Raw genomic sequence first — 111,926 nt, forward strand, 5'->3', positions numbered from 1 at the left:
ATCTACGTCCAGGACTACGGGGCGCCCGTCGGCTGGCGGCTCGCGCTGGCGGATCCGGATGCCGTGGTCGCCGTCGTCTCGCAGAGCGGCAACGCCTACGAGGAGGGCTTCGTCCCCGAGTTCTGGGCGCCGATCTGGGCCTACGGGGCCGATCGCAGCGCTGAGCACGAGGCGGAGCTGCGGGACGCCCTCGGGCGCGAGGCCGTCGAGTGGCAGTACACCCACGGGGTGGCCGATCCCACCCTGGTCGACCCCGATGCCTGGGAGCACGACCTGGCCCTGCTGGCCCGTCCGGGAGTGGACCGCGCGCAGCTCGCGCTGTTCGGCGACTACGCCACCAACCGTGCTCTGTACCCGGCCGTGCACGAGTGGCTGCGCTCCCGCCGCGTTCCGGTTCTCGCGGTCTGGGGCCGCAACGACGAGATCTTCGGCCCCGCCGGCGCGGAGGCCTTCCGCCGCGACGCGCCCGATGCCGAGATCCTTCTCCTCGACGGTGGGCATTTTCTGCTGGAAACGCATCTCGACGACGTCACACAGGCGATCCTCGCCTTTCGCGAGCGGGTGCACGGCGAGCACGCGCCCCTCGGATGACGCCCCGGGCCGCCGTGCCCCGGGGCGACCGGCGGCCCTGGGCGTACCGCTGGCTGGTGTCGGCCCAGCTCGTGCCCCGCACCGATCGTCAAACTCAGAGCGTGTCGCCCAAGGAGAGGCATTTCGACTTCTGGGGAATTTCTCGGACGGCCCGATTCAGGTCGATCAAAGCGTCTCCGGCCTTGGCTCCATCGCCCTCGACGGTCACCTCGACGGCGGGATCACGGCCGTATGTCGTCAGGACGTGCACCCCGTCCTTCTGTTTCCGCTGCTCGTCGAGCACCCAGTCGACGCCGTTGACGGTCACGCACAGATTGGTCGTCGGCCGCAGCGGTGTGACCCCGCAGCGCAGGACGACCGAGCCGTCTCCCCAGGCGGCGACGCCCTTCCCGGTGACGTCGTCGCGGTGCTTCGACAGCACGGTCTCGGGGGCCCGGGAAATGACATCCGCGCATTTCGGATTTCCGGCAAAGGGCCCGGGCTCCACGGAGGTCTTGGAAAAGAACAGGAAATACGAGGCGATCGCGGCCGCGATTCCCGCCGCGACGCACACCCCGGAGATGAGGCGGGCCCTTTTACTCCAAGACCTCCATGACCTGAACCGCATCGGACCCACTTATCTCATCGACACCCTGCCTCGCACCCTACCGCCACGTCGCGCACCGGCCCTGAGCGGGCGGTGTCAGACCCCGGGGCTACTGTGCGCTCCCATGAGCGACGCGTACTCTCCCATCCCCGAACTGAACGCGCTCAAGGAGTTCGAGGACAGCCTCGGAGGGCAGTTCTTCGCACCCGGCTTCGAGATGTTCGCGTACAACGACGACCTGGACTGGTTCTGCGGCGACGCGCCCGACGCGTATCTGGACCGGCTCATCCCCTTCGCCTACGCCACGGGCTCCGGCTCGTACTACGCCCTGTGGCGCTGTGACGACCGCGCCGACCTCGCCACGCTGCCCGTCATCTGCTTCGGTGACGAGGGTGACCTCCGGGTCGAGGCGTGCGATCTGCGCGGGCTGTTCCGGCTGCTCGCCGCCGAGGCGGAGGACCCCGAGGACCGTGACCGGGTCGCCCCCGCACGCCGGCGGTATCTGGCGTGGCTGCACCAGAACTTCGGGATCACACCGACGGGTGACAGCGATGGGGAGGAGCTGGCCGAGCGCACCCGGCGGTTCGCCGAGTGGGTCTCGGAGTTCGCCTCCGGAGACCTCCTCGACCATGTGCTCGGCGCGCTCGGCGTGGACATACCCACGCCCGGCCGGGGCGCCGCCCTCTGAGGGTCAGGCCGGTTCGGCGGATGTGGCGCGGGCCAGGGCCACGTCCAGGACGACCAGCAGCGCGTCGCGGACGGAGCCCGTCTCGCGGGCGTCGAAGACGGTGAGCGGGATGTGCTCGGAGACGTCCAGCGCCCAGCGCACCTCGTCCAGGTCGTGCTCGACCTCGCCGTCGAAGGCGTTGACCGCGACGGCGACGGCGACGGCGACGGCGAAGGGGATGTCCTTGTGCTCGAAGTAGTCGACGGCCGCGTAGCAGTCGTCCAGGCGGCGGGTGTCCACGATGACGAGGCCGCCGAGGGCTCCTTCGACCACGTCGTCCCACATGAGGCGTCCGCCAAGCTGCTCGGCTGGAACGCCCGCACCCTGGGCGGGCAGGGCACGCCGAGCGGTATCCGGTCCGCCTTCAAGCAGGCCCTCGACCTCAAGCCGGACGGCATCGTCATCGGCGGCTTCGACCCCGCGACCGCCGCCGACGAGGCCGAGGAGGCCAAGGCGGCGGGCATTCCGCTGATCGGCTGGCACGCCGCCGACGCCCCCGCCCCAGCGAGAAGCCGGAACTCTTCAGCAACGTCACCTCCCGGGTCGAGGACGTCGCGAGGATCAGCGCCGACTGGATCATCGCCCGGTCGGACGGCCACGCGGGGGTCGTCCTGTTCACCGACGCCACGGTGCCGTCCGCCAAGCGCAAGTCGGACCTGATCAAGAAGGAACTCGCCACCTGCTCCGACGTCAAGCTGCTGAGCTACCAGAACATCCCGATACCCGAGGTCAACCGCCGCGCCATCGGGGCTGTCCGCTCGCTGCTCGCCCGCTACGGCGACAAGTGGACCTACTCCGCCGCCATCAACGACCTGTACTTGCAGCACACCGCCCCCGCGCTGCGCGCCGCGGACAAGGACGGCGCGGGCGCCCCGTACACCATCGGCGCCGGTGACGGCGACCCGTCGGCCTTCGAGCGCATCAACAGCAAGCGGTACCAGGCCGCCACCGTGCCCGAGCCGCTGTCCGAACAGGGCTGGCAGATCGTCGACGAGTTCAACCGCGCCTTCGCGGGCAGCCCCGCCAGCGGATACGTCGCCCCCGTCCACATCACCACCGCCGCCAACAGCGGCGGCGCCCTGTCCTGGGACTCCGAGGGCTACCGGCAGGCGTACCGCGAGATCTGGGGCCGGTGACCCGCCGCGTCCACGCGGCACCCGGCCGCCATACAGTCCGTCACATGGACTGGATCGAACGCGTCGGCAACCTGCGGCAGTGGACCCACAAGGGGTTACGCGCACCGCACAAGCCGCTGCTGATGCTGTACGCCCTGGGGCGATTCCAGCAGGGGCCCGATCAGGGGCTCCGCTACTCGGACGTCGAGCGGGACCTGAAGGACCTGCTGCGGGACTACGGGCCGCCGCACGACACCTCGCCCTCGTACCCCTTCCACCACCTGACGAATGACGGGGTGTGGGAGGTGCGCACCGCCGACGGCGGTTCCAGCCCCGGGTCGGGTGTGGGGCGGTTGCGGGAGAGCGGCGCGGAGGGGCGGCTGGTGCCGGAGTTGCGGTCCGCGCTGTCCGCCGAGCCGGAACTGCTGGGGCGGCTGGCGCACGTTCTGCTGGACACGCACTTCCCTCCCTCGCTCCACACCGACATCGCCGCCGCGGTCGGGCTCGACCTGGAGTCGGCGGACGGCTCGGTGGTCGCGACCGTGACGGCACGCGACCGGCGGCGCGCGGCCGAGCTGCGGCGGCAGGTGCTGGTCGCCTACGAGTACCGGTGCGCGTTCTGCGGGTTCGACGGGGCGATCGGCCGGGTGCCGGTGGGACTGGAGGCCGCGCATGTGCGGTGGTGGGCCTTCCGGGGCGCGGACGACCTCTCCAACGCGCTGTGCCTGTGCTCCCTGCACCACAAGCTGTTCGACCGGGGGGTGCTGGGCCTGGACGGCGGGCGGCGCGTCATCGTCTCCCGGGAGTTCACCGGCCGCGGCGAGGCGGCCCGGACGCAGGTGCTGGACCTGGTGGACCGTTCGCTCATCGGGCCGCAGCGCGGCAGCGCGACGGTCGCGCCGGAGAACATCGCCTGGCACACGGAACAGGTCTTCCGCGGCAAGGCCCGAGTGGCACAGGGGGCAGGAGCATGAACCACTTCCCCGCCGCGCGCGCCCGGACCGCGGTCGCGTCGGCCCTCGCCGCCCTGGTCATGTCCGTACTGCCCGGGTGCGGCTCCTCCACGAAGGACACCGGAGCGGCCGACGTCAAGCTGCCGCCGGTCGGGGCCGCCTGGGACTACCAGATCGGTGGCGCCTACCCGCCGCCCGAGGGCGTCCGGATCGTGAGCCGGGACCGTGCGGACGATCCGGCACCCGGGCTGTACAACGTCTGTTACGTCAACGCCTTTCAGACCCAGCCGGGCGAGAAGTGGCCGTCGCGGCTGCTGTTGCACGACAAGAGTGGCGAGGTCGTCAACGACCCCGAGTGGGACGGGGAGGCGGTGCTCGACATCACCACGGCCGCGAAGCGCGAGGAGGCGGCCGAGAGGGTCGGGGCGTGGATCGAGAGCTGCGCCGACAAGGGATTCGACGCCGTCGAGCCCGACAACCTCGACACGTTCACCCGCTGGCCCGGCCTGCTGACCGCCGACCAGGCCACGGCGTACGTGTCCCTGCTGGCGCGGCGCGCCCACGACCTGGGGCTCGCGATCGCGCAGAAGAACACCGGGCCGCTCGCCGCGCGCCGCGCGCAGACCGGGCTGGACTTCGCGGTCGTCGAGGAGTGCGGCAGATACGACGAGTGCGGGGCGTTCGCGAAGCCGTACCGGAACCGGGTGGTCGTCGTCGAGTACGAGGACAAGGGGATGGCGAAGGCGTGCGACGGCTTCGGTGACCGGCTGTCCGTCGTACGCCGCGACCGGGACGTCTCCACCCCGGACGACGACGGATACGTCCGCGACGTGTGCTGATCCGCCGCCGCGCCCTCTGCTGACGGCGGATTTGCCGCGGGCAGAGAAACCTGCCCCCGGGGCCGGTGCGGACCGACAGTGAAGTGACCGCGGCGAAGGCCGCCGCGGGACACCACGGGAGGCCCGATGCCCACACCCCTCACCGGCTGGGACCCGGCCCTCAGCCCCCGCGCCGACGAGGGCGATACGCCGCCCTCACGCTTCGACGACCACCTGGCCGCGCAACTCCTCACCCAGCGGATCGTCTTCCTCGGCACCCAGGTCGACGAGGTCTCCGCGAACCGGGTCTGCGCACAGCTCCTCCTGCTGTCGGCGGAGGACCCGCGCACCGACATCAGCCTCTACATCAACAGCCCCGGCGGCTCGGTGACGGCCGGGCTGGCGATCTACGACACGATGCGGCTGATCCCCAACGACGTCGCGACCCTCGCCATGGGCTTCGCGGCGAGCATGGGGCAGTTCCTGCTCACGGTCGGGACGGCGGGCAAGCGGTACGCGCTGCCCAACGCGCGGATCATGATGCACCAGCCGTCGGCCGGCATCGGCGGGACGACCGCCGACATCGCGATCCAGGCCGAGAACCTGGAGTTCACCAAGCAGGCCATCGAGCGCATCATCGCCGAGCACACCGGCCAGACCCGGGAGACGATCTCCCGCGACGGCGACCGGGACCGGTTCTTCACGCCCGAGCAGGCGAAGGAGTACGGGATGGTCGACCACATCGTGGAGTCGCTGAGCGATGTGCGCCCGGGCGGTTCGCGACGGCGGATGGGGATCTGAGGACATGAGCCAGTACACGATTCCGACCGTCGTCGAGCGCACCACGCAGGGCGAGCGCGCGTACGACATCTACAGCCGGCTGCTGTCGGAGCGGATCATCTTCCTGGGCACGGAGATCGACGACGGTGTCGCCAACGTCGTCATCGCGCAACTCCTCCACCTGGAGTCGGCCGGTCCCGAGCAGGAGATCGCGATCTACATCAACTCGCCGGGCGGCTCGTACACCTCGCTCATGGCGATCTACGACACGATGACCTTCGTGACCGCCCCGATCTCGACGTTCTGCGTCGGCCAGGCGGCCTCGACCGCGGCGGTGCTGCTGGCCGGGGGCGACCCCGGGCGGCGCTTCGTCCTCGAACACTCCCGGGTCCTGCTGGGCCAGCCCGCGACCGGCGGGGCGCGCGGCACGGTGTCCGACCTGAGCCTCCAGGCCAAGGAGATGCTGCGCATCCGGGCCCAGGTCGAGGAGGTGCTGTCCCGGCACACCCCGCACGACGTGGCGACGCTGCGCGCGGACATGGACCGCGACAAGGTGTTCACGGCGCGGGAGGCGGTGACGTACGGGCTGGCCGACGAGGTGCTGTCCCGGCGGCTGGTCCGCGCCGCGTGACGCCTTGACCGGCTAGCCGGCTACGGCGGACTCTCCGTGGCCTTCGAACGTGCGGCGTCTCTGCTGGCGCCGGGCGGCTGGCCGGTGACGCGTTTGAAGGCACGGGTGAAAGCGGCCTGCGAGGTGTAGCCGAGGCGTTGCGCCACGGACTGGACCGGCAAGGTGTCCTGGGCCAGCCACTGGCTGGCCAGGAGCATCCGCAGCTCCGTGGCGTAACGGAGCGGCGGCATGCCGATCGTGGTGTGGAATCGGTCCGCGAAGACCGACCGGGAGACATTGCATTCCGCTGCCAGCTCCGCCACCGTCCAATGATGCCCGGGCTGCCGGTGCAGGGCCAGGATGGCGCGGGCCAGGCGGGGGTCGCGCAACGCGGCCACGAGGCCGGAGCTGTTGTCGCAACCGCATTCGATCCAGCCCCGCACGATCATGGCCGCCGCCACTTCGGCCAGACGGGCGAGGATCCCGGCGAAGCCCACGCGCGCGGAGCAGACTTCGCGCCTCATGGATGTGAGGATCGGCATGAGCCCGGGGTAACGCTTCCCCTCGGCATCGACCAGCATGACATCGGGCATCAGCCGGCCGAGGCCCTGCATTCCGCCGAGGTCGAACTCCATGGAGCCGCTGAAAAAGATCGCGCTGGGAGTCGGGTCGGCACTCGGGCAGGTATCCACGTCACACACCGCGTCGCCCAGGGAAACCCCATCGAAACTGTCGATGCCCCGGACCGGTATGTCCGGGCCGGAGAGCAGCTGATGGGACTGGCCGTGGGGCATGAATACGGCGTTTCCGGCCGAGAGTTCATGGACCGTTCCGTCCCCGGTACGCAGGACGGCGGAGCCGACGGCGAGGAAGTGGAAAGAGGCACGTCCGGGCTTGGCGTCGAAGGTGAGGCCGAACCGCGGGCCGACATGGACGCGGCGATACCGAACCCCGCGCAGCCGCATGCTGGTCAGCAGCTCGCTGATGAGGTCGGACGACAGGGCGAACTGACCCGCACCCCCTCCGCCCGGACTCTCGGTCAAATATTGCGGACTTCCTGTCATAGCTCATCCTGAATTTCGCGTGCAGCCTTGACTTGAACCTCTCATGCGATTCAGGAGCAGTAAACAGTTGAGCAGCGATACGTGCGCCACCGTGCGCGATGCCGGCCCGCGCGAAGCGGCCGATGAGAAACTGATACCCCCCGAACCGGTCTCATCGTCGTGGGCCGCGGTGTTCTCGCTGGCGGTCGGTGTGTTCGGGTTGCTGACCGCGGAGTATCTGCCGACCAGCCTGCTGACCCCGATGGCCGCCGACCTCGGAGTATCGAAAGCCCTGGCGGGGCAGGCGGTGACGGTCACCGCGGCGGCGGCCATGATTTCCGGGCTGTTGACGGCCAGCCTGACCCGGAGGATCGACCGACGGACCGTGTTGCTCGGCTTCACCGTCCTGTTGATCGTCTCCAATCTGCTGGTGGCCGTAGCCTCCAACATGGCCGTGCTGATGCTGATGCGGATCCTGCTGGGTGTCGCACTCGGCGGCTTCTGGAGCATGGCGGCGGCGGTGGCGATACGGCTGGTACCCGCGGCGCTGGTTCCGCGTGCGGTGTCGATCATTTTCAGCGGCATCGCGGTGGCGACCATCGTGGCGGTGCCGCTGGGCAGTTACCTCGGCGACCTGGCCGGTTGGCGCAGCACCTTCCTGGCGGCGTCCGCGCTCGGAGTGGTGACGCTGGTGTTCCAGTTGTTCGCGCTGCCCCGGATGGCGCCCCAGGCCTCGGCACGGCTGAGCACATTGTGGGAGGTGCTGCGACGCCCGGGCTTCGGGGTGGGCATTGTGGGGATGCTGCTCGTGCACATCGGCCACTACGCGCTGTTCACCTATATCCGGCCCGCTCTGGAAAACGTGGTGAAAGTCGATGTCGATGCGCTGGCGCTGCTGTTGTTCTTCTTCGGAGTGGCGAACCTCGTGGGCACGCTGGTGGCCGGATGGCTTCTGGAAATCAGCCTGCGCCTGACGTTGGTACTGACGCCGGCGCTGATGGGCGTCGCGGCACTGGGCTTGGCGCTCCTTCCCGCCGGGCGAGTCGGGTACGTGGCGCTGGTGGTCCTCTGGGGCTTGGCCTTTGGCGGCGTGTCGGTGGCATGGTCGAACTGGGCCACTCGCATGGTGCCCGACCAGGCGGAAAGCGCGGGCGGGCTCGTGGTGGTCGGCGTGCAGTCCGCTATCGCGGGCGGAGCTGCCGCGGGCGGGGTGATGTTTGGCATGGGCGGCATCATCACCGTATTCACCGTCTCCGGCGTCGTGTTGCTGGCCTCCGCGTTGCTGATCGTATTGCGGGTCAAAGCGCCCCTGCACCGCGTAATGAACTGATTCATCGATACTGAAAGAATTTTCTGAGGAGTAATTGATGAGCAAGATCGAGGAGACCGTCGAGATACCCCACCTGGGAGGGTCGACCGTCGGGTACACCCTCGCCAGGCCGTACGACCCCGCGCTCCCGACGCTGGTCCTTATCAACTCGTACACCACCTCGGCCGAGCTGTACCGGCCGCAGTTCGCCGACCCGGGGCTGGGGTCCGCGGCCAACCTGCTCGCCCTGGAGCCTTACGGGCACGGCCGCACGAGGGCCTCGTACCCGCACTTCACCTTCTGGGACAGCGCGATCGCGAACCTCCAGGCCCTCCAGGCCCTCGGGATCCGCGAGGCCTTCGTGCTGGGGACCTCGCAGGGCGGCTGGGTGGCGGTGCGCATGGCGCTGCTCGCCCCGGACGTCGTGAAGGGCGTCATTCCGCTCGGCACGTCGATGGACTTCGAGAGCCCGCGCAGCCGCGACCTGGGGTGCTGGGACGGGGTCGCGTTCAACACGCCGCTCGTCGACGCCCTCGCCGACCCGGTCGGCGAGGACTGGGTCGTGCCGGACGAGGTCGTGGACGCGGTCTTCGACACGGCCCTGGGCGGCGTCCCGGCCGAGGAACGCGCGTTCTGGCTCGCCGCCTACCGTGCGAACTACGCCGGTGACGCCGGGCGCCACCGGCTGCGTCTCAGCACGGTGAACCTGCGCGACCGCGACGGGCTCCACGGCAAGCTCGATGAGGTCCGCTGCCCCGTCCTGTGGCTGCACGGCACCGCGGACCAGGTGTACTCCGTGGCGAACGCCCGAGAGGAGATCGGGATGTTCGCCCACTCCCCCGAGGCGCGCCTGGAAATCATCGAGGGCGGGCAGCACTTCCTGAGCGCCTCGCACCCCGAGGAGGTCGACTCCGCGGCGATCGACTTCGTGAAGCGCTGGAGCTGACCTCGAACGAAAGGGCAGGCTAGGCCGCGAGCCGCAGCCGGGCCTCGCCCTGATGTGACGTCAGCCGTGCCTGCGGGGCGGCGATCGCGGTCCTGACCGACCGCGCCCCCGTCAGCCGGATGATGTCGTGGTGGGCCAGCGCGAGCAGATCGGCCAGCCCCAGGCCGAGGGCGCGAGCGGCGGCCGCGAGGACTTCCGATGAAGCCTCCTTGCGGCCCCGCTCCAGCTCGGAGAGGTACGGCATCGAGATCCGCGCCGCGTCGGCGACGTCCTTGAGCGTGCGCCGCTGCGCCAGCCGCTCCCGCCGCAGCACGTCCCCGACGACGTCCCGCCACAGTGGCTCCCTGGCCGCGGGGACGGGGCGCAGGGGGATGACGCGGGTTGGCTTCGGCGCATGGCTGCTCATCCCCTCAGCGTAGAAGCGCCCCGCCCGCCCGTCAGCCGGCTCCGCTCTGCCTGCGGCGAAATCCCTCTTGACGGCGCGCGGGCGTTGACGAGACGATACGTCTCGTTCAGCGCTTCCACTGCCGTGCCACGTCGAGAGGGTCACGCCCATGCACACACCCCCGCACACCGCCTATGTCGAAGCCGCCGCCGGGGTGCGGTTGTGGACCGAAGCGCGCGGGGACGCAGAGGCCCCGGCGCTGCTGCTGGTCATGGGGGCGCAGGCCTCCGGCCTGGGGTGGCCCGAGCCGCTGGTGGAGGCGCTGGCCGAGCGTCACCGCGTCATCCGCTACGACCACCGCGACACCGGCCGCTCCACCTGGTCGTACGAGCAGGCCCCCTACCGCCTCGCCGATCTGGCCGAGGACGTCGTCGCGGTGCTGGACGGGCTGGGCGTCGAGCGGGCGCACCTGGTCGGGATGTCGATGGGCGGCCTGCTCACCCAACTCGTCCTCGCCGACCACCCGGACCGGGTGCTGAGTGCCACGCTCCTGGGCACCAGCGCGTGCAGCACCACCCCGTACGTCGCGCCCGACGGGACCCGCGTCCCCGCCGAGGAACTGCCCGGGGTGGATCCGCGGATCCTGGAGGAGTGGGCCCGGCCGGTGGAGGACCACGGGCCGGAAGCCGAACTCGACCGGCGGGTCAGGCACTGGAAGCTGCTGAACGGGGACCAGATTCCCTTCGACGCCGAGTGGTTCCGGGAGCTGGAGCGCCGGATCATCGAGCACACCGGGCGCTACGACACCTCCGGCGCCCACGCCCGCGCCGATCAGTCCGGGCTGGTGCGCACCGAAGCCCTCGCCGCGACCGAGGTGCCCACGCTCGTCGTCGCGGCCACCGCCGAGCCGGTGTTCCCGCCGCCGCATCCGCAGCATCTGGTCCAGGTCATCCACGGCGCCCGGCTCGTGGAGATCCCCGGCATGGGCCACGCCCTGCCCCGCCAGGTGCTGGGCCCGCTCGCCGACGCGATCCTGAGGCACACCCTCGGGGTGTGATCGACGCACCGTGGACCACTGAGCGGGTGGTGCGCGATGCTGGGCCGCACCTCGGCCGCCCTCTTCCCCGCACCCCAGGGAGCTGCATGTTCACCACCCGGCCCACCCTCCAGGGCACCTACGGCATGGTGTCGTCCACGCACTGGCTGGCCTCGCAGTCCGCCATGGCCGTCCTGGAGGACGGCGGCAACGCCTTCGACGCGGCCGTCGCCGCCGGGTTCGTCCTGCAGGTCGTCGAGCCGCACCTGAACGGGCCCGCCGGTGAGGTGCCGATGATCCTCGCCCCCGCGGGCTCCCCGCCGACCGTGCTGTGCGGGCAGGGCCCGGCGCCCGCCGGGGCCACCATCGACCACTACACCGGGCTCGGCCTGGACCTGGTGCCCGGCACCGGCCCGCTGGCCGCGGCCGTCCCCGGCGCGTTCGACGCCTGGATGCTGCTGCTGCGCGACCACGGCACGCGGCACCTCGCCGAGGTGCTGCGCTACGCGATCGGGTACGCCGAGCACGGCCATCCCGCGGTCGAGCGGATCGGCGAGACGGTGGAGACCGTACGGGAGCTGTTCGAGACGGAGTGGACGACGTCCGCCGAGCTGTATCTGCAGGGCGGACGGCCGCCCGTCCCCGGGCGGCTGCTCACCAACCCCGCGCTGGCCGCCACCTGGCGGCGGATCGTCGCCGAGGCCGAGGCGGCCGGGGCGGGCCGGGAGGCGCAGATCGACGCGGCCCGCCGGGTGTGGCGCGAGGGCTTCGTCGCCGAGGAGCTGGCCGCCGCCGCGGCCCGGCCCGCCATGGACTCCTCCGGGGAACGCCACGCGGGCACCCTCACCGGGGACGACCTCGCCGGATTCGAGGCCACGTACGAGGAACCCGCCCGGTACGACTGGAACGGCTGGACCGTGTGCAAGGCCGGGCCCTGGAGCCAGGGGCCGGTCCTCCTCCAGCAACTCGCCCTGCTGCCGGACGGCCTGGCCGCCGCCGACCTGGGCACGCCCGGTCTGCTGCACACCCTGATCGAGGGCGGCAAACTGGCCATGGCCGACCGGGAGGCCTGGTACGGGGACGCCGCCGACGTACCGCTCACGGACCTCCTCTCCCGCCCGTACGCCGAGGAACGGCGGGCGCTGGTGGGCGAGCACGCCTCGCACGAGCTGCGCCCGGGGCACCCCGGCGGCCGCGAACCCCGGCTGAGCCGGCAGGCGCTGGCCGCCGTCGCCCGGTCGGCGTCCGGCGGCACCGGCCCCGCCGCCGGGCCCGGCGGCGGAGAGCCGACCGTCGGCGGCGCGCCGACCACCGGCGGGGAACCGGCCGTCGGCGCGGAGCCCGCCGTCGGCCCGGACGGCGTCACCCGGGGCGACACCTGCCACCTCGACATCGTCGACCGCTGGGGCAACATGGTCGCCGCCACCCCCAGCGGCGGCTGGCTGCAGTCCAACCCCGCCATCCCCGCGCTCGGCTTCCCGCTCGGCACCCGGCTCCAGATGGCCTGGCTGGACCCCGGCCTGCCCAACTCCCTGACCCCCGGGCGCCGCCCGCGCACCACCCTCTCCCCCTCGCTCGCGCTGCGCGGCGACACCCCGGTCCTCGCCTTCGGCACCCCGGGCGGCGACCAGCAGGACCAGTGGAGCCTGCACTTCTTCCTCCATGTCGCGCTGCGCGGCGCCGCCGCCGTGCGCTCCGGGCTCGACCTCCAGGGGGCCATCGACGCGCCCAACTGGCACCAGGAGAGCTTCCCCGGCTCCTTCCACCCCCGCGCGATGACGGCGGGGCGGGTCGTGATCGAGTCGCGGGCCGGTGAGGACACGGTCCGCGCGCTCCGTCGGCGCGGCCACGACGTGGTGGTGGGCGGGGCCTGGTCGGAGGGGCGGCTGTGCGCGGTGGCGCGCGACCCGGAGACGGGAGTGCTGCTGGCCGGGGCCAACCCCCGGGGCGCCCAGGGATACGCGGTGGGCCGCTGAGCCGCAGGCCGGGGGCGCCCCATGTGTCGCGGGGCGCCCCCCGGCGCGGGGCTCGCCTAGCCTCCGGCCGAGTACCCGGGGTCGGCCGCGCGGAGTGCGTCGGCGCGCTGGACCGGGTCGTAATCCGGACCCACGCCCTCCACGAGGATCACGTCCCCCTCGATGTGGTTCGTCCGCAGCGGCAGGATCTCCTGGTACGCGGGCGACGCGTACCACTCCCGGGCGCGCCCCGCGTCCGGGAACCCGATCAGGACCACGTCACCCGGCCACGTCCCCTCGATCACCTCCAAGCGGCCCCCGTGAATGACGAAGCGGCCTTGGAAAGGGTCGAGCGTGGCCTGGATGCGCTCCAGGTACTCGATGACGTCGGGGTGCGGTCTGCTCTCCCGCAGATGGGCGATGGCGTAGGCAGCGGGCAAGGGTTCCTCCCGTGGTTCCACGGCGGCCGGTCCGCGACCGACCGGTTCGCGACGGATGTACGGGAATCACCCTCGCCTGGGCCGCGAGGCCAGTCCATCACCCGGGGGCAAGGGCGTGTCAGTCCGTGAGCCCCAGGTCCTCCCGCATGATCCGCCGCATCGCCGCCAGCAGGGGCTCGGCGTCCTTCAGTTCGAGCAGGGCGACCGCGGCGGTCTCCCCCTCCCGTGCCACGCCCCGGTCGATGCGCTTGGCCATCGCGTCGATCCCGGCGAGGACCGTGTTCAGGTCGCGGGACGCGGCGAGCACCCGCTCGGGGACGATCATCTGCGCCTCGGCGTACTGGTCCCGGTAGTCGCGCCGGGCCTCCTCCAGCCCGTCGCGGTCGTCGTCCGTGTAGACGCCGTCCCGGATGCGGTGCAGCGCGTCCTTGAGGAGGGTGTGGAACTGCCGGGAGGCACGGTTCATGGCGGTGTAGGCGGCCCGGCGCTCCTCGAAACCGCGGCGCCGCTCCTCGGCGACGGCCTCCTCCGCGCGCTGACGCGCCGTCAACCTCTGGTGCAGCAGCGGCGCGAAGAGCGTGCCGAGGACACCGACGACGGCGGTGATCATGGCGGTGATGACAGCGGACACGACGTAGACCCTAATGGGCCGCCGAAAGGGCCCTCACCAGCGCCGGAGTAGGGGTACTAAGGTGCGGTTCATGGCAGCTTCGCCCTCCGACGCGCGAGCCGAACGCGCCGACGACGTACTCGCCCTCGCCCGGCTCGCCGCCCGGCGCGGGGCGGTACGCGTCATGCTCGACTGGCTCACCCGGCGCACCGGCGGCCCCGCCATGCTCATCGGAGCCGACGGTTCCGTACTGGCCACGGCGGACGACCCGCCGCCGCCCGCGTCGCTGCGGCGGCTCGCCGCCGAGGCGGCCGTCGAACTGCACCGGCGCGGCGTGCCGTCCGGGGTGCTCGGCGGGGGCGAGGCGCGCCCGGTGCACCTGGTCGCGCTCGGGCCCACCGAGCCCCGGGACCCGGCGCCGTATCTGGCGGTCGTCGCGCCCTCCGCGCCGCGCTGCGGGCCGCTGCTCGCCGACGCGTCCCGCACCCTCGGCCTGAGCTGGCGGGTCGAGGAGGCCGAACGGGCGCGCCGCCGCGTCGAGACGGCCGAGGCGTACAGCCGGGAGGCGGTGCTGCACCTGCTCATGTCCGGCAGCGTGCCCGCGGCGCAGCGGATCGCCGCCGCGCTGCGCCCGGCGCTGCCCACCGTGCTCCAGGTGTATGTGATCGAGTGCCCGGTCCACCGGCGGCGTGAGATCGCGGGGCGGATCCACGATTCGGTGCGCGGCCGGGCGTGGCTGGTGCCGTGTCCGGTGCGCCCCAACCACCTGATCTCGCTGGTCCCGGCCCAGGGGGAGCCGGTCGCGCCGGACGGCGAACCGCTGGACCGGCTGATCACGCGGCAGGAGACGGAAGTCCGGGTCGGGGTGAGCGCGGAGGTCGCGCTGCGGGACGCCCCGGTCGGCTACGAGCAGGCGTTCCACGCGCTGGCGGTGGCCCGTAACGCACCCGGGCGGTCCGCCGGTTTCGGCGGGCACAGCGATGTGACGGTGCTGGCGAGCCCGGAGGGGCACGCCTGGGCGAGCGCACTGCTGGCGCCGTGCCTGGAGTACGCGCCGACCCGCCGCGCCGACCCCGGCCCGGCGGAACTGCTGGGCACCCTCGGCTCCTGGCTCAGCTTCGGCAGCGCGGCCACCCGCCACCTCAAGATCCACCGCAATACGCTGGCCGCGCGGCTGCGCCACATCGACGGCCTGCTCGGCGTGGACGTCAGCCGCGACCTGGCCGCCCAGTCGGCCGCCTGGCTCGCGCTGCGGCTGCACCAGGCGCCCCGCGGCACGGCCCCGGCCGGGCACCCCGCCACCCTCGACGGTGTGCTCTCCACGCCCACCGCCGCGATCTGGGCTCGGGCCCAGCTGCGGCCGCTGGATCAGGCGAACCTGACGGCGGTTTCCGAGAGCGTACGGGCGTGGCTGCGCGCCGACGCCCGGCTGCCCGCGGCCGCCTCCGCGCTCGGGATCTCGCTGCCCGGGGCCCGTAAGCGGCTGACGAGGGCCGAAGACGCGCTGGGGCGTTCGCTGCTGAGCGCGCCGAGCGCGAAGTACGAACTGTGGCTGGCGACGCGGGCGTTGGGCGGCCTCTGAACCGCCCGCCCGCCGGTCACCGTTCGAACGGCAACCGTGCGGCGCCGTCACTGTGCAGTTCGTTCCTCGCCGCCCCCGCCGCCTGCGCCTACTGTCCTGGGTGAGCCGGGCGGACCGCTCCGGAACCCCACCGCCTCCCTCCCCCGGGGCGATGCCCGCGGTGTCCCCCTCCGCCGACGGCTCCGCCGTTCCGGCCCGCCTCACCGGGCCACCCGGACCACGGCCTCCACTGATCCGGGACGGCCGCCGCGCGACCACGGGGGTGCCGCGTGGCGTCCGTCCCTGTTCGCCCGCTCGCCGGGGTCCGCTCAGCCGATCACTTCGATCGCGCAGCGCGCCACGGTACAGCGGCTCAGCCGGGCGTCGCCGGTGATCAGGGACGCCCGGTACGCCTCGGCGGCGGCGATGTACGCGCCGTCGTAGCCGGAGACGTTGCCGCGCAGCTCCCACATCCGTATGAGCAGCGGCTGGATGCCGATCGCCTCGATCGACGCTCCGGTCAGGGCCGCCACGGCGTCCTCGGCACGGGCCGAGCTGATCTTCCCGCCGAGGAACCGGCCGCGTACGGCGTGGAAGGTCTCCACGACGAGATGGCTGGGCGCGGCCCAGTGCGGGTCCTGAGCGAGACGCGCGCGGGCCGCCTTCCCGGCGGCCCCGTCTCCCGTGAGCGCCTCGGTGAGCACGCTCGCGTCCACGATGATCACGCAGCCGCCCCCGGCCCGTCCGGCGGGAGGCCGAGCCCGGCATCACGCGCGTCCCGCTCCGCGTCCCGCTCGCGCACGGTCTCCGCCATGGTGCTCGCGGCACCGTCGTCACGGTCCTCGAACCGCTGGAGCAACGCGATGTTGCCCGCCCGTTCCGCCTCGTTCTTGACCAGTTCCAGGAGATACCCCTGGAGGGACTGGCCGAGCTGGCGCGCCCGGTCGGCCAGTATGTCGCGCACCTCGTCCGGTACGTCCCGGATCTGCAGAGCCACCATGCATGCATTTTCCATGCACGGTGGCTTCACCGGCAAGCCGATTCCCCCGAAACGCGACCGTCACAGCCCGGAGCTCGTCGTCACGATCCCAGGATCGTGGTCAGGAATTCGCCCGTCCACGCCAGCAGTTCCCGCCCGACCAGCGGCTTTCCGCCGATACGGGCCGTCGCCGGGCGGGGCACCAGGACCTGCTGGGTGGCGGGCTTGACGATCGCCCGCTGGTAGAGCCGCTTCAGGCGCAGCTCCTGGGACTCGCGCAGCTCCACCGGCCCGAAGCGGATGTTGGAGCCCTGGAGGGTGATGTCGGAGACGCCGCAGGAACGGGCCAGCAGCCGCAGGCCCGCGACCAGCAGCAGGTTCTCCACCGGCTCGGGCAGCGGCCCGTAGCGGTCGGTCAGCTCCTCGCGGACGGCGCGGATGTCGTCCTCACCGTTGGCCGAGGCGATGGCGCGGTACGCCTGGAGGCGCAGCCGCTCGCCCGGGGCGTAGTCGTGCGGGACGTGCGCGTCGACCGGAAGCTCGATCTTGACCTCCAGCGGCGCCTCCTCCACCTCGCCGCCGTCCGCCTCCAGCGTGGCCCGGTAGTCGGCGACGGCCTCGCCGACCATCCGCACGTACAGGTCGAAGCCGACGCCCGCGATGTGCCCTGACTGCTCGCCGCCGAGCAGATTGCCCGCGCCGCGGATCTCCAGGTCCTTCATCGCCACATACATGCCGGCGCCCATCTCGGTGTGCTGGGCGATGGTGGCAAGCCGCTCGTGGGCGGTCTCGGTGAGCGGCTTCTCCGGCGGGTAGAGGAAGTACGCGTATCCGCGCTCGCGGCCCCGCCCGACCCGGCCGCGCAGCTGGTGCAGCTGGGAGAGGCCGAAGTTGTCGCCGCGTTCGACGATGAGCGTGTTGGCGTTGGAGATGTCGATGCCGGATTCGACGATCGTCGTGGAGACCAGGACGTCGAACTTCTTCTCCCAGAAGTCGACCACGACCTGCTCCAGGGCGCCTTCCGACATCTGGCCGTGGGCGATGGCGATGCGCGCCTCGGGCACGATCTCGCGGAGCCGGGCCGCGGCCCGGTCGATGGACTCGACCCGGTTGTGGATGTAGAAGACCTGGCCCTCGCGCAGCAGTTCACGGCGGATGGCCGCGCCGATCTGCTTCTGCTCGTACGGCCCGACGAAGGTCAGCACCGGGTGGCGCTCCTCCGGCGGGGTGGTGATCGTGGACATCTCGCGGATGCCGGTGACCGCCATCTCCAGGGTGCGCGGGATGGGGGTGGCGGACATGGTCAGCACGTCCACATTGGCCCGGAGCTTCTTCAGCTGCTCCTTGTGCTCCACGCCGAAACGCTGCTCCTCGTCCACGATGACCAGGCCCAGGTTCTTGAACGTGGTCTCGGAGGAGAACAGCCGGTGGGTGCCGATCACGACGTCGACCGAGCCCTCCCGCAGCCCCTCCAGGACGCCCTTCGCCTCGGTGTCGGTCTGGAACCGGGACAGCGCCTTGACCACGACCGGGAACTGCCCGTACCGCTCGGTGAAGGTGCCCATGTGCTGCTGGACGAGCAGCGTCGTCGGCACGAGGACCGCGACCTGCTTGCCGTCCTGGACCGCCTTGAACGCGGCGCGCACCGCGATCTCGGTCTTGCCGTAGCCGACGTCGCCGCAGATCAGCCGGTCCATCGGGACCGACTTCTCCATGTCCTCCTTGACCTCGCCGATGGTGGTGAGCTGGTCGGGGGTCTCCGCGTACGGGAAGGCGTCCTCCAGCTCGCGCTGCCAGGGCGTATCGGGGCCGAAGGCATGGCCGGGGGCGGCCATCCGGGCCGAGTACAGCTTGATCAGGTCGGCCGCGATCTCCTTCACGGCCTTCTTGGCGCGCGCCTTGGTCTTCGTCCAGTCGGCGCCGCCGAGCCGGTGCAGCGTGGGGGCCTCGCCGCCCACGTACTTGGTGATCTGCTCCAGCTGGTCGGTCGGGATGTAGAGCCGGTCGCCGGGCTGGCCGCGCTTGGCCGGGGCGTACTCGACCACCAGATACTCGCGGGTCGCGCCCTGCACGGTGCGCTGCACCATCTCGATGTAGCGGCCCACGCCGTGCTGCTCGTGGACGATGAAGTCGCCCGCCTCCAGGGTGAGCGGGTCGATCGTCTTGCGGCGGCGCGCGGGCATCCGCGCGCCCTCCTTGCCCGCCGCCTTCTGCCCGGACAGATCCGTCTCGGTGAGGACGGCCAGTTTCAGGCCCGGGTCGACGAATCCGTAGTCGATGGACCCGCACGCCACGTGCACCACGGACGGCTTGATCTCGCCGAGGTCCGCGTCGAGCCGCGCCGCGATCCCCTCACCGCTCAGCACCTCGACGGTGCGGGAGGCCGGGCCGTGGGCCTCGGTCACATACACCGCGCGCCAGCCCTCGGCGAGCCAGCCCTTGGTGTCGGCCAGCGCGCGGGCGGTGTCGCCGCGGTAGGTCTCGGGGGCGTGCATGCCGAGGGTGAGGGTGTCCTCGTCCAGCTCGGCGTCGGCCGCGAAGGGGCTCACCGACCACCACATCATGCCCAGCTCGCGGGCCCGGTCACGGACGTCCGCCAGCCCCCACAGCGAAGCCGCGCCCACGTCGATCGGCGCCTCGCCTCCCCCGGCCGTCGCCGCCCAGGACGCCTGCAGGAACTCCTGCGACGTGGCCACCAGATCCGCCGACCGGGTCCGCACCCGCTCCGGGTCGCAGACCACCGTCATGCTGCCCGCGGGCAGCACGTCCAGCAGCAGCTCCATGTCGTCGACCAGCACCGGCGCCAGGGACTCCATGCCCTCGACCGCGATCCCCTCGGCGATCTTGCCCAGCAGCTCGCCCAGCTCCGGGTGGGCCTCGGCGAGGGCCGCCGCCCGCTCCCGTACGTCGTCGGTCAGCAGCAGCTCACGGCAGGGCGGCGCCCACAGACCGTGCTCGGCGACCTCCAGGGACCGCTGGTCCGCGACCTTGAAGTAACGGATCTCCTCGACGTCGTCGCCCCAGAACTCGATCCGCAGCGGATGCTCCTCCGTCGGCGGGAAGACATCCAGGATGCCGCCGCGCACGGCGAACTCGCCGCGCTTCTCGACCAGCTCCACCCGGGAGTACGCGGCGGCCGCGAGCCCGTCCACGACCTCCCCCAGATCGGCGCTCCGCCCGGCCCGCAGACTCACCGGCTCCAGCTCGCCCAGCCCCTTGACCTGCGGCTGCAGCACCGAACGCACCGGTGCCACCACCACCGACACCGGCCCCGCGGCCGGGTCGTCGGGGCTCGGATGCGCGAGCCGCCGCAGCACCGCGAGCCTGCGGCCCACGGTGTCCGAACGCGGCGACAGCCGCTCATGCGGCAGCGTCTCCCACGACGGATACTCCACCACCCCGTCCGGCGGCAGCAGCGAGCGCAGCGCGGCCGCCAGATCCTCGGCCTCCCGGCCGGTGGCGGTCACCGCGAGCACGGGCCGCCCGGCGGAGCGCGCCAGCGCGGCGACGGCGAAGGGCCGGGCGGCGGGTGGCCCGACCAGATCCACATGGGGGCGGTTCCCGTCGGAGGCACCGCGCACCGCCTCGGCGAGCGCGGGGTCCCGTACGACGGCGTCGAGCAGACCGGTGAGGCTCATAAAGGGGTCTTCCATCCCGGAGACGGACAACGCGAATCACCCGACACGTCACACGGGCCGGGGGTCTTCCAGAGTACGGCCCCGCACCGACATCCTCCGCCGGGCGCGGTTTGTCCGGTCATACGGTGACGGAGCCCCCGACACTCCCGGGTCGGCCCCGGAGTGCCGCCGCGCCCGCATCTGGCCCAACTCAGCGCGCGGCCCGGCACACCCTGTGAACAGACTGGTGCGCATGGCAGAGCGAGAGCGGCGCGCGACCGGCGCCGAGACCAGCCGCAGGACACGGGAACGGGAGCGCGAGCCCGGACCCGAGTCCGGCCCCGGACCCGAGCAGGTGGCCGGGCACGCCTGCGAACGGCTCACCGCGCTGATCACCCACCCCACTGAGGGGGTGTCGGCGGTGCGGCGGACCGAGGACGGCTGGCGGGTGAGCGTGGACGTACTGGAGGTCGCCCGCATCCCCGACACGACGAGCCTGCTGGCCACCTACGAGGTGGACCTCGACCAGCGGGGCGAGCTGCGCGAGTACCGGAGGGTCCGCCGCTACCGGCGCGGTGCGGCCGACGACTGCTGAGCCGACGACTGCTGAGAGGACCCGCCCGCATGTCCCCCACCACCTACACCGAGGAAGTCGTCTGCGTTCCGCGGGCGGGCACCCTGTACGACGTCATGGAGCTGATCCTCGACCGCGGCATGGTGATCGACGTTTTCGTCAGGGTCTCCCTGGTCGGCATCGAGATCCTGAAGATCGACGCCCGGATCGTGGTCGCCAGCGTGGACACCTACCTGCGCTTCGCGGAGGCCTGCAATCGCCTGGACCTCGAACACGACCGCAGCAGCCGAACCGTTCCCGAGCTGTTCGGCATGGGCGAAGGCGGCGGCAGCGCGGCGGGCGCGGTGGCCCAGGGCCTCGGCAAGCGGAAGGTCAAGAAGGCCGTCGGCGCCGTGGAGGACAAGGTCAAGCAAGCCGTAGGGGGCGGCGACGAGGACGAAGAGCCGGAAGAGGAGTCCCGGCCGCGGCGCCGTACCGGCGGTACCGCCACCCGCACCCGCCGCCGCTCCGAGGAGGGCTGACGCATGACCGCGACCGTCGCGCCCCGCAGCGTGTACGTCTACGGCGTCGTCCACGCCCGCCGCGCCCTGCCGCCCGGCCGCACCGGCGTCGGCGCCCACCCCGCCCCGCTGCGCACGCTGCGCGCCGGCGAACTGGCCGCCGTCGTCAGCGATGCCCCGGACGGCTTGCGCGCCAAGCGGCGCGACCTCCTCGCCCACCAGGAACTGGCGCTCGCCCTCGCGGCGGACGGGCCGGTGCTGCCCATGCGCTTCGGGATGGTCGCGCCCGACGAGGAGGTGGTGCGCCGCCAGCTGGAGTCCTCGCACGGCGACTGCCTCGCCGCTCTCCAGCGGGTCGACGGCCGGGTCGAGATGAACCTCAAGGCAGTCCCCGCCCAGGGCGATCTGCGGTCGCTGGTGCGCGAGGACCCCGAGGTCGCCCGGCTGCGCGCGGCCGCCCACCGCACTCCGGGCTACGAGGCCAGCCTGCGGCTCGGCGAGGCCGTGGCCCGGGGGCTCACGCGCCGGGCCACGGCCACCGCGGCCGCGGTGCTGGCCGCGCTGTCGGAGGTGGCGGACGAGCGGGTGACCGGTCCCGAGGTGCCGGGGTGCGTGCTCAACGCGTCCTTCCTCCTCGCCCGGGCCGAGATGCGGCGCTTCCACACCGTGGTGGAGCGGCTGGCGGCCGAACACGGCGGCCACGTCGAACTCCGCCTGACCGGGCCGCTGCCCTGCTACAGCTTCGTGGAGCCCGCATGGGCGTGCTGAGCGAGATCGCGCTCCTGCCGCTGGCGCCCGTACGGGGCGTGGTGTGGGTCGCGGAGTGCCTGCGGGACGCCGCGGAACGCGAGACGTGCCACCCGTCCGTGGTCCGGGCCCGGCTCGCCGCCCTGAACGAGAGCCTGGAGAGCGGTCTGATCACCCCCGACGAATTCGACCGCGAAGAGGACCGACTGCTCGACCTGCTGGAACGAGGGACGACGCCCCGTGGCTGACCACCGCACCGACCCCGATCTGCTGTGCACCCCGCCCCCGACCACCGGCCCGCCCACGTCCGACCTCGCCGAGATCCTGGAACGCGTCCTGGACAAGGGCATCGTCATCGCCGGGGACATCAAGATCGACCTGCTGGACATCGAACTCCTCACCATCCGGCTGCGGCTGTTCGTCGCGTCCGTCGACACCGCCCGCAAGGCCGGGATCGACTGGTGGGAGACCGACCCCGCGCTGTCCTCCCGCGCCCGGCGGGACGCGCTCGCCGAGGAGAACGCGCGGCTGCGGGAGCAGTTGAACGCGTACGAATCCGGCGAGCTGACCGCCGCGGCCCCGGCGGGAGGCGACGGCGCATGACCGCCACGCTCACCTACGCCTACGCCGTATGCCGCCCGCACAAGGCCCTGCCCGGCACCGGCTCCCCCGTCCGCACCCTGACGGCGGGCCCGCTCACCGCCGTGGTCCAGGACGTACCGGAGGCCGACTTCTCCGAAGAGGCCCTGCGCCGACGCCTGTCCGACCGCGCCGAACTGGAACGCCGCGCCCGCGCCCACCACGAGGTGATCACGGCCGCCTCGTCGATCACCCCGACCGTCCCCCTCCCCCTGGCCACCCTCTACCGAGGCGACGAACGCGTCCGCGAGGCCCTGCGCGAGAGGGAGACGTCCTTCCTGACCGCCCTGGACCACCTCGCGGGCCGCCAGGAATGGGGAGTGAAGGTCTACGCCCCCGCGCCTCCCCCGCCCGCCCGGGAATCCGCCGCGGTGGACACCGGCCGCGCCTACCTCGACCGCGTCCGCAACCGCCACCAAGGCCGCGAACAGCGCCAGAACGCCGCCCTCCAGGCCGCCGAACGCGTGGACGCCGTCGTACGCGGCTTCGCCGTGGCCACCCGCCGACTGCGCCCGCACGGCGTCGAGGTCACCGGCAAGGACCGCGCCCACATCCTCAACGCGGCCTACCTCCTCGACACCGCCCGCACCCGCGAACTCCGCGCCGCCCTGACCTCGTTGCGCCGGGACGAGCCCGCGATCCACATCGACCTGTCGGGCCCCTGGCCCCCGTACTCCTTCACCGACGCCTTCGCCGGCACCGGGGCCGCCCCATGACCACCGCCGCCTGGGGCACCGTCCCCGCCGAGGCCCACGGCCCGATCGGCGTCCCCCTCGTCGACCTCCTGGACCGGGTGCTCGCCACCGGGGTCGTCGTCAGCGGCGACCTCGTCATCGCCATCGCCGAGGTCCCCCTCATCCGGCTCTCCCTGCACGCCCTGCTGTCCTCCGTCAACGAACGCGTCCCCGCGCCCTGGACCGACGGCGGCCCGCTGTGACCGACACCCGCGTCGACCTCGACCCCGACGCGATGGGCCGCGACCTGGTCGCCCTCGTCCTGACCGTGGTCGAACTCCTCCGCCAGCTGATGGAACGCCAGGCCCTGCGCCGCATCGACGCGGGCGGCCTCACCGACGACCAGATCGACCGCATCGGCACCACCCTGATGCACCTGGACCGCCGCATGACCGAGCTGTGCGACCAGCACGGCCTCACGATGGAAGACCTCAACCTGGACCTGGGCCCCCTCGGCACCCTGCTCCCCCGCGACTGACCCGGCCCTTCCGCCCCCGGCACGCCTGCTCGCAGCGGGTCACCGACCGGTGGTCGACTCCCGCTCCTGACCGGAACCGGACCTCCTCGCAGACATACGACGCCGGTAACGTCCCAGGAGGGCCGCTCCGGCGACCACACATCCAATGGCCAGGACCTTGCCGGCCCCGTAGGAGAGGGCCCAGTTGTCGCCGCCGGCGTTTCCGGTCACGGACGACCACAGCAGCAGTCCCACGCCGACCACCACGAGGAGCGATCCCCCGGCCGCCCCCATCCCGGCCCACCAGGGATTGTCTTCGGTGACCGTGGTATCGGTGTCCTGCCCTCGTTCGCTTCGCATCTGAGCCGGCTCCTTCGATGGACGGTGATCGGCAGGTGACAAGATGCGAGGCACCCCCGGAAAGTTCCATCCGGCCCTCCGGACGCGCCGAGGTTCAACTCGTGAGGCGCGGGGCCATGGGGCGTCCGTGAGTTTCGAGGGTCGCCCGCTCCGGTGACGGGCCCAGCGGTCAGGCCGCCTCGGTCGGCTCGAAGGTGGCGGCGCGCGGCGGCGTGAGCCACACCAGCCGCGCGGTCACGCCCTCCAGTAGCGCGAAGTGCCGCATGACCCGGTCGGGCGAGGGCAAGCTGAACCGCCTTCGCCCGTCGACGCTGGTCACATCCGCATGCCCGTCCTGGTACGCCATCCCCCACGCCGCGACCTCGGCGTCCCGCCAGCCGTCGTCCAGGGCGAATTCCTGGACGACGGCGAAGAGGCGGGGTGCGGTGTCGAGGACCAGGGAGCGCACTTCCTGGTCGAAATCGAACGGCTCGGGGGCGGGATTTTGTGGGGATACCGTGGCCATCGATGTCTCCTGTCACGAGGAGGAGTTGAGCAGAACAACGCCCTGACCTGGCGCATGAGTTACACCATAGGCCGCCGCTATGATGCGACCAACAGAATCGATGAGATACGCCATAACACCCCTCGTGTGGGTGACGGCGCAGGCATGTGAGCGAGAGGGAAAGCGCGATGGCCCGGACCAAGCTTCCGCCGACCATCCGGCAACGACGACTCGGCGCCGAACTGCGTCGGCTGCGCGAACGGGCCGACCTCAACGCCACGCAGGCGGGCGCGCTCCTCGGTTCGTCGCAGTCGCGCGTCAGCAGCATCGAATCCGGCGCCTACGCGGTCAGCGCGGACCGGGTACGGGCAATGGCCCGAGCCTACGGCTGCACGGACCCGGCGCTGATCGAAGCACTCGCGGGAATGACCGGCGGCCGAACCCGGGGCTGGTGGGACGAGTACCGCGACATCCTGCCGCCGAGCATGCTGGACATGGCCGAGTTGGAGCACCACGCCCAGGCGATGCGGGTGGCGTCCGTCATTCACATGCCCGGCGTCCTCCAGACACGTGAGCACGCCCACGCGATCATCAGCGCGGTGGAACCGCCCCTCGCTCCGCATGAGATCGAGCACCGGGTATCACACCGGATCAAGCGGCAAGCCGTGCTCTACGGGGAGCAACCGATCCCTCTGACCGCGACCATCCATGAGGCCGCCCTCCGCATGGAGTTCGGTGGCGAGCGCGTGGCCCGCGCACAGTTGGAGTACCTGCTCGCCATGAGCGAGAAAGAGCACATCACCCTGCTGGTGATCCCCTTCGGAGCGGGCGCCTTCCCCAACTCCGGCCAGGGGATCATCTACCTGTGCGGAGAAGTGCCAACGCTCGACACGGTGCAACTCGATACCGACCACGGCTCCGAGTACCTGGACACCCCACCCCAACTGACCCGCTACCGCAGCACACTGGACCGTATGGAAGCCCTCGCGCTGAAGCCGGCGAAGTCCCGCGACATGATTCACCGCATCGCACAGAGCCTCTGATTAAGGTACATCCGTGCCCACATACACCTGGCAGAAGTCCTCGTACAGCGGCAACGCAGGCAACTGCGTCTACGTACGCACCGACCGCGACGGCACCCTCCACCTCCGCGAAAGCGACGCACCCGACACCATCCTCGCCACCGCCCCCGCCACCTTCGGCGCGTTCATACGCGCCGCCAAGGCAGGCGCCCTCGACCACCTGCCGTACTGGCACCGTTCGTGATGGGGGAGCCGGTCCGCCCCCGTGTGCGGACCGGCTCCCGGCGGGGTGGGGCTCAGCTGTTCTCCACGACCATCAGCGTGTTGCCGTCCGCGTCGCGGAAGCTGAACATCGGCGGGACCGGAGCGCCCCAGCGCTGGACCTCCGGGTCGGTGTCGACGCCGCGTGAGCGCAGGGTGGCGTGGTCGGCGTCGATGTCCTCGGAGGTGAGGATCAGGCCGGTCTCGTAGGGCTTCGCCTGCTGGCCCTCGCGCGGGAGGACGAGGGCGATGCCGGTCGGGGCGGCCGCCGGGCCCACCTCGATCCAGCGCATGCCGTCGCCGAAGGGGATGTCGGCACGCTTCTCGAAGCCGAGGGTGTTGACGTAGAAGTCGAGCGCCCGGTCCTGGTCGGCGACGGTGACGGCGACCCGGCCGATCTCGGTGAGCCGGGTGCCCTTCGCTGTCTCGGTCATGATGACCTCCCTGGAGTGGAATGGGTTATGCCGGTATGACCGGGGTGCGGGGCGAAACTCATCGGTGCGGCTCCGCTTGACCTTCGAGCCGGATGAAGGCCGAGCATGTGGGCCATGGACGACGACGAGCCCCTGATGGGCATCGGCGCCTTCGCCCGCCGGGTCGGGCTGGCGCCGAGCGCGCTGCGCTTCTACGACGACTGCGCGGTGCTGCGGCCCGCCCGGGTGGACGCGGCCACCGGGTATCGGTACTACGCCCCGGAGCAGACGCCCCGCGCCGCGCTGCTGCGGCGGCTGCGGGAGGCCGGGCTGCCGCTGACCGAGGCGACCGTGGTGCTGGACGGGCCGCCCGAGGAGGCCCGGGAGGTGCTGCGGGAGCGGCTGCGGCGGACCCGGGAGTCGGCGGCGGCCGCCCGCGCGGCGATCGAGGACGCGCTGCGCACCCTGCCGGGCGGGGTCCGCCGCGCGCGGGCCACGGTCGGCGGTGCCGAGCTGGCGGGGGCGGTACGGCAGGTGGGTCCGGCGGTGGCGGCGGGCGCGGTGCGGGAGGAGTTCCCTGTGCTGGGCCGCGTCCTGATCGAACTCGCCGACCAGGAGCTGCGGCTGGTGGCCACCGACCGCTACCGGCTGTCCGTACGGGCGCTGCGGCCGCTCGCGATCAGCGGTGAGCCGTGCGGGCTGACCGTCGAGGTGGAGGAGCTGCGGGCGGTCGCGGGGTGGGTGCGGGGGCTGGCGGAGGTCACGATCGAGGCCGAGGGGGCCGACGTACGCGTACGAAGCCAAGGGGAGGAGCGGGGGATTGCCATCGCGGATGAGGTGTTCCCCGCGTATCGCATGGTGCTGGACGGGCTCGGCGCCGCCCGGCATCGGGTGATCACCGACCGGGTGGCGCTGAGCGCGGCCGTCGCGGCGCTCCCCGGCGACGGGCCGGTCGTCATGCGGACCGGTGACGGCGGGCTGACGGTCGAGGGTGGCCCGGTGCCGGCGGCCCTGTGCACCGGGCCGCCGCTGCGGATCGCCTTCGATCCCGCTGTCCTGCTGCCCGCGCTGGAGGCGGGCGTGGGGCCGGACGTGTTGCTGGAGATCGCCTCGGCTGCCGAGCCCGTCATCGTGCGGTCCGCCGATCAGGGCAGTTTCACGACGCTCGTCATGCCGGTACGGACATCGTGAAGGAGACCGCGATGGATCCCGACAACCCCGTGGTGCGGCTGTGCGTCCAGGGCATGACCGCCGAGGCCGAGGGCCGGGCCGACGACGCCAGCGCACTCTTCCGGCAGGCGTGGGACGCCGCCACCGACGACTACGGGAAGTGCGTGGCCGCGCACTACCTGGCCCGGCACCAGCCCACCCCCGCTGAAACGCTCCGCTGGAACCAGGAGTGTCTGGACCGCGCGGACGCGGTCGGCGACGAGAGGGTCCGCGGCTTCTACGCCTCGCTGCACGTGAACATGGGATCGGCGTACCGGGCGCTCGGTGACCCGGCCGCTGCCCACCGGCACTTCGTACGCGCCGCCGCGCACATCGGCGACGTACCGCCGGGGAGCTACCGGGAGCGGCTGGTCACCGCGCTGGCGGAGGGGGGACAGGACGCGCTCGGCGCGTGATCTCCTCGCTCACCACGATCAGCGGTTGACGAAGGCGAGGCTCTTCTCGTCGTAGCGGGTCCCGGCCACCTGGTCGGCCGGGGCGGCGGCGTCGATCGCGGCCAGCTCCTCCGCGGACAGCTCGATGGCGGCCGCGGCGAGGTTCTCCTCCAGGTACTTCTCGCGGCGGGTGCCCGGGATCGGCACCACGTCGTCGCCCCGGTGCTGCACCCAGGCGAGGGCGAGCTGACCGGCGGTGACGCCCTTCTCGGCGGCCAGTTCGTTCAGCTTGTCGACGATGGCCAGGTTCTGTTCGAGGTTGCCGTCGGCGAACCGGGGCTGGGTGCGCCGCATGTCCGTTTCCGGCAGGTTCTCGACCGAGGTGTAGCGGCCGGTCAGGAAGCCGCGGCCGAGCGGGGAGAAGGGGACGAGGCCGATGCCGAGTTCCCGGCAGACCGGGGCGGTCTCCCGCTCCAGGTCCCGGGTCCACAGCGACCATTCGCTCTGCAGCGCCGCGATGGGATGCACCGTGTGGGCTCGGCGAATCGTCTCCGCGCTCGCCTCGGACAGCCCGAGGTGGCGCACCTTGCCCGCCTGGACCAGCTCGGCCATCGCGCCGACGGTCTCCTCGATCGGGACCTCCGGGTCGACGCGGTGCTGGTAGTAGAGGTCGATGTGGTCGGTGCCGAGGCGGCGCAGCGAGGCGTCGCAGGCCTGGCGGACGTACGCGGCGTCGCCCCGGATCGAGGTGGGCTCGCCCAGCCGGTTGGCGAAGCCGAACTTGGTGGCCACCACCGCCTGCTCCCGGCGTCCCCCGGCCAGGGCGCGGCCGATCAGCTCCTCGTTGTGGCCGAAGCCGTAGAAGTCGGAGGTGTCCAGCAGGGTGACGCCCAGGTCGAGGGCGCGGTGGATGGTGGCGATCGACTGGGCGTCGTCGGAGTCGCCGTAGCCGTGGCTCATCCCCATGCAGCCCAGGCCCTGGGCGGCGACGGTGAGCCGGCCCAGGCGGCGGGTCGGCAGATCGGACATCGGGTGCCTCCTTCGTGGTCGTGACGATCACGCTAGGAGTTGGAGCGCACTCCAAGTCAACCGGAGGAAATTCGCTGGCCGGGGGCCTCACCCCGGCTGCCAGAATCGCCCGCATGACGTACGAGGACGAAGAGCCGATGACCGTCGTGGCCGCCGCGATCGTCCAGCGGGGGCGACTGCTGGTGGTGAGCAAGAAGGCGGCCCCCGAGGTCTTCTATCTGCCCGGCGGCAAGCCGGATCCGGGCGAGGGCCCGCTGGAGACGCTGGCCCGGGAGCTGGACGAGGAGCTGGGCGTGACCCCGCTGGAGCCGCGGCTGCTGGGCGAGTTCGAGGGGGTGGCGGTGCTGGAGCGGGTGCCGCTGCGGCTGACGGTGTTCCGGGCGCGCATCGACGGGGAGCCCCGCCCGGCGGCCGAACTGGCTCATATGCGCTGGACAGCGGGCGAGGGCGATCTCCGGCTGGCGTCGGCCATCCGCAACCAGGTGGTGCCGCTGCTGCGGTCCGGGGGCGCGCTCGCGGCGGCGTGAGCCCCGCATCGTAAAAGAACCGGCCCGGTGCGCTCCCCCGTCGCGCACCGGGCCGATCCGTGCTGCCCCTCCCCCCCTGGAAGGGGCAGCCGTCGTCACCCCGTTCTCTCCTGCCTCCCGTTCTCTCCTGCCTCCGGTCAGTCCGTCGCGATGGCGTTCAGGATGTTCATCCGCGCCGCCCGGAAGGCCGGGACCAGGGCCGCGATCAGGCCGACCACGGCGGAGCCGATGAAGACCGTGATGATGGTCGGCCAGGGGATCTCCAGGGTCTTCAGCCCCTCCAGCGCCAGCAGCTTCTGCGCGGTCGCGCCCCAGCCCATGCCGAGGCCCAGGCCGAGCAGCGCGCCGAAGAGGGCGATGACGACGGACTCCAGCCGGATCATGCGGCGCATCTGGCGCCGGGAGAGGCCGATGGCGCGCATCAGGCCGATCTCCCGGGTCCGTTCGACGACCGACAGGGCGAGGGTGTTCACCACGCCGAGGATGGCGACGATGATCGCGAGCGCCAGCAGGCCGTAGACCAGGTTGAGCAACTGGCCGATCTGGTCCTTCATCTCCTTCTTGTAGTCGGTCTGGTCGCGGACCTTGACCGACGGGTACTGGTGCAGCTCGGCCTTGAGGGACGTGTACGCCGCGGCCTCCTGGCCGTCCTTCGCCTGCGCCAGCATGGTGATGGTCGCCGGGATCATCTTGGCGGGGACATAGCGCTCGACGGTGGTGATGTTGAGGTAGAGCGCGCCTTTGTCCAGGGTGACGTCGTCCGAGGTGATCGCCGCGACCTTGAGCTTCGCGGTACGGCCCTCCTTGAAGGCGACGGTCAGGGTGTCGCCCTGCTTCACCTTGTGGTCCTTGGCGAAGCCCTCCGGCACCGACATGGCGTTCTCGCCGTACGCGGCGGCCAGGTCACCCGCGACGACCGGGGTCCGCACGTCGTCCGCGTACGTCGGGTCGGCCGCGATCAGATCCTTGGTGACCGACGTGCCGTCCGGCACGGTGATCTCGGCGCCGTCGATCTGCTTGGCGTCGCTGATGTGGGCGAGGCCCTTGGCCCGGTGCGCCGCCTGTTCGATCTGCCGGGTGATCGGCTGGCCGCTGTCGGACTGGACGATGAAGTCCGCGCCGACCGACTTGTCCAGCTCGTCGGTGGCGGAGGCGACCATCGAGGAGCCCACCACCGACAGGCCGGCGACCAGCGCCAGGCCGATCATCAGGGCCGCGCCGGTGGCGCCGGTGCGGCGCGGGTTGCGCAGCGCGTTGCGCTCGGCGAGCCGGCCGACCGGGCCGAAGATCCGCAGCACCACGGCGGCCAGGGCCCGGACCACCAGACCGGCCAGCAGCGGGCCGATGACGATGAAGCCGATGAGGGTCAGCACCACGCCGAGGCCCAGGAACAGCGAGCCGTCGACCGCCTTGTCCGCGTTGCCCGCGACGACCAGGGCCGCCGCGCCGCCCGCGGTGAGCAGGGTGCCGATCGCGCCCCGGATCCGTCCGGCCTTGGTGTCCGCCGGGGTGCCCGCGTCGCGCAGGGCCGCCATCGGGGAGATCGTCCCGGCTCGGCGGGCCGGGATGTAGGCGGCGATGACGGTGACGACGATGCCGATGGTGAGGCCGACGACGGGCGTGGTGGGCTTCACCGTCAGCTGGTCGGTGCTCAGGTGCAGACCCGCGCTGCCCATGAGCTTGATCAGGCCGACCGCGAGGCCGACGCCGCCGAGGACGCCGAGGACCGAGCCGACGACGCCGAGCAGCAGCGCCTCGATCAGCACCGACCGGTTGATCTGCTTGCGGCTCGACCCGATGGCGCGCATCAGGCCGATCTCGCGGGTGCGCTGGGCGACCAGCATGGAGAAGGTGTTGACGATGAGGAAGATGCCGACCAGGACGGCGATTCCGGCGAAGCCGAGCATCGCGTACTTCATGACGTCCAGGAAGGAGCCGATCTGGCTCTCGGCCTCCTTGCTGGACTCGGCCTTCGTCTGCACCTTGAGGCCGGTGCCGAGGTCGGCGACGACGCTCTTCTTCAGCTGCTCGTTGCTGACGCCGGGCCGGGCGGTCAGCGCGTAGCTGGTGTACGCGCCGGGCGCGCCGAGCAGCTTCCGCTGCGCGGTGGCGGTGTCCATGTAGACGAGCGTGGCGCCCGGGTTGGTCACCTGGAACGTGGCGATGCCGACGATCTTCGCGTGGAACTCACCGGGCATGGCGATGATCCGCGCGTCGTCGCCCAGCTTCAGCTTCCTGCTGTCGGCGGTGTCGGCGTCGACCATCACCTCGGTGGGGCCGCGCGGCGCGTGGCCGGAAGTGAGCTTCACCGAGCGGTGCTCGGTGGTGTCCCAGTTGGTGCCGATGGTCGGGGCACCGGACTTGGGCCCGATGCTGTCGCCCTTGCGGTCGACGACGGTGACCGCCTCGCTGGTGGCGTCCCCGGCCACCGACTTCACGCCGTCGATCCGCCGCAGCCGCTCCAGGTCCGAGCCGGGCAGGGTACGGACCCGGCCCTGCCGGGTGTCGTTGTCGCCGGCCCCCTTGGGGCTGACCGTGACATCGGAGGCCGTACTCGCGAAGAGCTTGTCGAACGTGGCGTTGGTGGTGTCGGTGAAGACGAGGGTGCCGCAGACGAAGGCCACGGACAGCAGGACGGCGATCGCGGACAGCGCCATCCGTCCCTTGTGGGCGAGGAAGTTGCGCAGTGAGGTCTTGAGGACGGTCATGACGTCCGTCCGCGTGCGTCGAAGTCCTCGGGGGTCCGGCCCGCGGCGCCGGCCGGTGATGTCTCCGTGCCCCCCGGCGCGAAATGCCGCATGCGTTCCAGGACCAGGTCGGCGGTGGGGTTGTACATCTCGTCCACGATCCGGCCGTCGGCCAGGTACAGCACCCGGTCGGCGTAGGAGGCGGCTACGGGATCATGGGTGACCATCACGATCGTCTGGCCCAGCTCGTCCACGGACCGCTTGAGGAAGCCCAGCACCTCGGCACCGGCCCGGGAGTCCAGGTTTCCGGTCGGCTCGTCACCGAAGATGATCTCGGGGCGGGCGGCCAGGGCGCGGGCCACCGCGACCCGCTGCTGCTGACCGCCGGACAGCTGGTTCGGACGGTGCTTCAGCCGGTCGGCCAGGCCGACGGTCTGCACCACCCGGTCCAGCCAGGCCCGGTCGGGCTTGCGGCCCGCGATGTCCATCGGCAGCGTGATGTTCTCGATCGCGTTGAGCGTCGGCAGCAGGTTGAACGCCTGGAAGATGAAGCCGACCCGGTCCCGGCGCAGCTGGGTGAGCTTCTTGTCCTTGAGCCCGGTGATCTCGGTTTCGTCGATGAAGATCTGGCCCGAGGAGACGGTGTCCAGACCCGCGAGGCAGTGCATCAGCGTCGATTTGCCGGACCCGGACGGGCCCATGATCGCCGTGAACCGGCCGCGGGCGATGTCCACATCGACGTGGTCCAGCGCGACCACCCGGGTCTCGCCGGAGCCGTACGCCTTGACCACCTGGCATGCCCGGGCGGCGACGGCCGTATGTCCTCCGCTGCCCCCGGTCTTGGGAATCGATACGGCCGTTGTCACGGTGTTCTCCTTTTTGTCGTCTATATCGGACCCGGGACGGTCACACGGGTTCCGATCACAAGTGTCCGATCACATGTGTCCGCGCGCCCGGTCAGCCTTCCGGAATCCGGCGGGCCGGACGATGAGGTCCGGCGCCCTCTTCGGGTGGGGCCAGCCCTACCCCCCTCGGTCCTGCTGGCCGTAACCACAGTAGGGAGCGGTACGCCCCGGCTCGTCCTTCCCCGGAACGAACCCCGGGTAGGAGGCAGGGGGACGTATCCCCTAGGGGAGTAAGCCCTCGGGTGGAGCGCGTCTCGGGGTCGACCCTGCACCCCTACGTAACGGAAGGTGCAAGTCCGGCGCCTCAGCAGCCCTGATGCGTTCTTCCCCCACCCCGAGGCGGCATGGAATGGTGGGTCGTACAAGAACTGGAGACATCAGCCGGCGCGGACCGGCGGAGGGAGTGCGCCACGGTGGGCGGCACCGCAGAAGGGGCTGACGCGGACTCGGCATTCCCCCACCCCGAGAATCCCCCTCCGCGCGAGAATCCCCCTCCCTCCGAGGCGGCCTCCCCAGCCACCGCCACGCCCCGCGGCCGCCGCCCCGTCGTCGCCGCGCTGATGCTCGCGATGGCGCTGACGGCGCTCGACTCCACCATCATCTCGACCGCCGTCCCGCAGATCGTCGGCGACCTCGGCGGCTTCTCCGTCTTCTCCTGGCTGTTCTCCGGCTATCTGCTCGCCGTGACCGTCACCCTGCCGGTCTACGGGAAGCTCTCCGACACCTTCGGCCGCAAGCCCATCCTGGTGGCGGGCGTCATCCTCTTCCTCGTCGGCTCGCTGCTGTGCGCCGGAGCCTGGAACATGGCCACCCTCATCGCCTTCCGCGTCGTCCAGGGGCTGGGCGGCGGGGCGCTCCAGGGGACCATCCAGGTGGTGGCCGCCGACCTCTACCCGCTCAAGGAACGCCCCAAGATCCAGGCCCGGCTCTCCTCCGTATGGGCCCTGTCCGCGGTGACGGGCCCCGCGCTCGGCGGTGTGCTCGCCGGCTACGCCGACTGGCGCTGGATCTTCCTCATCAACCTGCCGATCGGGGCGCTCGCCCTCACCCTCGTCGTCCGCCATCTGCACGAACCGGCACGGCAGCGGGCGGCCCGGCCCCGCATCGACTGGGCGGGCGCCCTCACCATCTTCGCCTGCGGCGGGCTGCTGCTGACCGCGCTCGTCCAGGGCGGAGTGGCCTGGGGCTGGCTCTCCGCGCCCTCCCTCGCGCTGCTCGCGGCCAGCGCCGGGTGCGCGGCCCTGACCGTGTGGATCGAGCGGCGCGCCCCCGAACCCATCATCCCCGGGTGGGTGTGGCGGCGGCGCACCATCTCGGCGGTCAACCTCGCGCTCGGCGCGCTCGGCCTCCTGATGATCGCCCCGACCGTCTTCCTGCCGACCTACGCCCAGTCGGTGCTGGGCCTCGGGCCGATCCCCGCCGGGTTCGTGCTGTCCGTGATGACGCTGAGCTGGCCCATATCGGCCGCCCTCAGCAACCGCGTCTACAACCGTGTCGGCTTCCGGAACTGCTCCATGATCGGCATAGGCGCCGCCGGGCTCATCCTGGCCGCCTTCCCCCTGCTCCCCTACCCCGGCGCCGCCTGGCAGCCCGCGCTGATCATGCTGTTGCTCGGCGCCGCCCTCGGGCTCTTCCAGCTCCCGCTGATCATCGGCGTGCAGTCGTCCGTCGACTGGGACGAGCGCGGCACCGCCACCGCCTCGATCCTGTTCTGCCGCCAGGTCGGCCAGTCCATCGGCGCGGCCCTGTTCGGGGCCGTCGCCAACGCGACCCTCGCCGCCCGGCTCGCCGCCGCCCCGCCCGGCATCCGCGACGGCCTCCCCGGCGACCTCGACTCGATCTCCCACGCCCTCGACCGCCCCGGCGCCCTCAGCGCCCAGGCCGCCGACTATCTGCGGCGCGCCGTGGACACCGCCGTCGACCGCGTCTACCTGGGCGCCGCGGCCGCGGCCGTCCTCGCCCTGCTGGCCCTGCTGTTCCTCGCCCCGCGCCGCTTCCCGGTCCGTACCGAAACGGGAAGCAGAACGGAAACGGAATCCGCCGTCGGCCCGCTGACGGCGAACCCCGCCCGGGAGACCTGACCCCGCCGGGGCCGGGCGGGCCGTCAGGTCTCGGGGTGCGGACGCGGATGCGGGGCCGACGCGGTGTCCTCCGCGACCGGCTTGCCCGTCAGGGCCGCCAGGCTGCCGCGCACATGCTCCAGATGCGCCTTCAGCTCCTCGCGCCGCTCCACGTGCTCGCGCAGCGTCCGCTCCGTCTCCCGGGCCAGCCGCTCCTCCCGGGCCCGGGCCTGCGCGACGATCTCCGCCGCCTGCGCCTGCGCGTCCTCCTGCCGCAGCCGCGCCGCCTGGTCCGCCATCGCGTACTCCCGCTTGGCGTCCGCCAGCCTGGCCTGGGCGTGCTCCTCCATCTGGATCAGCCGCGCGGTCATCGCCGCGTCGCGCTCCACCAGCTCATGGCCGGCCGCCTCCCACCGTTCCGCGTGCTCCCGCTCCTGCTCGGCGATGAGCGCCGCGGTACGCCCGCGCATCTCCTTCAACGCCGCCAGCGCCTCGCCGCGCCACTCCTTGACGTCCCGGCGCGCGGCCGCGCGCACCTCCTCGACCTGCGCCTGAGCCTCCTCCACGGTGCTGCGCGCCGACGCCTCGGCGGCCTCCCGCACCCGCTCCGCCTCGTCCCGGGCGGCATCCCGGACGGCCCGGGCGGCGGCCTGCGCGGCCTCCCACTCCTCCTGCGCCGACGCCTCGGCCGCGGCCCGCAGGCATCCCACCTCCTCCTCGGCCGCCATCAGGATCAGCTGCGCGCGATCGCCCAGGGATTCGTACGTCTGGGGGGCCAGCTGGGCGATCACCTCACGCAGCCGTTCGGCGTCGGCGGCCAGCTCGTTGGCGAGAACGGTGAGACGCGCGGCGCGTTCCCACGCCGCGTCACGCGCCTCGGACAGCTCCGCCACATAGCGGTCGACCTGCGCGGGACGGTAACCACGGCCCCGTCCGCCGATGGTGAAGCCATGACGTGACACCGATGCGCCCATCCTTGGAACCCCTTTGTCCGGTAGGCAACGCGCTCCGGCGCACATCTTGATGGATAGTGTCTTATCGCCCATAACGCGACACTCCGCCCATCTCCCCGGCCGGGGCCCGCCCGGGTACCACAACGACGAGGCGCCCGCCCCCGTCACGGGGGTCGGGCGCCTCGAATGTGTCCTAGCAGATGGGCGTCAGAGCAGACCGTCCCACATCTGCTCCAGCAGCACCGCCCACCAGTTGTCCGGCGCGGACAGCGCGGCCGGGTCCAGCGCCGCGAGCTGCGCCTGGAAGTCGACGGTCCAACGGCCCGCCTGCTCCGGCGTCAGCCCGTACCGCAGCCGCCACATACGGCCCAGCAGCCCCATGCAGCGCACGAACTCCGGCAGACCGGTGTTGACGAACTGCGCCGGGACCGGCTGCGGCGCGGCCTCCAGCGGCACGGCCACGATGTGCGCCGTGCCGTACTGCACACACAGCTGACGGCCGAAGTCGTTGCCCATCACCAGGTACGACCCCGCGTCGGCCGCGGGCTGCACGCCCCGCTCCGCCGCCAGCTCGGCAAGCGTCGGCACCGGACGGCCCGCTTGCGCCTGAGCCCAGAAGAACGGGCCGAAGTCCGCGGGCAGCCCCGCCCACACCAGCGTCTGCGCCACCACGTCCGGTACGCCCTGCCGCGACACCGCGCGCTGGTCGAACCGTACGAGGCCCTGCGGCCCGAACGCCTGGCCCAGCTCGTGCGCCAGCCCCTCCGGCGGCACCGGCGGAATCGGCTGCACCTGGCTGGGGTGCGGCAGCGGCACCCGGTTGGGCGCCGGGCGGGCCGGGCCGTCCGCCACCTGGTGCAGCTCGCCCTGGTGCTCGATGAGGTGGCGCACACCCTGCTGCCGGGTCGCGTGGTCCCGCCCGTACGGCGCCGTGTGGCTGATCCGCACCTGCGGCCACGACTCGCGGATCATCCGCGCGCAGTAACCACCCGGCAGATCACACGACTCCAGCTCGGTGTGCAGCTCCAGCACCTGCTGCGGCGGCACGTTCATCGCCCGCAGCTCGTGCAGGATCTGCCACTCCGGATGCGGGGTGCCGGGCGCGGAACGGCGGATCAGCTGCTGCTCGGAGCCGTCCTGCGCGCGGTAGCGGAGGACCGCCATATAGCCGGGGCCGACCGTCGGCAGCCCGGCGGGCGGCGGCGGGTACGCGTACCCGCCACCGGGCGCCGGCGGCGCCATACCCGGCTGCGGAGCGCCGGGCGGCGGAGCCATCCCGGGCACGGGCGGGCCGGAGGGCGGCGGCATGTGGGGGGCGCCGGGAGCGCCGGGCGGCGGCGGGGTCTGACCGCCCGCCAGCATCGTCGCCGCCGCGTGCACGCCGCCACCGGGAGCGCCCGGGGCGCCGGGCGCACCGGGGAAGGGGCCCGGCGGGGGCGGCGGGGTGTGCGGACCACCCGCACCGGGGACACCGGGAGGGCCGGGCGGGTGCGGGCCGGATGGCCCAGCCTGCCCCGGAACACCGGGCGGGCCGGGCGGCGGCGGAAAGCCGGAAGCGCCGGGGCCGGGTGGTGGCGTCTGACCACCACCCGCCAGCATCGTCGCGGCCGCGTGCATACCGCCGCCGGGAGCACCGGGAGCGCCCGGGGCACTGGGCGCGCCCGGGGCGGACGGAGGCGGCGGCGTCTGACCGCCGGGCGGCGTCTGGCCGGGTGCGCCGGGGCCGCCCGGGCCGGACAGCATCGTCGCCGCCGCGTGCGCCCCACCGCCGGGAGCACCGGGGGCCGGAGGCGGAGGCGGGATCGGCGGACCGCTCTGCACGCCGGGAGCGCCAGGGGCGCCGGGAGCCCCCGGGGCGCCCGGGATGCCGCCACCCATGCTGTCGGCGTCGAGCTGCGAGACCAATTGCGTCGGTACGTACCCACCGGCCGGAGCGCCCGGAGCGCCGGGGCCGGACGGGCTCGGCGGCGGAGGCGTGTGCGCGCCCGCACCCGGCCGGGCGCCGGGCGTACCCGGCGCGCCGGGCGGCGGCGGGGTCGCCGGACCGCTCGGCGGGCCCGCCTTGTGGGTGGCGGCGCCCGCGATGTCGCCCGCGCCGGAGGACGCACCGGAACCGCCCGCCGCCCCCGGAAAGTCGAAGGGCGGGGCGACGGAGGTGGGCGGCAGCGCGCTGCCCGCCGACATCAGCTCGGTCTTGGCGTCCGGCCGCACCCCCGGGGGCGGGGTGTCCTCGTCGTCCGAGCCCGCGAGCGGCGGGGCGAACACCGTGGCGGGCGGGGCGACCGAGCGATCGCCGTCGTCAGTCGCGGAGTTGGTGTCGGCCCACGGCGTACCGCCGCCGGGCGTGGCCGGGCCCTTCGGCGTCTCGCCGGAGGCGGGCACCGGGGCGGGCGGGGGCGAGGCCCACGGGCCGCTGCCCCCGGGCGCCGGGGCGGGCGGGGGCAGCGGTGCGAGCGCGTCGGTGCGCGGCCGTGCCACCCCGTCGGCGGGCCAGTCGTCCACGTCGCTGTTCCGCCGCGGCGACGCCACGCCATCGGCCGGCCAGTCGTCCACCGGCGCGGGTGCGGGCACGGCATCCCGCGGCTCACCGCCACCGGCCGGCGGCGGAGGCGGACCGTTACGCCGGCCCTCGTCGGCGACGGAACCGGAAGCCGAACCGGACGCGGGTGCGGAAGCCGAACCGGACGCGGGCGTCTCGCTCCGCGACGACGGCACACCCTCCGAGGGCCAGTCGTCCACCGGCTCCGGCGCGGGCACGGCATCCCGCGGCTCACCGCCACCGGCCGGACCGGACGCGGGCACGGACCCGGCATCGCTCCGCGGCCCCGGGCCACCGCCCGACGGCCAGTCGTCCACCGCCTCGTCCGCCACCTCATCCGTTGCGGGGGCGCCCTCCGCCGTTGCGGGGGCGCCTTCCGCAGCGGACCGCTGCGCGGGGACGTCCGGCGCGTCCGCGCCACCGCCGCCGCTCCTCGCGTCCGCCGCCTCCTGCAGCCACTCCGGCGGAGTCAGCAGGAAGGACGTCACGTTCAGGTCGATGCGCTGCTGCCGCCCGGAGGTCTCCTGGGCACGCTCGTCGTTCGCCCCGTACTCCTCCTCGTACCGGCGGATCACCTCACCCACCGGCAGCCCGGGCCACAGCGTCGTCTCCCCGCTGTCCCGCGCGATCACCAGCCGCGCGCCGTCCACCGGTGCGCCCGAGACCGCTCCGTCCGGGCGGTCCTCGGCCCAGGCCACGAAGCCCAGGTCGAACTCCCGCACCCGCACCTCGCGCTGCTGGTAGGCGGGCACCTCGCCGTTGATCCAGAGTTCGGCGCGCTCCTGCGCCTGTGCGAAGGTCACCATCGCGCTCACCCCTCCACCGGTACGGCGTACGCGAATCCGCCGTCCACCATCAGGTTCGCCACGGTCTCCAGCTCCGGCGGATTGCCCGCGAGCCGCAGCAGGAAGGCGTCGAAGTCCTCCCCGCACGGCAGCATCAGCCGCTCCACCCGCTCCTGGACCGTCCAGCCGTCGCGGTCCCGCGCGTCGTCGTACGCGCAGAACCACACCGAGCCGATCGCGTCACCCTTCACCTTCACCGCGATCACCCCGCCCTGGACGAAGCCCACGCCCAGGTAGTCCTTGGTGAAGTGGTCGCGCAGACACTTGTTGACATAGACGAGGTCGTTGACCGCCGCCTCGTCGCGCACCGTGAAGAACGGCTGGTCGACCAGCAGCCCCAGCTCCGGATCGAGCGCCGCGCCCACCGGCGCGCACCCGCCCGCCGCCTTCAGGAACGCGCGGTAGGACTCCGGCAGCCGGTAACCGAGGTCCTCCTCCACGCCCAGCACCTGCTCCTCGGTGACCGAAAGCCCCCGCACCGGCAGCCCGAAGTGGATCGGCCGGGTGTCCTGCAACGGGCGGGTGCCCCGCTTGTCCTGGTCCACCGGGGCCGTCGCCAGCCCACCGTGATGCCGCAGCAGGGCCTTGACCTCGACCGGGATCAGCTCCATCCGGCGGCCCCCGGGCACGTGGTGCCACGTCCAGCCGTGCGGAGTGGCCACCGCGGAGACGTCGTTCCACAGCTCATGACCGGTGGCGTGCAGCGCGGCGTTCGCCGATACGAAATCGGTCAGCCGCAGCTCGTCGACCCCGAAACCCTCCGGGGGCTCGGCGATTTCGGCGGCCACGCGGGCGTACGGCGAGAAGTCCGGAAAGCCGTTTTCGTCGACCCGGACGCCCATGGGGTGGCGGGCGGCCCGAACCGGATCCGGGAAGTGCACGACCTGCCCGGCGTAGGCCGTGTTCGGTGGCGCGGCATGCTGCCCGAGCCGACCTGTCGTCATGGCGGTTGCCCCCTGCTGATGCTGGCGTATGGGGCACAGCCTATGCGGTGGGGCCACAAGCGGAACCGGTCGGCCACCACCCCGCCCGCCCACCTGGGCCGACGGACCCGGACTACCGCATTTCCCGTCGCGTTTGGCAGGCTGATCTTTCGCAACCGGGGGATTGCGGTGGATTGCACAGGGAGGGACCCACCACATGCACATCACGCAGAGCAACGGGGGCGGCGACGGAGCCGCCCCCGCGGCCAGCGACCCCCGGCTCAGATGGAGCAGCGTCGACCCCGACGCCGGCCCGCCCCCGCTGCACCACCGCCGCGACACGCTCCTGCCCGCCGTCGCGGCCGCCCTCTCCGTCCGCGGCGAGACCCTCACCTGCACCGGAGGCAAGTCCGACCAGGCGCCCACCCTCCACCCCCTCGTCCAGGACTTCCTCGACGCCCTCACCAGCGGGCAGCGCGAACGCTTCACCGGGCGCTGCCCCGAAGCCGTCCTGCTCTCCCGCCACCTGACCGCCGTCGAAGCGGGCCGCTCCAAACGCGCCGCCCGCAAACCCCTCACCCACGGTGAGGCCCGCCGCTCCCTGAAACAGTCCAAGCTGACCGCACGCCGCATCCGCGAAGCGGGCGACCCGCAGCACGGCTCCTACGCCCCGCCCTGCCTCTCCTGCACGGCGCTGCTGGCCCATTTCGGCGTACGGGTGGTGGGTGAGGAAGCGTGACCCGCCCCTTCGACCACACCGACACCACCCGCTTCCCCGTCCCCGTCGACGCCGCGCTGCGCGCGGCGGGCTGGGAACCGGGCCGCTGGGACATGCAGCGCGCCGAACACTGGGCGGACACCCTGGCCGCGCACACCTCCCCCGCCGGGCACCGGCACACCGTCTTCCCGGCCGCCGTCGAGGCCTGGGCCGAATTCGGCGGACTGCACGTCCAGCCGCCCGGCGCCGGCCGCCAGATCGCGCCCACCCCCTTCCGTATCGACCCCCTCCACGGCCTGCACCTGGCCCGTACGCTCGGCGACTTGGGGCGCGCCCTGGAGACGGAGGTCTGCCCGCTGGGCGAGGAGGCCGACGGGCAGGGGCTGCTGACCATCGACGCGGAGGGACGGATCTACAGCCTCGACCACACCGGCGACTGGTATCTGGGCGCCACGCTCGACGCTGCGCTGGCCACCCTGATCACCGGCACGCTTCCGCCGCGCCTGTCCCGCGCCTGAGCGCTGCGCCGGCGGCGCGGTGCGCGCGCCCCTACGGTGGCTCGCCGTCGGTCCTCGCGACGTCGGCCGTCCGCGGCGGCGTCGTGGCCGGTCGCGCGGTTCCCCGCGCCCCCGCGGGGCGAGCCCTACGCCGTCCTGGCTCGGTCGGGCGTGCGGGTGCGGTCCGGGATGACCGCCGAGACGCGGAAGCCACCGGCGTCCGTCGGGCCCGAGACGAAGCCTCCGCCCAGCGTCGACACCCGCTCCTTCATCCCCACCAGCCCGTTCCCCCCGCTCGGCAGCCCCGCGTCCGCCGCGCCCCGCTCCGAGGGGCCGTTCTCCACCAGCACCGCGATCTCGGCACCCCGGTGCGCCAGGCGGATCCGGGTGCTGGCGCCCGGGGCGTGCTTGTGCACGTTCGTCAGCGCCTCCTGCACCACCCGGTACGCGGTCTGCTCCACCCGCGCCGCGTACCGCCGCTCCTCCCCCTCCACCGACAGCTCCACGGCCATCCCCGCCGCCCGCGACTGCCCGACCAGCGCCTCCAGCTCCACCAGCCGTGGCCCGGCCGCGTCCTCGACGGATTCGATGCCCGAGGCCGAGGCCGACACCGCCTCGGCGGCCGCCGAGGCGGCGACCGCCACCGAGGCCAGCGGCACCGGCTTCTCCTCGGCGGGGACGTCCGACCGCAACACGCCCAGCATCTGCCGCAGTTCGGTCAGCGCCTGCCGCCCCATGTCGCCCACCAGCGCCGCGTTCTTCGACGCCTTCTCCGGATCCTTGAGCGCCACCGCCTGCAGCGCCGCCGCGTGCACCACCATCAGGCTCACCCGGTGCGCCACCACGTCGTGCATCTCGCGCGCGATCCGGGTGCGCTCCTCGTTGCGCGCCCACTCGGCCCGCTCCTCGGCCCGCTCGGCGAGCAGCGACAACTCGCGCTCCAGGCCGTCAGCCCGCTCGCGCAGGCTCTCCACCAGCCGCCGCCGGGCGCGGACGTACAGCCCGAGCAGCACGGGCGGCGCGGTCACCGCCAGGGTGATCGTCAACGAGAAGAGGGGGACCTCCCAGACGGCCGCGCCCCAGGCCTCCCGCGGGTTGTCCTGCCGGAAGCGGATCATCGTGACGAGGAAGGTCCCGGCCCCCGCCATCCCGGCCAGCACCGCCGAGATCCGGCGCGGCACCTCGGACGCGGCGAGGGTGTAGAGGCCGACGACGCCGAGCAGCAGCCCCATCTCGGCGGGGGTGACGGCGATCGATATCAGCACCACGGCGATCGCCCAGCGCCGCCGCAGCACCAGCGTGGCCCCGGTGATCAGCCCGAGCACGACCCCGAGAGCGACCGGCATCCGGGCGTCGTGCGCGAACCTGACGCCCTCCGCGGCGCATTCGGCCGCCGACGCGACGCCGAGCACGATGTCCAGCACCATGCTCCGCCGCCGCGACCACCACAAAGGTCCGGCGGGCGCGCCGCGCGCACTCGTGTCCTCAGTTGCCCCCGTCGCACTCATAGCGACCAGACTACGGCCGCGGGCCGGCCCTTTTCCGGGGGACACGGCCGCACATGTCTCACTCGAATGGTCGGCATATCAACGGCTTTAACTCGAACGGTTGAATCGACCACGCTTTCGACTTTCGCGCCCGTCCGACGAACGAACATGTGGCCATGACCACACCACAACGCCGCGACGGCGACGGACTGGGCGGCCTGCGGGACAGGTCGGCCACGTTCGAGGAGCTGAGGGGGCGGGCGATCGCGTTACGGAGGGAAGGGCTGAGCCGCAGACAGATCCGCGACCGGCTGAAGGTCGGCAACAACGATCTCCTGAACCGCCTCCTGGAGGGCGAGGCGCCACCCGAGTGGACGAAGCGGCCGAACGCGAAGGACGACCTGCGATCGAGAGCCCGCGAGATGCGGATCCAGGGAATGACGTACGACCGGATCCAACTGGAGTTGGGCTGCTCGAAGAGCTCGATCTCCCTGTGGGTACGGGACCTCCCGAAGCCCGAGCGCCCACCGCGCACACCGGAGGAGGCATCGGCGATCGCCAAGCGGGGCTGGGAGGCGACGATGCGGCGGCGCGAGATCGAGCGGCAGCAGACGAAGCTCCGGGCGGCCCGGGAGATCGGCCGGATGACCGACCGGGAGCTGTTCCTGGTGGGCGTGGGGCTGTACTGGGCCGAGGGCGCCAAGAGCAAGCCCTACCGCCTCGCGGAGCGCGCCGTTTTCATCAACAGCGATCCGGACATGATCACCCTCTACCTCGCATGGCTACGACTTCTCGGTATCGAACCCAGACGCCTGCGCTTCCACCTGATGATCCACGAGTCGGCCGACGCCGCGGAGGCGGAGCGCTACTGGGCCGACCTGGTCGGCGCGGACACCAATGCGTTCAGCAAGACCACGCTCAAGAAGCACAATCCCAAGACCACGCGCAAGAACACCGGCGAAAGTTATCGAGGCTGCCTCTCCATCCGCGTACTCGACGGCGCTGACCTATACCGTCGCATCGAAGGCTGGTGGTACGGCATAGTGGTGGGGGCCAGGTCAACGGACTACTGACCAAGTGTCCGCTTTGACCGCTTTGCCATCCCCCGTGGTGTAATAGGCAACACTACCGGTTTTGGTCCGGTTGTTCCGGGTTCGAGTCCTGGCGGGGGAGCCCATCCGGGGCCCTGACTTTTACGGTCGGGGCCCGCGGTCGTTTCTGGGGGGAAACCTCTCGGTATCCTGCGGGTGTCCACCCCCGACCCGAAGCCGAAGGGCACACCCGTGAGCGCCAACCGCCCGGCAGCCGTCGTCGTCCTCGCAGCGGGTGAGGGCACCCGCATGAAGTCGGCGACCCCCAAGGTTCTGCACGCCATCTGCGGCCGGTCCCTCGTCGGGCATGTCGTCGCCGCCTCCCGCGAACTCTCGCCCGAGCACCTGGTGGTCGTGGTCGGCCACGCCCGGGAGCAGGTCTCCGCCCATCTGGCCGAGATCGACGCCGGCGCCCGTACCGCCGTCCAGCACGAGCAGAACGGGACCGGGCACGCGGTCCGGATGGGTCTGGAGGAGCTGTCCGACAGCGGTGTGGCCCTCGACGGCACCGTGATCGTCGTCTGTGGCGACACCCCGCTGCTGACCGGTGAGACCCTCAAGCAGCTCGCCGGGGCGCACGCCGCCGACGGGAACGCGGTGACCGTTCTCACCGCCGAGGTGCCCGACGCCACCGGCTACGGCCGCATCGTGCGGGACGAGGCGTCCGGCGCCGTCACCGCCATCGTGGAGCACAAGGACGCCACCGCCGCCCAGCGCGCGATCCGCGAGATCAACTCCGGTGTCTTCGCCTTCGACGCCCAACTGCTCACCGACGCGCTCGGCAAGGTGCGGACCGACAACAGCCAGGGTGAGGAATACCTCACGGATGTGCTCGGCATCCTGCGGGAGGCCGGGCACCGGGTCGGCGCGTCCGTCGCCGCCGACCACCGCGAGATCGTCGGCATCAACAACCGGGTGCAGCTGTCCGAGGCCCGCCGGCTGCTCAACGACCGGCTGCTGGAGCGCGCGATGCTCAGCGGGGTCACGGTGGTCGACCCCGCCACCACCTGGATCGATGTGACGGTCACCGTCGAGCAGGACAGCGTGATCCACCCCGGCACCCAGCTGCTGGGCACCACGCACCTGGCCACCGGCGCCGAGGTCGGCCCGAACTCGCGGCTCACCGACACCACGGTCGGCGAGGGCGCGGTGGCGAGCTTCACCGTGGCGTTCGACACGGTGATCGGCGCGGGCGCCTCCGCCGGGCCGTACACGTACCTGCGCCCCGGCACCCGGCTGGGCCCCAAGTCCAAGGCCGGCACGTACGTGGAGATGAAGAACGCCGAGATCGGCGAGGGCACCAAGGTGCCGCATCTGTCCTACGTGGGCGATGCCACGATCGGCGACTTCACCAACATCGGCGCCGCCAGCGTCTTCGTGAACTACGACGGTGAGAAGAAGCACCGTTCGACCGTCGGCAGCCACTGCAAGACCGGCTCGGACAACATGTTTGTGGCTCCCGTCACAGTAGGAGACGGGGCGTACACCGCCGCCGGCTCGGTCATCACCAAGGATGTGCCCCCGGGATCGCTCGCCGTCGCACGCGGACAGCAGCGGAACATCGAGGGCTGGGTCGCCCGCAAGCGTCCCGGAAGCGCGGCGGCGCAGGCGGCGGAAGCCGCAGCGGCCGCGCGTCAGGAGGACGAGGGCGGGCAGTGACCTGCGAACCGGTGCGCCCATGCGGGGGCGTACCGTAAAAGCGCGCACCAAAGTGACATCCAAGGAGACGTGACGTGACCGGGATCAAGACGACCGGCGAGAAGAAGTTGATGCTCTTCTCCGGCCGCGCCCACCCCGTGCTGGCCGAGGAGGTCGCCCACGAGCTGGGCGTCAGCCTGGTCCCGACCAAGGCTTTCGACTTCGCCAACGGAGAGATCTACGTCCGCTTCCAGGAGTCCGCGCGCGGCGCCGACTGCTTCCTGATCCAGAGCCACACGGCTCCGATCAACAAGTGGATCATGGAACAGCTCATCATGATCGATGCGCTGAAGCGGGCCTCCGCGCGCTCCATCACGGTGATCGTGCCGTTCTACGGCTATGCCCGTCAGGACAAGAAGCACCGTGGCCGGGAGCCGATTTCGGCGCGGCTGATCGCCGACATGCTCAAGACCGCGGGTGCCGACCGCATCCTCACGGTCGACCTGCACACCGACCAGATCCAGGGCTTCTTCGACGGCCCGGTGGACCACCTCTTCGCGCTGCCGATCCTCGCGGACTACGTGGGCGCCAAGGTCGACCGGTCGAAGCTGACGGTCGTGTCGCCGGACGCGGGCCGCGTGCGGGTGGCCGACCGCTGGTGCGACCGGCTGGGCGCGCCGCTGGCGATCGTGCACAAGCGCCGCGACCCGGACGTGGCGAACCAGGTCACCGTCCACGAGGTCGTCGGTGACGTCCGGGGCCGGGTGTGTGTCCTGGTCGACGACATGATCGACACCGGTGGCACGATCTGCGCCGCGGCGGACGCGCTGTTCGCCAACGGCGCGGAGGACGTGATCGTGACGGCCACCCATGGCGTCCTGTCGGGTCCGGCCGCGGACCGGCTGAAGAACTCCAAGGTCAGCGAGTTCGTGTTCACCAACACGCTGCCGACGCCGGGCGAGGTCGAGCTGGACAAGATCACCGTGCTGTCGATGGCGCCGACCATCGCCCGCGCCGTGCAGGAGGTCTTCGAGGACGGCTCCGTGACCAGCCTGTTCGAGGAGCAGGCCTGATGGGTTTAACCGCGGGTACCGCCGCGACCGACCCCTCTTGAGGCCACCCCGGGCGGGGTGGCCTCAAGGCTGGGGAGACCATTGGTAGACTCCTGGGGTTGCTCGGCGAGGGAGGCTGTGGTTCACACAGCTCGTCCGTTATCGACGCGCTCTTCGTAGCAGGTCTGTCGTGGGCCGGGTGACGGCCATCTGTACACGATCTACGAGGAGTGCCCCCATGGCCGAGGTCAAGATTCCCGCCAAGCCCCGTACCGAGTTCGGCAAGGGCGCGGCCCGCCGGGCCCGTCTGGCCAACCGCGTTCCCGGTGTCGTCTACGGCCACGGCGCCGAGCCGCTGCACGTGACGCTTCCGGCGTACGACCTGCTGATGGCCCTCAAGACCCCGAACGTCCTGCTGCGCCTGGAGGTCGAGGGCGGCAAGAGCGAGCTGGTCATCCCCAAGGCCGTGCAGCGCCACCCGATCAAGATCGGCATCCTGGAGCACGTCGACCTGCTCCTGGTGAGCAAGGGCGAGAAGGTCACCGTCGAGGTGCCGATCAACACCGAGGGCGACCTGGCCCCGGGCGCCAACCTGCTCGAGCACGTGCTGAACGCGCTGCCGGTCGAGACCGAGGCCACCCACATCCCCGAGGGTGTCACCATCTCGATCGCGGGCCTGGAGGCGGGCGACACCATCTACGCCAAGGACATCGAGCTGCCGAAGGGCACCACCCTGGCCGTCGAGGACGACGCGCCGGTGCTGCACGTCGTCTCCCCGCAGGCCGAGGCTCCGTCCGAGGAGACCGAGGGCGAGGGTGAGGGCGCCGAGGCCTGATCCGCCTCGTTCCCGCATCGCCTGGCGACCGCCGCCCCGCTGCTGCCAGCGGGGCGGCGGTCGCGTCATGAGACACCGCCCAGCTTGAGGCCGCCTGGAGTGCGGCACATCCCCTCACTCAGTCACTCGGGAGAACGAGACGATGAGCGACGCAGACGCGAGCAGCCCGTGGCTCGTGGTGGGCCTGGGCAACCCCGGCCCGGAGTACGCGGCGAACCGCCACAATGTGGGCTTCATGGTGGCCGAACTGCTGGCCGAGCGGATGGGCGGGCGCTTCAAGTCGCACAAGTCCCGTGCGCAGGTGGTGGAGGGACGGATCGGGCCGCCCGGCCCGAACAGCCGCCGGGTGATCGTCGCGAAGCCGATGTCGTTCATGAACCTGTCGGGCGGACCGACGACGGCGCTGCGCGACTTCTACAAGGTTCCGGTGGGTCATGTCATCGCCATTCACGACGAATTGGACATCGACTACGGTGCGCTGAGGCTGAAGCTCGGCGGCGGTGACAATGGCCACAACGGGCTGAAGTCGATCACCAAGTCGGGCGGCCCGGACTACTTCCGGGTCCGTTTCGGCATCGGCCGTCCGCCGGGCCGGATGGATGTCGCGGCGTTCGTGCTGAAGGACTTCTCCGCCGCTGAGCGCAGGGAGTTGGACTACTTCGTGGACCGTGCGGCGGACGCGGTGGAGACGCTCGTCGTGGACGGTCTGGAGCGCGCGCAGGGCACCTACAACTCCTGAACGGTATCCGCGCGGTTGTTCGGCCGGAGGTTGACCCCGGGCCCGCCGGTGGCAAAGATCTACCGCCATGGCATCCACCGGCATCACCAAGCGCAGCCGCACGCGGCGGGCGGGCGAGAGCGTGTACGGGCTGCTGTTGCTCGCGAAGAACGTGGCGATGACGCTTGTCACGCTGCTGATCCTGGTGGCCGGCGTGTGGTCCTCCTGGGGCGACGCCAAGCCGTCGATGCTCACCAAGGGACTGGAGCGCGGCACCCTCACGGTGTCCCGCTGCGACGACAACTGGTGCACCGGCCGCTTCGCCCCCGGCTCCCGGGGCGGTGAGGCGCGGCCCGAGGTACGGGTCGACGCGGCGGTCACGGACGGCCGGGGCGAGCGGCTGCTGGTGGCCGTCAAGCCGGGCAAGGACGAGGTGGTCCGTACGGGGGCGGCGGGCGTCCTGCACGCCTGGGTGCCGTTCGGCGGCTCGCTGTTGCTGGCGTCGCTGGTCGTGGCGGGCGGGCTCCGCATGCGCCGTACCGCCTGGGGCCTGGGGCTCGCGGGCGTGGCGCTGCTGGGGGCGTCCTTCGCCACGCTGACGTTCTAGGGCTCGACGAGACAGACGTACGACGGCGGCCCGTTCCCCGGGGGAGCGGGCCGCCGTCGTAGGTCCGGGCCGTGTCAGCCGGTGTTGCGCAGGCCCGCCGCCACGCCGTTGACGGTGAGCAGCAGGGCCCGGGCCAGCACCGGGTCGGGCTCCTCGCCGCGCTCGCGTGCGGTGCGCTGCCGGTGGAGCAGGCTCACCTGGAGGTAGGAGATCGGGTCGAGGTAGGCGTCCCGGACGTGGAAGGTCTGCTTCAGCACGGGGTTGTGGTCCAGCAGTTCGGTCTCGCCGGTGATCCGCAGCACCTCCCGCACGGTCAGCTCGTGCTCGGTCCGGATGACGTCGAAGACGTGCTTCAGCTCGTCCGGGACCAGGGTGTCGACGTAGTGGCCGGCGATCCGCAGGTCCGTCTTGGCGAGGGTCATCTCGACGTTGGACAGGAAGTTGCGGAAGAAGTGCCAGTGCTGGTGCATCTCGTCCAGCACGCCGTCGAGCCCGGCCTCGCGGGCGGCCTTGAGGCCGGAGCCGACGCCGAACCAGCCGGGGACGATCTGCCGGGACTGGGTCCAGCCGAAGACCCACGGGATGGCGCGCAGTCCGTCGAGGCCCGCGCCGGAGTCGGGGCGGCGGGACGGGCGGGAGCCGAGGTGGAGCTCGGCGAGCTGGTCGACGGGGGTGGAGGCGAAGAAGTAGGCGGGCAGGTCGGGGTCGTCCACCAGGGCGCGGTAGGCGCCGTGGGCGGCGTCGGAGACCGTGTCCATCGCCGCGTCCCAGCGGGCGAGCGCTTCGTCCGACTGGCGCGGGGCGGTGTGCAGGGCCGACGCCTGGAGGGTGGCGGCCACCGTCAGCTCCAGGTTCTCGCGGGCGAGCGAGGGGACGAGGTACTTGTCGGAGATGACCTCGCCCTGCTCGGTGACCTTGATCTCGCCTTCGAGGGTGCCCCACGGCTGGGCGAGGATCGCGTCGTGGGTGGGGCCGCCGCCGCGGCCGACGGTGCCGCCGCGGCCGTGGAAGAGGCGCAGCCGTACGCCGTGCCGGTGGGCGACGTCGCGCAGCAGCCGCTGGGCGCGGTGGATCTCCCACTGGGAGGTGGTGATGCCGCCGAACTTGGAGGAGTCGGAGTAGCCGAGCATGACCTCCTGGACGTCACCGCGCAGCGAGACCAGGCGCCGGTAGGAGGGGTCGGAGAGCATCTCGTCGAGGAGCTGGTCGGCGATCTTCAGCTCGTCGGTGGTCTCCAGCAGCGGCACGATGCCGATCTTGGCCCAGCCGGCGTGCAGGTCGATGAGCCCGGCCTCGCGGGCGAGGACGGCGGCGGCGAAGACGTCGTCGGAGCCGGCGCACATGGAGATGATGTAGGACTCGACGATCTCGGGCCCGAACCGCTCGAAGGACTCGCGGATGGTCTGGAAGACGCCGAGGGTCTTGGCCCCGGCGGCGTCGAGCGGCGCCGGGGAGGGCGCGAGCGGGCGGCGGGAGCGCAGCTCCTTGGCGAGGAGCTTGCGCCGGTAGTCGCGCGGCATGTCCGCGTACCGCCAGGATTCCTCGCCGAGGCGGTCGAAGAGCTGGCCGAGGGCGTGGTGGTGGGCGTCGGCGTGCTCGCGTACGTCCATGGTGGCGAGCTGGAGGCCGAAGGCGGCGAGGGTGCGGATGGCGCGCTCAAGACGGCCGTCGGCGATCAGGGCGCCGCGGTGGGCGCGCAGCGAGTCCTGGATGAGCTTCAGGTCGGCCAGCATCTCGGCGGTGCCGAGGTAGTCGCGGCCGGGGGTGTGCGGGGCGTCCTTGGCCAGCCGCTCGCGGGTGTTGACGAGCTTCTGCCGCATGCAGGTGGCCTTGAGCCGGTAGGGCTCCTCGGCGTTCAGCCGCTTGTAGCGCGGGCTGATCTCGGGCAGCAGCTCCAGGTCGCGCTGGAGGGAGGTGAGCAGTTCCTCGGAGGCGTCGGAGTTGCGGATGGAGCTGGAGAGGGCGGCCCGCAGGTAGTCGATGATCTCCAGGGCGTCGGTGATGCCGTGCTCATGCTGGAGGATCAGCACCTCCCAGGTCACCTGGGGGGTGACATTGGGGTTGCCGTCGCGGTCGCCGCCGATCCAGGTGCCGAAGGTGAGGGGGCGGGTGGTGGCGGGCAGCTCGATGCCGACGCGCTCCAGCTCGGCGGTCAGGTCCTCCAGGACGTCGCCGACGGCGTGGGCGTGCAGTTCGTCGAGGTAGTAGATGGCGTTGCGGGCCTCGTCGGCGGGCTCGGGGCGGGCGACCCGCAGCTCGTCGGTCTGCCACAGCAGGTCGATGTTCTCGGCGAGCCGCAGGTCGGCGCGGCGGCTCTCGCCGCCGGCGGCGAGGGTGTCCAGCAGCTCGGCGATGCGGCGCAGCTTGTTGAGGACCGTGCGGCGGGCGGCCTCGGTGGGGTGGGCGGTGAAGACGGGGCGGACGCCCAGGTTCTCCACGGTCTGCCGCAGATGGCCGGGGTCGGCGTCCTTGAGCTGGTCGACGGTGCGGGCGAGGATGCCGCCCTCCGCGGCGCGCCGGGTGCTCAGCTCGCGGCTGCGGTGGACCTGCTCGGTGACGTTGGCCAGGTGGAAGTAGGTGGAGAAGGCGCGCACCAGCTTGGCGGCGGTGGGCAGGTCGGTGGCGCCGAGGAGCTCGGCGGCGGCCTCGCCGTCACTGCGGGTGAGGGCGCGAACGCGCTCGACGAGATCGAGGAGGTCGGGGCCCTCCTGCCGGACCAGGGTCTCGCCGAGGAGGTCGCCCAGACGGCGGATATCGGCGCGCAGGGCGGCGTTGGTGTGGTCGGCACTGCTCACAGGTGCGGGCTCCTTGCAGTGAACGGGGGTTCCTAGCGGGGTGGTGCCCCGCGCGGCTGGCGCCGCAGGGCCCGCACCCGGTGCTTTCGGCCATGTGCGGACCGCGCTGTCCGACGTCCCCAGGATAGGCGGCACCCCCTTGGGGGATGCCAGAGGCCTCTTGCCCCGGTTCGCGGCCCTGCCATACTTACGTCGCCGTAGGTTACGGATCCGTAGCCCAGCCCCCGAGCCCCACGAGGGATCCCATGACTGCAAGCCCCGACGTGGCCCACGACGCGCCGAAGGCCCAGGAGACCCCGCCTCCCTCCGCCACGCTGGGCGGGGACAGCAAGCGTTCCATCGAACAGATCACCCTGCTGATGTTCATCACCGTCCCGTTCGTCGCGCTGATCGCGGCGATCCCCCTGGCCTGGGGCTGGGGGGTGAGCTGGCTGGACCTGGCGCTGATGGTGATCATGTACTACATCGGCTGCCACGGCATCACGATCGGCTTCCACCGCTATTTCACCCATGGCTCGTTCAAGGCGAAGCGGCCGCTGCGGATCGCGCTGGCGATCGCGGGTTCGCTGGCGGTCGAGGGGCCGCTGGTGCGCTGGGTGGCCGATCACCGCAAGCACCACAAGTTCTCCGACGCGGAGGGGGACCCGCATTCGCCGTGGCGGTACGGGGAGACGGTGCCGGCCCTGATGAAGGGGTTGTGGTGGGCGCATATCGCCTGGATGTTCGATGAGGAGCAGACGCCGCAGCAGAAGTACGCGCCGGACCTGATCAAGGACAGCGCGGTCCGCACCATCTCCCGCCAGTTCGTGGTGTGGACGGTCGTCTCGCTGCTGCTGCCCGCCGTGATCGGCGGCCTGGTGACCTGGTCCTGGCAGGGGGCCGCGACCGCGTTCTTCTGGGCCTCGCTCGTCCGGGTGGCGCTGCTCCACCATGTGACCTGGTCGATCAACTCGATCTGCCACGCGGTGGGCAAGCGGCCGTTCAAGTCGCGCGACCGGTCCGGGAACGTGTGGTGGCTCGCGGTGCTCTCGTGCGGCGAGTCCTGGCACAACCTGCATCACGCCGATCCGACGTGCGCCCGGCACGGGGTGATGAAGGGCCAGCTGGACTCCAGCGCCCGCATCATCCGCTGGTTCGAGAAGCTGGGCTGGGCATATGACGTCCGGTGGCCGAGCCCGGACCGTATCGACTCCCGCCGTAAAGAGGCCCCCGCCGAAGCGGCATGATAGAGGGCGTGGAGACCGACAGTAATACCAGCGGCAGCAAGGACCGGGCGGCCCGGGCCGTCCGGCCCTCAGGATCCGGCCCCCGGCGGCCCCGCCGGGTGCGGATGACCGGCAAGGAGCGCCGGGAGCAGCTGCTGGACATCGGTCGGGCGCTCTTCGCCGAACGGGGCTTCGAGGGCACCTCGGTGGAGGAGATCGCGGCGAAGGCCGGGGTGTCCAAGCCGGTGGTGTACGAGCACTTCGGCGGCAAGGAGGGGCTGTACGCGGTCGTGGTGGACCGGGAGATGCGGCGGATGCTGGACATGGTGACCACGTCGCTGACCGCGGGTCATCCGCGCGAGCTGTGCGAGCAGGCCACGTTCGCCCTCCTGGACTACATCGAGGAGTACACGGACGGTTTCCGGATCCTGGTCCGTGACTCCCCCGTCGCCCAGTCGACGGGCACCTTCGCCTCGCTGATCAGCGATATCGCCACCCAGGTGGAGGACATCCTGGGCCTGGAGTTCAAGGCCCGCGGCTTCGACGCCAAGCTCGCCCCGCTGTACGCCCAGGCCCTGGTGGGGATGGTGGCGCTGACCGGCCAGTGGTGGCTGGACGTCCGCAAGCCGAAGAAGTCCGAGGTGGCGGCGCATCTGGTGAACCTGGCCTGGCACGGTCTGGACGGCCTGGAGCAGAAGCCGCGGCTGATAGGCCACCGCAAGGTCTAAGGGCTGTCCCGTCATCCCCAGTGGGTCAGCGAGCGGCGTCGGATGCGGTCAATCGCAAGGCGGAGGGGCGCCCTCGTACCGGGTCGTACTCGGGCGATCCCGACAACGCGGCGAGTGACCGTAGCTGGCGTCGGGAGCCCGCTGGGGATGACGGGACAGCCCTTAGTCGGGCTTGCGGGCCACGGCGAAGACGCGGCGGAACGGGAAGGCCGTGCCGTACGGGGCCGCCGGGTAGGCCTCGCGGAGCAGGGCGGCGTATTCGCCGAGGAAGCGGTCGCGGGCGGCCGGGTCGTCGGCGAGGGCGGTGAGGACCGGGCGCAGGGCGGTGCCCTTGGTCCAGTCGAGGACGGGGTCGGGTCCGGTGAGGATCTGCAGGTAGGTGGTCTCCCAGACGTCGGCCTCGCAGCCCAGCGCCGTGAGCCGGTCGAGGTAGTCGAGGGGTTCCAGGGCGGAGGCGGGGCTGCGCGGGGCGTCGGCGAGGCGGTCGCGCCAGTGCGGGGCGGCGCACAGGTCGCGCAGCAGGGTGTGGCTGGGGGCTCCGAAGTTGCCGGGGAGCTGGAAGGCGAGGGTGCCGCCGGGGCGCAGGGCGGCGAGCCAGGCGGGGAAGGCGTCGGCGTGGCCCGGCATCCACTGGAGCGCGGCGTTGGACACGATCAGGTCGTACGGCTCGTCCGGCTCCCAGCGCAGCGCGTCGAGGGTGCGGAAGTCCAGGCGGCCGCCGCCGGCGGTGGGCCCGGCGAGGGGCTGGGCCTGGCCGAGCATCTCGGCGGAGCTGTCGAGGCCGGTGATGTGGGCGTCGGGCCAGCGGTCGAAGAGGAGGACGGTGACGTTGCCGGGGCCGCAGCCGAGGTCGGCGATGCGGGGCGGGCGGCCGGGTTCGGCGGGGAGCGCGGGGATCCGGGCGATGAGATCGCGGAACGGGCGGGCGCGGTGCCCGGAGTGGCGGAGGTACTGGTCCGGGTCCCAGTTGGGTGACGTACGCATGGCGGAGCCCCTTGAGCGGGTACGGTCGGTACGAGCAGGCCTTACCGTCCTCCAGAGCATCTCTTGATGTCAAGAGACTTCATGTCGACAGACCTACTACACTGATCGCCATGGAGGACGAGGTCGATCGGCTGGTGGCGGCGTGGCGTCGAGAACGCCCCGACCTCGATGTGGAACCGCTCGAAGTGCTCAGCCGGGTCAGCAGGCTCGCGCGCCATCTGGACCGGGCGCGCCGGATCGCCTTCAGCGAGCACCAGCTGGAGTCCTGGGAGTTCGACGTGCTGACCTCGCTGCGGCGGGCCGGGACCCCGTACCAGCTGTCCCCCGGGCAGCTGCTGACCCAGACGCTGGTCACCTCGGGCACCATGACCAACCGCATCGACCGGCTGGCGAAGAAGGGCCTGGTCGAGCGGCTGCCCGACCCCAGTGACCGGCGCGGGGTGCTGGTCCGGCTCACCGCGGAGGGGCGCGACCGCGCCGACCAGGCGCTGGCCGGACTGCTGGATCACGAGCGGGCCATCCTGGCCGAGCTGTCCCAGGCGCAGCGCGCCGAACTGGCGGCGCTGCTACGCCAGCTGACCGCCCCGTTCGACAATTTCCCCGGCTAGGTCGACCGGGCCGACGCCCGCCCGGCGGGCCAGCGCCACGGCGGCCAGCGTGGAGTGCACGCCCAGCTTGCCCAGCACGTTCTGCATATGGGTGCGGACGGTGTGCGGGGACAGGAACAGCCGCTCGGCCACCGCCTTGCGGCCCAGCCCGGCCACCATGCAGCGCAGCACCTCCCGCTCACGCGGCGTCAGCGATTCGACCAGCCGCTCGCTCTCGGTGCGGTGCTTACGGGCCGCCGTCAGCTCCCGCAGCACGCCGGTGAGCAGCGCGGGCGGCAGATGCGTCTCGTCGCGCAGCACGCCCCGGATCACGGCGAGCAGCCGGACCAGCGAACAGTCCTTGGCCACCCAGCCGGACGCCCCGGCCTGCAGGGCCGCCGCGGCCCGGCGCGGGTCGTCGCGCTCGGCCAGCACCACGGTGCGCACCCCCGGCTGGGCGGTGCGCACGCCGCCGACCAGGGCTATGCCGTCCGCCGACCGCCCGTTGACGGCGCGCGGCGGGCCCGCGCCCAGGGCCCCGCCATGGGCCGCCTCGACCGGTGCGGGCTGCGGGGCGTGGATCGGCCCCCCGGCCAGCGAGCCCAGATCGGCGTCGATCAGCAGAACGTCGAAGCGGCGCCCCTCGGCCACTCCGCGCTCCAGACAGCGCAGCGCCGCCGGGCCGCTTCCGGCCGCCGCCACGTCCACGTCCTGTTCCGCCGCGAGGGCGGCGGCCAGTGACTCGGCGAAAATGCGATGGTCGTCGACCACCAGAACCCGAATACGTGCCACGGAACCCCCCACGTCGCCGGATACACCCGGATACCCCGAGAACCAGTACGGGTACGGCGCCCGGGAAGGGATCACCGCAACCGCACGGCCGCCGCCGTGCTGAGATCGCTACCCCGCCCCGGGCGTCGTACCTGACTGTCTCGCCCCCTGATACACGTCGGCCCCCACCGACGCTTTGCTCAGCGTACGACCGGCCTTCGACATCCGGAGCGAATGAGCGAAACTGCCCGGCCTCGCCTGATTACGGTGGTCTTTGTGTTCGGTCTTGGGGAGTAAGTGAACCAAGAACGGCGGAAACTGATCGGTCAACGGCCGAAGGCAGCGAGGGCCCCGAGGGGGCGGGGAGGGGGAGAAGCCCCCGGCCTCCTACAGCCGCCGGGCGCCCGCGCTCGGGACCGCCGGGAAGATCCGCGGGGCCCGGTGTCCGGCGGCGGCGAAGGCCTCGGTGACCTCCTTGGCCACCGCGTCCGCGTCCGCCACCTCGACCAGCACGATCGCCGAGCCACCGAAGCCACCGCCGGTCATCCGCGCACCGAGCGCGCCCGCCGCGTTCGCCGACTCCACCACGAGGTCCAGCTCGGCGCAGGAGATCTCGAAGTCATCGCGGCACGAGGCGTGGCCGGCGGTCAGGATCGGCCCGATGGCCCGGGTGTCGCCCGCGTCCAGCCGCTCGATGACCTCCCGCACTCGCTGGTTCTCGGTCACCACATGGCGCACCCGGCGGCGCACGGTGTCGTCCTCGCCGAGGTCGGCGAGGGTGGTGAGGGTCGCGTCCAGGGTCTCGAACGGCACCTCGCGCAGCGCGGGCACGCCGAGCGCCCGCGCGGCCGACTCGCACGCGGCGCGCCGGTTGGCGTACGCGCCGTCGCCCAGCTCGTGCTTGACCCGGGTGTCCACGACCAGCAGCCGCAGCCCCTCCGCCGCGAGGTCGAACGGCACCTGCCGCTGGGTGAGGTCGCGGGCGTCGAGGAAGAGCGCATGACCCTCGCTGCAGCACGCGGAGGCCATCTGGTCCATGATCCCGCAGGGCACGCCGACGAACTGGTTCTCCGCGCGCTGGCACAGCTGGGCGACCCGCTGCGGGGTGAGGCCCAGCCCGTACAGCTCGCTGAGCGCGGTGGCGGTCACCACCTCCAGCGCGGCGGACGAGGACAGCCCGGCACCGGTGGGCACCGTGGACGCGTAGTGCAGGTCCGCCCCGCCGGCCGCCGCGCCGGAGAGCAGCCCCTCCTCGCGCAGCACCCACACCACGCCCGCCGGGTAGGCCGCCCAGCCGCCCCGGTCGCCGCCGGTGCCGCCCGCGGTGACCGGGGCCAGCTCCTCGACGCGCAGCTCGACGACCCCGCCCGGGGCGTCCCCGGAGTGGACGCGCAGCACCCCGTCGGTGCGCGGCGAGACGGCCGCCAGGCAGGTGTGCGGCAGGGCGAGCGGCATCACGAAGCCGTGGTTGTAGTCGGTGTGTTCACCGATCAGGTTGACCCTGCCCGGCGCCGCCCACACACCCACCGGATCGGCCCCGTAGACCTCCCGGAACCCCGCCGTCACGTCGCTCACTCGCTGTCCCCTGTCCTTGTGTTCCGGCCGCGGCCGGGCGGCCGCGCCTTTCCGCCGCTCAGTGCGTGCGCTGCGCGAACGTCCACGCGTCCGCGACGATGCCCTTCAGGTCCGCGCGGCTCGGCCGCCAGCCCAGGCGCTCCTTGGCGCGCTCGGCCGAGGCCACCAGCACGGCCGGGTCGCCGCCCCGGCGGCCGGCGACGACCTCGGGGATCGGGTGGCCGGTGACCTGGCGCACGGTCTCGATGACCTCGCGGACGGAGAAGCCGTTGCCGTTGCCGAGGTTGCAGATCAGGTGCTCACCGGGATCGACGCCGCGGCGCGCGGCGCCTCCGTCGAGGGTGGCGGTGGGAGACGGGCGGGCCGCCGCGCCCAGCGCCAGCAGATGGGCGTCGGCCAGGTCGGCGACGTGGATGTAGTCGCGGACGCAGGTGCCGTCGGGGGTCGGGTAGTCGTCGCCGAAGACCGAGATCGCCTCGCGGCGGCCCTGCGCGACCTGGAGCACCAGCGGGATCAGATGCGACTCGGGGTCGTGGCGCTCGCCGTACGCCCCGTAGGCACCCGCGACGTTGAAGTACCGCAGGGAGACCGCGGCCAGGCCGTGCGCGGCGCACTCCCCGCTGATCATGTGGTCGACGGCGAGCTTGGTGGCGCCGTACGGATTGGTCGGCGCGGTCGCGGCGTCCTCGGTGATCGGGACCTCGTCCGGTTCGCCGTAGGTGGCGGCGGTGGAGGAGAAGACGAGGGTGCGGACCCCGGCGTCCCGCATCGCCGCGAGCAGGTCGGTGGTCCCGCCGACGTTGTTGACCCAGTACTTCTCCGGGTTGACGACGGACTCGCCGACCTGCGAGGACGCCGCGAAGTGCAGCACGCCGTCGTACGAGGCGTCGAGCCACTTGGCCGCGTCCTGGATACGGCCCTCGATGAACTCCGCGCCCTCGGGAACGCCCTCGCGGTGCCCGGTGGACAGGTCGTCCAGGACCGTCACCCGGTGGCCCGCCTCCAGCAGATGCGCGGCGACCACGCTGCCGACATAACCGGCACCGCCCGTGACCAGGTACTTCTTCTGCTGCGCATTGCTCACTTGCTCGCTACCTCTCGCAGTCGCTCGGCCGCGGCCTCCGGCGGCACATCATTGATGAACACATTCATGCCGGATTCGGAACCCGCGAGAAACTTCAGCTTGCCGGAAGTGCGGCGGATGGTGAAAAGCTCGAGGTGAAGCGCGAAATCGTCGCGGTCGTCCGCCGTGAACGGCGCCTGGTGCCAGGCGGCGATGTACGGCGTCGGCGGCTCCCCTTCCCCGAAGATCCGGTCGAAGCGCTTCAAGAATTCCAGATACAGCTGTGGAAACTCTGTGCGCGCGCCGTCGTCCAGCGCGGTCAGGTCCGGGACCCGGCGCTTGGGGTAGAGGTGCACCTCGTAGGGCCAGTGCGCGGCGTACGGGACGAAGGCGGTCCAGTGCTCGCCGTCGAGCACGACGCGCCGTCCGTCGGACCGCTCATCGGCGACCACATCATCGAACAGATTCCGACCGGTGCGCTCACGGTGCTCGGCGAGGGAGCGGAGCATCAGCCGGGTACGCGGCGTCGGGAAGGGATACCCGTAGATCTGGCCGTGCGGATGGCCGAGGGTGACGCCGATCTCCCTGCCCCGGTTCTCGAAGCAGAACACCTGCTCGACGGAGGGGAGTCGGGCCAGCTCGGCGGTCCGGTCGGTCCAGGCGTCGAGCACCAGGGCGGCCTGTTCGGCGGTGAGGTCGGCGAAGGAGGCGTTGTGGTCGGAGGTGAAGCACACGACCTCGCACCGCCCCGCGTCACCGGCCAGCGAGGGGAAGCGGTTCTCGAAGACGGCGACGTCGTAGTCGGAGGCGGGTATCTCGCTGAGCCGCCCGTCGCGCGAGGGGCACAGCGGGCATTCGTCGGCCGGCGGGAGGTAGGTGCGCCCCTGGCGGTGGGAGGCGACGGCCACGTCGTCGCCGAGGAGGCGGTCGTGGCGGACCTCGGAGCGGGTCGATATGGGGTCCAGCGGCCGCTGGTCGACGGCGTCGCGCACCGCGTCGTCGCGCGCGTCGTAGTAGATCAGCTCGCGTCCGTCCGCGAGCCGCGTCGCCGTCTTCTTCACGTCCGCCAGCTCCTGTCCACTCCACCCAACACAACTAAACATAATGAATCACAAGTCAACAGTGACGTCAATGCACCAGGAAGGCGTCCGAATAGAGCAGGATTGTGATTTATGCACCTTCTGGCAGCAGGTCTACGGCTCCCCACCAACGCGCTCGACTACACGATCCTGATCCTGTACTTCGCCGTCGTGCTCGGCGTCGGATTCGCCGCCAGACGCAGTGTGAAGACCAGCCTGGACTTCTTCCTCTCCGGCCGGTCCCTGCCCGCGTGGGTCACCGGTCTCGCCTTCGTCGCCGCCAATCTGGGCGCCCTGGAGATCCTGGGAATGGCGGCCAACGGCGCCCAGTACGGCGTCTACACCGTGCACTGGTACTGGGTGGGCGCCATTCCGGCCATGGTCTTTCTCGGCCTGGTGATGATGCCGTTCTACTACGGCTCCAAGGTCAGGTCGGTGCCCGAATTCCTGCTGCACCGCTACGGGCCGTCCTCGCACCTGCTCAGCTCGATCATCTTCTCCGTGGCGTCCGTGCTGATCGCGGGCGTCAACCTCTACGCGATGGCCATCGTCGTCGAGGCGCTGCTCGGCTGGCCGCAGTGGGTGGCCATCGTCGTCGCCGGGCTGTTCGTGCTCGCGTACATCACCCTCGGCGGGCTCTCCTCGGCGATCTACAACGAGGTGCTGCAGTTCTTCGTCATCCTCGCCGCGCTCATCCCGCTCACCGTCGTCGGCCTCAGGCGGGTCGGCGGCTTCGGCGGGCTCAAGGACTCCCTCGAAGCGTCCCACGGCCGGAATTTCACCTCCGCCTGGGGCGGCACCGGCATCGGCTCGGACAACCCGCTGGGCGCCAACTGGCTGACCATCGTGCTCGGTCTCGGCTTCTGCCTGAGCTTCGGCTACTGGACGACCAACTTCGCCGAGGTGCAGCGCGCGCTGTCCGCCAAGAACCTCTCGGCCGCCCAGCGCACCCCGCTGATCGCCGCCTTCCCCAAGATGTTCATCCCGCTGATCGTGGTGGTCCCGGGGCTGATCGCCCTGGTCATCGCGCCGAAGATCGGCTCCACCAAGAGCGGTCTGCAGTACAACGACGCGATCCCGCTGCTGATGAGCGAACTGCTGCCCAACGGTGTGCTGGGCGTGGCGGTGACCGGGCTGCTCGCCGCCTTCATGGCGGGCATGGCGGCCAACGTCTCGTCCTTCAACACGGTCTTCACCAACGACATCTGGCGGGCGTACGTCAGGAAGGGCCGCAGGGACGACTACTACCTGCTGACGGGGCGGGTGGTGACCGCGATCGGCGTCCTGGCCGGGATGGGGACGGCGTTCATCGCGTCCTCGTTCAGCAACATCATGAACTATCTGCAGACCCTGTTCTCGTTCTTCAACGTGCCGCTGTTCTGCGTCTTCATCATCGGCATGTTCTGGCGGCGGGCCACCGCCCCGGCCGGGTTCTGGGGGCTGCTCTCCGGCACCGTCGCCGCGATGATCAACTACTTCTGGTTCTACAAGGAGGGCGTCATCTCCATCCCCAGCGACCAGGGCGCCAACTTCGTCTCCGCCATCGTGGCGTTCGTGGTCGGCGGGGTGGTGATGGTCGCGATCACCCCGTTCACCAAGCCCAAGCCGGAGCAGTCGCTGGCCGGTCTGGTCTACGGAACCACCGCCCCCGGCCTGGCCGAACCCGCGGCGCCGGGCGACGAGGCCTGGTACCGGCGGCCCGCGCTGCTGGGCTGGAGCGCGATCGTCCTCGCGGCCCTGTGCTACATCCCGTTCTCCCTGTGACCCTCCTGCGGATAAGGAACCCGCGCCATGAGTGACGACTACGAGTACAGCCGCGAGGTCGAGGAGCTGGAGGGGAAGTCGGCGACCGCGGCCCGGCTCTTCGACGTGCGGCGCATCATCGGCGGGCTGTTCGTGATCTACGGGATCATTGTCACGATCGCCGGTATCACCGCCTCCGACGCGGACCTGAAGAAGGCCGAGAACATCAACATCAACCTGTGGACGGGCGTGTGCATGCTCGTCCTCGGCCTGCTCTTCCTGCTGTGGAGGAAGCTCAGGCCGCTGCCCGCCCCGCACCCCGCCCCCGAGCAGGGCCCCGCGCGGCCCGGGTACGCGGAAGAGTGATCTGGTGCCGCGTCAGTCAAGGTTTGCCGGGGTGAACCTTGGCTGACGCGGCACTAGGAGGTGCGGCGCGTCGCAGCCCGGTCCAGCAGGCCGGTGCGCGCCGCCAGCGCCGCCGCCTCCAGCCGCGACCCCACGCCGAGCTTCATCAGCACCCGCTGCACATGGGTGCGCGCCGTGCTGGGCGCGATCCCCATGCCCGCGGCGATCAGCCGGGTGTCCTCGCCCTCCGCGACCCGCATGAGGACCTCGATCTCGCGGGGGGTCAGCATGCGCAGCAGCCGGGCCCCCTCGTCGTCCGGCTGGGCCGCGGGGTTCAGCAGCTCCGCGAACGCCCCCTGCAACAGCTGCGGGGCCACCGCCGCCTCGCCCGCGCGCGCCTTCATCATGGCGCGCTCGACGCCCTCGATCCGCTCGTCGTGCCGGACGTAACCGGCGGCGCCCGCGGCGAACGCCGCGGCGATGCCGCGCGGGTTCGGCACCGGGCCGAGCACCACCACCGCGACCTGCGGCCGCTCCTTCTTGATCCGCACGACCGGTTCGAACACGCCCGGATCGGCGGGTGTCGCCGTCCCCAGCAGACACACCTCCGGTGCCCGGCTCACCACCAGCTCCGCCGCTCCCGCGCTCGGCGCGGCCGCGGCGAGCACCCGGTGCCCGCGCAGCTTCAACGCCGAGGCGAGGGCCTCCGCGAGCAGGCGGTGGTCGTCGACCACCATGAGTCGCACACCCATGAGTTTCCCCCCTTTGCCCCGGGAAGCTACACGCTTGTTCGACGTCGCGCGCCCCTTACCCGTGAGAAGCCCCCCGGAATGCCGAAATCCCGTCTGTCTACGCCTACTTGACATCGGATTGGCGTCCGAAACAGACCGATGTGGCCTGCCTGGCGGGCGGATTCGATCATGGAGAAAAACGGCGGCGGCCCCGCCCATACGGTGAGTACGGGCGGGGCCGTTCCAAGGCGTGCGCCGGTGCGGTCAGCTGCCGCCGAAGATGAGGGCCAGCGGGTCGTCCTTGTCGTACGAGCCGGAGGGCTTGTCGGCGTAGACGGTGCTCATGTAGAGCCGCTGGTTGGCGTAGATCATCCCCGAGTAGGTGGGGCTGAACTTCGCCTCCATCTCCCCGGTGTCGCCCGGGTTCTGGAGCAGCTTCGTCTTCTCGTACGACGTGGGGTCGATGCGCCAGACGGCGCCGCCCTCGTCGTAGGTGCTCTCCTGGTAGGCGAGCACGAAGCCGTCCTCGTCGAGCCCGAGCGGGGTCATCGCGGCGCGCTTGACGCCGTCCGCCTTGCCGACCGGCTTGCCGGTCGCCAGGCTGAACGCCACGATCTCGTTGGCGGTGGTGGTGCTGTCGTAGCTGTTGCGGTCCTCCGACCCCAGGAAGAGGGTGTCGGCCGACTTGCTGATGGCGATCTGGCGGCATCCCTCGACGCTGGTCGAGGGGCACTTGGCCTGGTACTTGCCGTTCTCGGTGCTGATCTTCGCGCGCACCGTACCGGTCTTGGCGCTGTCGTCGATGGACAGGTAGTCCGAGACCCCGGAGCCGGTCGAGTCGCCCGCGTCGACCCCGATCACCAGCGGGTCGGTGGACGCGATGTGCACGTAGTCGATGCCCTGCGACACCTTGTACGCGGACTTCACCGCGCCCGTCTTCGGGTTCAGCGTCTGGACCTGGAGCTGCGGGTTGTCGTACTCACCGCACTGGCGCACCGCGACCAGCTTGGTGCCACCGCCGGCGTACCCGCGGTCCTCGCAGTCGTCCTCGGACTTCGGCTTCCACAGCTCCTTGCCCGCCGTCGACCAGGCCGCGCCGCCGCTGGTGCCGCCCGCGGCGACCGTACCGCCGCCGTAGGTCACCTCGTCGAAGGAGACCTTCTCGTCCCCCTCGGTGACGTCCCGGTGCCAGCGCATCTTGCCGTTCTTCAGGTCCAGCAGCGCGACCTGGTTGCAGCTGGGGTACTTGTCCTCCTTGGAGGGCTTGGCCTCCTGGTAGAGGACCGCCGTCAGACCGTCCTTCGAAACGTGCTCCGAGGACCAGCAGACCGCGCCGGCCAGCGGGATCGACCACTTCGCCGCGCCGCCGTCCAGCGGATAGCCGTCGATCTTGTTGACGCCGGCCTTCACGAACGTGTCGTCGGTGGTCCACATGCCGTCGACCGTGACCTGGTCGTCGACCTTCGGCATGGGGAGCTTGTTGATCAGCCGGGCGTTGACCGTCTTGGGGGCGGGCTTGTTCTTGGTGCCGCCGGTGCCGCCGCTGGTGCTTCCCTGGCTGCTCTGCTTGTCCTTGGCCTGGTTGTCGGTGTCGTCGTCGCCACTGGTGGCGAACCATATGCCGCCGCCGATGACCAGCGCGACCGCGACCACCGCGCTGACGATGACCGTCATCCGCTGCTTGGACCGGCCGCCGCCGGGGCCGCCGGCCTGGCCCGGGCCGCCCGGGTACTGCGGCTGGGGCGGATAGCCGTACTGCTGCTGACCGTAGGACTGCTGGCCGAATTGCTGCCCGTACTGCTGCTGGCCATAGCTCTGCTGGTACGGGTTCGGGGTGCCCACCTGGGTGGGCTCCGTGTGCACCGACTGCCCCGGGTAGCCGTAACCGCCCGCGCCCTGCGGGGGCGTCTGCGGCGGCTGCGGCGGCGGGCCGGGGGGCGGCGGAGGCGCGACGGGCGGCTGCTGCGGATAGCCGTAACTCGGCTCCTGCGGCGTGCCGAAGCCGCCCTGCGGCGGCTGATTCGGCGGCGGAGGCGGCTGTGACATGGGTATTCCTCTGTGCGCGAGCCCATGGACCGACTCGGCCTCCCCCGCTATCCCGGCGGCGTTCGTTGCCAAGGTCCACCAGGATGGAGTGAATCGGACATGCGACCCGCCGGTGAGCAGCAGGGCAAGGCGGGAGTTCTTTGTATCACCCGGTCATGACAAGCCACGGACCGGTCGCCAACTCATTGAGCAGCTGAGACCGGCCCGTGACGCGACCGTTGCTCACGCGTCGTCGGCGAGTTCCAGCCAGCGCGTCTCCAGTTCGTCGCGCTCCCCCGCCAATTCCCGCAGCTTGGCGTCCAGCTCGGCGACCCGGGCGAAGTCCGTGGCGTCCTCGGCGATCCGGGCGTGCAGCGTGGACTCCTGCTCGCTGATGCGGTCCAGCCGCCGCTCGATCTTCTGGAGCTCCTTGTTCGCGGCCCGCTGCTCGGCCGCCGACCGCTGCCCGCCGGACGGCGCCGCCTCCGCGGCCTTCTGCCTGCCGGAGTTGCCGGAGCCGGCCTGGGGCGCCGCCGCGGCCAGCGCCCGCTGCCGCCGCTCCAGGTACTCGTCCACCCCGCGCGGCAGCATGCGCAGCGTGGCGTCGCCCAGCAGGGCCTGCACCCGGTCGGTGGTGCGCTCCAGGAAGTACCGGTCGTGGCTGATGACCACGAGCGAACCCGGCCAGCTGTCGAGGACGTCCTCCAGCTGGGTCAGGGTCTCGATGTCCAGGTCGTTGGTCGGCTCGTCCAGGAACAGCACATTGGGCTCGTCCATCAGCAGCCGCAGGATCTGCAGCCGGCGCCGCTCACCGCCGGACAGATCGCCGACCGGCGTCCACTGCTTCTCCTTGGTGAAGCCGAACTTCTCGCACAGCTGCGAGGCGGTCATCTCCCGGCCCTTGCCCAGGTCGACGCGCTGCCGCACCTGCTCGACGGCCTCCAGGACGCGCAGGTTCCGGTCGAGTTCGGCGACCTCCTGCGACAGATACGCGAGCTTGACGGTCTTGCCGACGACGATCCGGCCGCCCGCGGGCTGCTGTTCGCCCTCGGTCCGCGCGGCCTCGGCGAGGGCGCGCAGCAGCGACGTCTTGCCCGCGCCGTTCACGCCCACCAGGCCGATCCGGTCGCCGGGGCCCAGCTGCCAGGTCAGATGCTTGAGCAGCAGCTTCGGCCCGGCGGTGACGGTCACGTCCTCCAGCTCGAAGACGGTCTTGCCCAGGCGGGAGTTGGCGAACTTCATCAGCTCGGCGCTGTCACGCGGCGGCGGGACGTCCGCGATCAGCGCGTTCGCCGCCTCGATGCGGAAGCGCGGCTTGCTGGTGCGGGCCGGGGCGCCGCGGCGCAGCCAGGCCAGCTCCTTGCGCATCAGGTTCTGCCGCTTGGCCTCCTCGGTGGCGGCGATGCGCTCGCGCTCGGCCCGGGCGAAGACGTAGTCGCTGTAGCCGCCCTCGTACTCGTGCACCGCGCCGCGCTGGACGTCCCACATGCGGGTGCAGACCTGGTCGAGGAACCAGCGGTCGTGGGTGACGACCACCAGCGCCGAGCGGCGGGCCCGCAGATGTCCGGCCAGCCAGGAGATGCCCTCGACGTCGAGGTGGTTGGTCGGCTCGTCCAGGACGATCAGGTCCTGTTCGGCGATCAGCAGCTTGGCGAGCGCGATGCGGCGGCGCTCGCCGCCGGACAGCGGGCCGATGACGGTGTCCAGGCCCTGCGGGAAGGCGGGCAGGTCGAGCCCGCCGAACAGCCCGGTGAGGGTGTCCCGGATCTTGGCGTCGCCCGCCCACTCGTGGTCGGCGAGGTCGCCGATCACCTCGTGCCGGACGGTGGCGGCGGGGTCGAGCGAATCGTGCTGGGTCAGCACGCCGAGACGCAGGCCCCCGGCGTGGGTGACGCGGCCGTCGTCGGCGGGTTCGAGCTTGGCGAGGATCCGGATGAGCGTGGTCTTCCCGTCCCCGTTCCGGCCGACGACGCCGATCCTGTCCCCCTCGTTGACCCCGAGGGACACGCCGTCCAGCAGCGCACGGGTGCCGTACACCTTGCCGACGGCTTCGACGTTGACCAAGTTGGTGACCATCACACTCCTGTTACGCGGATCGATCGACGTCCCAGGGTAGTCGCGGTCAGGCGGTGGTGACCGTCGCCCCGGGCACCGGGCCGGACGCCGTCCGTACGGTGCGGCAGGTGCGGGAGGCCGCGAGCGCGGTGGCCACGTGCTGGGCGGCCTCCGCGTCCTTCGCCAGGAACGCGCAGGTCGGGCCGGAACCGGACACCAGCGAGGCGAGCGCGCCGGCGTCCGCGCCCGCGCGCAGCGTCTCGGCGAGCGCCGGGCGCAGCGAGAGCGCGGCGGGCTGCAGATCGTTGGTCACGGCGGCGGCCAGCGCGGTCGGGTCTCCGGTGCGCAGCGCCGTGAGCAGCGCCTCCGACGGCTCGGGGTCGGGGATCGTCGCGACCGTCGCGCCCGCCCCGGTCTCCTCCCTCAGGCGGTCGCACTCCCGGTAGACGGCCGGGGTGGACAGCCCGCCGTCCGCCACCGCGAACACCCAGTGGAACGTGCCGCCCGTCTCCAGCGGCGTCAGCAGCTCCCCCCGCCCCCGGCCGAGGGCCGCCCCGCCGACCAGGCTGAACGGGACGTCGCTGCCCAGGTCGGCGCAGAGGGCGAGGAGTTCGGTGCGGCTCGTACGGGCCCCCCACAGCGCGTCGCACGCCAGCAGGGCGCCGGCGGCGTCCGCGCTGCCGCCCGCCATGCCGCCGGCGACGGGGATGCTCTTGGTGATGTGCAGGTGCACGGCCGGCGCCCGGCCGTGGCGGGCGGCGAGCGCGATCGCCGCGCGGGCGGCGAGGTTGGTGTGGTCGGTGGGGACGTGCGCGGCGTCGGCGCCCTCGACGGTGACGCGGAGGGTGTCGGCGGGGGTGGCCGTGACCTCGTCGTGGAGCCCGACGGCGAGGAAGACGTTGGCCAGGTCGTGGAAGCCGTCGGGGCGCAGGCCGCCGACCGCGAGCTGAACGTTGACCTTCGCGGGGACGCGGGCGGTCACGGGGCGGGTCACGGGGCTCCTCGGTGGGGGTTCGGGTGTCGTCTGCCGGTGCGGCCCATTGTCCCGCCTCCGGCGGACTGCCCCCGCCGGGGGCCACGGGCGCCCGCGGCGGGCCGTCACCCACCCCTCCCCACCCGAAAGGGCGTGTGGTCAGGGGGTGGGGCGGTGTTCGGCGATCGCGGCGAAGTCCTCCACCGTCAGCGACTCCCCGCGGGCCTGGGGGGAGATGCCCGCCGCCGTCAGGGCGGCTTCGGCGGCGGGGGCCGAGCCCGCCCAGCCGGACAGGGCGGCGCGCAGGGTCTTGCGGCGCTGGGCGAAGGCGGCGTCGACGACGGCGAAGACCTCGTCGCGGGAGGCGGTCGTCGCGAGGGGTTCGGTGCGGCGGGTCAGGGAGACGAGGCCGGAGTCGACGTTGGGGGCGGGCCAGAAGACGCTGCGGCCGATGGCGCCCGCCCGCTTGACGCGCGCGTACCAGGCGGCCTTCACCGAGGGCACGCCGTAGACCTTGGAGCCGGGCGGGGCGGCGAGGCGGTCGGCGACCTCGGACTGCACCATCACCAGGGTGCGCTCGATGCTGGGGAAGCGGGCGAGCATGTTGAGCAGGACGGGGACGGCCACGTTGTACGGGAGGTTCGCGACCAGGGCGGTCGGGGCGGGTCCCGGGAGGTCGGTGATGTGCAGCGCGTCGGAGTGGACGAGCGCGAAGCGGTCGGCCCGCTCGGGCAGCCGGGCGGCCACGGTGGCCGGGAGGGCGGCGGCCAGGACGTCGTCGATCTCGACCGCGGTGACCCGGTCGGCGGCCTCCAGCAGGGCCAGGGTCAGGGAGCCGAGACCGGGGCCGACCTCGACGACGACGTCGTCGGGCCGCACCTCGGCGGTGCGCACGATGCGGCGCACCGTGTTGGCGTCGATGACGAAGTTCTGGCCGCGCTGCTTGGTGGGGCGTACGCCGAGGCGGGCCGCGAGGTCGCGGATGTCGGCGGGGCCCAGCAGGGCGTCGGTGGTGCCGGGGTCGGTGGAGCTCACCGGGAAAGCTTACGGCCCGGCCGCCACGCCGTTCACTGCCGTGGCCTTCACCGCCGGCGGCCTTCACTGCCGCAGCTTCTGGCCGCAGTGCGGCCAGGGGGCGGAGCCGCGCTGGACGTACAGCTTCTTGGCCCGGTAGGTCTGCTCGGCGGGGGGCGCGTCCTGGGGGCTGCCGTGGCCGCCGAGGGCGTGCCAGGTCTGGCGGTCGAGCTGGTAGAGCCCGCCGTAGCGGCCGGAGCTGTCGACCGCGCCGGGGCGGCCGCCGGATTCGCAGTGGGCCATGGCCTGCCAGTTGAGCCGGTCGGCTCCGGCGACGGCGGTCGGCGCGGTCATGGTACCGACCCGGACGATGCGGGCCACGGGCGCCCGGACGATCTCGGAGCGCAGCTTCCGGGGCGGCTGCCGTACGCCGTTGACGGTGCGCACCCGGTAGACGGTGCGCAGGGTGCCGGGGCGGCCCTCGCGGGCGACGAGTCGGGTGCCCTTGAAGAGGGTGGGGTCGGCGCGCTGGAGGGTGGGGAAGGGGACCGGCGTCAGTCGGGTCTCCCTGCCGCCGGTGATGCGCATGACCTTCACCGTCTGGCCGTCGCGCGGGAAGCTGTCCAGCGGGACGGACGTGGTGTCGTGGCCGTGCAGGGTGAGCCGGGCCTCGGTGAGCGCTTCGCCGATGGTGGCGGCGTTGGTGCGGACCGGGTGGGCGCGTCCGTCGGCGCGGAAGGTGACGGTGCGCTCGGTGCGGACGTCGAGGTCCAGCCCCTGCCGGGTGATGGCGGCGGAGCGGGAGGCGGACAGGTGGGCGCCGTCGGCGCGGACGCCGAGCTGGCGCAGCGCGGCGTCGACGGTGTCGGCGGTGGTCCAGACCCGGCGGCGTGCGCCGTCGACGGTGAGGGTGACGGGGCGGCCGTAGCGGACGGCGATCTCGTCGCCGCTGGTGAGGGGTTGGCCGGGGGCGGGGGCGACGATGTCGTGCGGGCTGACGTCGACGTCCTCGTCGGCGAGGAGTTCGGCGACGTCGTCGGCGTAGGTGTGCAGGGTGCGCTCGTGGCCGTCGACGCTGAGCCGTACCGCCTTGTCCTGGGCGACGAAGGCGGAGGTGCCCCCGGCCAGGGCGGCGACCACGAGTGCCTGGGGCAGCAGCCGCCGCACCGGACCGGTGCGGGCCGGGGGGCGTCCGCGCCGGGCGGCTCGGCGGGCGGCGGCACGGCCGCCCGGGACGCGGTGGCTGCCCTGCGTACGGCTCACGACAACAACACTCCACGGGTCCACGGTCAGGGGCGCCGCGGACTGTAGCGGACTGTTCCGTCACTCTCCAAAGCGAGTTGGCTACCCTGCGTCGCCGATGACGGAGGGAACCGGATAGCCGAAGACGCGCGCGGTGTTGGCCGCCACGGCGGTCGCCAGGGTGTCTTCGGGCACACCCTTGACGTCGGCCATGGCCCGCAGGGTGAACGGAATCAGATACGGAGCGTTAGGCCGTCCGCGGTAGGGCGCGGGGGTGAGGAAGGGCGCGTCGGTCTCCACGAGGAGGAGGTCGAGGGGGGCGACGGCGAGGGCGTCGCGCAGCGGCTGGGCGTTCTTGAAGGTGACGTTCCCGGCGAACGACATGTAGTAGCCGTGCTCCGCGCACACCTTGGCCATGGCGGCGTCGCCGGAATAGCAGTGGAAGACGACGGTGTCGGGGGCGCCCTCCTCGGCGAGCACCCGCAGGACGTCGTCGTGGGCCTCCCGGTCGTGGATGACCAGGGCCTTGCCGTGCCGCTTGGCGATGTCGATGTGACGGCGGAAGGAGCGCTCCTGGGCGGCCATGCCGTCGGGTCCGGTGCGGAAGTGGTCGAGGCCGGTTTCGCCGACGCCGCGCACCTGGGGCAGGGCGGCCAGGGTGTCGATCTCGGCGAGGGCCGCGTCGAGGGCCTGGTCGCCGCCGGGTTGCCGGGCGCCCTGCCGGGACCAGCCGTCGGGGTCCCCGAGGACGATGCGGGGTGCCTCGTTGGGGTGCAGGGCGACGGTGGACCATACGGCGTCGTGGGCGGCCGCGGTCTCGGCCGCCCACCGGGACCCGGCGAGGTCGCATCCCACCTGGACGACGGTCGTCACGCCGACCGAGGCGGCCTTGGCGAGGGCGTCCTCGACGGTTCCCGCCTGCATGTCCAGATGGGTGTGGGAGTCGGCGACCGGGACCCGCAGGGGGTCCGGGAGCGGGGGCGGCGCGTCCTTTTGCTTTTGCCTGCCGATTTGTCCGCCGTTGTTCTTCCCGCTTCCCGTTCCGCCGCTGCCGCCGTGGGTCGATGCTGATTGCGCCATGCGCGTGATTCTATAAATGCCGATGAATGTCGGGTGAATCACACCTGGCCGCTCAGCTGACCCTGACCGGGCTCATGTGCGATGGTGCGAAAAAGGGTGCAGGAGATCCGACAGGTGCCAGTGGTGCCCACGTCGCCGCGTGGGGCTCGCGGTGTCCGCCTCGCCGTCCGGCCTCGTCTCCGGTACGGGGCGCGTGCGCCGCGCGCTCTCCAGGACCGACGAGACCTGGCCCGAGCGCATGATGCGCACCAGATGCGCACCGCAGTTGACGCAGTCGGGGCTCGTCAGCGGAGACGGGACGCGACTTCCGCCGGTGAAGTACACGACGAAGGACCGGCCCTCGCCGTCCACGTGGTGTTCGATGTCGTACGACCGTTCCCAGCCGTGCCCGCACTTCATGCAGGCGAAGGCGTAGGCCTCGTGGGCCACCTCGCCGCCGTCCGGGCCCTCGGTGGGACGGGTTATCGGGTGCACGCCGTTCGAGGCTCCCGCTATATCGCTCATGGCAGCTCCTCTTGTCCGCAGGACAAGTCTTCCGGGATTGGTACGTCCCCGCGCTTCTCCTCCAGTGGACGCTTTTCCCGGCGGGATCGCAGCAGGTCTTCCCTCTCTTTGGCGCAGATTTAGCTGTGCACTATCGAAACCGCCCGATCGGCAGGTCTGCCCTTTGCCTTTCAGTGGTGCCCTTTACCTTCGCGTGGCCCGTCCTGGGCCGCGTTCTTTGCCGCCACGACCGCGTCGAACACCACCCGTTTGGGTATCCCGGCGGCCTGCGCGACCGCCGCGATGGCCTCCTTGCGGCGCTCACCGGCCGCCTCGCGCACCGCGACCCGGCGGGCCAGCTCGGCGGGACCGGCCTCGTCGGGGCCCGGTTCGGCGGCGCCTTCGACGACGATGGTGATCTCCCCCCGTACGCCCTCCGCCGCCCAGGCCGCCAGCTCCTCCAGCGGGCCGCGCCGGACCTCCTCGTAGGTCTTGGTCAGCTCCCGGCACACCGCGGCCCGCCGGTCCGCGCCGAACACCTCCGCCATGGCGGCCAGGGTGTCGGCCAGCCGGTGCGGGGCCTCGAAGTAGACCAGGGTGCGGCGCTCGCCCGCGGCCTCGCGCAGCCGTGCCAGCCGCTCCCCCGCCTTGCGCGGCGGGAAGCCCTCGAAGCAGAAGCGGTCCACCGGCAGCCCGGAGACGGCCAGCGCGGTGAGCACGGCGGACGGGCCGGGCACCGCGGTGACCGCGATGCCGCGCTCCACGGCGGCGGCGACCAGCCGGTAGCCGGGGTCGGAGACCGACGGCATGCCCGCGTCGGTGACCAGCAGCACCCGGGCGCCGCCCGCCAGCGCGTCGACCAGTTCGGGGGTGCGCGCCGACTCGTTGCCCTCGAAGTAGGACACCACCCGGCCGCCCGGCTGGACGTCCAGCGCCTGGGTGAGCCGGCGCAGCCGCCGGGTGTCCTCGGCGGCGATCACATCGGCCGCCACCAGCTCGGCGGCCAGCCGCGGGGGCGCGTCCGCGGTGTCGCCGATGGGGGTCCCTGCGAGTACGAGCGTTCCAGTCACCCGGCCATCCTCGCAGCCCCCGTTTCCGCCGTGTCGGCCGCCGCTTCCGTGAGACACCACCTGATCCACGCCACACGCACTGGCCACTTCCCTACGATGGCCCGGTGAGCAGTGACACCGCGACCCACGCCCAGCCGGGCCGAGCCGCCGGCCAGCACCCGCCGGCCTGGCAGCGTCGGCTGCGCCGTTTCGGATACGCGGGCCACTCCCGGCCCGGCGTACGGGAACGGCTCGTCCCGCCCTACCAGCAGCCGGGCACCCGGCTGTGGGAAACCCTCGGGGCGACCCCCGCGGTGGCGGCCAGAATCGCCCGCTGGAGCGGCTGGGGCGGGCCGCTGCTGGTCGCGCTCGTCGCCGGGCTGACCCGCTTCTGGCGCCTCGGCAGCCCGGACAACGTCATATTCGACGAGACGTACTACGCCAAGGACGCCTGGTCGATCTGGCGGTTCGGGTACGAAGGCACCTGGCCCAAGACCGCCAACGACAAGATCCTCGACACGCCACAGCACATCCCGCTGAGCGACGCCGCGTCCTATGTGGTCCACCCGCCGGTCGGCAAGTGGGTCATCGGTCTCGGCGAGCAGTTCTTCGGGCTGCACCCCTTCGGCTGGCGGTTCATGGTCGCCCTGCTCGGCACCCTGTCGGTGCTGATGCTGTGCCGGATCGGGCGGCGGCTGTTCCGCTCGACGTTCCTCGGCTGCCTGGCGGGCGCCCTGATGGCCGTGGACGGCCTGCACTATGTGATGAGCCGCACAGCCCTGCTCGACCTGGTGCTGATGTTCTTCGTGCTGGCCGCCTTCGGCGCCCTGCTCATCGACCGGGACCAGGCCCGGGCCCGGCTCGCGGCCGCGCTTCCGGCCGGCGAGGACGGCTCCGGCCGACCCGACGCGACGGTCGGCTGGGGCCTGAAGCTGGGCGCGCGGCCGTGGCGGATCGCGGCCGGGGTGCTGCTGGGCCTGGCCCTCGGCACCAAGTGGAACGGGCTGTACGTCCTCGCGGCCTTCGGCCTCATGGCCGTCCTGTGGGACGTCGGCGCGCGCCGCACCGCGGGCGCCCCGCGCCCCTACCGGGCGGTGCTGCGGCGGGACCTGCCGTGGGCGTTCCTGTCGACGGTGCCTGTGGCGATCGTCACCTACGTCGTCTCCTGGTCGGGCTGGTTCACCGCGAGCGGCAGCTTCAGCCGGGCGCACGGCTGGCAGCACAGCGGCTACTTCCGCCACTGGTCCGAGTCGCCGAAGCCGGACGGCGGCGGCTACGGCACCGGCGGCGCCTTCGACTGGCTGCTCAACCCGCTGCGCAGCCTGTGGCACTACGAGACCGAGGTCTACAAGTTCCATGTGGGCCTGAACTCCCCGCACGTCTACCAGTCCAACCCGTGGAGCTGGCTGGTCCAGTCCCGGCCGGTCTCGTACTTCTACGAGTCGCCGCGGGCCGGACAGGAGGGCTGCCCCAAGGACGCCGCCGAGAAGTGCGCGCGCGAGGTACTGGCCCTGGGCACCCCGCTGCTGTGGTGGGCGGCCTGCTTCGCGGTGCTCTACCTGCTGTTCCGGTGGGCGCTGCGGCGCGACTGGCGGGCGGGCGCCGTCCTGGGCGGGATCGCGGCCGGGTATCTGCCGTGGTTCCTCTACCAGGAACGCACCATCTTCTCCTTCTACGCCGTGGTGTTCGTGCCGTTCCTGTGCCTGGCGGTGGCCATGATGGTCGGCGCGATGCTGGGTCCGCCGGGGGCCAACGAGACCCGGCGGGTGGTGGGCGCGGTCGGCGCGGGCGCGCTCGTCCTGCTCATCATCTGGAACTTCATCTACTTCTTCCCGCTGTACACGGGCCAGACGGTGCCCATGGACGCCTGGCGGGCCCGCATGTGGCTGGACACCTGGATCTGACCGGCGGCCCCGGCCCCCGGAGGGAGCGCTTCCGCCAGCGGGCAGCGGGCGCGGCGGGTTCACACGATGCCGGTAGAGTGCGTCGGACCGCGGCCCCCATCGCACCGATGGGGGGACTCGAAGAACACAGTGGGGGTTCTGCATGCGGAGTGGCGCGAGAGCCGCGATCGTCAGTGCGGTGTTCGCCGCCATGGTCGTCAGTGTTGCCGGCTGCGGCAGCGGCCAGGATGACTCGTCGGGTTCCAAGGACGGCGCGAACGCCGGGGCGTCGGGCGACGACAAGAACGCCGTGAAGAAGGTGAAGACCGGTCCGCCCAGCGCGACCGAAGTCAAGACCACCGCCCGCGAGTTCCTGGCGGCCTGGTCGGCGGGCGAGACGGCGAAGGCCGCCGCCCTGACGGACGACAGCGACGCGGCCGCCGCGGCGCTGAGCGGCTACCGCAAGAAGGCCCATATCGACAAGGTCGAGCTGAATCCGGGCCAGGCCGGCGGCGCCAAGGTGCCGTTCTCGGTCAACGCCCGGATCGCGTACAGCGGTGAGAGCAGCGTCCCGTGGACGTATGAATCCTCGCTGTCCGTGACCCGCGACACCAAGACGGGCAAGCCGGTCGTCGACTGGCAGCCCTCGGTCGTCCACCCCAAGCTGGGCAAGGGCGACACCCTGAAGACCGGCGAGTCCGAGGCACCACCGATCAAGGCCCTCGACCGGGACGGCACGGAGCTGACCGCCACCGACCACCCCACCCTCAAGGGGGTGCTGTCCGGGCTGCGCGAGCGGTACGGCAAGAAGGCCGGCGGCAAGGCGGGCGTGGAGACCTTCATCTCCCGCGCCAAGGGCTCCAAGTCCCCCGACGAGACGCTGAAGGTGCTCTCCAAGGGCACCCCGGGCACGCTGAAGACGACGATCGACGCGAAGCTCCAGCGCACCGCCGAACAGCAGGTGAGCAAGAAGAGCAAGGCGTCGGTCGTGGCCGTCAAGCCGAGCACCGGTGAGATCCTGGCGGTGGCCAACTCCCCCGCGAGCGGCTTCAATGCGGCGCTCCAGGGCTCGTACGCACCGGGCTCGACCATGAAGGTCATCACCTCGGCGACGCTGATCGACAAGGGTCTGGCCGCGTACGGCAAGGCGCATCCGTGCCCGAAGTACTTCAGTTACGGCGGCTGGAAGTTCCAGAACGACAAGAAGTTCGAGATCAAGAACGGCACGTTCGAGCAGAGCTTCGCCCGTTCCTGCAACACCGCCTTCATCAGCCAGGCACCGAAGCTGAAGGACGACGATCTGACGAAGGAGGCCCGTGACGTCTTCGGCATCGGCCTCAACTGGCAGATCGGCGTGCCCACCTTCGACGGCGCCGTGCCGGTCCAGTCCGCCGCCTCCAAGGGCGCGTCGCTGATCGGGCAGGGCGGGGTGCGGATGAACCCGCTCAACATGGCGTCGGTCTCGGCCACCGCCTCCACCGGCACCTTCCGCCAGCCGTACCTGGTCGCGCCGTCGGTGGACAACCGGACGCTGGCCAAGGCGAGCCGGACGATGAAGTCGAGCACCAAGGACCAGCTGCGCAAGCTGATGCACCTGACGGCCACTTCGGGCACCGCCGCCCAGGCGATGTCCGGGATGAGCGGTGACTTCGGCGCCAAGACCGGTTCGGCCGAGGTCGACAACCAGGAGAAGCCGAACGGCTGGTTCACCGCCTACAACGGCGACCTCGCGGCCGCCGGCGTGGTCCCCGAGGGAGGCCACGGCGGCGACACGGCGGGCCCGATCGTGGCCGCGCTGCTGCGCGCGGGCGGCTGACGCCCGTACGGCCGCACACGGCTTGAGGAGCCGGGCGGGCGCGGTGAATTCCGCGCCCGCCCGGCATCGTTTCAGTTGAGGGGGTGTCCGGTGGTGCTGTCCACGTGGTCCGGGATCTCGTCCTCGTGGCGGTCCCCGGTCGACGGGGTGCCCGACGGCTCGAACATCAGGATCGAGCCGCCCGGCGACGACGGCTTGTGCTCGGTGCCCCGAGGGACGACGAAGGTGTCGCCCTTGGTCAGCCGGACGGTCGTCTCCTTGCCGTCGGCGTCCCTCAGGGCGATGTCGAAGCGGCCGTCGAGCACCAGGAAGAACTCGTCGGTGGCCTCGTGCACGTGCCAGATGTGGTCGCCCAGGGTGTGGGCGATCCGCACGTCGTAGTCGTTCATCTGGGCGACGATCCGGGGGCTGTAGACCTCGTCGAACGAGGCCAGGGCCTCGGTGAGGTTGACGGGTGTGGGGTGCGGTTTCATGGTCCGATCATCGGCGGGCGACCGGGTTCGGGTCTTGAACGCCCGTGCGGATGACGGCGTTCCGTCACCCGAAATGTCCTCGCGGGGCCATGGCCTCCGCCGATAGCGTCGGTGCCATGGCCTCCGACACCTCAGAAACCGCCGCCCACCCCCGCTTCGCCGAAGCCCTGCGCGGCCTCGGCCTGGACGTGGAGATCCGCCGCTTCCCCGACGCCACCCGCACCGCCGTCGAGGCGGCCGAGGCGGTCGGCTGTGAGCTGAGCCAGATCGTCAAGTCCCTCGTCTTCGAGGCGGACGGGAAGCCGGTGGTGGTGCTGGTGGACGGCGCGTCCCGGGTCGATGTCGAGCGGGTACGCCGCGAGTTGGGCGCGGATGCGGTACGGCGGGCGAGCGCCGCGCTCGTCCGGGAGACGACGGGCTACGCCATCGGCGGCGTCCCGCCCTTCGGCCACCGCACCCACACCCGCGTCCTGGCCGACCGCCGGCTGCTGGACCACGGAGTCGTCTGGGCCGCGGCGGGCACCCCGCACACCGTCTTCCCGCTCGACCCCACGTCGCTGATCGCCCACGCCGGGGGAACCGTGGCCGACGTGCGCGACGCCACCGCATGACCCCGCTGGTCGCGGCCGCCGTCCTCCTGGCGGCCATCACCCACGCCAGCTGGAACGCCATCGCCCACCACATCCGCGATCAGCTGCTCTCCTTCACCCTGGTGAGCGGCGGCGGCGCGCTGTGCGGGGTGGTTTTGGCCGTCTTCAGCCCGCTGCCCGCCGCGGGCGCCTGGCCGTATCTGATCGCCTCCGCCGTGCTCCACCTCGGGTACTACGTCCTGCTCATGCGCTCCTTCCACCTGGGCGACTTCGGCCAGATGTACCCGATCGCCCGGGGCACCGCGCCGCTGGTGGTGACCGTGCTCGCCGCGGTCTTCGCCGCCGAGACCCCGGACGCCTGGCAGACGGCGGGCATCGCGGTGGCCTCGTCGGGGCTGCTGGGCGTGGCGCTGTGGGGCGCGCGGGGCGCCCGTACGGCGGGAAGCGGCGGCACCCAGGGGCTCGCCCTGGCCGCCGCCGTGGCCACCGGGCTGTCCATCGCCGCGTACACCGTCGTCGACGGCCTCGGCGTACGCGCCTCCGGCACCCCGCTCGGCTACATCGCCTGGCTGATGATCCTGCAGGGGTTCGTCATCCCCGCCTGCGCCCTCGCCACCCGCCGCCGCGCGCTGGCCGCCCAGCTCCGCCCGGTCGCCCCGCGCGGTCTGCTCGGCGGCGCCCTCTCGGTCTGCGCGTACGGCCTCGTCCTGTGGGCCCAGACCCGCGCCGCCCTCGCTCCCGTCGCCGCCCTCCGTGAATCCTCCATCATCGTGGGCGCGGCCATCGGCACCGTCTTCTTCAAGGAGCGCTTCGGCGCCCCCCGCATCGCGGCGGCGGGCCTGATGGTGGCGGGCATCGGCCTGATGTGGCACCCGGGCTGAGCGGTCACCCGCCCAGGATGGCCGTGCGCAGCGCCGTGTCGGTCATGGTGATGCCGCCGTCGACCGGGAGGGTGACGCCGGTGATCCAGGCGGCGTCGGGGGAGGCCAGGAAGGTGATGGCGGCGGCGATGTCGGCCGGTTCGCCGACCCGGCCGAGGGGGTAGGCGCCGGCGGCGCGGCGCAGCGCGTCCTCCCGGCCGTCCCATCCGGGGGTGCGGATGGTGCCGGGGGCGACGAGGTTGACGCGGACGCCGCGGGCGGCGGCGTGGCCCGCGAGGGTGCGGGTGAGGCTTCCCAGGCCCGCCTTGGCGGCGCTGTAGGCGTGGTTGCCGAAGTCCTGCAGGCCGTTGACCGAGCCGACGTTGACGATGGTGCCGCGGCCGCCGGCCGCGGCCAGATGGGGCAGGGCGGCGCGGGCGCAGCGGAAGGCGCCGCCGAGGGTGATGTCGAGGTCCTGGTGCCACGTGTCGTCCGGCTGGTCCTCGAACAGCGGGCTGTCGGCGTGGCAGGAGTGGGCGTTGTTGACCAGGACGTCGAGCCGGCCGAAGCGGTCCACCGCGTGCGCGACGGCCGCCTCCGCGTCGGCCCGCTCGGCGACGTCGCAGGCCAGCGCCTCGGCCTCGCCGCCGTCGGCGCGTATCGACTCGGCGGCGCGGGCGGCCCGTTCACCGTCGAGGTCGGTGACGAGGACGCGGGCGCCCTCGGTGGCGAAGCGGCGCGCGGTCGCCTCGCCGATGCCGCGCCCCGCGCCGGTGACGACGACCGCGTACCCCTCGAATCTGCGCATGGTGCACTCCTTCTCGCCGCGTTGCGGACCGGGCCCGCCCGGTGGCGGGCCCGCCGGAGTCACTGCCCGGCCCGGGAGGCGCGCAGTCGCCGGGGGCCGGCCGGTGAGGCCGAAGCGCGCGCCCTCAAGCCCCGGAGGGCCCGCCTACGCCTCCTGGGCCGCCAGCGCCGTCCGTACGGCGCGCACCAGGGCCTGCGCCCGTGGGTCGGCGGTGACGCCGCGCTGCATGCCGTTGGTGACGTACGCGAAGCCGATCCGCGCCTCCGGGTCGGCGAAGGCGAGCGAGCCGCCCCGCCCCGGGTGGCCGAAGGAGCCCGGGCCCAGCAGCGGGCAGGCCGGGCCGTGCAGCATGTAGCCGAGCCCGAAGCGGGTGCCGACCACCAGCACCCGGTCCGGCCCGGTGGACTCCTCCGTACGGGCCAGGGTCAGCGTCGCCGGGGCGAAGAGGCGGCCGCCCGCGCGGGCCGTGCGCGCCGACGGCAGCGGGCCGATCAGCGCGGCGTAGAAGCGGGCCAGCGCGTCGGCGGTGGCGACGCCGCCGGAGCCGGGCAGCCCGGCGGCGAGATAGGCCGGGTCGTTCTCGTCGGGCACCGGGCTGATCGCGCCGAACGCGCGCCGGGTCAGCGACTCCGGGTCGGCGTACGCCTCGGCCACCGACCGCTTGGGCCGCAGCCGCAGCCCCTGTGCGGCGGGCGCGGCCGGCGCCTCCACCGAGCCGATCCGGCCGACCCGGTCCAGCTGCTCCTCGGGGAGCCCGAGCCACAGGTCCAGGGCGAGCGGCCGGGCGATCTCCTCCGCGATCCAGCGGCCGATGGTGCGCCCGGTGACCCGTCGCACCAGCTCGCTCAGCAGCCAGCTGTAGGTCTGGGCGTGGTAGCCGTGGGCCGTGCCGGGCTCCCAGTCGGGGCGCTGGGCGGCGACGGCCCGCGGCCCGGATATGCCGTCGATGGCCTCGGCCGGGGTCAGCGGGGTGTCGAGGGCGGGGATCCCGGCGCGGTGGGCGAGCAGATGCCGCACCAGCACCCGTTCCTTGCCGTTCTCCTTGAACTCGGGCCAGTACGTGCCGACCCGGCCGTCCAGGTCGAGCTGGCCGCGCTGGTGGAGCAGCAGCGGTACGGCGGAGGCGACGCCCTTGGTGACGGAGCGGACGACCTGCGCGGTGTCCTGGGCCCACGGCTCGCCGTCGCCGTCCTCGGCCGGGTCCTTCGTACCGCCCCACAGGTCGACGGCCTTCTCCCCGTCCCGGTAGAGGACGATGGCCGCGCCGCGGTCACCGCGCTTCGCGAAGTTGTCCGCGAAGGCGTCCCGGACCGGTTCGAATCCGTCGGCCACCGTGCCCTGGACGTCCACCACTGATCCGACTCCCACCCTGCCGATCCGACCGTGCTGCCGTCCTTATGGTGCAACGAGCCCGGCCGGGACGTCAGACCGGGGCCGTCACCGAGCGGGGGTCGAAGCCGAAGGGCAGCTCCAGCCGGTGCTCCCGCATCAGCTCCTGGTCGCACAGCAGGTCCTGGGTACCCCCGTCGGCCGCGATCACTCCCCCGCTGAGCACCACGGACCGCGGGCACAGCTCCAGCGCGTACGGCAGGTCGTGGGTGACCATCAGCACGGTGACGTCCAGGGCGCGCAGGATGTCGGCCAGTTCGCGGCGCGAGGCCGGGTCGAGGTTGGAGGAGGGCTCGTCCAGGACGAGGATCTCCGGCTCCATGGCCAGCACGGTCGCGACCGCCACCCGCCTGCGCTGCCCGAAGGACAGGTGGTGCGGCGGCCGGTCCGCGAACTCGGCCATCCCCACCCGGTCCAGGGCCCGGTGGACCCGCTCCGCCAGCTCCGCGCCGCGCATCCCGGCGGCGGCCGGGCCGAACGCCACGTCCTCGCGCACGGTCGGCATGAACAGCTGGTCGTCCGGGTCCTGGAAGACGATGCCCACCCGGCGGCGGATCTCGGCCAGGTTCGGCTTGGTCACCGGCAGCCCGGCGACCGTGACCGATCCGGCGCCCCCCTCCAGGATGCCGTTCAGATGCAGCACGAGGGTGGTCTTGCCCGCCCCGTTGGGGCCGAGCAGCGCCACCCGCTCACCGCGCGCCACGGTCAGCTCGACGCCGAAGAGCGCCTGGTGGCCGTCGGGGTAGGCGTAGGCGAGGCCGGACACCTGGAGGGACGGCGGGGCGGAGGTCATGTGAGCATCCATCCGGTCAGGCAGACCGCCAGCGCGGTCAGCGGAAGTGCGGCGGCGTAACTCCACTGTGCACGGGACGCGGTCACCTCGTCGATCACCGGCATCGTGCCCGTGTAGCCACGGCTGAGCATCGCCAGGTGGACCCGTTCGCCCCGCTCGTAGGAGCGGATGAACAGCGCTCCGGCCGACTTCGCGAGCACGCCCCACTGCCGCACCCCGCGCGCCTCGAAGCCGCGCGAGCGGCGGGCGATCCGCATCCGGCGCATCTCGTCGGTGATGACGTCCCCGTAGCGGATCATGAAGGACGCGATCTGCACCAGCAGCGGCGGCATCCGCAGCCGCTGGAGCCCCAGCAGCAGGGCGCGCAGCTCGGTCGTGGACGCCAGGATGACGGACGCGGCGACCCCGAGCGTGCCCTTGGCCAGGATGTTCCAGGCACCCCACAGCCCGGACTCGCTGAGCGACAGCCCGAGTACGTCCACCCGCGCGCCCTCCGCGACGAACGGCATCAGCACGGCGAAGGCCACGAACGGGATCTCGATCAGCAGACGCCTCAGCAGAAACCCGGCCGGGATGCGGGCCGTCGCCGCCACCGCCGCCAGCAGCACGGCGTACAGGCCGAACGCCCACAGCGCCTCTCGGGGCGTCGCGACGACGACGAGGACGAAGCAGAAGACGGCGGCGATCTTGCAGTGCGGGGGGAGGGTGTGGACCGGTGAGCGGCCCGCCCGGTAGAGCGTATGCGCGTGTCCCGCCCCCATCTCAGCGCGCCTCGGCGTCGGTCTCGGCCCGGCGGCGCCGTACGACGACGAAGACCCCGGTCCCCACGGCGAGCGTCGCGCCGACCCCGATCACCCCGGCGAGGCCGCCGGAGAGGCGGGCGTTGGAGATGTCCTTGACGCCGTAGTCGGCGAGCGGGGAGTCCTTGGCGGCGTGGTCCTCGGTCTTCTGGTCGATGCCCTTGTCCTGCGCGACCTTCTCCAGCCCGTCGGGGCTGGCGGACGCGTAGAAGCTGACGACGCCCGCGCACAGCAGCGCGGCCCCGAGCCCGGCCGCCCACACCCGGCGCGCGGAGCGCCGAGGTGCGGCGGCCGTGGGGGCGGCGGTTTCCGCGTCCGTGCCCGCGGGTGCCGCCGTGACCGCACGAGCGGCGGCGGGCGCGGCGGGGTCGGCGTCCCCGAGGTTCCCGGCGTTCCCGGCGTTCCCGGCGGGTGACGCCGGGGCCGGGGTGCGCACCGGGGCACCGGTACGGAGTTCCAGGCGGCGCGCGGTCACGCCGCGTGCGCCGTGGACCAGATCCGGTCGTACGGCCATCACGGCGCCGACCGTCAGGGACGTGATGGCCGCCTCGCCGATGCCGATCAGCACATGCACGCCGACCATCGCGGTGAAGACTTTGCCGATCGCCACGTCGGTCGTCCCGCCCAGCGCGTAGATCGCGGTGAAGGCGACGGCGGCGGCCGGGACGGAGACCAGGGCGGCGACGAAGGACGCCACGGTGACCGTGCGGCGCCGGTTCGGGGCGAGCTTCAGCACGGCGCGGAAGATCCCGTAGGCGACGACCGTGGTGACGACCGCCATGTCCGTGATGTTGACGCCGAGCGCGGTGAGGCCGCCGTCCGCGAAGAGGACGCCCTGCATGAGCAGCACCACGGAGACGCACAGCACGCCCGTATAGGGGCCGACGAGGATCGCGGCCAGCGCCCCGCCGAGCAGATGCCCGCTGGTGCCCGCGGCGACGGGGAAGTTCAGCATCTGGACGGCGAAGATGAACGCCGCGACCAGCCCGGCCAGCGGCGCCGCCTGCTCGTCGAGTTCGCGCCGCGCGCCGCGCAGGCTGACGGCGACCGCGGCGGCGGCGACGGCACCGGTCGCCACCGATACGGGGGCGTCGATGAATCCATCGGGGACATGCATGGCGGGGCTCCGCTCCTGAGCTGCGGGTATCCGCTCGATGGTGACCTAACTGCACATCATTCGCAAGAGCACCCACCCCGCGAAAGCGCTGGCGGCGGCCCTCCCGCCTGGGAAGAGCCGCCGCCGGGGCGTGCGTTGGGCGTCTGCGCCGCCGGTTACACCCGGCTCAGCTCCGGGTCCTTCTCGGAGCCCTTGGCGTCCGCGTCGCGTCCCGGCGCGGCGTCCGCCCCGAGCTGCTTGCGCAGCCCCTCGCCCTCGACGTCCACGTTGGGCAGCGCCTTGTCGAGCCAGCGCGGCAGCCACCACGCCGCCTTGCCGAGCAGCGCCAGCACCGCCGGGACGATGGCCATGCGGACCACGAAGGCGTCGAAGAGGACCGCGGTGGCCAGACCGAAGCCGATCATCTTCACCATCGCCTCGGACGAGCCGATGAACCCGGCGAAGACGCTGATCATGATGACGGCGGCCGCGCTGACCACCCGGGCGCCGTGCCGGAAGCCGGTGACGACGGCCTGGCCGGGGCGCTCGCCGTGGATGTACGCCTCGCGCATCCGGGTCACCAGGAAGACCTCGTAGTCCATGGCCAGCCCGAACACCACACCGATCATGAAGATCGGCATCATGCTCATGATCGGGCCGGTCTCCTCGACGCCGAACAGGTCCGCCGCCCAGCCCCACTGGAAGACGGCGACCACCGCGCCGAGCGCCGCGACGACGGACAGCAGGAAGCCGAGCGCCGCCTTGAGCGGGACCAGGATCGACCGGAAGACGATCATCAGCAGCAGGAAGGCCAGCCCGACGACCAGCGCCAGATACGGCACCAGCGCGTCGTTCAGCTTCTGCGAGACGTCGATGTTCATCGCCGTCTGACCGGTCACCAGCACCTCGGCGCCGGTGTCGGACGTGAAGGAGCCCGCCTCGTCCCGGATGTCGGAGACGACCTTCTCGGTGTCGACACTGCTCGGCTTGTACTTCGGTACGACGGTGAGCATCGCCGTGTCGCCGGGCTTGTTGAACGTCGCCGGGGTGACGGCCGCGACGCCGTCCAGACCGGCGATGGTCTTCCTCACCTTGTTCACCGCGGCCTTGGGGTCGTCGCTGCCCTTGGTGTCGGCGACCACCATCAGCGGGCCGTTGAAGCCCGGGCCGAAGCCGTCGGAGATCATGTCGTACGCCTGCCGCTTCTGGCTGCTGACCGGCTGCGAACCGTCGTCCGGCAGCCCCAGCTCCAGGCTGAGCGCGGGCACCGCGGCGGCGCCGAGGCCGACCACACCGAGCAGCAGCACCGCCACCGGGCGGCGCATCACGAACCGGGCCCAGCGGGTGCCCATGTTGGGCTTCTCCTCCGCCTGCGTGCCCTCCGCGGCAGCGGAAGCCGCCTCCGCCATCCGCTTGCGCGCCTTGCGCCCGTACACCCGCTTGCCCGCGAAGCCCAGCAGCGCCGGGATGAGGGTGATCGCGACGAGGACGGCGATGACCACCGTGCCGGCCGCCGCGAAGCCCATCTTGGACAGCATCGGGATGTTGACGACCGCGAGGCCGACCAGCGCGATGACGACGGTGAGACCGGCGAAGACGACCGCGGAGCCCGCGGTGCCCACGGCCCGCCCGGCGGCCTCCTCGCGCTCCCGGCCCTCGACCAGTTCGGCGCGGTAGCGGGAGACGATGAAGAGCGCGTAGTCGATGCCGACCGCGAGGCCGATCATCATCGCCAGCGTCGAGGTCGTCGCGGACAGTCCGAGGGTGGTGGCGAGCGCGGTGATCCCGGAGATGCCGATGCCGACGCCGATGAGCGCGGTCAGCAGCGGCAGCCCGGCGGCCACCAGCGAGCCGAAGGTGATGGCGAGGACGATCGCGGAGACCACGATGCCGATGATCTCGGTGGAGCCGGTCTCCGGCATCTCCTGGAGCGCGTCACCGCCGATCGCCACCGTGAGATCCGACTTCTGCGCCTTCTCCCCTGCCGCCTTCAGACTGTCCTTGGCGGTGTCCTCCAGCTCCATGGCGTTGACCTTGTAGCTGGTCAGGATGTACGCGGTGGTGCCGTCCTTGGAGACGGCCCGGGCCTTGTACGGGTCGGCGACGGAGGCGACCTGCGGAGAGCTGGCCTTGAGGTCGGCGACGGTCTTCGTGACCACGGCCTTGTTGGCCGGGTCGGTCATCTTCTCGCCCTGGGGCGCACGGAAGACCACCCGGGCGGTGGCGCCGTCGGCGTTGCCGCCCGGGAAACGCTTCTCCAGGAGGTCGAAGGCCTTCTGGGCCTCGGTGCCCGGGATGGAGAAGCTGTCGTTGGCGGGGGGCGAGGCGGTCGCGGCGCCGACTCCGGCGACAGCCAGGAGCGCCACCCATATCAGGGCGACGAAACGGCGTCGCCGGAAGGCGAATCGACCGAGTTTGTAAAGGAACGTGGCCACGAGGAGAGGTGCTCCCGTCGAATCGGTGTCACTGCTGGCAGGTGTGCGCGACCCGACCGGCGACGAGAGCGGCGCGCCGGCTGGGTCCGTATGTCCGTATGGGGTAGGTGCGGGGTGGGGAGGGTCAGAGGCCGAGGGCGGGGAGGACCACGGCGTCGATGTATGCGCTGAGGTAGGCGAGGTCCGGCTCTTCGCCGTCGATCAGCGGCCGGGCGGCGAGGGCGCCGCACACCATGTGCACGACGTAACGCAAGGCGGGTCTGTCCGGAGCCACTTCCCCCCGGTCGACGGCACGCCGCAGCAGTGCGTCGAGAGCGTCCATATCGGGATGGAACAGCAGTTCCTGGAGGGCCTGATGGAGGTCCGGATGGGTGTGGACCGCCTGGGCCAGCCCCCTCATCAGAGCCGCGTCACGCTCCCAGATGCCGCCGGCGCACCGCACGATCTCGTGCAGGTCGCCGCGCAGCGATCCGGTGTCGACCTCCTGCAGCGCAACGGGCTTGGTGTGCCGCAGCGCGGAGGCCACCAGCTGCGGTTTGCTCTTCCACTGGCGGTAGAGCGTGGCCTTGCTGGAATGCGTGCGCGCGGCGACGGCGTCCATGGTCAGCGCGTCGTACCCGACCTCCCCGAGCAGCTCGATCACGGCCTCGTACAGCTCGCCCTCCCGCTCGGGGGACAGCCGACTGCGGCGGACCCGGGCCGTGGGCCGGTCGTCGACCGGCTGGTCGGCGGGCTGGGCCGTCGGCATGGCGCCCCTCTTTCGAACGAAACGGTTTCGTACTCTTCAACCATACGACCCCCTGCACCACCCAGATAGCGAAACCATGCCGTTTCGTTCGTGGTGTGCGTCACAGAACCGAGTTGCTTTGCCGGACCGAGGCCGAAACCATGGATGAGGTGAGGGACACCAGCGACACCGACCGCGCGTATCTGCGATTTCCGCATCTGCACGGCGACTTGCTGTGCTTCGCCGCCGAGGACGATCTGTGGGTCGCCCCGCTGACCGCCCGCGGCGAACCGCCCGGGCGGGCGTGGCGACTGACCGTCGACCGGACCCGGGTCGGCCATCCCCGCTTCTCCCCCGACGGCTCCCACATCGCGTACACGAACTGGCGCAGCCTCGACCCCGAGATCCACCTCGCCCCGGTGGACGGCGGCCCCACCCGGCGGCTGACCTACTGGGGCAGCGAGGACGCCCGGGTGTGCGGCTGGACGCCACCCGACCAGGACGGCGCCTCCCGCATCCTCGCCGTGTCCTCGCACGGCCAGCCCTTCTCGCACTTCTCCTGGGCCTACAGCCTGCCCACCGACGGCAGCCCCGGCAGCCGGCTGCCGTGGGGGCCGGTGGCCGACATCGCCGTGGCCGACATCGCCGTGCCCGACATCGCCGTGCCCGACATCGCCGTGCCCGACATCGCCGTCGGCTCCGGGCCGGACGGTGAGCGGCGCTCGGACGGTGAGCGGCGCACCCTGCTGCTCACCGGCAAGCCACCGCACGAGCCAGCCTCCTGGAAGCGCTACCGGGGCGGCGCGACCGGCCGGCTGTGGCTGGGCGGCACCCGGCTGCTGCCCGAACTCGACGGCCACCTGGACTCGGTCATGGTGGTCGGCGGGCGCATCGCCTTCCTCTCCGACCACGAGGGCGTCGGCAATCTCTACTCCTGCCTGCCCGACGGCACCGGTCTGCGCCGCCACACCGACCACGACGACTTCTACGCCCGCCACGCCTCGACCGACGGCAGCCGCGTCGTCTACCAGTGCGCCGGGGATCTGTGGCTGGTGGACGACCTCGGCCCGGACGCCGAACCCCGTCGGCTGCGGGTGCGGCTCGGCGGGGCGCGCGCCGGTCGGCGGCCCTATCAGGTGCCGGCCGCCTCCCACGTCGACTCGCTGTCCGTGGACACCACTGGCCGGGCCAGCGCGGTGTGTGTACGCGGCAGCCTGTACTGGCTCACCCATCGCGACGGCCCCGCCCGCACGCTCGCCGACACCCCGGGCGTCCGGGTGCGGATGCCCGAGATCCTGGGCTCCAGCGGGCGCGTCGCCTATGTGACGGACGCGGAGGGCGAGGACACGATCGAGATCGCCTATCTGCCGCGGGCGAGCGAGACGGGCGAACCACGGCGGCTGGCCGCGGGCCGGCTGGGGCGGGTGCGCGAGATGGAGCCCTCGCCCGACGGCGACCGGCTCGCCATCGCCGCCCACGACGGCCGGCTGCTGCTCGTGGACACCTCCGCGGACGGGGACGGCGAGGTCACCGAACTGGTCCGATCGCTCAACGGCCCGGTCGCCGACCTCGCCTTCTCACCCGATTCGGCCTGGCTGGCCTGGTCCCATCCCGGCATCGGGCGCAGCCTGCGCTCCATCAAGATCGCGCGGCTGACGGACCGGACCATAGTGGACGTGACCAGCGGGCGGTTCGAGGACGAGGAACCGGTCTTCACCAGCGACGGCCGCTATCTCGCCTTCCTGTCCTGGCGCGGCTTCGACCCCGTCTACGACGTGCACACCGGCGACCTGTCCTTCCCGCTCGGCTGCCGCCCCTATCTCGTACCGCTGTCCTCCGCCACGCCCTCGCCCTTCGCGCTCTCCCCCGAGGGCAGGCCGGCGGCGGGCGGGCTCGACCCGGACGACGGCGACGGGGGCGGGGACGGCGACGGCACGGTGACCGTCGAGGTGGAGGGGCTGCCCAGCCGGGTCACCGCCTTCCCGGTGGCCGCCTCCAAATACTCCTCGCTGTGGCCGGTCAGCGGCGGCGGCCTGGTGTGGCTGCGCTGGCCGATCTCGGGCGCGCTCGGCGAGACGTTCGCCAACCCCGCCGACACCTCCGACCGCCCCACCCTCGAACACTTCGACCTGGCCAAGGCCAAGCGCACCGAACTCACCAGCGAGCTGGACTGGTTCCGGGTCAGCGGCGACGGCTCCCGGCTCGTCGTCATCGACGACGGCGATCTGCGGGCGGTGCCCGCCACCGAGTCGGGCGACAGCGACTCCACGGTCCAGATCGACATGCGCCGCATCCAGCACACGGTGGACCCGGCGGCCGAGTGGCGGCAGGCGTACGAGGAGGCGGGCCGCATCACCCGGGCCTACTTCTGGGAGCCGGGCATGTGCGGCGTCGACTGGGACGGGGTGCTCGACCAGTACCGGCCGCTGGTCGAACGGGTCGCCTCCCCCGACGAGTTCGCCGATCTGCTGCGCGAGGTCCTGGGCGAACTGGGCACCTCGCACGCCTACGTCCAGGCCGCGCGCCGCAACGAGGGCCCGGCCCACTACCAGCGCCCCATCGGGCTGCTCGGCGCCGACTTCACGCGCACCGAGGACGGGGCGTGGCAGGTCTCCCGCATCCTGCCCGGCGAGTCCTCCGACTCCCGGGCGCGCTCGCCGCTCGCGGGCTCCGGCATCCGCGAAGGCGCCCGGCTCACTCATGTCGACGGCCGCCCGGTGGATCCGGTGGCCGGTCCCTGCCCGCTGCTGACCGCGGCGGGCGGCACCACCGTCGAGCTGACCTTCGCCGCCCCGGACGGCGAGGGCCCGCCGCGCCGGATCGCGGTCGTCCCGCTGATCGACGAGCGGCCGCTGCGCTACCAGGACTGGGTGGCCAGGCGGCGGGCGGTGGTACGGGAGTTGAGCGACGGGCGGTGCGGCTATCTGCACATCCCGGACATGGGCGGCTCCGGCTGGGCGCAGTTCAACCGGGACCTGCGCCGGGAGGTGTCGTTCCCCGCGCTGATCGTGGACGTCCGGGGGAACGCGGGCGGCAACATCAGCGAGCTGGTGGTCGAGAAGCTGACCCGCACCGTGATGGGCTGGGACCTCACGCGCAACGCCCAGCCGGTGTCGTACACCAGCAACGCGCCGCGCGGGCCGATCGTCGCGGTCGCGGACGAGGCGACCTCCTCCGACGGCGACATGATCACCGCGGCCTTCAAGATCCAGGGCATCGGCCCGGTGGTGGGGCTGCGGACCTGGGGCGGTGTGGTCGGCATGACCGGCCGCCATCCGCTCGGCGACGGTACGGCGATCACGGTGCCGATGAACGCCGCCTGGTTCGACGCCTACGGGTGGGGGGTCGAGAACCATGGCGTGGAGCCGGACATCCCGGCGCCCCGCTCCCCGCTGGACTGGGCGGAGGGCCGCCATCCACAGCTGGGGGTCGCGGTGCGTACGGCGCTGGACCTGCTGGAACGGCATCCGGCCGCGGCCCCACCGGGCTATGGCCAGGTACCGGACCGGCGACGCCCGAAACTCCCCCCGCGGGGCGACGGTTGAGCGCGGGGCAACGGGCTGGCGCATGAACTGAGCTGACTCATGCGTGCCGGGGGCGCATCCCCTGACGGATGCGCCCCCTCGCGCACACTCTTCACCAACCCGTCGACGAGACGGCTTACATCTCCTCGAACGGCTCCTGGTCCCGCATCTCGTCGCCCATGCCCTGCTGGCGGCGCTCCCGGCCCATACGCTCGGCCTGTTCACGGCTTTCGGGCCGGTCCTGGTCGCGGCGCGGCTCCTGACCCCGCTGGCCCCGCTGGGTCTGCTGGCCCTGCTGGCCTCGCTGCCCCTGCTGCCCCCGCTGGGTCTGCTGGCCCTGCTGGCCCTGCGCCTTGCGCTTGGCCTGCTGGGCCTTCTCGCTGAACTCGTCCTTCCCCATCTGTGTCACTCCTCATCGGGTGAAAGGGATCGGGCCCGACCAGAGTTACACGCAGGGACATACTCCGCATTTCGATCGACCCCACCCATCGAATTCCCAGGTCAGCACGGTTGACAGTCAGTTACCGGTCACGCTGCGTACGGGCGGTGCGCGCCCGATCGTCCGCCGCGCCACCCTCGCCCATGAGATGGCCGCGCTGCCCGCGGGTGGCCGCCAACCGGGGTTCGACCCTGCGCATCTCCCGCCGCCCCACCGCCCCGATCAGGGCGGGCAGACAGCCGCGCAACGGCTGCGTCCCGCGCAGCCACCACTGCGCGTACACATGGGCCGAGCGGCGCTCTATCCCGGCGACGAGCCGGTCCACGGCCGGACCCGGGGGATACGTACGCCCCGCGGGCCAGGGCATCCGCGATCGCAACTCCCGCATCAGCTCGTCCCGGTCGGCGCCGCGCACCATGTCCGTGTCGGTCCAGCTGAGATAGCCGACCCCGACCCCTACGCCCCGGTGGCCCACCTCGGCGCGCAGACAGTGCGCGAACGCCTCGACCCCCGCCTTGGACGCGCAGTACGCGCTCATCATCGGGGCGGGCGCGATCGCGGCGAGCGAGGCGATCTGCAGCAGATAGCCACGGCTGGCGATCAGTGCGGGCAGGAAGGCGCGGGCCGTGGTGGCGCTGCCCAGCAGATTGACTTCGACCACCCGCCGCCAGGCCGTCTCGTCGGTGTCGAGGAACGGACCGCCGGTGGCCACTCCGGCGTTGGCGCAGACGATGTCCACCGCGCCGAAGCGCTCCACCACTTCCCGCGCGACCCGGGCCATCGCCTCCGGGTCGGTGACATCGGCGTGCCAGTGACCGGAGTCGGTGGGCAGCCGCTCCGACACCCGCTTCAGCTCCTCCGGTTCCAGGCCCACCAGCGCCACCCGGGCGCCGCGCGCGGACAGTTTGCGAGCCAGCAGCTCGCCGATTCCCCGTGCCGCGCCGGTCACCACCGCGACCCGGCCCTCCAGACTCCTGCGCGTGCTCATGTCGTCTTCTCCTCGACTGCGTGGGGGTCGCCGACCGCGTGGGGGTCGTCGTCGGTCATGGCATCGGGCACGGCATCGGCCCCGGGGGCTCCCTGGGCTCCTCCGTGGTCCGCGGCGAGGCGGCGGATGACGTGGCTCACCGCCCCGGGGTCCTCCACGGGGGTCATATGGCCGAGGCCGGGCAGCTCGGTGAGGCCGGTGCAGTGCGGCAGCGCGGCCGCTATGGCGTGGGCGTGCTCGGGCGGGGTCAGCCGGTCGGCGCTGCCGACGATGACGGCGGCGGGCATGGTCAGCAGCCCGACGCGGGCGTCCAGATCGAGTTCGCCCATGACATGCGCCCAGGCGGCGCGCACGGCGCGAGGGCACGCGTGCACGATCTGCGCGCACGCCTCCACCATGGCGGGGGCGGAACCCGGGCCCATCGTCCCGTACCGCAGCAGGCGCTTGGCGAGAGGCGTGACCGGCCCCATGGGGACCCGCGCGCCGAGGATCGCGCGATGGATCCGCGCCCGTAGCCGATCGGAGCGCAGCGGCACCACACGCGCCCGCTCGATCAGCCGGGAGGCGCCGGTGCTGCACAGCACCACCGCGGCGGCGCGCTCGCGCAACGCCGGACGGCCGGCGGCGGCCATCACCGTCATCCCGCCCATCGAGTGGCCCACGACCACGGCCCGGCGGCCCGGCTCCAGGGTCTGCTCCAGCACCGCCTCCAGGTCGTCGGCCAGCGCCTCGGTGCTGTAGCCGCCGGGGCCGGGGCCGGGGGCGGCGCTGCGGCCATGGCCGCGCTGGTCGTACAGGATCACCCGGTGGTCGGCGGCCAGTTGCCGCAGGACCGGTGCCCAGAACGCGGTCGAGCAGGTCCAGCCGTGCACCAGGACGACGGCGGGAGCGGCGGGGTCGGCGGGCCCGTGCAGCTCCGCGTGCAGCCGGACGCCGTCGGCCGAGGTGACGGTCAGCTCGTGCGCGCCGGCCGGCGGGGCGTACGGCCCGGAGGGGACGTAGCGGGCGCGCCTCATCGCGAACCCCTCCCCGCGGCGGACTCCGCGCCCTGGGCGGCTCCGGTCCGCTGCCGCAGCACGTGGTACTCCGCGAGCCGCACCCGCCGGGTGACCCGTTTGAACTCGCTGGTCGAGCCCGGCCACAGGGTCGTGTTGCGGCCGTTGTCCAGATACCAGCTGTCGCAGCCGCCCGAATTCCACACCGTGCGCTTCATCCTCTCCTGGACCATGTCGTTGTAGGCGCGGACCGCCGCCGGACGGGCATCCAGGGCGACCTTGCCGCCGAGGGCGTCCAACTGCCGCAGATAGTCGGTCACATAGTTGAGCTGGGCCTCGATGATGAGGATCATCGAGCTGTTGCCGAGCCCGGTATTGGGCCCGATGATCGTCAGGAAGTTGGGGAAGCCCGCCGCGCTGGCGCCGCGCAGCGCCTCCATACCGCCCTTCCACTCCTCCGCCAGCGTGGTGCCCGCCGCCCCGGTCACGCGCTGGGCGATGGGGATGTCGGTGACGTGGAAGCCGGTCCCGAAGATGATCGCGTCGGCCTCGGTCTCGGTGCCGTCGGAGCCGATCAGCGTGGTGCCGCGGATCTCCTTGAGCCCGCCGACCACCTCCACGTGCGGCTGGGCGAGCGCCGGGTAGTAGTCGTTCGACAGCAGGATGCGCTTGCAGCCGATGCGGTAACGGGGGGTCAGCCTGGCCCGCAGCACCGGGTCCTTGATGGCCCGCCCCATGTGCGCCCCGGCCAGCCGCTCGACGAACCCCAGCTCGGCCGGGTGCTTGGTGAAGGCCCCGACCTGCAACTCCCGGATCCCCCACACCAGCCCGCGGCGCAGCGCCCCGGAGACCGGCAGCCTGCTGTGCAGCCAGCGCTCGGCGCCGGTGATCCGGCGGTCCATGCGCGGCAGCACCCAGGGCGGGGTGCGCTGGAAGAGGGTGAGCCTGCGCGCCTCCTTCTGGATCTCGGGCACGATCTGGATGGCCGAGGCACCGGTGCCGACCATCGCGACCCGCTTGCCGCGCAGGTCGTAGCCGTGGTCCCAGCGCGCGGTGTGGAAGACCTTGCCGGGAAAGCCGTCGAGCCCGGGGATGTCCGGGATCTTCGGGTCGGAGAGCGGCCCGGTCGCGCTCACCACGACATCGGCGGTCAGCGGCCCGCGCGCGGTCTCGATCTCCCAGTGCAGGGCCGCCCCGTCCCAGCGCAGGGCCAGCACCTCGGCGCCGAAGCGCAGATGCGGCCGCAGCCCGAAGGTGTCGGCGACCCGCTCCAGATAGGCCCGGATGTGCCGCTGCCCGGAGAAGGCGCGCGGCCAGTGGGGGTTGGGGGCGAAGGAGAAGGAGTAGAGGTGGGAGGGGATGTCGCAGGCGCAGCCCGGATAGCTGTTGTCCCGCCAGGTCCCGCCCACCGCGTCGGCCCGCTCCAGGACCACGAAGTCGGTGATGCCGGCGCGGCGCAGTCTCACCGCCGCGCCCAGCCCTCCGAATCCGGACCCGATCACCGCCACCCGCACGTGCTCATCCGTCAGCCCAGCCGCCATGCCGCCGCCTCCCGCCGCTCGAACCGCCTTGAACTGTCTGAGCTTGGACGGCCTGAACCGCCCGCAACCGCGCCAGTGTTCACTGGCACGATGGGAGCGTAGGACAGGGATCCGGCGAGCGGTAGGGGCTGTGGATAACCGAGTTACCGACGGTCACACGCGACCGCCGTCGACATAGGCTGCTGCTGTGGCGATGAGCGAAGCGGACCAGGTACGCGAGTACCGGCTGACGGAACTGGCCGAGAGAGCCGGGATCACCGTGCGCACCCTGCGTTTCTACCGGGAGCGCAAGCTGATCCCGCCGCCCCGCCGGGAAGGCCGTATCGCCTGGTACAACGACCATCATCTGGCCCGGCTGCGGACCATCACCGCCCTGCTGGAGCGCGGTCACACCCTGGGCGGGATCGCCGAGCTGATGGCCGCGTTCGAAAGCGGGCGGCGGGACGTCGGCGAGCTGCTGGGACTGGACGGCGGCCTTCCGGCCTGGTCCGAGGAGACCCCGGTCCGGCTCACCCCGCAGGCCCTCGCCGACTACTTCGACGACGAGGCCACCGCGGAGAACCTCACCGTCTCCCTCGACATCGGCTATCTCGCGGTCGACGGCGACGACATCGTGCACATCAGCCGCCGGCTGCTGGACGCCTCGCGCGCCCTGGTCGCCCAGGGCATCCCGCTGTCGGCCGTCCTCGCGGCCGGGCGCGAGGTCCGGGAGCATGTGGACGCCATCGCCGAGACCTTCGCCACACTGCTGATCAGCCATGTGCTGACCGACGCGGACACGCGCGGCGAGGAGATCGGCGAGACCGTGGAGCGGCTGCGCCCCCTCGCGAAGAGCGCCGTGGACGCCGAGCTGTCGATGGCCATGGACCGCCGGCTGCGGGCCGGTCTGGCGGAACGGGCGGACCGGCGCGCGGAGGACCCCGGGCGCCCGCCGCCGGATCAGTGAGCGGCGCCGTACGTGACCGTCACCGGGCGTGGTCGCTCCACCGCCGGTCGTACGCGCGGGCCCGCTCCACGACCGCCTTCAGCGCCCGCCCGGCGAGCCCGCCCCTTCTCGGGCGCGCCGTGGTTTGTTCAGGGCGGGGAGCAGGTTTCCGAACAACCAGGCGGCCGCTGGAATCGGTGCAGCGGGGCACCAGCCGACCGGCTCGGATCCGAGCGGACCAGGCGGCCTGGGCTCCGCCGGCGCAGACAGTGCCGACCACGGAAGGAGAACGTGATGAAACGACGAAGGCGAATCCTGACCGCCCTGCTGATCGCGCTGGGCATGGCGGCGATGGTCGCGCCCGGCACCGCGGCGGCGGCGCCGTCGGCGGACACGGCTTGGGTCCTGCGGACCCAGTACCTGACGTCCAACCCCCGAGGCGGAGATCTCGCCTGTACGGAGTCCCGCCGCATCTACCTGGCCAGGGGCAGCTACAACTGGGGGCTGCGCATCGGCGGGAACCAGTGGGTCACGCGGGACATGTCTCTCGGCGCCGGCTGGTACCGCTGGCAGAGTTGTCTGAACCCCGATGACGGCGACTACATCCACACCTCGACCCTGCTGCCGGAGAACTCCGACTGGGACGCGGCCGCGACCAGCCGCACTTCGGTGGTCAACTCGTCCGGCACCTACACGTGGGGCTCGTTCCTCGACCCGCGGTTCTAGCGTTCCGGCTGCGGCACCAGCACACGCTGGTGCCGCAGCCGGAACGACTCCGCCGACGCAGCCCGCCTGACACGACTGACGCGAAAGACCGCCCTGGTTCGCCCCGGCCCGGTGCGGGAATCGCGCCGGGCGAGGCGGCGGCTGAGGAGCATCACGGGGACGCCTGGCGGTTGAACACGACTGTCACCGGAGCATGGTCCGACCAGCGCTCTTCGTATGTAGCGGGCCGCTCCACGTACGCCTTCACGGCACGGGCGGCGAGACCCGGCGTTGCGCAAACCAGGTCGATCCGCCAGCCCGCGTCGTTGTCGAACGCCCTCCCCCGGTACGACCACCAGGAGTACGGGCCGTCGACATCCGGGTGCAGCGCGCGCACCACGTCCGCGTAACCCCCCTCCTCGAAGACGCGCGACAGCCAGGCGCGCTCCTCCGGCAGGAACCCGGACTTCTTCCGGTTGGCCTTCCAGTTCTTCAGGTCGGCCTCCCGGTGGGCGATGTTCCAGTCGCCGCACACCAGCGCCTCGCGCCCATCGGCCGCCGCCCGCTCGCGCAGCTCCTTGAGGTACGGAAGGAACTCCGCCATGAAGCGCTCCTTCTCGTCCTGCCGCTCGGTGCCGACCTCACCGGAGGGCAGATAGAGGCTGCCGACCGTGACGCCCGGCAGATCGACCTCCACATAGCGGCCGCTGCCGTCGAACTCGGAGGACCCGAAGCCGACCCGGACGCCCTCCAGCTCGCGCCGCGCGTACACCGACACCCCCGCCCGGCCCTTGGCCGCCGCCGGGGCGTGCACCACATGCCAGCCGTCCGGCTCGCGCACGGCCTCGGGCAGTTCGCGCGGCTCGGCGCGCACCTCCTGGAGGCACACCACATCGGCCGCGGTACCGTCCAGCCAGGGCACGAAGCCCTTCTTGGCGGCGGCACGCAGCCCGTTCACATTCACGGTCGTCACGGAGAGCACTACGGCACGATACGACATGGAAAATCCGATGCCGCCCCCGTCGCATGGAAGTACGATCCCCCGCGTGAAGATCCGACCGGTGCGCTTCGATCACCCCGACGCGGTACGTCTCAACGACGAGGTGCAGGCGGAGTACGCCGAGCGCTACGACGACGAGGGGGACATGACGCCCCTGGACGTCGCTCATTTCGACCCGCCCCGCGGTCTCTACCTCATTGCCTACGACGAGACCGGCCGCCCGGTGGCGACCGGCGGCTGGCGCAGCCAGGACCGGAACGACGAGGGGTACGAGGACGGGGACGCCGAGCTGAAGCGGATGTTCGTCGTACGGGAGGCGCGCGGCCGCGGGCTGGCCCGGCTGATCCTCGCGGCGCTGGAGGACAGCGCCCGGGCGGCGGGCCGCACCCGTATGGTGCTGGAGACCGGCGTCAAACAGCCCGAGGCGATCGCGCTGTACACCTCGTCGGGCTATGTGCCGGTGACGAAGTTCGGGCTGTACCGCTTCGACGAGCTGAGCCGCTGCTTCGGCAAGCCGCTCGCGCTCCCGGACGACGCCGCCGTTCACCAGAAGAACCAGCCGGGCGTCGCCTCGTAGATCCGCGTCGCCTCGTCGCATCGCCCGACGCCGTCGAAACCGTCATGGGCGGCGATCACGGCCGCTTCGCGCTCGCCGTGGGCGTCGACCCCGTCCGCCGCCACGATCAGGGCGGCGATCACGGCGAGGAAGCCCCAGGGGACCGCGCGGTGGCGCGGCGCCTTCTCCTGCACCACCCAGGCGCCCACCACGGCCAGCACCGCGGCCGCCGCCACCAGGCAGAGGGCCACGGTGGTGAGGCGGCCGAGGTGGGGCGAGGCGTCGCACAGCACATAGACGCGCCCGCCGCGCAGCCGCTCGTAGAGGGCCGCGCCGCTCAGCGTGAAGCCGAACGCGGCGATGTGATGCGGCCGCACGGTCCATACGGCGGAACCCGCCCCGTCGCCGGAGCGGGTTCCCTCCTCCGTCAGCCGCTTCATCCCTGCGCGGCGAACTTCTTGCTCATCGCGTCGAACACACCCTTCGCCTCGGCCCCCAGATGCGGACCGGCGAGCCAGGTGTGCTCGTTCGAGCTGATCGAGCTGTTGGACACCAGCACCGTCTTCCCCCCGCGGTTGACGAACCAGCCACCGCCGGAGGTGCCGCCGGTCATCGAGCAGCCGATGCGGTACATGGTCGGCGTCGTCGGCGCGAACGACAACCGGCCGGGCCGGCTGGTGCAGTTGTACATCTTCGCGCCGTCGTACGGCGGCGCCGCCGGGTAGCCGTACGCCCCGATCGAGCTGACCTTGTCCGCCGACGGCGCCCCGAACCACACCGGCGCGGCGGCCCCGACCGTCTCCTGCAGCGACTTGCCGCCGCCGTTCTCCGGCTTCACATGCAGCACCGCGAAGTCGTACGCGGAGCCCACGTTGCCCGTCTTGCCGCCCGTGTTGATCCACTGCGACGAGGTCTGCGACCAGTTCGCCCACCACACGCCGTACGGGGTGACCTCACGCTGGGCCGCGGTCTCCGTGCGGGCGGCGGACAGCCCGTTGTCGTTGTACGACGGCACGAACACGATGTTGCGCATCCAGCCGCCCTTCTTGCCGGAGTGCACACAGTGGCCCGCGGTCCACACCAGGTTCGACTTCCCCGGGTGCGCCGGGTCCTCGACGACCGTGCCCGAGCAGACCATCGGCCCCTCGGGGCTGTCGAAGAACACCCTCCCGACCGGCGCCATGTTCCGGTGGTACGGCCGCGAGACCTGCTTGGCCGGTACGGCGGGCGGCTCCGGATCGGTCGCGGCCCGGTCCTCGCCCGCGCTCTGCGCGGAGAGCGTGTTGGGCGAGTCCTTCGCCTTGGACATCCGGGACGGCTGCCAGAAGTTCTTGATGACGGGATTGGCGAAGTCGGACGCGTCGCGCGCCCAGTTGTCCCAGTCCTTCCAGCCGCCCTGCTTCCACTTCTTCAGGTCGTCCAGACTCGTCGGAACGCCCTCCGGCAGCTTGACCCCGTCATCACCCCCCTGCTGACCGGCAGCGGCCGGCGACGTCGACTCGGAACCGGCCTTGTCCTCACTCGGCCCGCAGGCCGACGCGGTAGCCACGAGCAGTGCGGCCACCGCGGCGGCCGCCGCGGTGGAAGAGCGTATGAATGGCATGGCGCCTTATCCCCCTGTGGTGCTGTTGTTCTGCTGTGCGGAATTCAAGCGACGGCGCTTTCGCGCCATGTCCCATCCAGGACGCACCCACTATGCCCGGGCCTCTCGCCAGGGCCATCACCTGTCTCACGGCCCGCACACAACAGGAACGGTGTCAGCACGAATCCCTGACATCGGACGCCACCTCAAAACTGCGCCATGTGCGGCCGTGTCAGGCCGTCTTGCGCCCGCCCTCCGCGAGGAGGTTCGCCGCGAAACCGAAGAACGCCACCCCGCTCACCTGCTCCATCCGGCGCCGGAACGCCGGCCGCCGGATCCGCTCGCTCAACGCGGACGCGGCGCCGGAGACCACCCAGTACCAGAGCGCCAGCTCGACGATGTCGATCGCGGTGAACACCAGGGTCGAGGTGAACACCGAGGCACCGTGCGGGGTGAACTGGGGAATCAGGCTCATGTAGAAGACCCCCGCCTTCGGATTGAGCAGATTGGTGCCCACCCCCGCGCGGAACGCCGCCCACCACCCGCGCGGCCCCGATCCACCCACCGGCCCCGGCTCCGCCGCCTCCGGCTCCGGCTCCGCCGCCGCCCGCCGCGACCGCCACAGCGCCGAGGCCCCCAGCCACACCAGATACGCCGCCCCGGCGACCCGCAGCATGTCGTACGCCACCCGCGAAGCCGTGAGCAGCGCCGTCAGCCCGACCGCCGTCGCGAACCCCCACACCAGACACCCGGCGAGAATCCCCAGCGACGCCGCCAACCCCGCCTGCCGCCCATGGGACACCGACGTGCGCAGCACGAGCAGGGTGTCCAGCCCCGGAGTGACATTGATGAGCGCGGCAACCCCCGCGAAGGCAAGAGCTGAGGTGAACATGCCCGCAGGCTAATCCAGCACAAGCGAAACCCCCGCCGGATTTCTTCCGTTCTAGTGGTCGTCGCAACACCCCAGTTCAGGGGATGCGATGGACTTCAGGATCCGGGAGAGCCGCAAGGAGCAAGGGCCCCGCAAGCTGCAACGGGAGCGGGAGGAATACTTCCGGCTCATGCAGCTGGGGTTCGGCAATCTTGAGGCGTGCAGACGTGTCGGGGTCAACCCTCGGACCGGTCGTGAGTGGCGCAACGGCCGGCCCGAAGGGCGTAAGAAGCCTCCGAGGCCACCCGCGAATGCCGTGCGGGTGACCCCGGGGCCGTCCCGGTATCTGACGGAAGACGAGCGGATCCACATCGCCGACCGGCTCCGGGAGAAGGCCACGGTCCGGGCCATCGCCGCCGAGCTGGGCCGCAGCCCGTCCACCGTCAGCAGGGAGATACGCCGCAACGGCATGCCCCTGCGCGGGGACCGCTCCCGCTGGGCCTACCGGCCGCATGCCGCCCAACGCCGCGCTGAACAGCGCCGCCCGCGCCCCAAGCCCGGCAAGATCGGTCAGAACCCCGAACTGCGCGACTTCATCCAGGACCACCTCACCCTACGGTGGAGTCCTGAGCAGATCTGTCACGCTCTGCGCAGGCGCTTCCCCGACCGGCCGGAGATGCACGTGGTCCACGAGACGATCTACCAGGCCCTATACGTCCAAGGCCGCGGAGAGCTCCGCCGCGAACTGACCCGGGCCCTGCGGACCGGACGCGCTGTGCGCCGTCCTCAGCGCCAGGCCCACAGCCGCAAGCAGCGGTTCACACACCCCATGGTGATGATCAGCGACCGGCCGGCCGAGGCCGACGACCGGGCCGTGCCCGGCCACTGGGAGGGAGACCTCATCGTCGGCAAGGACCACCGCTCGGCCATCGCCACGCTGGTGGAACGCAGCACGCGCTACCTCATGCTGGTGCACCAGCCCCAGGGCAACAGCGCGGCCCCCGTCCGCGATGCCCTGGTGGGCACGGTCCAGACCTTGCCGGAACACCTGAGGAGATCCCTGACCTGGGACCAGGGCTCCGAAATGGCCGGCCACCACACATTCAGCGTCGCCACCGGCATTCCGGTCTACTTCTGCGACCCCGGCAGCCCCTGGCAGCGGGGCTCGAACGAGAACACGAACGGTCTTCTGCGGCAGTACTTCCCCAAGGGCACCGACCTGTCCCGGCACACCCGCGAGCACCTCGACGCAGTCGCTGCCCGAACTCAACAGCCGGCCACGCAAAACGCTCGGCTGGGAAACCCCAGCCGAGCGCTTCGCCAAGCTCCTGGCCACAGCCAGTTGATCACTATGTTGCAACGACCCCTGGAATCCGCCTTTCCCGGCGGAGGTTTCGAGCTGCGGTGGACCTGAGGGGATTTGAACCCCTGACCCCCTCGATGCGAACTACGGGCGGGGCGGTCGCTGAGGTCCGCTGGGCTGGTCAGTCGGTCGGCTGGGGCTGATGTCGATCGACGGTGGTTGAAGTGGTTGCTGTACTTCCCTGCTGTACGACCACCCGCTGACACCGCCTTAGGAATTCGTCACGCAGATGCGGTGATCAGCCCGTCGATGCCTCGCCCCAACCTGCCCGGCGACACACCAGAGCGAATGGGTGAATTACTCTTATCATCCACTTAATTCACTCTTTCAGTTCTTTGGTGCTTTTTCAATCTTATGATGCTATTGATGCGCTAAGTGAGTAACGGTACGTCACCACCTGCCGTGGGCAGCCGAACTGCGGTCCCCTGCTTGGGCGGCGCCCGCAGAGGTCGATGCGCAGCAGGGGGCGGCTCTCGCCTGACCAGTACTCACGAGCGCGCTCGAGGTCCCCTGCCGGGGCGACTGAGCTCAACCACGAGAAGAAGGGTCATGCCATGGCAGTGGACACCATGCGGTCCGCCCCACCAGGCAGAGAACGTAAACGCATTCGCATCAAGCGGGCCCTTGCCCTGCTCCCCGGAGTGGCATTGCTGGCGGCGGTCACCATGCACTCAAGCCCCGCAAGCGCCGCAGAAGCCCCCGTGCAACTGGGTACCGCCACCAGTTACGCGGTCCTGGCCGGTTCAACCGTCACCAATACGGGCCCCTCCGTCATCAATGGCGACCTGGGGGTGAGCCCGGGTTCTGCGGTGACGGGCTTTCCGCCCGGGATCGTCAACGGGACGATTCACGCAGCCGACGCCGCCGCCGCTCAGGCGAAGTCCGACCTCGTGGTCGCCTATAACGACGCGGCCAGCCGGGGCCCCGGAGCCTCCGTCTCAGGCGATCTCGGCGGATCAACACTGACGCCCGGCGTCTACACGTCATCGTCGTCGCTGGGGCTCACCGGCACACTTACTCTCGACGCCCAGGGAGACCCCAACGCCGTCTTCATCATCCAGATGGCCTCGACTCTGACCACAGCATCAGCAAGCAACGTGCTGCTCGTCAACGGAGCCCAGGCATGCAACGTGTTCTGGCAGGTGGGCAGCTCCGCCACGCTCGGAACCAATTCCTTCTTCAAGGGCAACATCCTGGCCCTGACGTCCATCACGGTGCAGACCGGCGCAGTGATCGAAGGCCGGGCCCTCGCGCGTAATGGCGCGGTCACGCTGGACGACAACGTCATTACGAGGGCAGCGTGCGCCGTTGGCCCGCCCGGTCCGCCTGGTCCGCCTGGTCCGCCCGGAGCACCCGGAGCACCTGGAGCACCCGGAGCACCCGGCGCACCCGGCGCACCCGGCGCACCCGGCGCACCCGGAGCACCCGGCGCACCCGGCGCACCCGGCGCACCCGGCGCACCCGGCCAACCTGGAGCAGCAGGGCCCGCAGGACCCGCAGGACCGGCAGGAGCCGCTGGACCCACAGGTCAAGCCGGGCCCGCGGGACCGGCCGGGCCGGCTGGACCGGCTGGGCCGGCTGGACCGGCTGGGCCTCCCGGGCCTCCCGGACCTCCCGGACCGGGTGGTCCTGGAATCCCCTGTACTCCGGGTGACCACGACGGCCACGGCCACGACCACGGCAAGGGCCACGACCACGGCCACGACAAGGGCCACGACAGCGACTGCGATGGGCCGCCGCCGCTGTACGAAAGCCACGACGACGATTGCGCCCTCTTCAGGAGCGCGGCAGTGCGGGCTCATCGGACGTGCTAGTCCTGAGAATCCCGACTCCCATTTCGTAAGGAGTGAAGTGCAAGGAGCGGAGAGACGACGGCATTAAGCCATCGCAGATGTCACCGCCCGGTGCACCGTTCCTGTCCGCCGTTCGACGGCCTGGGCCCCCGGACACACCATCCGGGGGCCCAGCGATGCCCCCAAACGCTGGGTGTGGCGCATGGGGAGATCGTCCGAACCACCCCGAGTCCGGGGCAGAACTCCCCTGTGCTGCCGGGCTTCTGGCAACGGAAGCAGTGCGTGGATCTCTCGCTGCTCTGATCACAGCTATCAGGAGCTTGCCGTGCCCCGGTTGCGGTTGACCCCCACCCGGGGGCAGTGCCAGTGCTGCGCCCAGGGCAAGGATGCCCGGCGCGAGGAGCCTCGTTGCTGCGCGGTCGGCCGGTGCTGCGATCGGGTCCCGTCCCGCCGTACGGTCCAGGACGCCCGTGCCGTCCTGCGTTCGTCGCTCACCAACGCCATGACGGAAGAGCTGATTTCGAAGAACGTCGCGGGTCTGGTCAAGGTGCGGTCCGCCCGGAAGGTCAAGCGTGACCCCTGGTCCGTGGAGGAGGTCCGGAAGTTCCTCGAAGCGGCCAGCGCCGCCCGTGATCCGCTGTACGCGGCATGGGTGCTGATCCTCCTCCTCGGGTTCCGGCGCGGTGAAGTGCTCGGGCTCACCTGGCAGGGCGTCAACCTGGATGCCGGGGAGGTCACGGTGCAGCTTCAGCTTCAGCGCATCCGTCGGCGTCTGGTGCATGACGAGACCAAGACCGAAGCCTCCACGGCAACCCTGCCGCTTCCCGATATCTGTGTCGCCGCTCTCCGGGCGCGCAGGAAGGAGCAGGAAGCGGCCAAGCAAACGGCCGGAGAGCTGTGGACGGACTCGAACTTCGTGTTCACCACCCGCTACGGCACCCCGATCGAGCCGCGCAACTTCAACCGCTCGTTCGCCGACCGGTCCTCCAAGGCGGGCATCCGCCGGATACGGCTGCATGACACGCTTCACACCTGTGGGTCGCTGCTCGCCGCACTCGACGTGCACCCGCGCATCGCGATGCAGATCCTCCGGCACAGCAAGATCGCGGTGACCATGGAGATCTACACGCACGTCCCGTCCGAGGCCACCCGTAAGGCGCTGCGGAGGCTCGGCAAGCACCTGGGTAAGCAAGATCGGAAGTAGCTGCTGTACTTCGCTGCTGTACGGCACCAAAAAGCCCCCGCCGGGTTTCCCTGGCGGGGGCTTTGAGCTGCTGTGGACCTGAGGGGATTTGAACCCCTGACCCCCTCGATGCGAACGAGGTGCGCTACCAGTCTGCGCCACAGGCCCTTGCAACGAGTGAAACTCTAGCATCCCCCGCGGGGTGCTTGGAAATCCGCTCCCCGCTGGTCAACGGAGTGCACGTCACTCGTTGGCGGCGCGGGGCCGGTCCTCGTCCGCGTACTGGTCGAAGAGGGGGGTGCGGCCTCGCTCCCGGGAGGTGCGGGACGGGGCCATGGAGCCGTGGCCGGCGCCGGGCTCGGCGGGCGGTGCCGGGTCCTGGGCCGGGACGGGGTCGACGGTGCTGGAGCGGGCGGAGCTCCAGGCGTCGGGGGCGGCCAGGTCGACGCTGCCGGTCGCGCGGGGGGCGACGGGGGCCGTGACGTACGTCGGCAGCGGGACCGGCACCGGCTCCCAGCCCTCCCCGGCGGCCGGCCCGCGCTCACGCTCGCGCTCCTGGTCCACCCACTCCGCGTGATCCGTCTGTTCGACCAGGGCACGGCGCCCGGCCGCGTGCGCGGACGCGGCCGGAGCGGCGGGCTCGGCCTCGGCGGGGGCGGGCGGGTCGGCGGGGCCGTCGTCGGCGGCGGGGCCGTCGTCGGGCGGATGGCTGCGCGGGCGGCGCTCCCGCAGCCGCTGCGCGGCCTGCTCGGCGCGGCGCTGGTCCATGGTGAAGGTGAAGCGGCGGCGCTCCTGGGCGCGCAGATAGGCGATGTACGCGCTGAGCAGTATGGCCGGGAGGGCCGGGGCCCACAGGAAGGCGAGTCCGCCGACCGCCGCGACGACCGCGCCGAGGGTGAAGGCGACGAAGAGGATCACGGTGGTGCGACGACGGCGCGCAAGCACCCGCGCGCGCCGCCCGCGATCCAGCGCGCTGCCCCCGGTCGCGACGGCCGGGGCCGCGGCCACCTCGCCCACCGGTGGCGCGTCCAAGCCCGCGGGAGCGGGCGCGAGCAAGGTCACGGGTTCGGCGAACGCCCGGACGTCGATCGCGTCGGTGACGGCTTCGGGGTCGGCCGAGTAGCGCTCCGGAGCCGCGGAGCACTCGGGGTCGGCGGAGCGACCCCCGGCGTCGGGGGCTTCCGCGCCCTGCGCGGTACGTGCCGCCAGGTCATCCGGAGTCCCCGGGCGCTCTCGGTCCTCCAGCCCCTTGGCGTAACGGCGCTCCATGCCCGCCCGTCCGGACAACAGCCGGATGGCGGTGCTGAAGCGTTCCGTCGGACGGGCCTCATTGAGCTCGTCCTGCCTACGGAGCCACATCGGCACCAAATAGGCGGCCCAGGCCCCGACGATGACTGCGTAGATGAGGCCACTGCTGCTCACGCTCACACGGTAGAGGGGTCCGCATGAGGCCATCTGCCAATTGGCGCGGTGTGTCGCACGATCTGGCTGATATCTCGAAAGTTTTTTGTGATTGTTGGGATGACCAGGCTGGGAATGTGCCCAATGTAATCGAACAGATTTTTTATTTCTGCGATGCCCCTGGTCGGATCCGGTGCCACCGGGCGAGCAGTCCCTCGGACAGTTCCTCCACGGTGAGCGCGAAGACCAGATGGTCGCGCCACGCGCCGTCGATGTGCAGATAGCGCGGGCGCAGCCCCTCCTCGCGGAATCCGAGTTTCTCCACCACCCGGCGGCTCGGCAGGTTCTCCGGCCGGATGCACACCTCGATGCGGTGCAGTCCGACGACGCGGAAGCAGTGGTCGGCCGCGAGCGCGACCGCCGTGGGCATGACGCCGCGGCCGGCCACCGCCTGATCGACCCAGTAGCCGATATGGCCCGAGCACATCGAGCCCCAGGTGATCCCGGCGACCGTCAACTGACCGGCCAGCCGTCCCTGGTACTCGATGACGAACGGAAGCATCCGCCCGGCGTGCGCCTCGGCGCGCAGATGGCGCACCATCTGCCGGTAGGTGGGCCGCTGGGTGAGGGGGCCGCCGGGCCCGGGCGGCGGGATGGTCGCCTCCCAGGGCCGGAGCCATTCCCGGTTCCGCTGGTTGACCTCGCGCCAGACGCGCTGGTCGCGCAGCTTTATGGGGCGCAGGATCGTGTCACCGTCCGCCAGCACGACCGGCCAGGGCGCGTTCAGTTCGCACTCCCCGCGGGACCGTTGGCATCGGCGGGCCGGGGGTGGTCGCCGCCGTGGATCTGGTCGACCGCGTGCACCAGGAGCCGCCCGAGCACCGCGAGACCGTCGCGGACGCCTCCGGTCGAGCCGGGCAGGTTGACGATCAGGGTCGTTCCCGCGACTCCGGCCAGCCCCCGGGAGAGCGCCGCGGTGGGCACCTTGGCGAGCCCTTCGGCGCGGATGGCCTCCGCGATGCCGGGGATCTCGTAGTCCAGCACCCGGCGGGTGGCCTCGGGGGTGCGGTCCATCGGGGTGAGGCCGGTGCCGCCGGTGGACACCACGACGTCGTACGCGGCGGCCACCGCGTCCCGCAGCGCGCTCTCCACCGGGTCGCCGTCGGGCACCACGCGCGGGCCGTCGACCGCGAAGCCGAGCGCGGTCAGCCCCTCGGCGATCAGCGGACCGCCCTTGTCCGGGTAGACCCCGGCGGCGGCGCGGTTGGAGGCCGTGACGACCAGGGCGCGGTACCGCGACGCCTCATCAGGGGCGCCCGGGGCGGTGGGGGCGGTCACTCCCGGCTCCAGTCGCCGGACTTCCCGCCGGTCTTCTCCTCCACCCGTACGTCGGTGATGACCGCGCCCTTGTCGACGGCCTTGACCATGTCGATCACCGTCAGGGCCGCGACCGAGACCGCCGTCAGGGCCTCCATCTCGACTCCCGTGCGGTCGGTGGTCTTCACGGTGGCGGTGATCTCGACCGCGTCGTCGGCGACCGTGAGGTCGACCTTCACACCCGACACGGCGAGCGGATGGCACAGCGGGATCAGGTCCGGGGTGCGTTTGGCTCCCATGATGCCCGCGATCCGGGCGGTCGCGAGGGCGTCGCCCTTGGGGACGCCCTCGCCACGGAGCAGTTCGACGACGCGCGGCGCGACGAGCACACGGCCGCTCGCGCGGGCGGCGCGCGCGGTGACGTCCTTGGCCGAGACGTCGACCATGCGCGCCGCGCCCGCCGGGTCGATATGGGTGAGATGGTCCTGGGCGCTGCTCATCGTTCTCCCGGTCCGGGCCAGGTGGCTCTGTGCGACGACACCGTACCCGCCGTAGGCCCCGGCTAGGCGAGCAGGACGACGTCCACCTCGGCCCCCGGCGCGACCTCGGCCACCTCCTCGGGGATCACGATCAGCGCGTTGGCCCGGGCGAGGGCCTTGATCAGATGCGATCCGGAGCCGCCCACCGGGGCGACCGTGCCCGCCTCGCCCGCCACCTCCGACGGCTCGTACCAGCCCCGCAGGAACTGGCGCCGCCCCTCCGGCGAGGACGCGATCCCGTCCGGGCAGACCGCCCGCACGGTGGTGCGGTGGACCGGGCCCGCGACGCCCAGCATGGTGCGGATCACCGGCCGGACGAACAGCTCGAAGGAGACGTAGGAGCTGACCGGGTTGCCGGGGAGGGCGAGCAGCGGGGCCCGGTCGGGGCCGATGCGCCCGAAGCCCTGGGGCTTGCCGGGCTGCATGGCCAGGGTCCGGAACTCGACCTCGTGCATCGCCTCCTTGACCACGTCGTACGCGCCGACGCTGACGCCGCCGCTGGTGACGACGATGTCGGCGCGGCTGAGCTGGTCCTCGACGGTGGCGCGCAGCGTCTCGGCGTCGTCGGCGACCGCGCCCACCCGGTACGCGATCGCCCCGGCCTCCTGGGCGGCGGCGGTGAGCTGGTAGCTGTTGGAGTCGTAGATGCGGCCGGGGCCCGTCTGCTCACCGGGCTGGACCAGCTCGCTGCCGGTGGACAGGACCACGACGCGGGGCCGCGGCCGGACCCTGACCGTGGCGCGGCCGATCGCGGCCAGCAGCCCGATCTGCGTCGCCCCGAGGACCGTACCGGCGCTCAGCGCCAGCTCCCCCGCCCCCGCGTCGCTGCCCCGGGTGCGCACGTGCTGCCCGTCCCGGACCGGCCGGAAGACCCGCACCAGGCCGCTGCCGCCGCGCGGATCCGTACTGCGGGCGGGCATGCCGCTGACCGGCCCGTCGTCCAGGCCGCCGTCGGTCCACTCGACCGGGACGACGGCCTGGCCGCCGGGCGGCAGCGGGGCGCCGGTCATGATGCGGGCGGCCTCGCCCGGTCCGACGGCGGGCAGCTCGCCGCTGCCCGCCGCGATGTCCCCGACGACCGTCAGCACCGCGGGATGCTCCCCCGTCGCCGCCCCGACATCGGCCGTACGGACCGCGTAGCCGTCCATCGCGCTGTTGTCGAAGGGCGGGAGGGCTGCGGGCACGGTGACGTCCTCGACCAGGACGCAGCCCAGGGCGTCCAGTAGCTGCAGCTCGATGGGGTCCAGCGGGTGGATGTGCCCGAGGATGTCGTCGAGGTGCTCGGCAACCGACCAGACCCGGTGACGGTCCCGGCCCTCGCCCGTGCCCTGATCGGCGGCCCGTGCCGCGGTGCTGCTCAAAGTGCTACATCTCCTCGGTGACGTAACTGCGAAGCCATTCCCGGAACTCCGGGCCCAGGTCCTCACGTTCGCACGCGAGTCTGACAATGGCACGCAGATAGTCGCCACGGTCGCCTGTGTCGTACCGCCGGCCCTTGAAGACGACGCCGTGCACCGGGCCTCCGAGGTCCGGATCGGCGGCGAGCGCCTGGAGCGCGTCGGTCAGCTGGATCTCGCCGCCGCGGCCGGGCTCGGTGCGGCGCAGCACGTCGAAGACGGCCGGATCCAGCACATAGCGGCCGATGACCGCGTAGGTGCTGGGCGCGTCGGCCCGGTCGGGCTTCTCGACCAGTCCGGTGACCTGGACGACGCCCTCGTCCAGGGTGGGCTTCACGGCGGCGCAGCCATAGAGGTGGATCTGCGCGGGATCCACCTCCATCAGGGCGATGACGCTGCCGCCGTGCTGCTCCTGTACCTCGACCATCCGGGCCAGAAGCGGGTCGCGGGCATCGATGAGGTCGTCGCCGAGGAGGACGGCAAAGGGCTGGTCACCTACGTGCGGGGCGGCGCACAGCACGGCGTGGCCGAGGCCCCTGGGGTCGCCCTGCCGGACGTAGTGCATGGTCGCCAGGTCGCTGGACTCCTGGACGCGGGCGAGGCGGGTCTCGTCGCCCTTGCGCGTCAGAGCCTCTTCGAGCTCGTAGTTGCGGTCGAAGTGGTCTTCCAGGGGCCGCTTGTTGCGACCGGTGATCATAAGAACGTCGGACAGGCCGGCGGTGACGGCTTCCTCGACGACGTACTGGATCGCCGGCTTGTCGACGACCGGCAGCATCTCCTTCGGGGTGGCCTTGGTGGCCGGGAGGAAGCGGGTTCCGAGGCCTGCGGCAGGGATGACAGCCTTGCTGATCCGAGTACGCGATTGAGTCATGCCCGAACCTTATCCGGTGCCTTTCGGGCGATTGATGAGGATACGGTGAATATGACATGAGACAGGAAGTATGTGCACTCGATGAGCACCACTGACGTTAGTAAGCCCGCGTTGCGGAGACGTCTCCTGACAATGAGGTCCGGGTTGACGGCGGATGACATCGAGGCATCCTCGGCCGCACTGGCGTGTCGCGCGCTGGAGCTGCCGGAGCTGGCCCGGGCGGGCACCGTGGCGGCCTATGTCTCGGTGGGGAGCGAGCCCGGTACGCGCGCGCTGCGGGACGCGCTGCGCGCGCGGGGCGTACGGGTGCTGCTTCCCGTCCTGCTGCCGGACAACGATCTCGACTGGGCCACGGACGCGGGCCCGGACGGGTTGGTGCGCGCCGGGCGGGGCCTGCTGGAGCCCGGCGGGCCGCGGCTGGGCCCGGAGGCGGTCACCCGGGTGGACGCGGTCCTGCTGCCCGGGCTCGCGGTGGACCGGCGCGGAATGCGGCTGGGGCGCGGCGGCGGCTCGTACGACCGGGTGCTGGCCCGGCTGGCCCGGGCCGGGGCCGACCCCGCGCTGGTGGTGCTGCTGTACGAGGCCGAGTTGCTGGACGCGGTCCCGGAGGAACCCCACGACCGGCCGGTGCACGCGGCGGTGACGCCCTCGGGGGCGCACCGGTTCACCTGACATCCCGGCCGCCCGGCCGACACCGCTTCGCCTGACACCCGCCGGGTAAAGCGGCGGCCCCGCCGGAAGCGCCCGAAGGCGCCTCCGGCGGGGCCGGAAGGTTCGCGGGCTCCCTCCCCCTGGCCGAGGGCGGGAGAGGCCCGCAGCGGGCCGTCTGTGGCCTCAGGGGCGCCTCAGGGGGTGAGGGCCAGCTGATCGTCGGTGGACTTGTCCACCGCGGTCTTGCTGAACGCCCAGGGCAGCAGCTCGCCCTTCGCCCACTTCTCCGTCTGGTCCGTGTAGTGCGCGTTGTAGGCGTGACCGGAGGCGCCAGTGAGGTTGATCCACCGCGACTTGTCGAAGTTGTCGAGGTTGACGACCATCCGCATCGACGGCACCCACGTGACGTCGTAGCCGCCCGCCGCGTTCCAGCCGGTCGCGTTGACCGCCGCCTCGCCGCCCGCGAGGTCCCACGGGCCGCGGTTGAGCATCCACTGGACGACCCCCGGGCCCTCGGTGCCCAGCGTCTGGTTCTTCAGCGTCAGCCGGTGCAGCCGGCCCCAGCTCCAGGTGTTGATGTTCTTGCCCAGCTTGGCGGTCAGCTCGGAGCGCGCGTTCTTCATGGCCTGGGCGAGGAGCTGGTCCCGGTCGGTCGCGCCCGGGTGGTTGCGGGTCCCGGCGGTCTTCCACCAGTCGTTGCCCGGCTCCTTGATGATCTTCCGTACGACCTCGTACCAGCGGTCGCCGCCGTCGGGCTGGGCCTGGTCGGCGTCGCGCGTACCGCATTCGCGCACCAGGCGGGTGTTCCCGTCCAGGTCCTCCAGCGGACCGGAGTCCCCGGCCGGCCGCACCCGCAGGCACTGCCCCTTGACCCGCAGCTCCTTGGGCAGCTTGTCGCCGAAGGCGAGCATCAGGGTGTTGCGCCAGACGGAGTTGAAGTACGCGGCGGCCGCCGAGTCGGCGTCCTGGGTGTAGTCCCAGCCCTCCAGGAGCTTCTGGGCCTCGCGGACGAACGGGTCCTTGACGTCGATCTTCAGCAGATAGGGCGTCAGCACCTTGGCGATCTCGCTGCTGTTGTCCGTCTGCAGGGACTGCATGTCATCCGTGGAGATCTTCCCGCCGTCCTTGATCTTGGATTCGATCAGGTCGGTGATGCGCTGGCTCCGCGCGCCGTATCCCCAGTCGTCGGTCAGCAGGTACGGATACTTCTTCTTGTCTATGACGGCCTGGTTGGCGGTGACGATGTAACCGCGGTCGGGGTTGTACTCCCAGGGCAGCGCCGACTGCGGAATGAACTTCGACGACCACCGGTAGCGCGAGTCCCAGCCGGGCGCCGGGTAGCGGCCGTCGCCCTCGTTGCGCACCGGGATCCTGCCCGGCGCCTGGTAGCCGATGTTGCCCTTGGTGTCGGCGTAGATGAGGTTCTGGGCGGGGACCGCGAAGTCGCGGGCCGCCTTGCGGAACTCATCGAAGTTCCGCGCGGAGTTCAGCCCGAAGACCGCGTCCATGCTGTTCGACGGGGACAGGGCGGTCCACTTCAGGGCGACCGCGTAGCCGTCGCCGCGGTCGGGGGCCACATCGTCGACCCCGCTGCCGACCGGCGCGCTCTTGCCGACGTTCGTCAGCTCGTCGTCCCGGTCGGAGACGATCGGCCCGTTGTTGGTGCTGCGTACCGTGATCGTGCGGTTCTTGCCGCCCGCGACCTTGATGGTCTCCTCACGGCTGCGGAACGGGACCTGCTTGCCGTCGTAGAGGTAGTGCGTCGCGGTGACCTTCTCCAGGTAGAGGTCGCTGACGTCGGCACCCAGGTTGGTCATTCCCCAGCTGATGTTCTGGTTGTGACCTATGACCACGCCGGGCATCCCGGAGAAGGTGTAACCCGCCGCGTCGAACGGGCACTTGCTGCTGACCTGGTTGCAGTGCAGGCCCATCTGGTACCAGACGGACGGCAGCTGGGGCGCCAGGTGCGGGTCGTTGGCCAGCAGCGGCTTGCCGGTGGTCGTGTACTTGCCGGAGACGACCCACGAGTTGGAGCCGATACCGCTGCCGTTGGGGCCGAGCAGCGCCGGAACCTTCTCCAGGGTCTTCGACATCGACGTGAGCCGGCTCTGCAGCCCCTGG

The 111,926-nt window shown here is 72.0% G+C and carries 105 protein-coding genes, 2 tRNA genes and 4 pseudogenes (2 of these 111 only partly in view); 52 read left to right on the forward strand and 59 right to left on the reverse strand.

Annotation, left to right across the window (positions count from 1 at the left end; all coding sequences use genetic code 11):
* A protein-coding gene (locus ASC60_RS08380) for an alpha/beta fold hydrolase (RefSeq protein ID WP_055548375.1) crosses the window boundary here: on the forward strand, positions 1–591 show its 3' portion. Its footprint begins 294 nt before the window's first position; the window shows 591 of its 885 coding nt (coding positions 295–885); its start codon lies beyond the left edge, outside the window; it ends in the stop codon at positions 589–591.
* A 94-nt stretch (positions 592–685) separates the two neighbouring features.
* On the opposite strand, the gene ASC60_RS08385 is transcribed toward ASC60_RS08380, so the two are convergent.
* A complete protein-coding gene (locus ASC60_RS08385) occupies positions 686–1,144 on the reverse strand; it encodes a DUF3515 domain-containing protein (RefSeq protein WP_234356843.1) in 459 nt (152 codons plus the stop codon).
* 157 nt (positions 1,145–1,301) lie between these two features.
* Here ASC60_RS08385 and ASC60_RS08390 point away from each other — a divergent pair, with 157 nt between their 5' ends.
* On the forward strand, positions 1,302–1,865 hold the full coding sequence (locus ASC60_RS08390; protein ID WP_055548379.1) for a hypothetical protein: 564 nt from the start codon (positions 1,302–1,304) through the stop codon (positions 1,863–1,865).
* Between the two features lie 3 nt (positions 1,866–1,868).
* Here the strand turns inward: ASC60_RS08390 and ASC60_RS08395 are convergent.
* A pseudogene (locus tag ASC60_RS08395) lies at positions 1,869–2,192 on the reverse strand (ATP-binding protein); the annotation flags it as partial.
* A gap of 6 nt (positions 2,193–2,198) precedes the next feature.
* Between ASC60_RS08395 and ASC60_RS08400 the strand changes: the two are divergent.
* The 5 genes and pseudogenes from ASC60_RS08400 to ASC60_RS08420 all read left to right on the forward strand — a co-directional run.
* A pseudogene (locus ASC60_RS08400) lies at positions 2,199–3,040 on the forward strand (substrate-binding domain-containing protein); the annotation flags it as partial.
* A gap of 44 nt (positions 3,041–3,084) precedes the next feature.
* Entirely contained in the window at positions 3,085–3,993 is a 909-nt protein-coding gene (locus ASC60_RS08405; protein ID WP_055548380.1) for a phosphorothioated DNA-binding restriction endonuclease, read from the forward strand.
* Positions 3,990–4,811 carry an endo alpha-1,4 polygalactosaminidase gene (locus ASC60_RS08410; protein ID WP_055548382.1) on the forward strand — a complete coding sequence of 274 codons (822 nt, stop codon included), beginning with the start codon at positions 3,990–3,992 and terminating at the stop codon, positions 4,809–4,811. The genes ASC60_RS08405 and ASC60_RS08410 overlap by 4 nt, the downstream gene beginning before the upstream one ends.
* A 126-nt stretch (positions 4,812–4,937) precedes the next feature.
* Positions 4,938–5,591, forward strand: coding sequence for a ClpP family protease (locus tag ASC60_RS08415; protein ID WP_055548384.1), 654 nt, complete (start codon positions 4,938–4,940; stop codon positions 5,589–5,591).
* 4 nt (positions 5,592–5,595) lie between these two features.
* The gene (locus ASC60_RS08420) at positions 5,596–6,201 is read left to right on the forward strand and encodes a ClpP family protease (protein WP_055548386.1); all 606 of its coding nucleotides are present in this window, start codon (positions 5,596–5,598) and stop codon (positions 6,199–6,201) included.
* Between the two features lie 20 nt (positions 6,202–6,221).
* Here the strand turns inward: ASC60_RS08420 and ASC60_RS08425 are convergent, their stop codons facing one another.
* Positions 6,222–7,244: an AraC family transcriptional regulator gene (locus tag ASC60_RS08425; RefSeq protein WP_055548388.1), complete on the reverse strand. Its 1,023-nt coding sequence runs from the start codon at positions 7,242–7,244 to the stop codon at positions 6,222–6,224.
* A gap of 67 nt (positions 7,245–7,311) precedes the next feature.
* Between ASC60_RS08425 and ASC60_RS08430 the strand changes: the two genes are divergently transcribed.
* Both ASC60_RS08430 and ASC60_RS08435 read left to right on the forward strand, forming a co-directional pair.
* A complete protein-coding gene (locus ASC60_RS08430; RefSeq protein ID WP_199830893.1) occupies positions 7,312–8,553 on the forward strand; it encodes an MFS transporter in 1,242 nt (413 codons plus the stop codon).
* A gap of 37 nt (positions 8,554–8,590) precedes the next feature.
* Positions 8,591–9,478: an alpha/beta fold hydrolase gene (locus tag ASC60_RS08435; protein ID WP_055548390.1), complete on the forward strand. Its 888-nt coding sequence runs from the start codon at positions 8,591–8,593 to the stop codon at positions 9,476–9,478.
* A gap of 19 nt (positions 9,479–9,497) precedes the next feature.
* On the opposite strand, the gene ASC60_RS08440 is transcribed toward ASC60_RS08435, so the two are convergent.
* On the reverse strand, positions 9,498–9,884 hold the full coding sequence (locus ASC60_RS08440; RefSeq protein ID WP_055548392.1) for a helix-turn-helix domain-containing protein: 387 nt from the start codon (positions 9,882–9,884) through the stop codon (positions 9,498–9,500).
* 148 nt (positions 9,885–10,032) lie between these two features.
* On the opposite strand from ASC60_RS08440, the gene ASC60_RS08445 reads away from it, so the two are divergent.
* Together ASC60_RS08445 and ASC60_RS08450 are read left to right on the forward strand one after the other, a co-directional pair.
* Positions 10,033–10,920 (forward strand): alpha/beta fold hydrolase, encoded by an 888-nt coding sequence (locus ASC60_RS08445; protein ID WP_055548394.1) that lies wholly within the window; start codon positions 10,033–10,035, stop codon positions 10,918–10,920.
* A gap of 86 nt (positions 10,921–11,006) precedes the next feature.
* A complete protein-coding gene (locus ASC60_RS08450; protein ID WP_055548396.1) occupies positions 11,007–12,875 on the forward strand; it encodes a gamma-glutamyltransferase family protein in 1,869 nt (622 codons plus the stop codon).
* A gap of 56 nt (positions 12,876–12,931) precedes the next feature.
* Here the strand turns inward: ASC60_RS08450 and ASC60_RS08455 are convergent, their stop codons facing one another.
* Complete coding sequence (locus tag ASC60_RS08455; RefSeq protein ID WP_055548398.1) at positions 12,932–13,294, reverse strand: DUF1330 domain-containing protein; 363 nt, start codon at positions 13,292–13,294, stop codon at positions 12,932–12,934.
* 118 nt (positions 13,295–13,412) lie between these two features.
* The gene (locus ASC60_RS08460) at positions 13,413–13,925 is read right to left on the reverse strand and encodes a hypothetical protein (RefSeq protein WP_055548400.1); all 513 of its coding nucleotides are present in this window, start codon (positions 13,923–13,925) and stop codon (positions 13,413–13,415) included.
* A 70-nt stretch (positions 13,926–13,995) separates the two neighbouring features.
* Between ASC60_RS08460 and ASC60_RS43690 the strand changes: the two genes are divergently transcribed.
* Positions 13,996–15,486, forward strand: a complete 1,491-nt coding sequence (locus tag ASC60_RS43690; RefSeq protein ID WP_055548402.1) for a CdaR family transcriptional regulator — start codon at positions 13,996–13,998, stop codon at positions 15,484–15,486.
* A gap of 308 nt (positions 15,487–15,794) precedes the next feature.
* Here ASC60_RS43690 and ASC60_RS08470 read toward each other — a convergent pair whose 3' ends face one another.
* The 3 genes from ASC60_RS08470 to mfd all read right to left on the reverse strand — a co-directional run bounded on the left by ASC60_RS08470 (position 15,795) and on the right by mfd (position 20,082).
* Entirely contained in the window at positions 15,795–16,190 is a 396-nt protein-coding gene (locus ASC60_RS08470; RefSeq protein ID WP_055548404.1) for a type II toxin-antitoxin system VapC family toxin, read from the reverse strand.
* Positions 16,187–16,465, reverse strand: coding sequence for a hypothetical protein (locus ASC60_RS08475; protein WP_055548406.1), 279 nt, complete (start codon positions 16,463–16,465; stop codon positions 16,187–16,189). Before ASC60_RS08475 ends, ASC60_RS08470 begins: the two co-directional genes overlap by 4 nt.
* An 80-nt stretch (positions 16,466–16,545) precedes the next feature.
* Positions 16,546–20,082 carry a transcription-repair coupling factor gene (gene mfd / locus ASC60_RS08480; protein WP_055548407.1) on the reverse strand — a complete coding sequence of 1,179 codons (3,537 nt, stop codon included), beginning with the start codon at positions 20,080–20,082 and terminating at the stop codon, positions 16,546–16,548.
* A 232-nt stretch (positions 20,083–20,314) separates the two neighbouring features.
* Between mfd and ASC60_RS08485 the strand changes: the two genes are divergently transcribed.
* Genes ASC60_RS08485 through ASC60_RS08520 form a run of 8 tightly spaced genes read left to right on the forward strand, consistent with a single transcriptional unit; the run spans position 20,315 to position 23,733 of the window.
* Positions 20,315–20,656 carry a gas vesicle protein gene (locus ASC60_RS08485; RefSeq protein WP_055548409.1) on the forward strand — a complete coding sequence of 114 codons (342 nt, stop codon included), beginning with the start codon at positions 20,315–20,317 and terminating at the stop codon, positions 20,654–20,656.
* A gap of 29 nt (positions 20,657–20,685) precedes the next feature.
* Positions 20,686–21,156: a gas vesicle protein GvpJ gene (gene gvpJ / locus ASC60_RS08490; protein ID WP_055548411.1), complete on the forward strand. Its 471-nt coding sequence runs from the start codon at positions 20,686–20,688 to the stop codon at positions 21,154–21,156.
* Between the two features lie 3 nt (positions 21,157–21,159).
* Positions 21,160–21,903 (forward strand): GvpL/GvpF family gas vesicle protein, encoded by a 744-nt coding sequence (locus tag ASC60_RS08495; RefSeq protein WP_055548413.1) that lies wholly within the window; start codon positions 21,160–21,162, stop codon positions 21,901–21,903.
* Positions 21,891–22,130 carry a gas vesicle protein GvpG gene (locus ASC60_RS08500; RefSeq protein ID WP_055548415.1) on the forward strand — a complete coding sequence of 80 codons (240 nt, stop codon included), beginning with the start codon at positions 21,891–21,893 and terminating at the stop codon, positions 22,128–22,130. Before ASC60_RS08495 ends, ASC60_RS08500 begins: the two co-directional genes overlap by 13 nt.
* A 19-nt stretch (positions 22,131–22,149) precedes the next feature.
* Positions 22,150–22,485: a gas vesicle protein gene (locus tag ASC60_RS08505; RefSeq protein WP_055548793.1), complete on the forward strand. Its 336-nt coding sequence runs from the start codon at positions 22,150–22,152 to the stop codon at positions 22,483–22,485.
* On the forward strand, positions 22,482–23,237 hold the full coding sequence (locus ASC60_RS08510; RefSeq protein ID WP_055548417.1) for a GvpL/GvpF family gas vesicle protein: 756 nt from the start codon (positions 22,482–22,484) through the stop codon (positions 23,235–23,237). The genes ASC60_RS08505 and ASC60_RS08510 overlap by 4 nt, the downstream gene beginning before the upstream one ends.
* Positions 23,234–23,458 carry a gas vesicle protein gene (locus ASC60_RS08515; RefSeq protein ID WP_055548419.1) on the forward strand — a complete coding sequence of 75 codons (225 nt, stop codon included), beginning with the start codon at positions 23,234–23,236 and terminating at the stop codon, positions 23,456–23,458. Before ASC60_RS08510 ends, ASC60_RS08515 begins: the two co-directional genes overlap by 4 nt.
* Positions 23,455–23,733 carry a gas vesicle protein K gene (locus ASC60_RS08520; protein ID WP_055548421.1) on the forward strand — a complete coding sequence of 93 codons (279 nt, stop codon included), beginning with the start codon at positions 23,455–23,457 and terminating at the stop codon, positions 23,731–23,733. The genes ASC60_RS08515 and ASC60_RS08520 overlap by 4 nt, the downstream gene beginning before the upstream one ends.
* Positions 23,734–23,772: 39 nt before the next feature.
* Here ASC60_RS08520 and ASC60_RS08525 read toward each other — a convergent pair whose 3' ends face one another.
* Both ASC60_RS08525 and ASC60_RS08530 read right to left on the reverse strand, forming a co-directional pair.
* A complete protein-coding gene (locus ASC60_RS08525) occupies positions 23,773–24,072 on the reverse strand; it encodes a hypothetical protein (protein ID WP_063787086.1) in 300 nt (99 codons plus the stop codon).
* A 169-nt stretch (positions 24,073–24,241) separates the two neighbouring features.
* Positions 24,242–24,577, reverse strand: coding sequence for a hypothetical protein (locus ASC60_RS08530; protein ID WP_055548423.1), 336 nt, complete (start codon positions 24,575–24,577; stop codon positions 24,242–24,244).
* A 167-nt stretch (positions 24,578–24,744) separates the two neighbouring features.
* Between ASC60_RS08530 and ASC60_RS08535 the strand changes: the two genes are divergently transcribed.
* Together ASC60_RS08535 and ASC60_RS08540 are read left to right on the forward strand one after the other, a co-directional pair.
* A complete protein-coding gene (locus ASC60_RS08535; RefSeq protein ID WP_055548425.1) occupies positions 24,745–25,599 on the forward strand; it encodes a helix-turn-helix transcriptional regulator in 855 nt (284 codons plus the stop codon).
* A gap of 13 nt (positions 25,600–25,612) precedes the next feature.
* Positions 25,613–25,822 (forward strand): DUF397 domain-containing protein, encoded by a 210-nt coding sequence (locus ASC60_RS08540; protein ID WP_055548427.1) that lies wholly within the window; start codon positions 25,613–25,615, stop codon positions 25,820–25,822.
* 52 nt (positions 25,823–25,874) lie between these two features.
* Here the strand turns inward: ASC60_RS08540 and ASC60_RS08545 are convergent, their stop codons facing one another.
* Positions 25,875–26,273 carry a VOC family protein gene (locus tag ASC60_RS08545; protein WP_055548429.1) on the reverse strand — a complete coding sequence of 133 codons (399 nt, stop codon included), beginning with the start codon at positions 26,271–26,273 and terminating at the stop codon, positions 25,875–25,877.
* Between the two features lie 114 nt (positions 26,274–26,387).
* Here ASC60_RS08545 and ASC60_RS08550 point away from each other — a divergent pair, with 114 nt between their 5' ends.
* Together ASC60_RS08550 and ASC60_RS08555 are read left to right on the forward strand one after the other, a co-directional pair.
* Positions 26,388–27,443, forward strand: coding sequence for a MerR family transcriptional regulator (locus ASC60_RS08550; protein WP_055548795.1), 1,056 nt, complete (start codon positions 26,388–26,390; stop codon positions 27,441–27,443).
* A gap of 11 nt (positions 27,444–27,454) precedes the next feature.
* Entirely contained in the window at positions 27,455–27,877 is a 423-nt protein-coding gene (locus ASC60_RS08555; protein ID WP_055548431.1) for a hypothetical protein, read from the forward strand.
* An 18-nt stretch (positions 27,878–27,895) separates the two neighbouring features.
* Here ASC60_RS08555 and ASC60_RS08560 read toward each other — a convergent pair whose 3' ends face one another.
* Positions 27,896–28,885: an aldo/keto reductase gene (locus ASC60_RS08560; RefSeq protein WP_055548433.1), complete on the reverse strand. Its 990-nt coding sequence runs from the start codon at positions 28,883–28,885 to the stop codon at positions 27,896–27,898.
* Between the two features lie 113 nt (positions 28,886–28,998).
* On the opposite strand from ASC60_RS08560, the gene ASC60_RS08565 reads away from it, so the two are divergent.
* Positions 28,999–29,412: an NUDIX domain-containing protein gene (locus tag ASC60_RS08565; protein ID WP_055548435.1), complete on the forward strand. Its 414-nt coding sequence runs from the start codon at positions 28,999–29,001 to the stop codon at positions 29,410–29,412.
* Between the two features lie 137 nt (positions 29,413–29,549).
* On the opposite strand, the gene ASC60_RS08570 is transcribed toward ASC60_RS08565, so the two are convergent.
* Both ASC60_RS08570 and ASC60_RS08575 read right to left on the reverse strand, forming a co-directional pair.
* Entirely contained in the window at positions 29,550–32,120 is a 2,571-nt protein-coding gene (locus ASC60_RS08570; protein WP_055548437.1) for an ABC transporter permease, read from the reverse strand.
* Positions 32,117–32,965, reverse strand: coding sequence for an ABC transporter ATP-binding protein (locus ASC60_RS08575; RefSeq protein WP_055548439.1), 849 nt, complete (start codon positions 32,963–32,965; stop codon positions 32,117–32,119). Before ASC60_RS08575 ends, ASC60_RS08570 begins: the two co-directional genes overlap by 4 nt.
* Positions 32,966–33,564: 599 nt before the next feature.
* On the opposite strand from ASC60_RS08575, the gene ASC60_RS08580 reads away from it, so the two are divergent.
* Positions 33,565–35,085 (forward strand): MFS transporter, encoded by a 1,521-nt coding sequence (locus tag ASC60_RS08580; protein WP_055548797.1) that lies wholly within the window; start codon positions 33,565–33,567, stop codon positions 35,083–35,085.
* A gap of 23 nt (positions 35,086–35,108) precedes the next feature.
* Here ASC60_RS08580 and ASC60_RS08585 read toward each other — a convergent pair whose 3' ends face one another.
* The 3 genes from ASC60_RS08585 to ASC60_RS08595 form a co-directional block, all read right to left on the reverse strand.
* Positions 35,109–36,038, reverse strand: a complete 930-nt coding sequence (locus ASC60_RS08585; RefSeq protein ID WP_055548441.1) for a hypothetical protein — start codon at positions 36,036–36,038, stop codon at positions 35,109–35,111.
* A 186-nt stretch (positions 36,039–36,224) separates the two neighbouring features.
* Complete coding sequence (locus ASC60_RS08590) at positions 36,225–39,362, reverse strand: SUKH-4 family immunity protein (protein ID WP_055548443.1); 3,138 nt, start codon at positions 39,360–39,362, stop codon at positions 36,225–36,227.
* 5 nt (positions 39,363–39,367) lie between these two features.
* Positions 39,368–40,345 (reverse strand): SMI1/KNR4 family protein, encoded by a 978-nt coding sequence (locus tag ASC60_RS08595; RefSeq protein WP_055548444.1) that lies wholly within the window; start codon positions 40,343–40,345, stop codon positions 39,368–39,370.
* A 196-nt stretch (positions 40,346–40,541) separates the two neighbouring features.
* Here ASC60_RS08595 and ASC60_RS08600 point away from each other — a divergent pair, with 196 nt between their 5' ends.
* Complete coding sequence (locus ASC60_RS08600) at positions 40,542–41,063, forward strand: YwqJ-related putative deaminase (RefSeq protein WP_055548447.1); 522 nt, start codon at positions 40,542–40,544, stop codon at positions 41,061–41,063.
* Complete coding sequence (locus ASC60_RS08605; protein WP_055548449.1) at positions 41,060–41,560, forward strand: SUKH-3 domain-containing protein; 501 nt, start codon at positions 41,060–41,062, stop codon at positions 41,558–41,560. Before ASC60_RS08600 ends, ASC60_RS08605 begins: the two co-directional genes overlap by 4 nt.
* A gap of 125 nt (positions 41,561–41,685) precedes the next feature.
* Here ASC60_RS08605 and ASC60_RS08610 read toward each other — a convergent pair whose 3' ends face one another.
* Entirely contained in the window at positions 41,686–43,047 is a 1,362-nt protein-coding gene (locus tag ASC60_RS08610; RefSeq protein ID WP_055548451.1) for a histidine kinase, read from the reverse strand.
* A gap of 155 nt (positions 43,048–43,202) precedes the next feature.
* On the opposite strand from ASC60_RS08610, the gene ASC60_RS08615 reads away from it, so the two are divergent.
* The 7 genes from ASC60_RS08615 (at position 43,203) to ASC60_RS08645 (ending at position 48,967) form a co-directional block, all read left to right on the forward strand.
* Positions 43,203–44,099 (forward strand): hypothetical protein, encoded by an 897-nt coding sequence (locus ASC60_RS08615; protein WP_055548453.1) that lies wholly within the window; start codon positions 43,203–43,205, stop codon positions 44,097–44,099.
* Between the two features lie 28 nt (positions 44,100–44,127).
* Positions 44,128–44,199 (forward strand) — tRNA-Gln (locus ASC60_RS08620).
* Positions 44,200–44,309: 110 nt separating this feature from the next.
* Complete coding sequence (gene glmU, locus ASC60_RS08625) at positions 44,310–45,776, forward strand: bifunctional UDP-N-acetylglucosamine diphosphorylase/glucosamine-1-phosphate N-acetyltransferase GlmU (RefSeq protein ID WP_055548799.1); 1,467 nt, start codon at positions 44,310–44,312, stop codon at positions 45,774–45,776.
* A 74-nt stretch (positions 45,777–45,850) separates the two neighbouring features.
* Positions 45,851–46,828 carry a ribose-phosphate diphosphokinase gene (locus ASC60_RS08630; RefSeq protein ID WP_055548455.1) on the forward strand — a complete coding sequence of 326 codons (978 nt, stop codon included), beginning with the start codon at positions 45,851–45,853 and terminating at the stop codon, positions 46,826–46,828.
* Between the two features lie 217 nt (positions 46,829–47,045).
* Positions 47,046–47,642 carry a 50S ribosomal protein L25/general stress protein Ctc gene (locus ASC60_RS08635; RefSeq protein WP_055548457.1) on the forward strand — a complete coding sequence of 199 codons (597 nt, stop codon included), beginning with the start codon at positions 47,046–47,048 and terminating at the stop codon, positions 47,640–47,642.
* Positions 47,643–47,784: 142 nt separating this feature from the next.
* A complete protein-coding gene (gene pth, locus ASC60_RS08640; protein WP_055548459.1) occupies positions 47,785–48,381 on the forward strand; it encodes an aminoacyl-tRNA hydrolase in 597 nt (198 codons plus the stop codon).
* 67 nt (positions 48,382–48,448) lie between these two features.
* The gene (locus ASC60_RS08645) at positions 48,449–48,967 is read left to right on the forward strand and encodes a hypothetical protein (protein ID WP_055548461.1); all 519 of its coding nucleotides are present in this window, start codon (positions 48,449–48,451) and stop codon (positions 48,965–48,967) included.
* 74 nt (positions 48,968–49,041) lie between these two features.
* Here ASC60_RS08645 and ppc read toward each other — a convergent pair whose 3' ends face one another.
* Positions 49,042–51,762 carry a phosphoenolpyruvate carboxylase gene (ppc, locus tag ASC60_RS08650; RefSeq protein WP_055548463.1) on the reverse strand — a complete coding sequence of 907 codons (2,721 nt, stop codon included), beginning with the start codon at positions 51,760–51,762 and terminating at the stop codon, positions 49,042–49,044.
* Positions 51,763–52,007: 245 nt separating this feature from the next.
* On the opposite strand from ppc, the gene ASC60_RS08655 reads away from it, so the two are divergent.
* Both ASC60_RS08655 and ASC60_RS08660 read left to right on the forward strand, forming a co-directional pair.
* On the forward strand, positions 52,008–52,988 hold the full coding sequence (locus tag ASC60_RS08655; protein ID WP_055548465.1) for a fatty acid desaturase: 981 nt from the start codon (positions 52,008–52,010) through the stop codon (positions 52,986–52,988).
* The gene (locus tag ASC60_RS08660) at positions 52,985–53,695 is read left to right on the forward strand and encodes a TetR/AcrR family transcriptional regulator (protein ID WP_055548467.1); all 711 of its coding nucleotides are present in this window, start codon (positions 52,985–52,987) and stop codon (positions 53,693–53,695) included. The genes ASC60_RS08655 and ASC60_RS08660 overlap by 4 nt, the downstream gene beginning before the upstream one ends.
* Positions 53,696–53,857: 162 nt before the next feature.
* On the opposite strand, the gene ASC60_RS08665 is transcribed toward ASC60_RS08660, so the two are convergent.
* Positions 53,858–54,679 (reverse strand): trans-aconitate 2-methyltransferase, encoded by an 822-nt coding sequence (locus ASC60_RS08665; protein WP_055548468.1) that lies wholly within the window; start codon positions 54,677–54,679, stop codon positions 53,858–53,860.
* 110 nt (positions 54,680–54,789) lie between these two features.
* Between ASC60_RS08665 and ASC60_RS08670 the strand changes: the two genes are divergently transcribed.
* The gene (locus ASC60_RS08670; protein WP_055548471.1) at positions 54,790–55,287 is read left to right on the forward strand and encodes a MarR family winged helix-turn-helix transcriptional regulator; all 498 of its coding nucleotides are present in this window, start codon (positions 54,790–54,792) and stop codon (positions 55,285–55,287) included.
* Here the strand turns inward: ASC60_RS08670 and ASC60_RS08675 are convergent.
* From ASC60_RS08675 to galT, 4 genes are all read right to left on the reverse strand, one after another.
* Positions 55,246–56,058 carry a response regulator transcription factor gene (locus tag ASC60_RS08675; protein WP_055548472.1) on the reverse strand — a complete coding sequence of 271 codons (813 nt, stop codon included), beginning with the start codon at positions 56,056–56,058 and terminating at the stop codon, positions 55,246–55,248. The genes ASC60_RS08670 and ASC60_RS08675 overlap by 42 nt on opposite strands.
* A 366-nt stretch (positions 56,059–56,424) precedes the next feature.
* Positions 56,425–57,612, reverse strand: a complete 1,188-nt coding sequence (gene galK, locus ASC60_RS08680; protein WP_055548474.1) for a galactokinase — start codon at positions 57,610–57,612, stop codon at positions 56,425–56,427.
* 58 nt (positions 57,613–57,670) lie between these two features.
* Entirely contained in the window at positions 57,671–58,696 is a 1,026-nt protein-coding gene (gene galE, locus ASC60_RS08685; RefSeq protein WP_055548476.1) for a UDP-glucose 4-epimerase GalE, read from the reverse strand.
* A complete protein-coding gene (gene galT, locus ASC60_RS08690; RefSeq protein ID WP_055548478.1) occupies positions 58,693–59,736 on the reverse strand; it encodes a galactose-1-phosphate uridylyltransferase in 1,044 nt (347 codons plus the stop codon). The genes galE and galT overlap by 4 nt, the downstream gene beginning before the upstream one ends.
* 111 nt (positions 59,737–59,847) lie before the next feature.
* Between galT and ASC60_RS08695 the strand changes: the two genes are divergently transcribed.
* Together ASC60_RS08695 and ASC60_RS08700 are read left to right on the forward strand one after the other, a co-directional pair.
* Complete coding sequence (locus ASC60_RS08695; RefSeq protein ID WP_055548480.1) at positions 59,848–61,518, forward strand: sodium:solute symporter family protein; 1,671 nt, start codon at positions 59,848–59,850, stop codon at positions 61,516–61,518.
* Between the two features lie 27 nt (positions 61,519–61,545).
* Complete coding sequence (locus ASC60_RS08700; protein ID WP_055548483.1) at positions 61,546–61,863, forward strand: hypothetical protein; 318 nt, start codon at positions 61,546–61,548, stop codon at positions 61,861–61,863.
* A gap of 53 nt (positions 61,864–61,916) precedes the next feature.
* Here the strand turns inward: ASC60_RS08700 and ASC60_RS08705 are convergent, their stop codons facing one another.
* From ASC60_RS08705 to rsmI, 9 genes are all read right to left on the reverse strand, one after another.
* Positions 61,917–62,594, reverse strand: a complete 678-nt coding sequence (locus ASC60_RS08705) for a response regulator transcription factor (protein WP_055548485.1) — start codon at positions 62,592–62,594, stop codon at positions 61,917–61,919.
* A 243-nt stretch (positions 62,595–62,837) separates the two neighbouring features.
* Positions 62,838–64,619, reverse strand: coding sequence for a hypothetical protein (locus ASC60_RS08710; protein ID WP_055548486.1), 1,782 nt, complete (start codon positions 64,617–64,619; stop codon positions 62,838–62,840).
* A gap of 222 nt (positions 64,620–64,841) precedes the next feature.
* A complete protein-coding gene (locus ASC60_RS08715; protein ID WP_055548488.1) occupies positions 64,842–66,674 on the reverse strand; it encodes an ABC-F family ATP-binding cassette domain-containing protein in 1,833 nt (610 codons plus the stop codon).
* Between the two features lie 46 nt (positions 66,675–66,720).
* Positions 66,721–67,647 carry a 4-(cytidine 5'-diphospho)-2-C-methyl-D-erythritol kinase gene (locus tag ASC60_RS08720; RefSeq protein ID WP_055548491.1) on the reverse strand — a complete coding sequence of 309 codons (927 nt, stop codon included), beginning with the start codon at positions 67,645–67,647 and terminating at the stop codon, positions 66,721–66,723.
* 138 nt (positions 67,648–67,785) lie between these two features.
* A complete protein-coding gene (gene rsmA / locus ASC60_RS08725) occupies positions 67,786–68,661 on the reverse strand; it encodes a 16S rRNA (adenine(1518)-N(6)/adenine(1519)-N(6))-dimethyltransferase RsmA (RefSeq protein WP_055548493.1) in 876 nt (291 codons plus the stop codon).
* A gap of 63 nt (positions 68,662–68,724) precedes the next feature.
* On the reverse strand, positions 68,725–69,903 hold the full coding sequence (locus ASC60_RS08730; RefSeq protein WP_079038258.1) for a resuscitation-promoting factor: 1,179 nt from the start codon (positions 69,901–69,903) through the stop codon (positions 68,725–68,727).
* A gap of 81 nt (positions 69,904–69,984) precedes the next feature.
* Positions 69,985–70,962, reverse strand: coding sequence for a TatD family hydrolase (locus ASC60_RS08735; protein WP_234356846.1), 978 nt, complete (start codon positions 70,960–70,962; stop codon positions 69,985–69,987).
* A gap of 72 nt (positions 70,963–71,034) precedes the next feature.
* Positions 71,035–71,466, reverse strand: a complete 432-nt coding sequence (locus ASC60_RS08740; RefSeq protein WP_055548494.1) for a hypothetical protein — start codon at positions 71,464–71,466, stop codon at positions 71,035–71,037.
* 170 nt (positions 71,467–71,636) lie between these two features.
* Entirely contained in the window at positions 71,637–72,515 is an 879-nt protein-coding gene (gene rsmI, locus ASC60_RS08745) for a 16S rRNA (cytidine(1402)-2'-O)-methyltransferase (protein ID WP_055548496.1), read from the reverse strand.
* Positions 72,516–72,619: 104 nt separating this feature from the next.
* Here rsmI and ASC60_RS08750 point away from each other — a divergent pair, with 104 nt between their 5' ends.
* A complete protein-coding gene (locus ASC60_RS08750; RefSeq protein ID WP_055548498.1) occupies positions 72,620–74,398 on the forward strand; it encodes a dolichyl-phosphate-mannose--protein mannosyltransferase in 1,779 nt (592 codons plus the stop codon).
* 142 nt (positions 74,399–74,540) lie between these two features.
* Positions 74,541–76,193, forward strand: a complete 1,653-nt coding sequence (locus ASC60_RS08755) for a penicillin-binding transpeptidase domain-containing protein (protein WP_055548500.1) — start codon at positions 74,541–74,543, stop codon at positions 76,191–76,193.
* 71 nt (positions 76,194–76,264) lie between these two features.
* Here the strand turns inward: ASC60_RS08755 and ASC60_RS08760 are convergent, their stop codons facing one another.
* Positions 76,265–76,666, reverse strand: a complete 402-nt coding sequence (locus ASC60_RS08760) for a cupin domain-containing protein (RefSeq protein ID WP_055548502.1) — start codon at positions 76,664–76,666, stop codon at positions 76,265–76,267.
* 116 nt (positions 76,667–76,782) lie between these two features.
* On the opposite strand from ASC60_RS08760, the gene ASC60_RS08765 reads away from it, so the two are divergent.
* Positions 76,783–77,277: a YbaK/EbsC family protein gene (locus ASC60_RS08765; protein ID WP_055548807.1), complete on the forward strand. Its 495-nt coding sequence runs from the start codon at positions 76,783–76,785 to the stop codon at positions 77,275–77,277.
* Positions 77,274–78,137 carry a DMT family transporter gene (locus ASC60_RS08770; protein ID WP_055548504.1) on the forward strand — a complete coding sequence of 288 codons (864 nt, stop codon included), beginning with the start codon at positions 77,274–77,276 and terminating at the stop codon, positions 78,135–78,137. Before ASC60_RS08765 ends, ASC60_RS08770 begins: the two co-directional genes overlap by 4 nt.
* A gap of 4 nt (positions 78,138–78,141) precedes the next feature.
* Here ASC60_RS08770 and ASC60_RS08775 read toward each other — a convergent pair whose 3' ends face one another.
* From ASC60_RS08775 to ASC60_RS08805, 7 genes are all read right to left on the reverse strand, one after another.
* Positions 78,142–78,924: an SDR family NAD(P)-dependent oxidoreductase gene (locus tag ASC60_RS08775; RefSeq protein WP_055548506.1), complete on the reverse strand. Its 783-nt coding sequence runs from the start codon at positions 78,922–78,924 to the stop codon at positions 78,142–78,144.
* Positions 78,925–79,068: 144 nt separating this feature from the next.
* Complete coding sequence (locus ASC60_RS08780; RefSeq protein ID WP_107097010.1) at positions 79,069–80,277, reverse strand: serine hydrolase domain-containing protein; 1,209 nt, start codon at positions 80,275–80,277, stop codon at positions 79,069–79,071.
* 70 nt (positions 80,278–80,347) lie between these two features.
* Positions 80,348–81,106, reverse strand: a complete 759-nt coding sequence (locus ASC60_RS08785; protein ID WP_055548510.1) for an energy-coupling factor ABC transporter ATP-binding protein — start codon at positions 81,104–81,106, stop codon at positions 80,348–80,350.
* Positions 81,103–81,867, reverse strand: a complete 765-nt coding sequence (gene cbiQ / locus ASC60_RS08790) for a cobalt ECF transporter T component CbiQ (protein ID WP_055548512.1) — start codon at positions 81,865–81,867, stop codon at positions 81,103–81,105. Before cbiQ ends, ASC60_RS08785 begins: the two co-directional genes overlap by 4 nt.
* A 1-nt stretch (position 81,868) precedes the next feature.
* On the reverse strand, positions 81,869–83,023 hold the full coding sequence (locus ASC60_RS08795) for an energy-coupling factor ABC transporter permease (protein ID WP_055548514.1): 1,155 nt from the start codon (positions 83,021–83,023) through the stop codon (positions 81,869–81,871).
* A gap of 155 nt (positions 83,024–83,178) precedes the next feature.
* Positions 83,179–85,437, reverse strand: a complete 2,259-nt coding sequence (locus ASC60_RS08800; RefSeq protein WP_055548516.1) for an MMPL family transporter — start codon at positions 85,435–85,437, stop codon at positions 83,179–83,181.
* 124 nt (positions 85,438–85,561) lie between these two features.
* Positions 85,562–86,185, reverse strand: coding sequence for a TetR/AcrR family transcriptional regulator (locus ASC60_RS08805; protein WP_055548518.1), 624 nt, complete (start codon positions 86,183–86,185; stop codon positions 85,562–85,564).
* Between the two features lie 140 nt (positions 86,186–86,325).
* Here ASC60_RS08805 and ASC60_RS08810 point away from each other — a divergent pair, with 140 nt between their 5' ends.
* Positions 86,326–89,709, forward strand: coding sequence for a S41 family peptidase (locus ASC60_RS08810; RefSeq protein ID WP_055548520.1), 3,384 nt, complete (start codon positions 86,326–86,328; stop codon positions 89,707–89,709).
* Positions 89,710–89,824: 115 nt separating this feature from the next.
* Here the strand turns inward: ASC60_RS08810 and ASC60_RS41535 are convergent, their stop codons facing one another.
* The 4 genes from ASC60_RS41535 to ASC60_RS08830 form a co-directional block, all read right to left on the reverse strand.
* Positions 89,825–90,088: a hypothetical protein gene (locus ASC60_RS41535; RefSeq protein ID WP_055548522.1), complete on the reverse strand. Its 264-nt coding sequence runs from the start codon at positions 90,086–90,088 to the stop codon at positions 89,825–89,827.
* Between the two features lie 121 nt (positions 90,089–90,209).
* Entirely contained in the window at positions 90,210–91,115 is a 906-nt protein-coding gene (locus ASC60_RS08820; protein ID WP_055548524.1) for an SDR family oxidoreductase, read from the reverse strand.
* Positions 91,112–92,131, reverse strand: a complete 1,020-nt coding sequence (locus tag ASC60_RS08825; protein ID WP_055548525.1) for an alpha/beta fold hydrolase — start codon at positions 92,129–92,131, stop codon at positions 91,112–91,114. Before ASC60_RS08825 ends, ASC60_RS08820 begins: the two co-directional genes overlap by 4 nt.
* A complete protein-coding gene (locus tag ASC60_RS08830; RefSeq protein WP_199830897.1) occupies positions 92,128–93,651 on the reverse strand; it encodes an NAD(P)/FAD-dependent oxidoreductase in 1,524 nt (507 codons plus the stop codon). The genes ASC60_RS08825 and ASC60_RS08830 overlap by 4 nt, the downstream gene beginning before the upstream one ends.
* Positions 93,652–93,844: 193 nt before the next feature.
* Between ASC60_RS08830 and ASC60_RS08835 the strand changes: the two genes are divergently transcribed.
* The gene (locus ASC60_RS08835; RefSeq protein WP_055548527.1) at positions 93,845–94,597 is read left to right on the forward strand and encodes a MerR family transcriptional regulator; all 753 of its coding nucleotides are present in this window, start codon (positions 93,845–93,847) and stop codon (positions 94,595–94,597) included.
* 273 nt (positions 94,598–94,870) lie between these two features.
* Positions 94,871–95,302, forward strand: a complete 432-nt coding sequence (locus ASC60_RS08840) for a hypothetical protein (RefSeq protein ID WP_055548528.1) — start codon at positions 94,871–94,873, stop codon at positions 95,300–95,302.
* 151 nt (positions 95,303–95,453) lie between these two features.
* Here the strand turns inward: ASC60_RS08840 and ASC60_RS08845 are convergent, their stop codons facing one another.
* Complete coding sequence (locus ASC60_RS08845) at positions 95,454–96,263, reverse strand: exodeoxyribonuclease III (RefSeq protein ID WP_055548530.1); 810 nt, start codon at positions 96,261–96,263, stop codon at positions 95,454–95,456.
* Positions 96,264–96,327: 64 nt separating this feature from the next.
* Between ASC60_RS08845 and ASC60_RS08850 the strand changes: the two genes are divergently transcribed.
* Positions 96,328–96,858 (forward strand): GNAT family N-acetyltransferase, encoded by a 531-nt coding sequence (locus ASC60_RS08850; RefSeq protein ID WP_055548532.1) that lies wholly within the window; start codon positions 96,328–96,330, stop codon positions 96,856–96,858.
* Here the strand turns inward: ASC60_RS08850 and ASC60_RS08855 are convergent.
* The 3 genes from ASC60_RS08855 to ASC60_RS08865 all read right to left on the reverse strand — a co-directional run bounded on the left by ASC60_RS08855 (position 96,825) and on the right by ASC60_RS08865 (position 99,311).
* Entirely contained in the window at positions 96,825–97,277 is a 453-nt protein-coding gene (locus tag ASC60_RS08855) for a hypothetical protein (protein ID WP_055548534.1), read from the reverse strand. The genes ASC60_RS08850 and ASC60_RS08855 overlap by 34 nt on opposite strands.
* Entirely contained in the window at positions 97,274–98,440 is a 1,167-nt protein-coding gene (locus tag ASC60_RS08860) for a serine protease (RefSeq protein ID WP_055548536.1), read from the reverse strand. Before ASC60_RS08860 ends, ASC60_RS08855 begins: the two co-directional genes overlap by 4 nt.
* Before the next feature lie 211 nt (positions 98,441–98,651).
* A complete protein-coding gene (locus ASC60_RS08865) occupies positions 98,652–99,311 on the reverse strand; it encodes a LysE family translocator (protein ID WP_055548538.1) in 660 nt (219 codons plus the stop codon).
* Between the two features lie 88 nt (positions 99,312–99,399).
* Between ASC60_RS08865 and ASC60_RS08870 the strand changes: the two are divergent.
* Positions 99,400–100,636 (forward strand): annotated as a pseudogene (locus ASC60_RS08870) (IS30 family transposase).
* A gap of 682 nt (positions 100,637–101,318) precedes the next feature.
* Positions 101,319–101,885, forward strand: a pseudogene (locus ASC60_RS42685) (ice-binding family protein); the annotation flags it as partial.
* Positions 101,886–101,940: 55 nt separating this feature from the next.
* Here ASC60_RS42685 and ASC60_RS42690 read toward each other — a convergent pair.
* Positions 101,941–102,114, reverse strand: a complete 174-nt coding sequence (locus ASC60_RS42690; RefSeq protein ID WP_234356874.1) for a hypothetical protein — start codon at positions 102,112–102,114, stop codon at positions 101,941–101,943.
* A gap of 657 nt (positions 102,115–102,771) precedes the next feature.
* Between ASC60_RS42690 and xerC the strand changes: the two genes are divergently transcribed.
* A complete protein-coding gene (gene xerC, locus ASC60_RS08880; protein ID WP_234356847.1) occupies positions 102,772–103,650 on the forward strand; it encodes a tyrosine recombinase XerC in 879 nt (292 codons plus the stop codon).
* A 73-nt stretch (positions 103,651–103,723) separates the two neighbouring features.
* Here xerC and ASC60_RS08885 read toward each other — a convergent pair.
* The 7 genes from ASC60_RS08885 to galU form a co-directional block, all read right to left on the reverse strand.
* Positions 103,724–103,797, reverse strand: a tRNA-Ala gene (locus tag ASC60_RS08885).
* Positions 103,798–103,872: 75 nt separating this feature from the next.
* Positions 103,873–105,084 carry a gephyrin-like molybdotransferase receptor GlpR gene (gene glpR / locus ASC60_RS08890; protein ID WP_055548540.1) on the reverse strand — a complete coding sequence of 404 codons (1,212 nt, stop codon included), beginning with the start codon at positions 105,082–105,084 and terminating at the stop codon, positions 103,873–103,875.
* Between the two features lie 109 nt (positions 105,085–105,193).
* Positions 105,194–105,817 (reverse strand): GNAT family N-acetyltransferase, encoded by a 624-nt coding sequence (locus tag ASC60_RS08895; RefSeq protein WP_055548542.1) that lies wholly within the window; start codon positions 105,815–105,817, stop codon positions 105,194–105,196.
* Positions 105,814–106,368 carry a molybdenum cofactor biosynthesis protein B gene (locus ASC60_RS08900; protein WP_055548544.1) on the reverse strand — a complete coding sequence of 185 codons (555 nt, stop codon included), beginning with the start codon at positions 106,366–106,368 and terminating at the stop codon, positions 105,814–105,816. The genes ASC60_RS08895 and ASC60_RS08900 overlap by 4 nt, the downstream gene beginning before the upstream one ends.
* On the reverse strand, positions 106,365–106,847 hold the full coding sequence (moaC, locus tag ASC60_RS08905; protein WP_055548546.1) for a cyclic pyranopterin monophosphate synthase MoaC: 483 nt from the start codon (positions 106,845–106,847) through the stop codon (positions 106,365–106,367). The genes ASC60_RS08900 and moaC overlap by 4 nt, the downstream gene beginning before the upstream one ends.
* 62 nt (positions 106,848–106,909) lie before the next feature.
* Entirely contained in the window at positions 106,910–108,247 is a 1,338-nt protein-coding gene (gene glp / locus ASC60_RS08910) for a gephyrin-like molybdotransferase Glp (RefSeq protein WP_055548548.1), read from the reverse strand.
* 4 nt (positions 108,248–108,251) lie between these two features.
* Complete coding sequence (gene galU, locus ASC60_RS08915; protein WP_055548550.1) at positions 108,252–109,154, reverse strand: UTP--glucose-1-phosphate uridylyltransferase GalU; 903 nt, start codon at positions 109,152–109,154, stop codon at positions 108,252–108,254.
* An 81-nt stretch (positions 109,155–109,235) separates the two neighbouring features.
* On the opposite strand from galU, the gene ASC60_RS08920 reads away from it, so the two are divergent.
* Positions 109,236–109,826, forward strand: coding sequence for a 5-formyltetrahydrofolate cyclo-ligase (locus ASC60_RS08920; RefSeq protein ID WP_079038261.1), 591 nt, complete (start codon positions 109,236–109,238; stop codon positions 109,824–109,826).
* Between the two features lie 173 nt (positions 109,827–109,999).
* Here the strand turns inward: ASC60_RS08920 and ASC60_RS08925 are convergent, their stop codons facing one another.
* A protein-coding gene (locus tag ASC60_RS08925) for a penicillin acylase family protein (protein WP_055548554.1) crosses the window boundary here: on the reverse strand, positions 110,000–111,926 show its 3' portion. It continues 869 nt past the right edge of the window; the window shows 1,927 of its 2,796 coding nt (coding positions 870–2,796); the start codon falls outside the window, past its right edge — the gene reads right to left on this strand; its stop codon occupies positions 110,000–110,002.

Origin of the sequence: Streptomyces sp. NBRC 110028 (assembly GCF_001417735.1) — a bacterium.
Taxonomy (GTDB): Bacteria; Actinomycetota; Actinomycetes; order Streptomycetales; family Streptomycetaceae; genus Streptomyces.

Excerpts from the sequence above, each read along its gene's own strand:
- ASC60_RS08390 (WP_055548379.1), top strand. The coding sequence starts at position 1,302 with ATGAGCGACGCGTACTCTCCCATCCCCGAACTGAACGCGCTCAAGGAG.
- ASC60_RS08405 (WP_055548380.1), top strand. The coding sequence starts at position 3,085 with ATGGACTGGATCGAACGCGTCGGCAACCTGCGGCAGTGGACCCACAAG.
- ASC60_RS08410 (WP_055548382.1), top strand. The coding sequence starts at position 3,990 with ATGAACCACTTCCCCGCCGCGCGCGCCCGGACCGCGGTCGCGTCGGCC.
- ASC60_RS08415 (WP_055548384.1), top strand. The coding sequence starts at position 4,938 with ATGCCCACACCCCTCACCGGCTGGGACCCGGCCCTCAGCCCCCGCGCC.
- ASC60_RS08420 (WP_055548386.1), top strand. The coding sequence starts at position 5,596 with ATGAGCCAGTACACGATTCCGACCGTCGTCGAGCGCACCACGCAGGGC.
- ASC60_RS08425 (WP_055548388.1), bottom strand. The coding sequence starts at position 7,244 with ATGACAGGAAGTCCGCAATATTTGACCGAGAGTCCGGGCGGAGGGGGT.
- ASC60_RS08435 (WP_055548390.1), top strand. The coding sequence starts at position 8,591 with ATGAGCAAGATCGAGGAGACCGTCGAGATACCCCACCTGGGAGGGTCG.
- ASC60_RS08440 (WP_055548392.1), bottom strand. The coding sequence starts at position 9,884 with ATGAGCAGCCATGCGCCGAAGCCAACCCGCGTCATCCCCCTGCGCCCC.
- ASC60_RS08445 (WP_055548394.1), top strand. The coding sequence starts at position 10,033 with ATGCACACACCCCCGCACACCGCCTATGTCGAAGCCGCCGCCGGGGTG.
- ASC60_RS08450 (WP_055548396.1), top strand. The coding sequence starts at position 11,007 with ATGTTCACCACCCGGCCCACCCTCCAGGGCACCTACGGCATGGTGTCG.
- ASC60_RS43690 (WP_055548402.1), top strand. The coding sequence starts at position 13,996 with ATGGCAGCTTCGCCCTCCGACGCGCGAGCCGAACGCGCCGACGACGTA.
- ASC60_RS08475 (WP_055548406.1), bottom strand. The coding sequence starts at position 16,465 with ATGGTGGCTCTGCAGATCCGGGACGTACCGGACGAGGTGCGCGACATA.
- mfd (WP_055548407.1), bottom strand. The coding sequence starts at position 20,082 with ATGAGCCTCACCGGTCTGCTCGACGCCGTCGTACGGGACCCCGCGCTC.
- ASC60_RS08485 (WP_055548409.1), top strand. The coding sequence starts at position 20,315 with ATGGCAGAGCGAGAGCGGCGCGCGACCGGCGCCGAGACCAGCCGCAGG.
- gvpJ (WP_055548411.1), top strand. The coding sequence starts at position 20,686 with ATGTCCCCCACCACCTACACCGAGGAAGTCGTCTGCGTTCCGCGGGCG.
- ASC60_RS08495 (WP_055548413.1), top strand. The coding sequence starts at position 21,160 with ATGACCGCGACCGTCGCGCCCCGCAGCGTGTACGTCTACGGCGTCGTC.
- ASC60_RS08500 (WP_055548415.1), top strand. The coding sequence starts at position 21,891 with ATGGGCGTGCTGAGCGAGATCGCGCTCCTGCCGCTGGCGCCCGTACGG.
- ASC60_RS08510 (WP_055548417.1), top strand. The coding sequence starts at position 22,482 with ATGACCGCCACGCTCACCTACGCCTACGCCGTATGCCGCCCGCACAAG.
- ASC60_RS08515 (WP_055548419.1), top strand. The coding sequence starts at position 23,234 with ATGACCACCGCCGCCTGGGGCACCGTCCCCGCCGAGGCCCACGGCCCG.
- ASC60_RS08525 (WP_063787086.1), bottom strand. The coding sequence starts at position 24,072 with ATGCGAAGCGAACGAGGGCAGGACACCGATACCACGGTCACCGAAGAC.
- ASC60_RS08530 (WP_055548423.1), bottom strand. The coding sequence starts at position 24,577 with ATGGCCACGGTATCCCCACAAAATCCCGCCCCCGAGCCGTTCGATTTC.
- ASC60_RS08535 (WP_055548425.1), top strand. The coding sequence starts at position 24,745 with ATGGCCCGGACCAAGCTTCCGCCGACCATCCGGCAACGACGACTCGGC.
- ASC60_RS08545 (WP_055548429.1), bottom strand. The coding sequence starts at position 26,273 with ATGACCGAGACAGCGAAGGGCACCCGGCTCACCGAGATCGGCCGGGTC.
- ASC60_RS08550 (WP_055548795.1), top strand. The coding sequence starts at position 26,388 with ATGGACGACGACGAGCCCCTGATGGGCATCGGCGCCTTCGCCCGCCGG.
- ASC60_RS08555 (WP_055548431.1), top strand. The coding sequence starts at position 27,455 with ATGGATCCCGACAACCCCGTGGTGCGGCTGTGCGTCCAGGGCATGACC.
- ASC60_RS08560 (WP_055548433.1), bottom strand. The coding sequence starts at position 28,885 with ATGTCCGATCTGCCGACCCGCCGCCTGGGCCGGCTCACCGTCGCCGCC.
- ASC60_RS08565 (WP_055548435.1), top strand. The coding sequence starts at position 28,999 with ATGACGTACGAGGACGAAGAGCCGATGACCGTCGTGGCCGCCGCGATC.
- ASC60_RS08570 (WP_055548437.1), bottom strand. The coding sequence starts at position 32,120 with ATGACCGTCCTCAAGACCTCACTGCGCAACTTCCTCGCCCACAAGGGA.
- ASC60_RS08580 (WP_055548797.1), top strand. The coding sequence starts at position 33,565 with ATGCTCGCGATGGCGCTGACGGCGCTCGACTCCACCATCATCTCGACC.
- ASC60_RS08585 (WP_055548441.1), bottom strand. The coding sequence starts at position 36,038 with ATGGGCGCATCGGTGTCACGTCATGGCTTCACCATCGGCGGACGGGGC.
- ASC60_RS08590 (WP_055548443.1), bottom strand. The coding sequence starts at position 39,362 with ATGGTGACCTTCGCACAGGCGCAGGAGCGCGCCGAACTCTGGATCAAC.
- ASC60_RS08595 (WP_055548444.1), bottom strand. The coding sequence starts at position 40,345 with ATGACGACAGGTCGGCTCGGGCAGCATGCCGCGCCACCGAACACGGCC.
- ASC60_RS08600 (WP_055548447.1), top strand. The coding sequence starts at position 40,542 with ATGCACATCACGCAGAGCAACGGGGGCGGCGACGGAGCCGCCCCCGCG.
- ASC60_RS08610 (WP_055548451.1), bottom strand. The coding sequence starts at position 43,047 with ATGAGTGCGACGGGGGCAACTGAGGACACGAGTGCGCGCGGCGCGCCC.
- ASC60_RS08615 (WP_055548453.1), top strand. The coding sequence starts at position 43,203 with ATGACCACACCACAACGCCGCGACGGCGACGGACTGGGCGGCCTGCGG.
- ASC60_RS08635 (WP_055548457.1), top strand. The coding sequence starts at position 47,046 with ATGGCCGAGGTCAAGATTCCCGCCAAGCCCCGTACCGAGTTCGGCAAG.
- pth (WP_055548459.1), top strand. The coding sequence starts at position 47,785 with ATGAGCGACGCAGACGCGAGCAGCCCGTGGCTCGTGGTGGGCCTGGGC.
- ASC60_RS08645 (WP_055548461.1), top strand. The coding sequence starts at position 48,449 with ATGGCATCCACCGGCATCACCAAGCGCAGCCGCACGCGGCGGGCGGGC.
- ASC60_RS08655 (WP_055548465.1), top strand. The coding sequence starts at position 52,008 with ATGACTGCAAGCCCCGACGTGGCCCACGACGCGCCGAAGGCCCAGGAG.
- ASC60_RS08660 (WP_055548467.1), top strand. The coding sequence starts at position 52,985 with ATGATAGAGGGCGTGGAGACCGACAGTAATACCAGCGGCAGCAAGGAC.
- ASC60_RS08665 (WP_055548468.1), bottom strand. The coding sequence starts at position 54,679 with ATGCGTACGTCACCCAACTGGGACCCGGACCAGTACCTCCGCCACTCC.
- ASC60_RS08670 (WP_055548471.1), top strand. The coding sequence starts at position 54,790 with ATGGAGGACGAGGTCGATCGGCTGGTGGCGGCGTGGCGTCGAGAACGC.
- ASC60_RS08695 (WP_055548480.1), top strand. The coding sequence starts at position 59,848 with ATGCACCTTCTGGCAGCAGGTCTACGGCTCCCCACCAACGCGCTCGAC.
- ASC60_RS08700 (WP_055548483.1), top strand. The coding sequence starts at position 61,546 with ATGAGTGACGACTACGAGTACAGCCGCGAGGTCGAGGAGCTGGAGGGG.
- ASC60_RS08705 (WP_055548485.1), bottom strand. The coding sequence starts at position 62,594 with ATGGGTGTGCGACTCATGGTGGTCGACGACCACCGCCTGCTCGCGGAG.
- ASC60_RS08710 (WP_055548486.1), bottom strand. The coding sequence starts at position 64,619 with ATGTCACAGCCGCCTCCGCCGCCGAATCAGCCGCCGCAGGGCGGCTTC.
- ASC60_RS08715 (WP_055548488.1), bottom strand. The coding sequence starts at position 66,674 with ATGGTCACCAACTTGGTCAACGTCGAAGCCGTCGGCAAGGTGTACGGC.
- ASC60_RS08735 (WP_234356846.1), bottom strand. The coding sequence starts at position 70,962 with ATGGCGCAATCAGCATCGACCCACGGCGGCAGCGGCGGAACGGGAAGC.
- ASC60_RS08740 (WP_055548494.1), bottom strand. The coding sequence starts at position 71,466 with ATGAGCGATATAGCGGGAGCCTCGAACGGCGTGCACCCGATAACCCGT.
- ASC60_RS08755 (WP_055548500.1), top strand. The coding sequence starts at position 74,541 with ATGCGGAGTGGCGCGAGAGCCGCGATCGTCAGTGCGGTGTTCGCCGCC.
- ASC60_RS08760 (WP_055548502.1), bottom strand. The coding sequence starts at position 76,666 with ATGAAACCGCACCCCACACCCGTCAACCTCACCGAGGCCCTGGCCTCG.
- ASC60_RS08765 (WP_055548807.1), top strand. The coding sequence starts at position 76,783 with ATGGCCTCCGACACCTCAGAAACCGCCGCCCACCCCCGCTTCGCCGAA.
- ASC60_RS08770 (WP_055548504.1), top strand. The coding sequence starts at position 77,274 with ATGACCCCGCTGGTCGCGGCCGCCGTCCTCCTGGCGGCCATCACCCAC.
- ASC60_RS08775 (WP_055548506.1), bottom strand. The coding sequence starts at position 78,924 with ATGCGCAGATTCGAGGGGTACGCGGTCGTCGTCACCGGCGCGGGGCGC.
- ASC60_RS08785 (WP_055548510.1), bottom strand. The coding sequence starts at position 81,106 with ATGACCTCCGCCCCGCCGTCCCTCCAGGTGTCCGGCCTCGCCTACGCC.
- cbiQ (WP_055548512.1), bottom strand. The coding sequence starts at position 81,867 with ATGGGGGCGGGACACGCGCATACGCTCTACCGGGCGGGCCGCTCACCG.
- ASC60_RS08795 (WP_055548514.1), bottom strand. The coding sequence starts at position 83,023 with ATGCATGTCCCCGATGGATTCATCGACGCCCCCGTATCGGTGGCGACC.
- ASC60_RS08805 (WP_055548518.1), bottom strand. The coding sequence starts at position 86,185 with ATGCCGACGGCCCAGCCCGCCGACCAGCCGGTCGACGACCGGCCCACG.
- ASC60_RS08810 (WP_055548520.1), top strand. The coding sequence starts at position 86,326 with ATGGATGAGGTGAGGGACACCAGCGACACCGACCGCGCGTATCTGCGA.
- ASC60_RS41535 (WP_055548522.1), bottom strand. The coding sequence starts at position 90,088 with ATGGGGAAGGACGAGTTCAGCGAGAAGGCCCAGCAGGCCAAGCGCAAG.
- ASC60_RS08820 (WP_055548524.1), bottom strand. The coding sequence starts at position 91,115 with ATGAGCACGCGCAGGAGTCTGGAGGGCCGGGTCGCGGTGGTGACCGGC.
- ASC60_RS08825 (WP_055548525.1), bottom strand. The coding sequence starts at position 92,131 with ATGAGGCGCGCCCGCTACGTCCCCTCCGGGCCGTACGCCCCGCCGGCC.
- ASC60_RS08830 (WP_199830897.1), bottom strand. The coding sequence starts at position 93,651 with ATGGCGGCTGGGCTGACGGATGAGCACGTGCGGGTGGCGGTGATCGGG.
- ASC60_RS08835 (WP_055548527.1), top strand. The coding sequence starts at position 93,845 with ATGAGCGAAGCGGACCAGGTACGCGAGTACCGGCTGACGGAACTGGCC.
- ASC60_RS08840 (WP_055548528.1), top strand. The coding sequence starts at position 94,871 with ATGAAACGACGAAGGCGAATCCTGACCGCCCTGCTGATCGCGCTGGGC.
- ASC60_RS08855 (WP_055548534.1), bottom strand. The coding sequence starts at position 97,277 with ATGAAGCGGCTGACGGAGGAGGGAACCCGCTCCGGCGACGGGGCGGGT.
- ASC60_RS08860 (WP_055548536.1), bottom strand. The coding sequence starts at position 98,440 with ATGCCATTCATACGCTCTTCCACCGCGGCGGCCGCCGCGGTGGCCGCA.
- ASC60_RS08865 (WP_055548538.1), bottom strand. The coding sequence starts at position 99,311 with ATGTTCACCTCAGCTCTTGCCTTCGCGGGGGTTGCCGCGCTCATCAAT.
- glpR (WP_055548540.1), bottom strand. The coding sequence starts at position 105,084 with ATGGCCTCATGCGGACCCCTCTACCGTGTGAGCGTGAGCAGCAGTGGC.
- moaC (WP_055548546.1), bottom strand. The coding sequence starts at position 106,847 with ATGAGCAGCGCCCAGGACCATCTCACCCATATCGACCCGGCGGGCGCG.
- galU (WP_055548550.1), bottom strand. The coding sequence starts at position 109,154 with ATGACTCAATCGCGTACTCGGATCAGCAAGGCTGTCATCCCTGCCGCA.
- ASC60_RS08920 (WP_079038261.1), top strand. The coding sequence starts at position 109,236 with ATGAGCACCACTGACGTTAGTAAGCCCGCGTTGCGGAGACGTCTCCTG.